118 protein-coding genes (2 of these 118 only partly in view) are annotated in these 107,836 nt (G+C 63.3%); 46 read left to right on the top strand and 72 right to left on the bottom strand.

Annotated elements, in window-relative coordinates; genetic code table 11:
* On the bottom strand, nt 1-739 hold the beginning of the coding sequence (locus ACGYK2_RS07260; protein ID WP_271688128.1) for a TadE/TadG family type IV pilus assembly protein. It extends 965 nt beyond the left edge of the window; 739 of the gene's 1,704 nt are visible here — the first part of the coding sequence; the start codon lies at nt 737-739; the stop codon falls past the left edge of the window.
* Nucleotides 740-1,155: 416 nt separating this feature from the next.
* Between ACGYK2_RS07260 and ACGYK2_RS07265 the strand changes: the two genes are divergently transcribed.
* A complete protein-coding gene (locus ACGYK2_RS07265; protein ID WP_271688129.1) occupies nt 1,156-2,280 on the top strand; it encodes a beta-ketoacyl-ACP synthase III in 1,125 nt (374 codons plus the stop codon).
* Nucleotides 2,281-2,357: 77 nt separating this feature from the next.
* Nucleotides 2,358-2,939, top strand: coding sequence for a thymidine kinase (locus ACGYK2_RS07270; protein WP_067267300.1), 582 nt, complete (start codon nt 2,358-2,360; stop codon nt 2,937-2,939).
* Here the strand turns inward: ACGYK2_RS07270 and ACGYK2_RS07275 are convergent.
* The 5 genes from ACGYK2_RS07275 to ACGYK2_RS07295 form a co-directional block, all read right to left on the bottom strand.
* A complete protein-coding gene (locus tag ACGYK2_RS07275) occupies nt 2,936-3,886 on the bottom strand; it encodes a D-glycerate dehydrogenase (RefSeq protein ID WP_271688131.1) in 951 nt (316 codons plus the stop codon). The genes ACGYK2_RS07270 and ACGYK2_RS07275 overlap by 4 nt on opposite strands.
* Nucleotides 3,883-4,221, bottom strand: a complete 339-nt coding sequence (locus ACGYK2_RS07280) for a tRNA-binding protein (protein ID WP_271688133.1) — start codon at nt 4,219-4,221, stop codon at nt 3,883-3,885. Before ACGYK2_RS07280 ends, ACGYK2_RS07275 begins: the two co-directional genes overlap by 4 nt.
* Complete coding sequence (gene proC / locus ACGYK2_RS07285; protein ID WP_271688134.1) at nt 4,214-5,029, bottom strand: pyrroline-5-carboxylate reductase; 816 nt, start codon at nt 5,027-5,029, stop codon at nt 4,214-4,216. The genes ACGYK2_RS07280 and proC overlap by 8 nt, the downstream gene beginning before the upstream one ends.
* A 30-nt stretch (nt 5,030-5,059) precedes the next feature.
* The gene (locus ACGYK2_RS07290; protein WP_394374270.1) at nt 5,060-5,560 is read right to left on the bottom strand and encodes a YbjN domain-containing protein; all 501 of its coding nucleotides are present in this window, start codon (nt 5,558-5,560) and stop codon (nt 5,060-5,062) included.
* 301 nt (nt 5,561-5,861) lie between these two features.
* Nucleotides 5,862-6,104, bottom strand: a complete 243-nt coding sequence (locus tag ACGYK2_RS07295) for an accessory factor UbiK family protein (protein ID WP_067267308.1) — start codon at nt 6,102-6,104, stop codon at nt 5,862-5,864.
* Nucleotides 6,105-6,198: 94 nt separating this feature from the next.
* Here ACGYK2_RS07295 and lgt point away from each other — a divergent pair, with 94 nt between their 5' ends.
* The 5 genes from lgt to ACGYK2_RS07320 all read left to right on the top strand — a co-directional run bounded on the left by lgt (nt 6,199) and on the right by ACGYK2_RS07320 (nt 10,290).
* On the top strand, nt 6,199-7,083 hold the full coding sequence (gene lgt / locus ACGYK2_RS07300) for a prolipoprotein diacylglyceryl transferase (RefSeq protein ID WP_271688138.1): 885 nt from the start codon (nt 6,199-6,201) through the stop codon (nt 7,081-7,083).
* Nucleotides 7,080-8,138 (top strand): class I SAM-dependent methyltransferase, encoded by a 1,059-nt coding sequence (locus ACGYK2_RS07305; protein WP_271688139.1) that lies wholly within the window; start codon nt 7,080-7,082, stop codon nt 8,136-8,138. Before lgt ends, ACGYK2_RS07305 begins: the two co-directional genes overlap by 4 nt.
* The gene (gene pgeF, locus ACGYK2_RS07310; protein ID WP_209218251.1) at nt 8,135-8,890 is read left to right on the top strand and encodes a peptidoglycan editing factor PgeF; all 756 of its coding nucleotides are present in this window, start codon (nt 8,135-8,137) and stop codon (nt 8,888-8,890) included. Before ACGYK2_RS07305 ends, pgeF begins: the two co-directional genes overlap by 4 nt.
* Before the next feature lie 271 nt (nt 8,891-9,161).
* Entirely contained in the window at nt 9,162-9,305 is a 144-nt protein-coding gene (locus tag ACGYK2_RS07315; RefSeq protein WP_271688141.1) for a hypothetical protein, read from the top strand.
* A 271-nt stretch (nt 9,306-9,576) separates the two neighbouring features.
* On the top strand, nt 9,577-10,290 hold the full coding sequence (locus ACGYK2_RS07320; protein WP_271688143.1) for a Hint domain-containing protein: 714 nt from the start codon (nt 9,577-9,579) through the stop codon (nt 10,288-10,290).
* Between the two features lie 2 nt (nt 10,291-10,292).
* Here ACGYK2_RS07320 and ACGYK2_RS07325 read toward each other — a convergent pair whose 3' ends face one another.
* A complete protein-coding gene (locus tag ACGYK2_RS07325; protein ID WP_067267317.1) occupies nt 10,293-10,793 on the bottom strand; it encodes an Lrp/AsnC family transcriptional regulator in 501 nt (166 codons plus the stop codon).
* A gap of 216 nt (nt 10,794-11,009) precedes the next feature.
* Between ACGYK2_RS07325 and trxB the strand changes: the two genes are divergently transcribed.
* On the top strand, nt 11,010-12,014 hold the full coding sequence (gene trxB / locus ACGYK2_RS07330; protein WP_271688145.1) for a thioredoxin-disulfide reductase: 1,005 nt from the start codon (nt 11,010-11,012) through the stop codon (nt 12,012-12,014).
* Between the two features lie 193 nt (nt 12,015-12,207).
* Nucleotides 12,208-13,920 carry a bifunctional sulfate adenylyltransferase/adenylylsulfate kinase gene (locus tag ACGYK2_RS07335; protein ID WP_271688146.1) on the top strand — a complete coding sequence of 571 codons (1,713 nt, stop codon included), beginning with the start codon at nt 12,208-12,210 and terminating at the stop codon, nt 13,918-13,920.
* 59 nt (nt 13,921-13,979) lie between these two features.
* On the opposite strand, the gene ACGYK2_RS07340 is transcribed toward ACGYK2_RS07335, so the two are convergent.
* The 3 genes from ACGYK2_RS07340 to ACGYK2_RS07350 form a co-directional block, all read right to left on the bottom strand.
* Complete coding sequence (locus tag ACGYK2_RS07340; RefSeq protein WP_271688148.1) at nt 13,980-14,858, bottom strand: PhzF family phenazine biosynthesis protein; 879 nt, start codon at nt 14,856-14,858, stop codon at nt 13,980-13,982.
* Between the two features lie 78 nt (nt 14,859-14,936).
* Nucleotides 14,937-15,155, bottom strand: coding sequence for a DUF1150 family protein (locus ACGYK2_RS07345; protein WP_007119022.1), 219 nt, complete (start codon nt 15,153-15,155; stop codon nt 14,937-14,939).
* Between the two features lie 4 nt (nt 15,156-15,159).
* Entirely contained in the window at nt 15,160-15,573 is a 414-nt protein-coding gene (locus ACGYK2_RS07350) for an Hsp20 family protein (protein ID WP_067267324.1), read from the bottom strand.
* 163 nt (nt 15,574-15,736) lie between these two features.
* Between ACGYK2_RS07350 and ACGYK2_RS07355 the strand changes: the two genes are divergently transcribed.
* From ACGYK2_RS07355 to ACGYK2_RS07365, 3 genes are all read left to right on the top strand, one after another.
* The gene (locus tag ACGYK2_RS07355) at nt 15,737-15,961 is read left to right on the top strand and encodes a YdcH family protein (RefSeq protein ID WP_067267347.1); all 225 of its coding nucleotides are present in this window, start codon (nt 15,737-15,739) and stop codon (nt 15,959-15,961) included.
* A 95-nt stretch (nt 15,962-16,056) separates the two neighbouring features.
* Complete coding sequence (purE, locus tag ACGYK2_RS07360; protein ID WP_209218256.1) at nt 16,057-16,542, top strand: 5-(carboxyamino)imidazole ribonucleotide mutase; 486 nt, start codon at nt 16,057-16,059, stop codon at nt 16,540-16,542.
* Entirely contained in the window at nt 16,535-17,605 is a 1,071-nt protein-coding gene (locus ACGYK2_RS07365) for a 5-(carboxyamino)imidazole ribonucleotide synthase (protein WP_271688149.1), read from the top strand. The genes purE and ACGYK2_RS07365 overlap by 8 nt, the downstream gene beginning before the upstream one ends.
* 2 nt (nt 17,606-17,607) lie before the next feature.
* Here ACGYK2_RS07365 and ACGYK2_RS07370 read toward each other — a convergent pair whose 3' ends face one another.
* Together ACGYK2_RS07370 and ACGYK2_RS07375 are read right to left on the bottom strand one after the other, a co-directional pair.
* Nucleotides 17,608-18,750, bottom strand: a complete 1,143-nt coding sequence (locus tag ACGYK2_RS07370) for an alpha-D-ribose 1-methylphosphonate 5-triphosphate diphosphatase (RefSeq protein WP_271688150.1) — start codon at nt 18,748-18,750, stop codon at nt 17,608-17,610.
* Nucleotides 18,737-19,534 carry an alpha/beta fold hydrolase gene (locus ACGYK2_RS07375; RefSeq protein WP_271688151.1) on the bottom strand — a complete coding sequence of 266 codons (798 nt, stop codon included), beginning with the start codon at nt 19,532-19,534 and terminating at the stop codon, nt 18,737-18,739. The genes ACGYK2_RS07370 and ACGYK2_RS07375 overlap by 14 nt, the downstream gene beginning before the upstream one ends.
* Nucleotides 19,535-19,600: 66 nt before the next feature.
* On the opposite strand from ACGYK2_RS07375, the gene ACGYK2_RS07380 reads away from it, so the two are divergent.
* The gene (locus ACGYK2_RS07380; RefSeq protein ID WP_271688153.1) at nt 19,601-20,065 is read left to right on the top strand and encodes an NUDIX domain-containing protein; all 465 of its coding nucleotides are present in this window, start codon (nt 19,601-19,603) and stop codon (nt 20,063-20,065) included.
* Here ACGYK2_RS07380 and ACGYK2_RS07385 read toward each other — a convergent pair.
* The 3 genes from ACGYK2_RS07385 to ACGYK2_RS07395 form a co-directional block, all read right to left on the bottom strand.
* A complete protein-coding gene (locus ACGYK2_RS07385) occupies nt 20,031-20,879 on the bottom strand; it encodes a DMT family transporter (protein WP_271688154.1) in 849 nt (282 codons plus the stop codon). The two genes, ACGYK2_RS07380 and ACGYK2_RS07385, sit on opposite strands and share 35 nt — an antisense overlap.
* A 185-nt stretch (nt 20,880-21,064) precedes the next feature.
* The gene (locus ACGYK2_RS07390; RefSeq protein WP_271688155.1) at nt 21,065-21,814 is read right to left on the bottom strand and encodes an ATP-binding protein; all 750 of its coding nucleotides are present in this window, start codon (nt 21,812-21,814) and stop codon (nt 21,065-21,067) included.
* Between the two features lie 70 nt (nt 21,815-21,884).
* Nucleotides 21,885-23,333: an extracellular solute-binding protein gene (locus ACGYK2_RS07395; protein WP_271688156.1), complete on the bottom strand. Its 1,449-nt coding sequence runs from the start codon at nt 23,331-23,333 to the stop codon at nt 21,885-21,887.
* Between the two features lie 26 nt (nt 23,334-23,359).
* Between ACGYK2_RS07395 and ACGYK2_RS07400 the strand changes: the two genes are divergently transcribed.
* A complete protein-coding gene (locus tag ACGYK2_RS07400) occupies nt 23,360-25,423 on the top strand; it encodes an ATP-binding protein (RefSeq protein WP_276154874.1) in 2,064 nt (687 codons plus the stop codon).
* A gap of 23 nt (nt 25,424-25,446) precedes the next feature.
* Nucleotides 25,447-25,875, top strand: coding sequence for a response regulator (locus ACGYK2_RS07405; RefSeq protein WP_067267334.1), 429 nt, complete (start codon nt 25,447-25,449; stop codon nt 25,873-25,875).
* 101 nt (nt 25,876-25,976) lie between these two features.
* Here the strand turns inward: ACGYK2_RS07405 and groL are convergent, their stop codons facing one another.
* From groL to ACGYK2_RS07420, 3 genes are all read right to left on the bottom strand, one after another.
* Nucleotides 25,977-27,620, bottom strand: a complete 1,644-nt coding sequence (gene groL / locus ACGYK2_RS07410; RefSeq protein WP_067267336.1) for a chaperonin GroEL — start codon at nt 27,618-27,620, stop codon at nt 25,977-25,979.
* Nucleotides 27,621-27,684: 64 nt separating this feature from the next.
* The gene (gene groES / locus ACGYK2_RS07415; RefSeq protein WP_067267338.1) at nt 27,685-27,972 is read right to left on the bottom strand and encodes a co-chaperone GroES; all 288 of its coding nucleotides are present in this window, start codon (nt 27,970-27,972) and stop codon (nt 27,685-27,687) included.
* A 166-nt stretch (nt 27,973-28,138) separates the two neighbouring features.
* Nucleotides 28,139-28,819: a DUF2161 domain-containing phosphodiesterase gene (locus ACGYK2_RS07420; RefSeq protein WP_271688162.1), complete on the bottom strand. Its 681-nt coding sequence runs from the start codon at nt 28,817-28,819 to the stop codon at nt 28,139-28,141.
* 151 nt (nt 28,820-28,970) lie between these two features.
* Between ACGYK2_RS07420 and ACGYK2_RS07425 the strand changes: the two genes are divergently transcribed.
* From ACGYK2_RS07425 to ACGYK2_RS07450, 6 genes are all read left to right on the top strand, one after another.
* A complete protein-coding gene (locus ACGYK2_RS07425; RefSeq protein ID WP_271688164.1) occupies nt 28,971-29,891 on the top strand; it encodes a manganese-dependent inorganic pyrophosphatase in 921 nt (306 codons plus the stop codon).
* Between the two features lie 50 nt (nt 29,892-29,941).
* Complete coding sequence (locus ACGYK2_RS07430) at nt 29,942-30,814, top strand: TIGR01459 family HAD-type hydrolase (RefSeq protein WP_271688165.1); 873 nt, start codon at nt 29,942-29,944, stop codon at nt 30,812-30,814.
* Nucleotides 30,815-30,903: 89 nt separating this feature from the next.
* A complete protein-coding gene (locus ACGYK2_RS07435; RefSeq protein WP_067267345.1) occupies nt 30,904-31,347 on the top strand; it encodes a MaoC family dehydratase in 444 nt (147 codons plus the stop codon).
* A gap of 62 nt (nt 31,348-31,409) precedes the next feature.
* A complete protein-coding gene (locus ACGYK2_RS07440; RefSeq protein ID WP_271688168.1) occupies nt 31,410-32,342 on the top strand; it encodes a bifunctional riboflavin kinase/FAD synthetase in 933 nt (310 codons plus the stop codon).
* Entirely contained in the window at nt 32,339-32,809 is a 471-nt protein-coding gene (locus tag ACGYK2_RS07445; RefSeq protein WP_271688169.1) for a YcgN family cysteine cluster protein, read from the top strand. The genes ACGYK2_RS07440 and ACGYK2_RS07445 overlap by 4 nt, the downstream gene beginning before the upstream one ends.
* Complete coding sequence (locus tag ACGYK2_RS07450) at nt 32,809-33,843, top strand: low specificity L-threonine aldolase (RefSeq protein ID WP_271688170.1); 1,035 nt, start codon at nt 32,809-32,811, stop codon at nt 33,841-33,843. Before ACGYK2_RS07445 ends, ACGYK2_RS07450 begins: the two co-directional genes overlap by 1 nt.
* A 4-nt stretch (nt 33,844-33,847) precedes the next feature.
* Here ACGYK2_RS07450 and ACGYK2_RS07455 read toward each other — a convergent pair whose 3' ends face one another.
* Nucleotides 33,848-34,645: an alpha/beta fold hydrolase gene (locus ACGYK2_RS07455; protein ID WP_271688171.1), complete on the bottom strand. Its 798-nt coding sequence runs from the start codon at nt 34,643-34,645 to the stop codon at nt 33,848-33,850.
* A complete protein-coding gene (locus tag ACGYK2_RS07460; RefSeq protein WP_067262740.1) occupies nt 34,642-35,238 on the bottom strand; it encodes a 2-hydroxychromene-2-carboxylate isomerase in 597 nt (198 codons plus the stop codon). Before ACGYK2_RS07460 ends, ACGYK2_RS07455 begins: the two co-directional genes overlap by 4 nt.
* Before the next feature lie 102 nt (nt 35,239-35,340).
* Here ACGYK2_RS07460 and ACGYK2_RS07465 point away from each other — a divergent pair, with 102 nt between their 5' ends.
* Nucleotides 35,341-36,360: a ribose-phosphate pyrophosphokinase gene (locus ACGYK2_RS07465; RefSeq protein ID WP_067262737.1), complete on the top strand. Its 1,020-nt coding sequence runs from the start codon at nt 35,341-35,343 to the stop codon at nt 36,358-36,360.
* Nucleotides 36,361-36,435: 75 nt separating this feature from the next.
* On the opposite strand, the gene ACGYK2_RS07470 is transcribed toward ACGYK2_RS07465, so the two are convergent.
* The 7 genes from ACGYK2_RS07470 to ACGYK2_RS07500 all read right to left on the bottom strand — a co-directional run bounded on the left by ACGYK2_RS07470 (nt 36,436) and on the right by ACGYK2_RS07500 (nt 42,830).
* On the bottom strand, nt 36,436-36,786 hold the full coding sequence (locus ACGYK2_RS07470; protein ID WP_271688174.1) for an H-type lectin domain-containing protein: 351 nt from the start codon (nt 36,784-36,786) through the stop codon (nt 36,436-36,438).
* Nucleotides 36,787-36,896: 110 nt separating this feature from the next.
* Nucleotides 36,897-37,337, bottom strand: a complete 441-nt coding sequence (locus tag ACGYK2_RS07475; RefSeq protein WP_067262733.1) for a F0F1 ATP synthase subunit epsilon — start codon at nt 37,335-37,337, stop codon at nt 36,897-36,899.
* Between the two features lie 12 nt (nt 37,338-37,349).
* Nucleotides 37,350-38,774, bottom strand: a complete 1,425-nt coding sequence (gene atpD, locus ACGYK2_RS07480) for a F0F1 ATP synthase subunit beta (RefSeq protein ID WP_209218274.1) — start codon at nt 38,772-38,774, stop codon at nt 37,350-37,352.
* Between the two features lie 18 nt (nt 38,775-38,792).
* A complete protein-coding gene (locus ACGYK2_RS07485) occupies nt 38,793-39,674 on the bottom strand; it encodes a F0F1 ATP synthase subunit gamma (RefSeq protein WP_136720392.1) in 882 nt (293 codons plus the stop codon).
* A 15-nt stretch (nt 39,675-39,689) separates the two neighbouring features.
* Entirely contained in the window at nt 39,690-41,228 is a 1,539-nt protein-coding gene (gene atpA, locus ACGYK2_RS07490) for a F0F1 ATP synthase subunit alpha (RefSeq protein WP_209218275.1), read from the bottom strand.
* The gene (locus ACGYK2_RS07495) at nt 41,229-41,789 is read right to left on the bottom strand and encodes a F0F1 ATP synthase subunit delta (RefSeq protein ID WP_271688175.1); all 561 of its coding nucleotides are present in this window, start codon (nt 41,787-41,789) and stop codon (nt 41,229-41,231) included.
* Between the two features lie 294 nt (nt 41,790-42,083).
* Nucleotides 42,084-42,830 (bottom strand): class I SAM-dependent methyltransferase, encoded by a 747-nt coding sequence (locus tag ACGYK2_RS07500; protein ID WP_067262215.1) that lies wholly within the window; start codon nt 42,828-42,830, stop codon nt 42,084-42,086.
* Nucleotides 42,831-42,893: 63 nt separating this feature from the next.
* On the opposite strand from ACGYK2_RS07500, the gene gloB reads away from it, so the two are divergent.
* From gloB to ACGYK2_RS07515, 3 genes are all read left to right on the top strand, one after another.
* Entirely contained in the window at nt 42,894-43,661 is a 768-nt protein-coding gene (gene gloB, locus ACGYK2_RS07505; RefSeq protein WP_271688177.1) for a hydroxyacylglutathione hydrolase, read from the top strand.
* 175 nt (nt 43,662-43,836) lie between these two features.
* Nucleotides 43,837-46,158 carry an ATP-dependent Clp protease ATP-binding subunit ClpA gene (gene clpA / locus ACGYK2_RS07510; RefSeq protein ID WP_067262217.1) on the top strand — a complete coding sequence of 774 codons (2,322 nt, stop codon included), beginning with the start codon at nt 43,837-43,839 and terminating at the stop codon, nt 46,156-46,158.
* Nucleotides 46,155-47,108, top strand: a complete 954-nt coding sequence (locus ACGYK2_RS07515; protein ID WP_271688180.1) for a M23 family metallopeptidase — start codon at nt 46,155-46,157, stop codon at nt 47,106-47,108. Before clpA ends, ACGYK2_RS07515 begins: the two co-directional genes overlap by 4 nt.
* 15 nt (nt 47,109-47,123) lie before the next feature.
* Here ACGYK2_RS07515 and ACGYK2_RS07520 read toward each other — a convergent pair whose 3' ends face one another.
* From ACGYK2_RS07520 to ACGYK2_RS07530, 3 genes are all read right to left on the bottom strand, one after another.
* Nucleotides 47,124-49,061, bottom strand: coding sequence for a peptidoglycan -binding protein (locus tag ACGYK2_RS07520; RefSeq protein WP_271688182.1), 1,938 nt, complete (start codon nt 49,059-49,061; stop codon nt 47,124-47,126).
* Nucleotides 49,061-50,260, bottom strand: coding sequence for a biopolymer transporter ExbB (locus tag ACGYK2_RS07525; protein WP_271688184.1), 1,200 nt, complete (start codon nt 50,258-50,260; stop codon nt 49,061-49,063). The genes ACGYK2_RS07520 and ACGYK2_RS07525 overlap by 1 nt, the downstream gene beginning before the upstream one ends.
* A 71-nt stretch (nt 50,261-50,331) precedes the next feature.
* Nucleotides 50,332-50,862, bottom strand: a complete 531-nt coding sequence (locus ACGYK2_RS07530) for a gamma-glutamylcyclotransferase (protein ID WP_271688186.1) — start codon at nt 50,860-50,862, stop codon at nt 50,332-50,334.
* Between the two features lie 66 nt (nt 50,863-50,928).
* On the opposite strand from ACGYK2_RS07530, the gene ACGYK2_RS07535 reads away from it, so the two are divergent.
* Complete coding sequence (locus ACGYK2_RS07535; protein WP_271688187.1) at nt 50,929-51,936, top strand: DUF2125 domain-containing protein; 1,008 nt, start codon at nt 50,929-50,931, stop codon at nt 51,934-51,936.
* Between the two features lie 7 nt (nt 51,937-51,943).
* On the opposite strand, the gene ACGYK2_RS07540 is transcribed toward ACGYK2_RS07535, so the two are convergent.
* The 5 genes from ACGYK2_RS07540 to ACGYK2_RS07560 all read right to left on the bottom strand — a co-directional run bounded on the left by ACGYK2_RS07540 (nt 51,944) and on the right by ACGYK2_RS07560 (nt 56,285).
* Nucleotides 51,944-52,738 carry an extensin family protein gene (locus tag ACGYK2_RS07540; protein WP_271688188.1) on the bottom strand — a complete coding sequence of 265 codons (795 nt, stop codon included), beginning with the start codon at nt 52,736-52,738 and terminating at the stop codon, nt 51,944-51,946.
* Nucleotides 52,735-53,655: a prephenate/arogenate dehydrogenase family protein gene (locus ACGYK2_RS07545; RefSeq protein WP_271688189.1), complete on the bottom strand. Its 921-nt coding sequence runs from the start codon at nt 53,653-53,655 to the stop codon at nt 52,735-52,737. Before ACGYK2_RS07545 ends, ACGYK2_RS07540 begins: the two co-directional genes overlap by 4 nt.
* A complete protein-coding gene (gene hisC / locus ACGYK2_RS07550) occupies nt 53,655-54,737 on the bottom strand; it encodes a histidinol-phosphate transaminase (protein ID WP_067262230.1) in 1,083 nt (360 codons plus the stop codon). The genes ACGYK2_RS07545 and hisC overlap by 1 nt, the downstream gene beginning before the upstream one ends.
* Nucleotides 54,738-54,924: 187 nt before the next feature.
* Nucleotides 54,925-55,545: a 30S ribosomal protein S4 gene (rpsD, locus tag ACGYK2_RS07555; RefSeq protein WP_067262232.1), complete on the bottom strand. Its 621-nt coding sequence runs from the start codon at nt 55,543-55,545 to the stop codon at nt 54,925-54,927.
* A 170-nt stretch (nt 55,546-55,715) separates the two neighbouring features.
* Nucleotides 55,716-56,285 (bottom strand): DNA-3-methyladenine glycosylase I, encoded by a 570-nt coding sequence (locus tag ACGYK2_RS07560; RefSeq protein ID WP_271688190.1) that lies wholly within the window; start codon nt 56,283-56,285, stop codon nt 55,716-55,718.
* A gap of 106 nt (nt 56,286-56,391) precedes the next feature.
* On the opposite strand from ACGYK2_RS07560, the gene ACGYK2_RS07565 reads away from it, so the two are divergent.
* The 3 genes from ACGYK2_RS07565 (at nt 56,392) to phbB (ending at nt 59,371) form a co-directional block, all read left to right on the top strand.
* Nucleotides 56,392-57,234, top strand: a complete 843-nt coding sequence (locus ACGYK2_RS07565; RefSeq protein WP_271688191.1) for an EAL domain-containing protein — start codon at nt 56,392-56,394, stop codon at nt 57,232-57,234.
* 163 nt (nt 57,235-57,397) lie between these two features.
* Nucleotides 57,398-58,573, top strand: a complete 1,176-nt coding sequence (locus ACGYK2_RS07570; protein ID WP_209218288.1) for an acetyl-CoA C-acetyltransferase — start codon at nt 57,398-57,400, stop codon at nt 58,571-58,573.
* A 75-nt stretch (nt 58,574-58,648) separates the two neighbouring features.
* The gene (gene phbB / locus ACGYK2_RS07575; RefSeq protein WP_209218289.1) at nt 58,649-59,371 is read left to right on the top strand and encodes an acetoacetyl-CoA reductase; all 723 of its coding nucleotides are present in this window, start codon (nt 58,649-58,651) and stop codon (nt 59,369-59,371) included.
* Between the two features lie 159 nt (nt 59,372-59,530).
* On the opposite strand, the gene ACGYK2_RS07580 is transcribed toward phbB, so the two are convergent.
* The 3 genes from ACGYK2_RS07580 to ACGYK2_RS07590 form a co-directional block, all read right to left on the bottom strand.
* The gene (locus ACGYK2_RS07580) at nt 59,531-59,695 is read right to left on the bottom strand and encodes a YdcH family protein (protein WP_082852182.1); all 165 of its coding nucleotides are present in this window, start codon (nt 59,693-59,695) and stop codon (nt 59,531-59,533) included.
* Between the two features lie 100 nt (nt 59,696-59,795).
* Nucleotides 59,796-60,563: a tRNA1(Val) (adenine(37)-N6)-methyltransferase gene (locus ACGYK2_RS07585; RefSeq protein WP_276154279.1), complete on the bottom strand. Its 768-nt coding sequence runs from the start codon at nt 60,561-60,563 to the stop codon at nt 59,796-59,798.
* Entirely contained in the window at nt 60,560-60,775 is a 216-nt protein-coding gene (locus tag ACGYK2_RS07590) for a DUF2007 domain-containing protein (protein ID WP_040700850.1), read from the bottom strand. Before ACGYK2_RS07590 ends, ACGYK2_RS07585 begins: the two co-directional genes overlap by 4 nt.
* Nucleotides 60,776-60,824: 49 nt before the next feature.
* On the opposite strand from ACGYK2_RS07590, the gene ACGYK2_RS07595 reads away from it, so the two are divergent.
* Nucleotides 60,825-61,829 (top strand): polyprenyl synthetase family protein, encoded by a 1,005-nt coding sequence (locus ACGYK2_RS07595; protein ID WP_394374271.1) that lies wholly within the window; start codon nt 60,825-60,827, stop codon nt 61,827-61,829.
* Here the strand turns inward: ACGYK2_RS07595 and ACGYK2_RS07600 are convergent.
* The 3 genes from ACGYK2_RS07600 to ACGYK2_RS07610 form a co-directional block, all read right to left on the bottom strand.
* Complete coding sequence (locus ACGYK2_RS07600) at nt 61,826-62,698, bottom strand: 4-(cytidine 5'-diphospho)-2-C-methyl-D-erythritol kinase (RefSeq protein WP_271688193.1); 873 nt, start codon at nt 62,696-62,698, stop codon at nt 61,826-61,828. The two genes, ACGYK2_RS07595 and ACGYK2_RS07600, sit on opposite strands and share 4 nt — an antisense overlap.
* On the bottom strand, nt 62,695-64,404 hold the full coding sequence (locus ACGYK2_RS07605; RefSeq protein ID WP_271688194.1) for a tetratricopeptide repeat protein: 1,710 nt from the start codon (nt 64,402-64,404) through the stop codon (nt 62,695-62,697). Before ACGYK2_RS07605 ends, ACGYK2_RS07600 begins: the two co-directional genes overlap by 4 nt.
* A 163-nt stretch (nt 64,405-64,567) precedes the next feature.
* Complete coding sequence (locus ACGYK2_RS07610; protein ID WP_271688195.1) at nt 64,568-66,220, bottom strand: electron transfer flavoprotein-ubiquinone oxidoreductase; 1,653 nt, start codon at nt 66,218-66,220, stop codon at nt 64,568-64,570.
* 365 nt (nt 66,221-66,585) lie between these two features.
* Between ACGYK2_RS07610 and greA the strand changes: the two genes are divergently transcribed.
* Together greA and ACGYK2_RS07620 are read left to right on the top strand one after the other, a co-directional pair.
* On the top strand, nt 66,586-67,056 hold the full coding sequence (gene greA, locus ACGYK2_RS07615; protein ID WP_067624274.1) for a transcription elongation factor GreA: 471 nt from the start codon (nt 66,586-66,588) through the stop codon (nt 67,054-67,056).
* Nucleotides 67,057-67,070: 14 nt separating this feature from the next.
* A complete protein-coding gene (locus tag ACGYK2_RS07620; RefSeq protein WP_276154278.1) occupies nt 67,071-68,138 on the top strand; it encodes a hypothetical protein in 1,068 nt (355 codons plus the stop codon).
* 9 nt (nt 68,139-68,147) lie between these two features.
* Here ACGYK2_RS07620 and ACGYK2_RS07625 read toward each other — a convergent pair whose 3' ends face one another.
* Genes ACGYK2_RS07625 through ACGYK2_RS07635 form a run of 3 tightly spaced genes read right to left on the bottom strand, consistent with a single transcriptional unit; the run spans nt 68,148 to nt 71,405 of the window.
* Nucleotides 68,148-69,911, bottom strand: coding sequence for a bifunctional molybdopterin-guanine dinucleotide biosynthesis adaptor protein MobB/molybdopterin molybdotransferase MoeA (locus tag ACGYK2_RS07625; protein WP_271688197.1), 1,764 nt, complete (start codon nt 69,909-69,911; stop codon nt 68,148-68,150).
* Entirely contained in the window at nt 69,908-70,510 is a 603-nt protein-coding gene (gene mobA, locus ACGYK2_RS07630) for a molybdenum cofactor guanylyltransferase MobA (protein WP_271688198.1), read from the bottom strand. The genes ACGYK2_RS07625 and mobA overlap by 4 nt, the downstream gene beginning before the upstream one ends.
* 4 nt (nt 70,511-70,514) lie before the next feature.
* Complete coding sequence (locus ACGYK2_RS07635) at nt 70,515-71,405, bottom strand: formate dehydrogenase accessory sulfurtransferase FdhD (RefSeq protein ID WP_271689994.1); 891 nt, start codon at nt 71,403-71,405, stop codon at nt 70,515-70,517.
* 49 nt (nt 71,406-71,454) lie between these two features.
* On the opposite strand from ACGYK2_RS07635, the gene ACGYK2_RS07640 reads away from it, so the two are divergent.
* Both ACGYK2_RS07640 and ACGYK2_RS07645 read left to right on the top strand, forming a co-directional pair.
* A complete protein-coding gene (locus tag ACGYK2_RS07640; RefSeq protein WP_271688199.1) occupies nt 71,455-72,177 on the top strand; it encodes an AzlC family ABC transporter permease in 723 nt (240 codons plus the stop codon).
* The gene (locus tag ACGYK2_RS07645) at nt 72,177-72,503 is read left to right on the top strand and encodes an AzlD domain-containing protein (RefSeq protein WP_067265610.1); all 327 of its coding nucleotides are present in this window, start codon (nt 72,177-72,179) and stop codon (nt 72,501-72,503) included. Before ACGYK2_RS07640 ends, ACGYK2_RS07645 begins: the two co-directional genes overlap by 1 nt.
* A gap of 9 nt (nt 72,504-72,512) precedes the next feature.
* On the opposite strand, the gene ACGYK2_RS07650 is transcribed toward ACGYK2_RS07645, so the two are convergent.
* From ACGYK2_RS07650 to ACGYK2_RS07670, 5 genes are all read right to left on the bottom strand, one after another.
* Entirely contained in the window at nt 72,513-73,121 is a 609-nt protein-coding gene (locus ACGYK2_RS07650) for a hypothetical protein (RefSeq protein ID WP_271688200.1), read from the bottom strand.
* A gap of 33 nt (nt 73,122-73,154) precedes the next feature.
* Nucleotides 73,155-73,289, bottom strand: coding sequence for an aa3-type cytochrome c oxidase subunit IV (locus ACGYK2_RS07655; RefSeq protein ID WP_067265607.1), 135 nt, complete (start codon nt 73,287-73,289; stop codon nt 73,155-73,157).
* A 150-nt stretch (nt 73,290-73,439) separates the two neighbouring features.
* Nucleotides 73,440-73,904 (bottom strand): DUF6173 family protein, encoded by a 465-nt coding sequence (locus ACGYK2_RS07660; protein ID WP_271688201.1) that lies wholly within the window; start codon nt 73,902-73,904, stop codon nt 73,440-73,442.
* Between the two features lie 3 nt (nt 73,905-73,907).
* The gene (locus ACGYK2_RS07665) at nt 73,908-74,984 is read right to left on the bottom strand and encodes an MBL fold metallo-hydrolase (RefSeq protein ID WP_271688202.1); all 1,077 of its coding nucleotides are present in this window, start codon (nt 74,982-74,984) and stop codon (nt 73,908-73,910) included.
* Nucleotides 74,981-76,711 (bottom strand): acyl-CoA dehydrogenase, encoded by a 1,731-nt coding sequence (locus tag ACGYK2_RS07670; protein ID WP_271688203.1) that lies wholly within the window; start codon nt 76,709-76,711, stop codon nt 74,981-74,983. Before ACGYK2_RS07670 ends, ACGYK2_RS07665 begins: the two co-directional genes overlap by 4 nt.
* A gap of 158 nt (nt 76,712-76,869) precedes the next feature.
* Here ACGYK2_RS07670 and ACGYK2_RS07675 point away from each other — a divergent pair, with 158 nt between their 5' ends.
* Nucleotides 76,870-77,811 (top strand): L-threonylcarbamoyladenylate synthase, encoded by a 942-nt coding sequence (locus ACGYK2_RS07675; RefSeq protein WP_271688204.1) that lies wholly within the window; start codon nt 76,870-76,872, stop codon nt 77,809-77,811.
* Here ACGYK2_RS07675 and ACGYK2_RS07680 read toward each other — a convergent pair.
* On the bottom strand, nt 77,808-78,362 hold the full coding sequence (locus ACGYK2_RS07680) for a YqgE/AlgH family protein (protein ID WP_067265595.1): 555 nt from the start codon (nt 78,360-78,362) through the stop codon (nt 77,808-77,810). The two genes, ACGYK2_RS07675 and ACGYK2_RS07680, sit on opposite strands and share 4 nt — an antisense overlap.
* Before the next feature lie 164 nt (nt 78,363-78,526).
* On the opposite strand from ACGYK2_RS07680, the gene ACGYK2_RS07685 reads away from it, so the two are divergent.
* Nucleotides 78,527-79,339 (top strand): protein-disulfide reductase DsbD domain-containing protein, encoded by an 813-nt coding sequence (locus ACGYK2_RS07685; RefSeq protein WP_271688205.1) that lies wholly within the window; start codon nt 78,527-78,529, stop codon nt 79,337-79,339.
* A 9-nt stretch (nt 79,340-79,348) separates the two neighbouring features.
* Here the strand turns inward: ACGYK2_RS07685 and moaB are convergent, their stop codons facing one another.
* The 3 genes from moaB to ACGYK2_RS07700 are packed head-to-tail and all read right to left on the bottom strand — an operon-like array spanning nt 79,349 to nt 81,259.
* The gene (moaB, locus tag ACGYK2_RS07690; RefSeq protein WP_271688206.1) at nt 79,349-79,891 is read right to left on the bottom strand and encodes a molybdenum cofactor biosynthesis protein B; all 543 of its coding nucleotides are present in this window, start codon (nt 79,889-79,891) and stop codon (nt 79,349-79,351) included.
* Nucleotides 79,888-80,502, bottom strand: coding sequence for a LysE family translocator (locus tag ACGYK2_RS07695; RefSeq protein WP_067265585.1), 615 nt, complete (start codon nt 80,500-80,502; stop codon nt 79,888-79,890). Before ACGYK2_RS07695 ends, moaB begins: the two co-directional genes overlap by 4 nt.
* Nucleotides 80,495-81,259, bottom strand: coding sequence for a uracil-DNA glycosylase family protein (locus ACGYK2_RS07700; RefSeq protein WP_271688207.1), 765 nt, complete (start codon nt 81,257-81,259; stop codon nt 80,495-80,497). Before ACGYK2_RS07700 ends, ACGYK2_RS07695 begins: the two co-directional genes overlap by 8 nt.
* A gap of 109 nt (nt 81,260-81,368) precedes the next feature.
* Here ACGYK2_RS07700 and ACGYK2_RS07705 point away from each other — a divergent pair, with 109 nt between their 5' ends.
* From ACGYK2_RS07705 to plsY, 4 genes are all read left to right on the top strand, one after another.
* Nucleotides 81,369-82,316: an aspartate carbamoyltransferase catalytic subunit gene (locus ACGYK2_RS07705; protein ID WP_067265620.1), complete on the top strand. Its 948-nt coding sequence runs from the start codon at nt 81,369-81,371 to the stop codon at nt 82,314-82,316.
* 56 nt (nt 82,317-82,372) lie between these two features.
* Nucleotides 82,373-82,906, top strand: a complete 534-nt coding sequence (locus ACGYK2_RS07710; RefSeq protein ID WP_271688208.1) for a hypothetical protein — start codon at nt 82,373-82,375, stop codon at nt 82,904-82,906.
* 252 nt (nt 82,907-83,158) lie between these two features.
* Nucleotides 83,159-84,439, top strand: a complete 1,281-nt coding sequence (pyrC, locus tag ACGYK2_RS07715; protein WP_271688209.1) for a dihydroorotase — start codon at nt 83,159-83,161, stop codon at nt 84,437-84,439.
* Nucleotides 84,439-85,047 (top strand): glycerol-3-phosphate 1-O-acyltransferase PlsY, encoded by a 609-nt coding sequence (gene plsY, locus ACGYK2_RS07720; protein ID WP_271688210.1) that lies wholly within the window; start codon nt 84,439-84,441, stop codon nt 85,045-85,047. The genes pyrC and plsY overlap by 1 nt, the downstream gene beginning before the upstream one ends.
* A gap of 34 nt (nt 85,048-85,081) precedes the next feature.
* On the opposite strand, the gene ACGYK2_RS07725 is transcribed toward plsY, so the two are convergent.
* From ACGYK2_RS07725 to ACGYK2_RS07735, 3 genes are all read right to left on the bottom strand, one after another.
* Nucleotides 85,082-86,452 (bottom strand): glutamate--cysteine ligase, encoded by a 1,371-nt coding sequence (locus ACGYK2_RS07725; RefSeq protein WP_394374272.1) that lies wholly within the window; start codon nt 86,450-86,452, stop codon nt 85,082-85,084.
* Between the two features lie 96 nt (nt 86,453-86,548).
* Nucleotides 86,549-87,079 (bottom strand): hypothetical protein, encoded by a 531-nt coding sequence (locus ACGYK2_RS07730; protein ID WP_271688212.1) that lies wholly within the window; start codon nt 87,077-87,079, stop codon nt 86,549-86,551.
* 16 nt (nt 87,080-87,095) lie between these two features.
* Nucleotides 87,096-87,815 carry a 16S rRNA (uracil(1498)-N(3))-methyltransferase gene (locus tag ACGYK2_RS07735; protein ID WP_271688213.1) on the bottom strand — a complete coding sequence of 240 codons (720 nt, stop codon included), beginning with the start codon at nt 87,813-87,815 and terminating at the stop codon, nt 87,096-87,098.
* A gap of 12 nt (nt 87,816-87,827) precedes the next feature.
* Here ACGYK2_RS07735 and ubiA point away from each other — a divergent pair, with 12 nt between their 5' ends.
* From ubiA to ACGYK2_RS07755, 4 genes are read left to right on the top strand one after another with little or no spacing between them, the layout of a single operon-like run.
* Complete coding sequence (gene ubiA, locus ACGYK2_RS07740; RefSeq protein ID WP_271688214.1) at nt 87,828-88,802, top strand: 4-hydroxybenzoate octaprenyltransferase; 975 nt, start codon at nt 87,828-87,830, stop codon at nt 88,800-88,802.
* A 59-nt stretch (nt 88,803-88,861) separates the two neighbouring features.
* A complete protein-coding gene (locus ACGYK2_RS07745) occupies nt 88,862-90,787 on the top strand; it encodes an OmpA family protein (protein WP_271688215.1) in 1,926 nt (641 codons plus the stop codon).
* Nucleotides 90,774-91,097: a hypothetical protein gene (locus ACGYK2_RS07750; RefSeq protein ID WP_007118939.1), complete on the top strand. Its 324-nt coding sequence runs from the start codon at nt 90,774-90,776 to the stop codon at nt 91,095-91,097. The genes ACGYK2_RS07745 and ACGYK2_RS07750 overlap by 14 nt, the downstream gene beginning before the upstream one ends.
* Before the next feature lie 23 nt (nt 91,098-91,120).
* Nucleotides 91,121-91,516 (top strand): VOC family protein, encoded by a 396-nt coding sequence (locus ACGYK2_RS07755; RefSeq protein WP_271688217.1) that lies wholly within the window; start codon nt 91,121-91,123, stop codon nt 91,514-91,516.
* A 9-nt stretch (nt 91,517-91,525) separates the two neighbouring features.
* Here the strand turns inward: ACGYK2_RS07755 and ACGYK2_RS07760 are convergent, their stop codons facing one another.
* The 10 genes from ACGYK2_RS07760 to ACGYK2_RS07805 all read right to left on the bottom strand — a co-directional run bounded on the left by ACGYK2_RS07760 (nt 91,526) and on the right by ACGYK2_RS07805 (nt 100,170).
* Entirely contained in the window at nt 91,526-91,969 is a 444-nt protein-coding gene (locus tag ACGYK2_RS07760) for a molybdenum cofactor biosynthesis protein MoaE (RefSeq protein ID WP_271688218.1), read from the bottom strand.
* Between the two features lie 3 nt (nt 91,970-91,972).
* Nucleotides 91,973-92,218: a molybdopterin converting factor subunit 1 gene (gene moaD / locus ACGYK2_RS07765; RefSeq protein WP_209218317.1), complete on the bottom strand. Its 246-nt coding sequence runs from the start codon at nt 92,216-92,218 to the stop codon at nt 91,973-91,975.
* Complete coding sequence (gene pgsA, locus ACGYK2_RS07770) at nt 92,218-92,883, bottom strand: CDP-diacylglycerol--glycerol-3-phosphate 3-phosphatidyltransferase (RefSeq protein WP_271688220.1); 666 nt, start codon at nt 92,881-92,883, stop codon at nt 92,218-92,220. The genes moaD and pgsA overlap by 1 nt, the downstream gene beginning before the upstream one ends.
* 84 nt (nt 92,884-92,967) lie before the next feature.
* The gene (uvrC, locus tag ACGYK2_RS07775) at nt 92,968-94,836 is read right to left on the bottom strand and encodes an excinuclease ABC subunit UvrC (RefSeq protein WP_271688221.1); all 1,869 of its coding nucleotides are present in this window, start codon (nt 94,834-94,836) and stop codon (nt 92,968-92,970) included.
* Between the two features lie 285 nt (nt 94,837-95,121).
* Nucleotides 95,122-95,901 (bottom strand): SDR family oxidoreductase, encoded by a 780-nt coding sequence (locus tag ACGYK2_RS07780; RefSeq protein ID WP_271688222.1) that lies wholly within the window; start codon nt 95,899-95,901, stop codon nt 95,122-95,124.
* 12 nt (nt 95,902-95,913) lie between these two features.
* Nucleotides 95,914-96,873 carry a calcium/sodium antiporter gene (locus tag ACGYK2_RS07785; RefSeq protein ID WP_276154277.1) on the bottom strand — a complete coding sequence of 320 codons (960 nt, stop codon included), beginning with the start codon at nt 96,871-96,873 and terminating at the stop codon, nt 95,914-95,916.
* Nucleotides 96,874-97,040: 167 nt separating this feature from the next.
* Entirely contained in the window at nt 97,041-97,838 is a 798-nt protein-coding gene (locus ACGYK2_RS07790) for a S49 family peptidase (RefSeq protein ID WP_271689995.1), read from the bottom strand.
* 59 nt (nt 97,839-97,897) lie between these two features.
* Complete coding sequence (locus tag ACGYK2_RS07795) at nt 97,898-98,659, bottom strand: ABC transporter permease (protein WP_271688225.1); 762 nt, start codon at nt 98,657-98,659, stop codon at nt 97,898-97,900.
* Nucleotides 98,656-99,585, bottom strand: coding sequence for an ABC transporter ATP-binding protein (locus tag ACGYK2_RS07800; protein ID WP_271688226.1), 930 nt, complete (start codon nt 99,583-99,585; stop codon nt 98,656-98,658). Before ACGYK2_RS07800 ends, ACGYK2_RS07795 begins: the two co-directional genes overlap by 4 nt.
* 63 nt (nt 99,586-99,648) lie before the next feature.
* Nucleotides 99,649-100,170 (bottom strand): CoxG family protein, encoded by a 522-nt coding sequence (locus tag ACGYK2_RS07805; RefSeq protein ID WP_271688228.1) that lies wholly within the window; start codon nt 100,168-100,170, stop codon nt 99,649-99,651.
* 103 nt (nt 100,171-100,273) lie between these two features.
* On the opposite strand from ACGYK2_RS07805, the gene ACGYK2_RS07810 reads away from it, so the two are divergent.
* Complete coding sequence (locus ACGYK2_RS07810) at nt 100,274-101,254, top strand: DMT family transporter (protein ID WP_271688230.1); 981 nt, start codon at nt 100,274-100,276, stop codon at nt 101,252-101,254.
* Here the strand turns inward: ACGYK2_RS07810 and ACGYK2_RS07815 are convergent.
* From ACGYK2_RS07815 to ACGYK2_RS07840, 6 genes are all read right to left on the bottom strand, one after another.
* Nucleotides 101,251-102,216, bottom strand: a complete 966-nt coding sequence (locus ACGYK2_RS07815; RefSeq protein WP_271688231.1) for an NADPH:quinone oxidoreductase family protein — start codon at nt 102,214-102,216, stop codon at nt 101,251-101,253. The two genes, ACGYK2_RS07810 and ACGYK2_RS07815, sit on opposite strands and share 4 nt — an antisense overlap.
* Before the next feature lie 82 nt (nt 102,217-102,298).
* Nucleotides 102,299-102,409 carry a DUF2474 family protein gene (locus tag ACGYK2_RS07820; RefSeq protein WP_136720396.1) on the bottom strand — a complete coding sequence of 37 codons (111 nt, stop codon included), beginning with the start codon at nt 102,407-102,409 and terminating at the stop codon, nt 102,299-102,301.
* On the bottom strand, nt 102,409-103,416 hold the full coding sequence (gene cydB, locus ACGYK2_RS07825; RefSeq protein ID WP_271688233.1) for a cytochrome d ubiquinol oxidase subunit II: 1,008 nt from the start codon (nt 103,414-103,416) through the stop codon (nt 102,409-102,411). Before cydB ends, ACGYK2_RS07820 begins: the two co-directional genes overlap by 1 nt.
* Before the next feature lies 1 nt (nt 103,417).
* Entirely contained in the window at nt 103,418-104,896 is a 1,479-nt protein-coding gene (locus ACGYK2_RS07830) for a cytochrome ubiquinol oxidase subunit I (RefSeq protein ID WP_271688235.1), read from the bottom strand.
* 90 nt (nt 104,897-104,986) lie between these two features.
* Nucleotides 104,987-106,336 carry a HAMP domain-containing sensor histidine kinase gene (locus ACGYK2_RS07835; RefSeq protein ID WP_271688237.1) on the bottom strand — a complete coding sequence of 450 codons (1,350 nt, stop codon included), beginning with the start codon at nt 106,334-106,336 and terminating at the stop codon, nt 104,987-104,989.
* A complete protein-coding gene (locus ACGYK2_RS07840) occupies nt 106,333-107,004 on the bottom strand; it encodes a response regulator transcription factor (protein ID WP_271688239.1) in 672 nt (223 codons plus the stop codon). Before ACGYK2_RS07840 ends, ACGYK2_RS07835 begins: the two co-directional genes overlap by 4 nt.
* Nucleotides 107,005-107,166: 162 nt before the next feature.
* On the opposite strand from ACGYK2_RS07840, the gene ACGYK2_RS07845 reads away from it, so the two are divergent.
* A protein-coding gene (locus tag ACGYK2_RS07845; RefSeq protein WP_271688241.1) for a Do family serine endopeptidase crosses the window boundary here: on the top strand, nt 107,167-107,836 show its 5' portion. It continues 452 nt past the right edge of the window; only the first 670 of its 1,122 coding nucleotides appear in the window; its start codon is at nt 107,167-107,169; the stop codon falls past the right edge of the window.

Consider the following 107,836-nt stretch of genomic DNA (forward strand, 5'->3'; position numbering starts at 1 on the left):
GCATCTGTTGTTGGGGGTCGATCGCCAAGGAACCATAGTCATTCCCATCGAAATCCACGCAGTGGGAATAGCTATGTTCGGTGGTTGTCGAATACTGGCCCAGCAGAGCTTCTCCCGCATTTACCTTGGTCGAATAGGGAATGATCGAAATCGATACGCGTCCCTCTTCGGTATCGCTTAGGATCGTATCGACGAAGTCGATGGCCGCATTCTTCAGCAGGGTCAGCTTGATCCCGCTGCGGTCGCTGGTCCTCTCCCCCATCGACCCCGACACATCCAACACCAGCGAAATCTCGATATCCTCAACCCGTTCGGTCGCCTCAGAGCTGATCGTCATCCCGAGTGAATCGATGTCGAAAAACCGGAAGAAATAGGTGTTCAGCCCGGCGGGGAGCGAGGCTTCGACGGTACGCCCCACCAGAATGCCGCCGATCTTTTCTTCGCTCGAGTCGATCACCACCTCGGAAGGATCGAGCCCCGCTGAGGTAAGATAGCTGCGCACGACTTCTTCAGGGTCGAGGTCTTGTGACAGGCTCGCCGCGGCGAGCACGGCATTATCGAGGTGGGTCTGAAAGGTGGTCCGCGTCCGCTCGTGGTTCGCCAGATCCACGGCCAGCCCGCCAAAGATCGTGATCCCGAAAAACACGACCAACATGAGGACCAGCATGCCGCCGCCCTCGTCCTTGCGAAAACGCTTTGCCCGCTCGCAAAGCATTCGACTGATAATACTGCGCCTCATGACACCTCTCTTTTTCGGAGGTTGAATCCGTAAGCAAATTCTGTGCTTTAGGCTGCGGCATCCGCGGATGGTGGACCTGTAAATCACGCGCCGGAGGGGCCGCTGCCTCAAAAAAACCCTGACTGTTCTCGTTCAATTAATGATTGCTAATGCTCAATCACTGCGCGCTTCCGGTTGCATAGTCAAGCCAGCGCGCGGGGGCCGGGGCGATCAAAATTCGCAACTGTAGCGGCATTCACACGTCTGCCCCGTCAAAGCCGTGGCAAGTCCTGTGCGGTTTCGCTAAAGTATGGAACCTGCACCTTGCTGCCCCCTGCATCAAAGTGCACCGACATGACAACGGCCCTTGCAATTCGCCCGGGGCTGCTCAGCTTTATCAGACCAGCCATGCCGTTGGAGAGAAAGGGATCACACCGATGTATCAAGCCGCCATCACCGGTACGGGCGTTTTCACGCCGCAGCAAACCATCACCAACGCCGAACTGGTCGAAGCCTTCAACGCCTATGCCGACCTCTACAATGCCGAGAATGCCGAGGCGATCGAAGCGGGCACCCTGGAGGCCAAGGCGCATTCTTCGGAAGAGTTCATCGTCAAAGCCAGCGGCATTGAACAGCGCTATGTCATGGATAAATCCGGCGTGCTGGACCCCAATGTGATGCACCCCCTGCTGCGCCAGCGCGCGGATGAGGAGCCTTCCCTCATGGCCGAAATGGCCATTGATGCCGCGCAAAAGGCGCTCGCCGCCGCTGGAAAGAGTGCCGAGGATGTGGACGCGGTGATCTGCGCCGCCTCCAACCTCGAGCGCGCCTATCCTGCCGTGGCCATCGAGATTCAGAAGCTTCTTGGCGTGAAGGGCTTTGCCTTCGATATGAACGTCGCCTGTTCTTCGGCCACTTTCGGCATTCAGGCGGCGGCGGATATGATCCGCTCCGGCTCCATCCGCTCCGCCCTCGTGGTGAACCCCGAGATTTGCTCCGCCCACCTCGAATGGCGTGACCGCGATTGCCACTTCATCTTTGGTGACGTGGCCACCGCCACGCTGCTGGAACGCGCCGAAGATGTCGAAGGCCCCTGTTTCGACGTCATCTCTACCCGCTGCGCAACCGAATATTCCAACAACATCCGCAACAACAACGGCTTCCTCCGCCGCTCCCGCCCCGATGGGCTGAGCGACCGGCGCGATATGCAGTTCATGCAGAATGGGCGCAAAGTGTTTAAGGAAGTGTTACCCATGGTGGCCGACCATATCGGCGGGCATATGGCCGACAACGGGTTGGAGTCCGCCGACCTCAAGCGCATCTGGCTGCATCAGGCGAATAAGTCGATGAACGATTTCATCGGGCGCAAAGTGCTGGGGCGGGAGCCTGAGCCGGGCGAACAGCCCAACATTCTGCAAGACTACGCCAACACCTCCTCCGCCGGGTCGATCATCGCTTTCGCCAAGAACTCCGACGATCTGGAAGACGGCGACACTGGGCTGATCTGCTCCTTCGGGGCGGGCTATTCCGTCGGCTCCGTCATCGTCAAAAAGCGCGGCTAACCCGCGGCGCCCGGCCCTAAGATCAGGGCGGGGTTTGCATCTTGATCCGCTGTCATGGGCGGCGTAACACCCTGCCCATGGCAAAGCTCTACTTCAATTACTCCACCATGAACGCCGGGAAATCCACGGTGCTGCTTCAAGCGGCGCATAACTATGTGGAACGCGGCATGGTGCCCTTTTTGCTCACCGCGCAGTTCGACAACCGCGCGGGCGAAGGGCGCATCGCCTCCCGTATCGGCATCGGGCAAGAGGCCGATACTTTCGCCCCGGGCGAAGACCTTCTGGCCAAGATCGAAGCCCGGTTGGAGCAAGGCCCCTGCGCCTGTATCTTTGTCGATGAGGCGCAGTTTTTGGAGGTCGAGCAGGTCTGGCAACTGGCCCGCGCGGTGGATGATCTGGGCGTGCCGATCATGTGTTTTGGCCTTCGCGTCGATTTCCGGGGTGAGCTTTTCCCCGGCTCCGCCACCCTGCTGGCGCTGGCCGATGAGATGCGCGAAGTGCGCACCATTTGCCATTGCGGCAAGAAAGCCACGATGGTCGTGCGCCGCGACGCCGAAGGGCAAGCGATGCGGGACGGCGCGCAGGTGCAGATCGGCGGGAACGAGACCTATGTCTCGCTCTGCCGCAAACACTGGCGCGCCGCTGTGGGCGACGGTTAAACCCGGTTTGGCGCGGTCTCTCCGTCGATGAAGGCTTGCAGATTGGCCACCGCCATCAGCCCCATATCGACACGGACCTCATGCGCCGCGGTGCCGAGATGCGGCAGCAGCACAACATTGTCGAGATCGCGTAGCGCCTGCGGCACCTTGGGCTCGAACTCATAGACATCCAAACCCGCACCGCCGATGCGCCCCGCTTGCAGGGCTTCGATCAACGCGGCCTCCTGCACCACATCGCCGCGGGCGATGTTGATCAAATGGGCATGGGGCTCCATCGCGCGGAGAACGGTTTCATCAACGAGATGCCGTGTCTCGCCGCCGCCGGGCACGGCGATGACAAGCACATCCACGGCTTCAGCCAGCGCGGTCAGGCTCTCGACACGGGTAGCGGGGAAATCGAGCTCTTTCTCACTGCGGTTGAAATAGCTGACCTGCATGTCGAACCCATAGTGGCAGCGCCGCGCGATGGCCTGCCCGATCCGCCCCATGCCAACGATGCCGACCCGCTTGCCAGTCAAATGCAGACCCAGCATCTGCGTTGGGTGCCAACCGGCCCATGCGCCGGAGCGCACCAGCCGCTCCCCTTCGGCAGCGCGGCGGGCGGACATGAGCATAAGCGTCATGGCGACATCCGCCGTGGCATCGGTGACGGCGCCGGGCGTGTTGGTCACCTCCACCCCCGCCGCGCGGGCCGCTGCCGCGTCGATGTGGTTATAACCGACGCCGAAATTGGCGAGGATCTTGCAGCGCGGCTCGGGCACATCGGCGAAAACCTCGGCCGAGAAAGCATCCCCCAGGGTCGGCATCACCCCGTCATAGTCGTGCAGCACGGCGCGCATTTCTTCGCCCGAAAGCGGCGCGGTTTCCTCGCGCACCGTCACTTCGCAGCCCTTCAACGCTTCGGTGACTTCTTTGGGCAAGGGTCTGGCAATCAATATCTTTTTCAATGCATCCGCCCTCCTTCGGGCACTTTTTGATCGGGCGACAAAAGCACGATCTCTCTGTCCTTGTCGGGCAGGCCGAGCACCAGCACCTCAGACATGAAAGGCCCGATCTGGCGCGCGGGGAAGTTAACCACGGCCACAACCTGCCGTCCAACAAGCGTTTCCGGTGTATAATGCGCGGTGATCTGGGCCGAGGTCTTACGCTCGCCGATCTCCTCGCCGAAATCCACCCAGATTTTGATCGCCGGTTTGCGTGCTTCCGGAAAGGCTTCGGCCCGGGTCACGGTGCCGACGCGAATATCGACCTTCAGGAAATCGTCGAAAGTGATCTCAGCCATTGGCCAGCTCCCGCGATCTGTCCGCCGCGGCGGCGACTGCGCGCTTGAGAAGGGGCGGGAAGCCTTCGGCCTCATCCATCAAAACCTCAAGCGCCGCTTGGGTCGTACCATTGGGGCTGGTGACGTTGACGCGCAGCTGCGCCGGATCCTCTTCAGCCTGCATCGCCAGCGCCCCTGCCCCGGCGACCGTCGCCTTGGCCAATTGCATCGCCAATTCCTCGGGCAGGCCTTGGGCCACACCGGCAGTGGTCATGCATTCGATCATGTGAAAGACATAGGCCGGGCCGGAGCCGCTGACCCCGGTGACCGCGTCGATCTGCGCCTCTTCGGTCAGGCGGACGACCTCACCCACCGCGCTCAGCAGCGTTTCGGCTTCATCCAGAGACCGGCTGCCCACCTTGGCGTTGCCGACGATGGCGGTGATCCCTTTGGAAATGGCGGCAGGCGTGTTGGGCATGGCCCGCACAATGGGCGTGTCCCCGCCGAGGACGCTTTCGAAATAGCCGATGGTCGTGCCCGCCGCGACGCTGACGAACAGCGTCTCACCATTGCCCATCGCCTGAAGCGTCGGCAGCGCGTCCGCCATCATCTGCGGTTTAACTGCCACCAGCACCACCGCTGGCGCGGCGGGCAGGTCGGCGTTCAGATTCACGCCGGTATCTTGCAGCCAATCGGACGGTTTCGGGTCCACGACCCAGACCGCGCTTGCCGACAGCCCCTTCGCCAGCCAGCCTTCCAACATGGCCGATCCCATTTTGCCACAGCCCAGCAAAACCAGACCGTCGCGTGCCACTCTCCCGTCTTTCATCCTATCCCCCGAAGTTGTTCGGGGACTTTGTTACGCCCGGCCGTAAGCCTCTGCAATGGCGACGTCCATCGCGGCCTTTGGGGATTGATCGCCCCAGACGAGCAATTGCAGCGCAGGATAGTAGCGTTCCGCGCTCATGACGGCGGCACCGATCATCGTGTCGATCTGCTCTGGCCCCGCGACCTGTCCGCCCGCCAAAACCAGCCCGTAGCGGTAGACCATCAACTGCTGATCGGCCCAGAAGCTGAAGGCCGCCGCCCAGCATTGATCGTTGACGAGGTTTAACAATTCGTAAAGCTCCGGCAGTTTTTCAGCCGGAGGCTCCATCTCAAAGGTGCAGATCAGGCGCAGCGTTTCGTCGTAAGCTGACCATGCCAGCGTGATCGAATAGGTCCGCCACTGCCCCTCGACCGCCATGGCGATCTGGTCATCCGCCACGCGGTCGAATTCCCAATCATGATGAGCCGCGAGATTTTCAACGATATCAATGGGGTGGATTTCTTCTTCAAGGTAATGCTCGGACAGGGCCATTTCGCCACCTCTCAATCTGCTCCACGGGGCGGGACCTGGCCCACCATGCATGGAAGCCTGCACAAATAGGCGTGTAAGTTCACATCACCTATACAAGATATGGTGCTTGCAGCGGAACAGTCTGGCAAGTTTTTTCTTGGGGATAACCACAATTGATAGGGGATAACCGCAATAACTTGTGGGTAAATCGCGGAAATCGTCTATAAATTGGAGGCAGGGGGCGCGACTGGCCGCAAACGGCCTCTGTCCACGCGAAGGATCGCCGCCCCGGCCCGGGGCGGCTGATCAAATTCTATCGGGTTCAGTCCTTGGCTTCGAGCTTGTCGAGCCGCGCTTTCAGCGCTTCGTTCTCTTCGCGGGCCTTCTGCGCCATGGCACGCACCGCGTCGAACTCCTCACGGGTGACGAAATCACGATCGGCGAGCCAACGGTCGAGCATGCCCTTGAAGGCGGTCTCGGCCTCGTCCTTGGCGCCTTGGGCGACGCCCATCGCGTTTGTCATCATCTGTGATACATCGTCGAAAAACTTGTTACGGGTCTGCATGTCTGGCCTCCGGAGGTTTGTTAGCCTCTATATGGGGCGCGCAGCCCTTACTCGCAAGGTTGACTTCCCCGCGCGGCCTTGCTCAATCAACAGCATGATAGCCATGCTCCCCTTCCCCGATATCGCGCCGGAAATCTTTTCGGTGACCCTGTTTGGTTCCACCTTCGCGCTGCGCTGGTATGCGCTGGCCTATATCGTGGGCATTCTGCTGGGCTGGCGCGTCGCCACCGCGGCGGTCAAACGGCCCCATCTGTGGAAGAACGACACGCCGGTCATGAAGCCCGGTCAGGTCGAGGACCTGCTCTTTTGGGTCATTCTGGGCGTGATCCTTGGCGGGCGTTTGGGCTATGTGCTGTTTTACCAACCGGCCTATTACCTGTCGAACCCCGCCGCGATCTTGCAGCTTTGGGAGGGCGGCATGTCCTTCCATGGCGGGGCGCTTGGGGTCATTCTGGCGGGGCTTTTCTATACATGGCGGCACCGGATTCTGGTGATTTCGACCGGGGATATGGTCTGTCTGGGGCTGGCGCCGGGGCTGTTTTTGGGGCGGCTTGCGAATTTCATCAATGCCGAACTCTGGGGCCGCCCGACCGATCTGCCTTGGGGCGTGGCCTTCCCCGGTGAAGCGGCGCAGTTCTGCCCCGATGTGGCGGGCATCTGCGCGCGCCACCCCTCGCAGCTCTATGAGGCGCTGCTGGAGGGGCTGCTCTTGGGCGGCGTCCTGCTCTGGATGGCGTGGAAACGCGGCGCGCTTAAAATGCCGGGGCTGATCGGCGGCACTTTCCTTGCGGGCTATGGCGCGGCGCGGTTCGCGGTGGAGTTCCTGCGCCAGCCCGACGCGCAATTCGTCACCCCCGGCAACCCGCTGGGGCTGGCGTGGCATATCGGCGGCTGGGGGCTGACCATGGGGCAAATCCTATCGCTGCCGATGATTGCCGTGGGCGTCTTCCTCATCATCCGAGCGCGGCGGCAGGCATGAGCCTGAAGGACCATCTGCTCACACGGATCGCGCTGGAAGGGCCGATGCGGCTGGACGCTTATATGCAGTCCTGCCTGCTGCATCCCGAGTGGGGGTACTATACCACCCGGGCGCCTTTCGGCCCGGAGGGGGATTTCATCACCGCCCCCGAGATCAGCCAGATGTTTGGTGAGTTGATCGGCCTGTCGCTGGCGCAAAGCTGGCTAGATCAGGGCGCCCCCTCCCCCTTCACTTTGGCCGAGCTTGGGCCGGGCCGGGGGACATTGATGGCCGATATCCTGCGCGCCACGGCGCGGGTGCCGGGGTTTCAGGCGGCGGCACAGGTCACGCTGGTCGAAGCCTCTCCTTCTTTACGCGATGTGCAGCGCGAGACGCTGCGAGGGGCCGAGGTCACTTGGGCCGAGAGTGCCGCTGACCTGCCAGATGCGCCGCTGTTCCTCGTCGCCAATGAATTTTTCGACGCGCTGCCAATCCGGCAATTCATCCGCCAAGGCGCAGGCTGGGCCGAGCGCCGGGTGGGCGCGGCAGAGGGGGCGCTGACCTTTGGCCTCGGCCCCGTGACCCCACAGCCTGCCCTTACCCATCGGTTGGAGGATACGAAGGACGCCGACCTTGTTGAGCTTTGCGCCCCGGCGGCGGAGATCATGCAAGAGATCGGCAAACGCATCGCGGCCCATGGCGGGGCGGGGCTGATCATCGACTATGGCGATTGGCGCGCCTTGGGCGACACGCTGCAAGCGCTGGAGAACCACAGCCCCGCCGATCCCCTCGCCAATCCCGGGCAGGCCGACCTGACCGCCCATGTCGATTTCGAGGCGCTGACCCGCGCCTGCCCCTGCCCCCATAGCCGCGTGGTCACCCAAGGCGTTTTTCTGGAGCGGCTGGGCATCACCCCCCGCGCGCAGAAACTGGCCGAGGCGCTGACCGGCGACGCGCTCAGCAACCATATTGCCGCACATCGACGGTTGACGCACCCGGCGGAAATGGGAAACTTGTTCAAAGTGATGGGGCTCTACCAAAAAGGTCAGACCCCGCCCCCGGGGACAGAAGTATGACGCTCGAAATTCTGACATCCGATGCGCTTGCGCCTTTGCGGCACGGGTTTTTCACCCGCCGTGGCGGCGCGTCATCGGGGGTGTTTTCCGGGCTGAACTGCGGCAGCGGCAGCTCGGACCAGTCCGAAATCGTGCGCATCAACCGCGCCCGCGCCGCCGAGGCGATGGGCCTGCCTGCCGACCATCTTGTCGGCGTGCATCAGGTACATTCCGCCACCGTCGTCACGGTGACGGAGCCGCAGGACGACAAACCCCGCGCCGATGCCTTGGTCACCAAAACCCCCGGCATCGCCCTGTCGATCCTGACCGCTGACTGTCAGCCTGTGCTCTTCGCCGATGCACAAGCCGGCGTGGTCGGCGCGGCGCATGCTGGCTGGCGCGGTGCGCTTGACGGGATACTCGAAGCGACCGTCGATGCGATGGTCGATCTCGGCGCCACCCGTGAAAAGATCACCGCGGTGATCGGCCCCTCCATCAGCCAGCGCGCCTATGAGGTCGGGCCGGAGTTTCTGGACAACTTCATGAATGCCGACCCCGAGTTTGCCCGCTACTTTGCCCAAGGCGAAGGCGACCGACTGCATTTCGACCTGCCCGGCTTTGGCCTGAACCGGCTGCGCGCGGCAGGCGTGGGCCATGCGGAATGGACGCGGCATTGCACCTACGCCGATGCCGCGCGATTCTATTCCTACCGGCGCACGACCCACGCCAAAGAAGCGGACTATGGCCGCTTGCTCTCGGCGATCACCCTCTGAACGGGGCGAGATTGCGGCAAAGCCTGCCCGCTTCGCGCCGCATTGCTGTCGCGAAATCTGGCACAATCAGCCCTTTGCGGCCCCATTGTTTCTCGCACCCCCTGCAAACCACCGAAAATTAACACTTTTCGAAGTATGGCAAAGGCGCCCCAAATCGCCCTTCGAACCCGTCAATTTCCCACAAGTTTCTCGCCCACGGTCAAAAACCGGCCCGATTGCACTGCGATAGTGGATGCAACGATGCCCGCGTGACCCGAAGAGGAACAGAGCCATGAAAAAGAACCCGCGCTTCATCAAATCCGTTGTCGAGACAGCGGCCAAGAACGACACCGTCATGCCTTGGGCCCGCGGTGCGCGCCGCGCCGCTTTCATCGCCAAACGCTCGGGCAACGCGCCGGCCCGCAAGACCGCCTGAGAAGTTCCCCCCGGTACCGGTGCCACGCGCTCGGTATAGCAGACCGCCCCTCGTGCCGTTGATTCGTTGCGAGGGGCGTTTTCATGCGAATATGGCGATCACGCACCCGGCCCGGAAACAGCCCCCGCATTCAGCCGAGATTGGCGCGCAAAGCGCAGCGCTCAGGCCGGATATTTTGACAAATCCCGCAGAACATGGCGCAGTATCCGTCAGCCCGCGCCGGTGCATGCCGCCCACGGCACCGCTGAGCCGGGCCGACAAAGGGTTTTGCATGACTGAGACCGCCACCAAAGCCGAAGGCCCGCCGCCCGCGCCGATGCGCAGCTATGAAGTCGCCGCGCTCCGCGCCGACGGGTCGCTCTATATCGGGCAAGACACCGCCCCCACTGCGCCACTTTTCGAAGCCGCTTTCGCGGCCTTCGCCCGCGGGACGCCAATCCAAACGGTGCAGGGCGACATCGCCATCGAAGATCTCCAGCCCGGCGACATGATCCACACGAGTGCCGGAGGTCCGGCGCAGTTGATCTGGATCGGGTCGAGCCGTTTCATCCCGGCGGACAGTGGGCGGCTGCCCCTCATCCGCATCATGCCCGACAGTTTCGGCGAGGGGCGCCCGAGTTCGTTCCTCACCCTCGGCCCCGCCGCACGGGTACTCCAGACGCCGCCCCACCTGCGGGCCGAGGCGGAGGGCAGCCGCCTGCTCACCCCGCTGTGCGAATTCGTGGATGGGGTCAATGTGATCGAGGTCACCCCGCCAACTCCGGTGCGCCTGTTTCATATCTGTCTGTCGCGCCATGCGGTGATCAAGGCAGGCGGGCTAGAGATGGAGACGTTTCACCCCGGCGCTCAAGCGCTGCGTGACGCAACACCCGGCCTGCGGGATCGCTTTCTATCCATGTTTCCGCAGATCGCGCATGGGCGGGATTTCGGCCCCCTCGCCCACCCCCGCGCGCCCGAGGCGGCAGAAGACCGCGCCGACAGCTGATCTCAAGGCGCTGTCGACAGCCGCGCTTCCAACACGTCGAAGGGCACGCCGGGCTCATCCTTGGCCCCGCGGATCACGAGGCTGGTCTTCACGCTTTCCACATTGGGCGTGGTCAGCAATTGCCCGGTCAGGAAGCTTTGAAAGCTCGACAGATCCGGTGCCACGCATTTGAGGATGAAATCGACCTCACCGTTCAGCATATGGCACTCGCGCACCAGCGGCCAACCACGGCATTTCTCTTCAAACGCGCTCAGATCAGCCTCGGCCTGACTGGCCAGCCCGACCATGGCGAAGACCTGCACCTCAAAGCCCAGTTCACGCGCATCGACATCTGCATGATAGCCTTTGATATAGCCCTGCTCTTCCAAGGTGCGCACCCGGCGCAAACAGGGCGGTGCAGAGATGCCGACACGTTTGGCCAGTTCGACATTCGTCATCCGGCCATCAGATTGCAACTCGGCCAAGATCATCCGGTCTATCGGATCAAGTCGTGTACCCGCCATAACATCCTCAGTGAATTTTCGATTCTTATAGCAGCCTGCGTGGTACGCGCAATAAAGTTTCACACAAGCGCAATATTCTTTATCGCGCCCCTTGAGGCCGACCGCCCTCACCGCTCACGCAAGCGTAATGACGGGGCGGTGACGGCAGGGGTTTAACGGCTTCGCGGCTATCGCTATATGAGGCGGGCAATATCAATGACAGCCCGGGGGCGCCAGATGGCCGAGACACGTAAAACCAAGGTACTGATCATCGGCTCCGGCCCTGCGGGCTATACCGCCGGGGTCTACGCAAGCCGCGCCATGTTGGAGCCGATCCTCGTGCAGGGGATCGAGCCGGGCGGCCAGCTGACCACCACCACCGAGGTCGAGAACTGGCCCGGCGACAGCGAGGTGCAGGGCCCCGACCTGATGATCCGCATGCAGGACCACGCCAAGGCCATGGGGACCGAGATCATCGGCGACATCATCACCGACCTCGACCTGTCGAGCCGCCCGTTCCACGCCAAGGGCGACAGCGGCACGACTTACGTCGCCGATTCCGTGATCCTCGCCACCGGGGCGCGGGCCAAGTGGCTCGGGCTGGAGAGCGAAGAAAAGTTCAAGGGCTTCGGCGTCTCGGCCTGTGCCACCTGCGATGGGTTCTTCTATCGTGGTCAGGAGATCGTGGTCATCGGCGGCGGCAACACTGCCGTGGAAGAGGCGCTGTTCCTCACCAACTTCGCCTCCAAGGTCACGCTGATCCACCGCCGGGACGAGCTGCGCGCCGAGAAGATCCTGATCGACCGGTTGATGAAGAACCCCAAGATCGAGCCGCTGTGGTTCCATGAGTTGCATGAGGTCTACGGCACCGACAACCCGCTCGGCGTCGAGGGCGTGAAGGTCAAACACACCAAGACCGGCGAGATCACCGACATCCCCGCCAAGGGCGTCTTCGTGGCCATCGGCCATGCGCCTGCCAACGAGTTGGTCAAAGACACGCTGGAGACCCACATGGGCGGCTATGTCGTGACCAAACCCGACAGCACCGAGACCTCCATCCCCGGCGTCTTTGCCGCAGGCGATTTGACCGACCACAAGTACCGCCAAGCGGTGACCAGCGCCGGCATGGGCTGCATGGCAGCACTCGAAGCCGAGCGCTTCCTTGCCGAAGTGGGCGACGATGACGGCAAAGATACCTCCCTCCCGCTCGGCTACGGGGCCGAGGTGAAGGAAGACGTTTAACTCAGACGAAGGCGCGGCGGAGATAATTCCGGTTTCCGCCGCCCCTCAGTACCCGAATTGCAGGCCACCCTCGGATCATGGGATTTCGGCCTTTAACGGGGCGACACCCCTTAGTTCTATAGACTTTTCACATCTTTTGCAGCTATGGCAGCCGGGACCAAAGCCGCCTGTTCCCTGAAGAAAAGTGATAGTCATGATGCCCAGCAACCTCACGCCGATCCCCGAACTCTACGTCTCTTACGAGTCTTCGCAAAAGCTGAAGGTGGAGGCGGGCAATCTGGTGAGCCTCGACCTCACCCCGCGCCAGATCTGCGATCTGGAACTCTTGATGAACGGCGGCTTCAACCCGCTGAAAGGGTTCTTGGGCGAAGAGGACTACGACAGCGTGGTCGAGAATATGCGTCTGGCGGATGGCTCCCTCTGGCCGATGCCAATCACCCTCGACGTGACCGAGGCTTTCGCCGAGAAGCTGGAAGTAGGGCAGGACATCGCCCTGCGCGACCAAGAGGGCGTGATTCTCGCGACCATGACCGTCACCGACCGCTGGACCCCGAACAAATCGCGCGAGGCCGAGAAGGTCTTTGGCGCCGATGACGAGGCGCATCCGGCGGTGAACTACCTGCACAACCAGGCGGGCAACGTTTATCTCGGCGGCCCCGTGACCGGCATCCAGCAGCCCGTGCACTACGACTTCCGCGCCCGCCGCGACACGCCCAACGAATTGCGCGCCTATTTCCGCAAGCTGGGCTGGCGCCGCGTCGTGGCCTTCCAAACCCGCAACCCGCTGCACCGCGCGCATCAGGAACTCACCTTCCGCGCCGCCCGTGAAGCGCAGGCCAACTTGCTGATCCACCCCGTTGTCGGCATGACCAAACCCGGCGATGTCGATCACTTCACCCGCGTGCGCTGCTATGAGGCGGTGCTCGATAAGTATCCTGCCGCCACCACCTCCATGTCGCTCTTGAACCTCGCCATGCGCATGGCTGGCCCGCGCGAGGCCGTCTGGCACGGGCTGATCCGCAAAAACCACGGCTGCACCCATTTCATCGTGGGCCGCGACCACGCTGGCCCCGGCAAGAACTCCGCCGGTGAGGATTTCTATGGCCCCTATGACGCGCAGGAATTGTTCCGCGCGCATCAGGAGGAGATGGGCATCGAGATGGTCGATTTCAAACACATGGTCTGGGTGCAGGAACGCGCGCAATATGAGGCCATGGATGAGATCAAGGACAAGGACAGCGTCACCATCCTGAACATCTCGGGCACCGAGCTGCGCCGCCGCCTGCGTGAAGGGCTGGAGATCCCTGAGTGGTTCTCCTTCCCCGAGGTCGTGAAAGAGTTGCGCCGCACCTCCCCGCCGCGCTCCAAGCAGGGTTTCACTGTCTTCTTCACCGGGTTCTCCGGCTCGGGTAAATCCACCATTGCCAACGCGCTGATGGTCAAGCTGATGGAGATGGGCGGCCGCCCGGTGACGCTGCTGGATGGTGACATCGTGCGGAAAAACCTCAGTTCCGAACTCGGCTTCTCGAAAGAGCACCGCGATCTGAACATCCGCCGCATCGGCTATGTCGCAAGCGAGATCACCAAGAACGGCGGCATCGCCATCTGCGCACCGATCGCGCCCTATGCCGCCACCCGCCGCGCGGTGCGCAAGGATGTGGAAAGCTTTGGTGCCTTTGTTGAAGTGCATGTCGCAACCTCCATCGAGGAATGCGAACGCCGCGACCGTAAGGGGCTCTACAAGCTGGCACGGGAGGGCAAGATCAAGGAATTTACCGGCATTTCCGACCCCTACGATGTGCCGCAGAACGCCGAACTGGTGCTGGAGACCGAGAATGTCGAGGTCGACAACTGCGCGCATCAGGTGTTGCTGAAGCTCGAAAGCATGGGGCTGATCGCGGGGTAAGCCGCTCAGTCTCTGCTAAGAACAACGCAGCCCCTCGGGGCTGCGTTTTACGTTTGGGGTCAGGCCATCTCGGGCATGAAGACTTGGCCCGACATCACCACACGCCCCTGCCCCGCCACGCGGACACCGGTGATCGCATCGCGGGGGCCAAGCACCTCGACCTCCGCCCGTCCGGGGCGGCCCATGAGGTACCCCTGCTCGGCCACGAAATTCGGGCTGTCAATCAATCCGCGCGCCCAGAGACAGGCTGCCATGGCACCCGTCGCCGATCCGGTGAAAGGGTCTTCGGCGGGGCTGGGCGGGGCCAGCAGCAGCCGCGCATAGGTATTGCCCGCAGCGGTCGCGCCCTCGAGGGTGACCCAAAAAGGCTCCATCATATCGCTGCCCTGCCCCAGATGGGCATTATAGGCCGCGAGCGCCTCGGGGTTGAGTTTCAGCCCTTCCAAGGCGGCGCGACTGCGCAGAACGGTGACACAGAACGGCAGCCCGGTAGAAACTACCTGCGGCGGCGCGATGATATCCTCGGGTACCAAGCCGCCCACCTTGGCGACGAGATCGGCAGGCACTTCCTCCCCGAAAACCGGCGCGATCTGGGTCATGGCGATCTGGGAGCCGCGCACCTCGACCTCAACGATCCCCGCGCCGGTCTCCAACCGCAGTGGCCCTTCGCCGATCAACCCGCGATGGCGCAGCGCTGCGACGGTGGCGATGGTGGGATGGCCCGCAAAGGGTATCTCACGACTGGCGAGGTAGTATTTCACCTTGAAATCCGCGACCTCCGACGGGCCGGTAAAGGTGCATTCCACGAGGGATGTTTCGCGCACATAGGCCATGCATAGCTCATCCGGCAGCCCTGCCCCGCCATGCACCACGGCGCAGCCATTGCCGCCAAAGACTTGGTCGGTAAAGGCGTCTACCCAGTCGAAATCGAAATCCATAAGACTGCTCCCAATAAAAAAGGCCGCAGCGGACTGCGGCCTTGCATCGGGCTTAGCGTATCGTCGTGCCGGGCGGCGTCAATGCACCATCACTGGCCGGTAGTCATGCTCTCGCGCCAATGAGAAGGCGAGTTTCTGGTCGCCGACCAGCGCAAGCTGCTGCCCTTCGGCATCGTGAACGGCATAGAGAAGCTCAAGCCCCTCGGCCTGATCGCGCACCTCGCGCGGCAGGTCGGCGACAGCGATGGTTTTGACATAGACCATACGGTCGTTTCCGTGGGTGATTGCGTCTTGCATGATGTTACCCCTTCTTGATCTTGATGGTTTGAACCACCGTTTCAGGCTTGGCGCGGGTCAGGTCGACATGCAGCAGACCATTCTCCATAACCGCCTCGCCCACATCGACCCCATCGGCCAGTACGAACGAGCGTTGGAATTGACGCGCGGCGATTCCACGGTGCAGAAACACCCGGTCTTCGCCATCGTCGGACTGACGCCCACGGATCACGAGCTGTCTATCCTCAACGGTTATCGACAGATCCTGTTCCGAAAAACCCGCTACCGCCAGCGTGATGCGATAGCTGTAGTCCGAGGTTTGTTCAATGTTGAACGGCGGATAACCTTCGTTTCCGGCCTTGGCGCTGCGTTCAAGCACCCGTTCCAATTGTTCAAACCCAAGCATATGCGGGTAAGAGGCAAGCGTTAATTTCGTCATGCGACACGTCCTTATCAGGTCAAGCGACAGTGTTTCACAGGCCCCGCAACCGGCAGCCCGTTGCATTGAATATGGGGGGGCTTGGGCAAGGGCGCAAGGGCTATGCCAAATGATCTCAACCGCTTATATTCAAGGTTCAGATGCCCAACGGAATCACCTGCCCATGAATGCCCCTACCGATCTGTCGATGAAAACGGACGAAGTGCTGCGTGTCGAGCTTGAGGTCTTTCGACGGGAACATCGCGATCTGGATGACGCCATCCATGCGCTGGTCGAACGCGGCACCGGAGATCAACTGACCCTGCAACGCCTCAAGAAACGCAAACTGCGCCTCAAGGATCTGATCGCCCAGATCGAAGACCGGCTGACGCCCGATATCATCGCCTGACCCATTATCCCCATGGCCCGCGGCAATCGGCGTTGCCAGATGGGCCGTGATGGGTATAGTGCGCGCTCTGATCCACCAAGAGAAGGCCCGCAGCAATGACCACGCCCCCGGTTGGCATCATCATGGGGTCCCAGTCCGACTGGGCCACCATGCGCGAAGCAGCAACCCTGCTGGACGAGCTTAACATCCCCTTCGAGGCGCGCATCGTTTCGGCCCATCGCACCCCGGACCGGCTCTGGGACTATGGCAAGACGGCGGTGGACCGGGGTTTGCAAGTCATCATCGCGGGCGCAGGCGGGGCGGCGCATTTGCCGGGCATGATGGCCTCCAAAACCCGGGTGCCGGTGATCGGTGTGCCGGTGCAGACCAAGGCGCTGTCGGGGGTGGATTCGCTCTATTCCATCCTGCAAATGCCACGCGGCTTCCCGGTCGCGACCATGGCCATCGGTGCCGCAGGCGCAGCCAATGCCGCCCTGATGGCGGCGGGCATCCTTGCGCTGCAAGACCCGGAACTGGCCAAGCGGCTGGACGATTGGCGCGATGCGCTCAGCGCTTCGATCCCCGAGGTGCCGCATGACTGAACCCCTGCAAACCGGCGCCACCATCGGCATTCTGGGCGGCGGCCAATTGGGCCGCATGCTCTCCGTCGCCGCCGCGCGGCTTGGCTTTCGCACCCATATATTCGAGCCGGGCGCCAACCCGCCCGCCGCCGATGTGGCCCATGCGGTGACCACCGCCCCCTATGACGACCACAAGGCGCTGGAGGCTTTCGCCCGTGCCTGTGACATCGTCACCTTCGAGTTTGAGAACATCCCCACCGAAGCGCTCGACGTGGTCGAGGCGATCACCCCGCTGCGCCCAGGCCGCGAGGCGCTGCGCATTTCCCAAGATCGGCTGACCGAGAAAACCTTCCTCGGCGACCTTGGCCTGCGCGTGGCCCCTTTCGCCGATGTGACCGACGTCGCCAGCCTGAAGGCCGCCGTGGCCCAGATCGGCACGCCTGCGATCCTCAAAACCCGCCGTTTCGGCTATGACGGCAAAGGCCAAGCGCGACTGAAAGACGATGCCGACCTCGACGCCGCTTGGGCCGAGATGAACGGTGCGCCTTCCGTGCTCGAAGGTTTCGTGAACTTCAGTGCCGAAATCTCTGTCATCGCCGCGCGCAGTGCCACGGGCGAGGTTGCCTGTTTCGACCCTGGTGAGAATGTCCACCGCGATGGCATCCTGTACACCACCACCGTGCCCGCCAAGATCAGCAATGCACAGCGCACCGACGCAGTGCTGCTTGCCGGTCGCGTGCTGAACGCACTGGATTACGTGGGCGTTATGGGGGTCGAGCTTTTCGTCACGCCGCAGGGGCTGATCGTGAATGAGATCGCTCCGCGGGTGCACAACTCTGGCCATTGGACCCAGAACGGCTGCACCATCGACCAGTTCGAGCAGCATATCCGCGCCGTGGCCGGGTGGCCCTTGGGCGATGGGCAGCGCTATGCAGATGTGGTGATGACCAACCTCATCGGCGATGACATGGACCGCGTGCCCGAACTGGCCCGCGCCCGCGACACGGCGCTGCATCTCTACGGCAAGGCCGAGGTCAAGCCGGGCCGCAAGATGGGTCATGTAAACCAGATCACCCGCGGCTGAGGTCAGCCGAAGAACCGATCCGCCACCGCGCCGGACATGAAGCTCACCCGCCCCGCCGCGAAAGTGGCGGCGACGCGCCCCGTGGCCTTGTCCAAGACGACGATATCGGCGCGTTTGCCCGGCGCGAGCGTGCCGCGATCCGTAAGCCCCAAGACCTGCGCCGGCCCGGATGAGACCAACGCCCAAGCGCCCGCAAGGTCCAGCAATCCGCTCTGCGCCAGCATCAAGGCGGCGCGGCGCGGCGAAGGGTAATGGTAATCCGACGCCAACGCGTGACAAAGCCCCATGGTGATCAGGTCCAGCGCCGAAAGGTTGCCATTATGCGACCCGCCGCGCACCACATTGGGCGCGCCCATGATGACCGCATCCCCCGCCCCATGCGCGGCCTCGGCGGCCTCCTGCGTCTCGGGGAATTCCGCCAGCGTCACGCCCCGCGCCCGCCAAAGGGCGCGGCCCTCGGCGGTTTGGTCATCATGGCTGCCCATTTTAACGCCACGCTGCGCCAGTTCCGCGCAGAGTCGGTCCAAGGCCGCGGGCACCTCATCGCGCCGCGCGTGCATCTCTTGCATCTGTGCCAAATGTCTCTCCGGGCTGCGCCCGGCCTTCAGCGCCTGCCCGACCAGCCGTTTTGGGGTCTTGCCCGCCGCCAAACGATCATGCGGCAGGTGATCGTTGAACACCACATAGCCCACGCCCCAATCCGCCATGCGCTGCGGCAGGCTGTCGTAAAGGTCGAGCATATGGGTCTCGAACCGAAGCTGCGGGCGGATGTCGGTGACCAATTCCGGCGCGGTGTCGCGGATGCCGCTAAAGACCTGATCGGCGAACGCGAGCCCCCGCAGCCCGCCTTCCCAGCTGACGAATTGCGCCAAAACCGCGGTGGTCATGCCATTCGCCGCAAGCTCCGCCTCCGCCGCGACCAACCCTTCGGACAGTTGCTTCATCGCCCCGCGACGTGGAGCCAGATGCCGCTCGAACGCGTCGCCATGCAGATCGACGATCCCCGGCAAGACTTGAAAGCCGGTCAGATCGACAGGCCGCCCGACCGGGGCATCGGCAATCACCCCGTCGGCAAAAGAGAGCGGCGCGCGGCTCAGCCCCTCGGGGTGAAGCACCTCCGCATTGACGAGATCAAGGTTTGGCATCGTCCCCTCCCACCCCCGGCAGGCAGCCCGCTTCCGGGCAGCCGATCGCATTCAGGACGCCATCGATAAAAGTCATCGACCGATCAAAACTGCCGGTTTTCAAGAAGGCCATCGTCTGGGCGATAACGCGCGGGTTGTTCATCATGAAGGTATGGGTCACCGGCAGGACGATATGATCTTTCATCCCCGCCACACGGGTCGAGGCGACCGAGACCTTCCCGTCATCCGGCCCCGGCAAAAGGCTCGAAAAATAGGGGTTGAGCGACTGTGAGCCGGCAATCACGCCCAATTCGAAAGGGACCGGCGGCAATTGGTTCGGCAAGGCCGCATCATCGGTGCCGATCTCGGCCCCGGCGGGCCCGTTCAACCATTCGAACGCAGGGTTCTCGACCAATTCGTCCACCACCTCGCTGCCGTGATTGGGCGGCCCCAGCATCACTACGCGCCCGACCCGGTCGGCACCGGCCTCGGCCACCCATTTGCGCACCAAAATACCGCCCATGGAATGAGTCACGAAATCGATCTGCGCAGTGCCGCAGGCCTCAATTGCGCGCGGCAGGGTCTGTTTCGCCAATTCCGCGATATTGGCCTCAGTCGAAGGGTAGCCCGGGCGCACCACGCGGTAGCCTTCGGCGGCCAAGGCGGCTTCCATCACGGCAAAAGACATCTCGGTCCTAGCCAGCCCATGGAGCAAAACCACACAGCGCCCCGCTGCGTTTTCGGCCGCGGCAGGCAGGGGGATCGCCAAGCAGATCGCGGCAATCAGCAGAGTGAAAAATCTCATCATGCCCCCCAGATAGACTGATTGCCCCGACTGTGAAATGGTCTTGGCGCGTTACCTGACGAAAGTATGCCGATGCCCCGACCCTGCCCCCGATTGGCCGCCCGCGCCGTGCTGCTGCACGAAGGCCGGCTGCTGCTGGTCAACGCCTATGCCGATGATCGGCTGGGCCTGATGTGCGCCCCCGGCGGTGGGGTGGAGGCCGGCGCCTCCCTCCCCGATAACCTGCGCCGCGAGGTCTTTGAGGAAACGGGCCTCACGATCTCTGTCGGCGCGCCCTGTTTGGTCAATGAGTTCCATGACCCCGGCGGCGATTTCCATCAGGTGGATATCTATTTCAGATGCCACATCCTCGGATCCGCCCAAATCGCCCCCGATTGGCAAGACCGAGAGGCCATCGTCACGCGGCATCGATGGGTCACCCAAGCGGAACTGGCACAAGTCCCCCACAAGCCCGATAGCCTCGGCACAGTTGCCTTTGGCCCGACGGAGGCGGCGATCACCTACGATCCTTTGGAGCCGATTTTGCGCTGATCGCCCAAGCGATCCCGCCCAGAACCAAGGCCGTCGCGATGATCAGCGTCAGGCTCAGCGGCTCACCCAAGAGCAGCGCCCCGGCGAGGATGGCGATGATCGGCACGCTTAGCTGCGCCACCGCCGCCGTGCCCCCGTCGATCCGCGTCAGCACCGCATACCACAGGGCATAGCCAAGCCCCGAGGTCACCCCGCCGCAAAGCGCGCCCAATAAAAGCCCCGTCAGGCTGAAATGCGCCCCCGCAAAAGCTGGCAGGATGAGCATGAACGGCAAACAGAGCAAAAAGTTCGCCGAAGTTGCCGCCAGCGGATCGCCCGATGTGCGACCGATGATCGTATAGGCGGCCCAGCCGATCCCCGCCAGAACCATCAGCCCGGCGCCGATTGGATCCGTGGAACCCTGCCCATCTGGCCAGAGGACCAAAACCAACCCCGCAAAAGCCGCCGCAGCCCCTGTAATCTGCCGCGCGGTGGGCGCCGCGCCGGCCAAAGCGGCGTAGGTGAACATGGTAATCTGCACCACACCAAAAAGGATGAGCGCCCCGAGCCCCGCATCCAACGTCAGATACGCCAGACTGAACCCGATCATATAGACAGCGAGGCTCACGGCTCCGCCGATCCTGTTGCGCCGCAAAAGCGGCAACCGTCCACCCCGCAGCGCAACCAAGACGGCCAAAACCAATGCCCCCGCACCGACCCGCACAAGGGCAAAGCCCGCCGGATCGATATGCCCGCCGTCCATCGCCATTCGGGTCAAAATTGAGTTCGCCGCAAAAGCGCACATGGTGAGGACGGAAAGAAGGAAAAGCTGCATGACCTCTCGCTTAGCCTCACTCTCGAGCCGCGCCAAGCGCGGAATGCCTTTGGCACAAGGTTCTAACTGGGACGTGATGATCTCCTCCTTCGCATTGAATGCTGTGGTGAGATAAGGCGGTACGCGCGCTGCAATTCGATAGTGGCGGCAGAGGGGTTCCTTGGCTCCCCGGGGTTTCACCTATGCTATGTCATAGCCACGCCCTCCAAACGCACGGATACAGTCGCACCGCGCCCAGCACCGGTGGATACCAAACAGGCATGGCCCGCATAAGCCGCTGCGATTTTGCGAACCAAGGCCAGCCCCAAGCCCGACCCTTCAACCTCATCGCGCGACCGCAAAGTGGTCATCGGCTGGAAGACACGCTCATGATAACGCGACGGTATTCCCGGCCCATCATCGGAAACGGTGAGCATCATGGCCTCCCCTTCGTTTTTTACCACTACCTCGACCCGCCCGGAAAACCGATCATGATGCTTGAGCGCGTTTCCAATCAACGCCACGAAAAGCCAGTGCAGGTCCTGATCGTCAACGACGAAAGAGTCGCACCCGAAATGATGATCAACCCGGAAACCACTAGGCAGCCCGACTTCCTTTACCGCGGCATCAAAAGCCTGACGAACCTCAAGCACAGTCGCATTGCCCCCCCTTCCGGCGCGCGAGTATTGAAGCAAGTCGACTAGCATTCGATCCAACCGCCGCGCGTGCCGCTTCAACAAGGCGATGGAACTGTGGACCGAAGCGCTTACCTCCAGTCCCGCCTCCTCAATATCCTCGGCGATCCATTCAGGCAGTTCCAACAACGCGCGAATGGAGCCGCGCAGATCGTGACTTACCAGATGGATAAACTCCTCTGCATCAGGCCCGAGAGGCTGCGGCTCTTCGCGCGAAGGTAACTCATGGTCGGCAGGTAACCTTAACAGCCGCTGCGTCATATCGCGACCTCCCTGCGATCAGCGCATGAGCAAAACGCCCTGCTAACCCGAATTAAAACTAAAAGTTCCATCAAGCGATATCCCGTAGCAATCGACGCGCATTGGGCGGATATTTCGCTCGCAGGCGCGCCCACCTTTGTATTTGCCTTTCGCGTCCAACCCGGCTGGTGATCAACTGCCATTGCTTTGCCACCCTGGTCAGGGCCATTTTCGGCGAAACCTCACCCTGAAGCGCCTTATCCAATCCCCTTCCCAATGTTTGGAAATACTCTGATTGCCCTTTCAAATAGAAATCGGGAATCGCCCCTTTAAGCGCCGCGCGATGCACCTCAAGAAAAGACTTTGAATAGGCCGCTTCCACGCCCCGGTCACTGTAGTGCTCATTACGAAAAGGGTCGAAAAACCCGTCCGGCTGCCGAACGGCAAGTGTCGACATTGCTGGCGTGACCGCGAAGAGGGCGAATAGATAGGCGAGTTCTTTCTGGGTCGATGCCGCGCTGATCACAAAGCTCCATCCCCAATTGAAATAGGGGATTTCGAGCAGTTCCTCCCCCACCTGCCCTCCGGGGGTTGGCCCGTAAACCATCCGTCCGCGCATCAATGATCGAGGGGAGTTAAGGTATTTCTGCGTTCCGCCCCAGCCGATATTGCAATAGACATCACCCTTCGCGTAACGCGCCCAATTTCCAAACAGCCCCAGGCTCGAAGTTTCGGGGGCAAGGCAGTCCGTGATCGCAATCAACTCTTCCAGCGCCGCGACACCCGCGTCATCTGCAATTTGCGGCGTCATATCGGGGGACAGAGGCCAATAGCCCTTGGCGTGAAACCGCACCCACCATTCCCATGCGAGATACCCCGGCGTGCGGAACAACAATCCGCCATATCGACCGGCCTCTGGTGCATGAAAGAACCGGATTTGCCGGTCCAGTTCCTGCCAAGTTTCTGGCTGAACAAGTGGATAGCCGAAACGATCGGCGTAGCGCGCTTGGTCATGCGGATCGCGCAGCATCTCGCGATGGTAGAACATCAAATAGGCGTCGCCATCCGTTTGAAATCCATAGGTTTTACCGTCGAACTTGTCCCCTTCTTGATAAAGCATAGGGTCGCGAAACCCCGGCGGTTCATAGCGTGCGGCGAAGCCATCCAAAGCATGGACCGCCCCTGCGGCCACCAGATCTGCAAGACCAAACGTCGCGGGCAAAGCAACATCATATCGCGCCTCCCCGAGCACACTATTAAGCATCAGTTCCGCGTTGATCTGATCTACATGCACTTCTTGTAGGTCGACCGCGACCCCGGTCCGTTCTGTAAAGGCTTTTGCAACCGGCGCGAGATTGGCCCGCGACCCTTCAGGCAATAGCACCGAAAGCGTCTTGGCGTTTCCCCCCAATTCGCGGGCCTGCGCGGTCACCTTTATATCGATCGCCTCACCGAATGCCGGAGCGGCGATCAGCGTGCTCAGACCGGCGCCCAATCCGATTGAAACCGTTCGCCTTGTTAACCTGCGGCCGCCTGACACGATTCGATCCTCCAATACGCCGGGGCATGACCCCTTCCCGCTGTCGTGGCGCTGGTTTTAGGGCGACGGCGATTAACATTGCGTTAATCGGTCACGGCTATTCACAAGGCATGAAAACGATGCCCCCCCTTTGGCGCCTCCTGCAGCTTTTCGGCAGCCGCATCAGCACCCGTCTCCGGGCCGCTTTTCTGCTCGTTGCGGGCATCATCGGCCTAGCGGGGTGGGTTGCTACGGGGCAAATGCGCGCTGTGTTGGCCAGTCATGCTCATCTAAGCCAATCGGCGCTACCGATGTTGGGCGTCTCCCAGCAGATCGAGCACTCTTTGAATGGTGTATTTCTTTCGATTGAGCAGTTAAATCAGAAAGGTACCACCGCTTCGCCATCAGTACTTGGGCAGGAAATCGAGACAAAAATCAGCGAAGTCTCCAAACTTCTAGATGACTTATCGACGTCCGAGATCGCGCCTCCCTTAGCCGCCCGGCTGGAACAGCGTCTGCAGATGGCACGGCGTGCGACGGATGCGACAGTAGTCAGCCTTCAAGAGATGCGGCGCGCCGAGGCGCAAATCGTCTCAACCCTCGATCTTGTCGAGCAAATTCAAGAGCAAAGTCACCTCATTATCGACGATCTGGCCTATCGGCTTTCTAGGCAAACCGAAGCTTTGCTGGCCGAAGCCCTTAGGACTTCGGGTTCCGGCCAGCTTCAAAATCCTACGTCCCGCTTTCCCGAATTGTTGTTAAGTGCGGTCAATTTGAATGACATTCAGCTCAGTCTCGACACGCTCATCAATATCGTCATATCGCAAGGGCTACAGAACCAACCCCTTCAACTCGCGCGCGCGAAACTGCTTGTCGACGAACATTTTCAGGATACCATAACCCGCTTACCGCGCATTCACGATACAGCCAGCAGGCGGTCACTTGCCCGCCAAATTGACGCGTTGCGCGACCTGCTGCTGCGTCCCAAAACAGGGTTCTTTGCCCATACAACGGCCCGCCTGCGGTTTCACAATAGCTTCGAAAGGCTGCAAGCCGAACATCTCCCCATGATCGTGGAAATTTCCGATATCTCCTCCGATCTGACCCAAAACACCCTAGAGCGGGTGGATGCTGCGACGCAGGCCCTGCGTGATACCATCAACCAGGTCATTTGGACCGTGGGCCTCACCATGGCCTGCGCCTTTCTCGTGATTGCAATGACCAACGGCTTGGTTATCGAACGGCAGTTTAACCGCCGCATCAGACGCTTGACCGATTCCGTGACCGCGATCGCTCGGGGGGATCTCGACCATCCGATTACCGTGAGAGGGCGGGACGAACTTGGAGAGATGGCGCGCGCATTGACCGTCTTCCGCACCACGGCGGAGGAGCTGCGGCGCTCGAATATCGAGTTGGAGAAATTCGCCTATGTCGCTGCGCACGACCTGCGGTCGCCCCTCCGGGCGGTGCATGAATTGAGCCTTTGGGTGCTGGAGGATGAAGACAACGCGCTGAGCGCCGAAAGCCGAAGCTATTTGCTGATGTCTCAACAGCGGATCGACCGGCTAAACCGTCTTTTGGCCGATCTTTTGGACTACGCTCGCGCAGGGCAGGACCAACCTGCGTCGGAGCCCGTGCATCTTGGCCGCTTGGTGACGGAGCTCGCTCGCTACATCGATACCGAAGGCCGTTTCAAAATCACCTTTACCGGGGCGGAACAGGTCGTCGACGCGCAGCTCACACCCTTGCAGCAAATCTTGGGCAATCTCATCTCGAACGCCATCAAACACCATGACCGGGATCATGGGACGATCCATATCAGTGCACAACGGCGGCAGAACCACCTTATCTTGACCGTCCGCGATGATGGGCCGGGTATAGAGCTTCGACATCAGCAAAAGATATTTGAACTCTTTCAAACCCTTAAACCCCGCGATGAGGTTGAGGGGAGCGGCTTGGGCCTCGCCATCGTAAGCAAGCTTGCGGCCCACCAAAAAGGCAAGGTCACGCTATTTTCCGACCCTGACAAAGGGCGCGGCGCGACCTTTGTGGTTGAGCTTCCACTGGCACCACAAGCACATCAATCTCTGCCCGTGGCGGCCGCGGCGTGACAGCAGTCGGAAAGGAATATCGGATGAAAACGACGCCCGCGAAATTTCTTATCGTCGATGACGACAAAGTCAGCGTGATGGCCATGCAACGGGCAATGCGCAAGTTGAAGATCGTCAATGAGACGGCGGTTTGCCATGACGGCCAGCAGGCGCTTGAGTTTCTGGCGGAGGAGGTGAAGCGGCACGGGCGATTGCCGCCTTACATCATCACGCTCGACCTCAATATGCCGCGCATGGGCGGGCTTGAGTTCTTGGAGGTCGTTCGGGCCGATCCCGCCTTGGAGCGTATGGTGGTCTTCGTCTTCACGACCTCCGATATGCCCACGGATGTGCAATCGGCCTATAGCAAAAATGTCGCAGGCTATATCGTGAAGGAGAACCCGTCAGAGACCTTTGCAAATGCGCTCGACATGCTGAACACCTACGCGCGGATCGTGGAGCTGCCCAGTTAGCCCGATGAGAACCGGATAACCGCCAGTCAAAGCCTCGCCCGAAACGAAAAGAGGCGCGCCATTGCTGGCGCGCCTCCGGAACCTTAGCCGAAAGGGCTGGCTTACATCATGCCGCCCATGCCGCCCATGTCGGGCATGCCGCCTGCGGGGGCTGCGCCCTCTTTGGCGGGCTTGTCGGCAACCATCGCTTCGGTGGTGATCAGCAGACCTGCGATCGAAGCTGCGTCTTGCAGTGCGGTGCGCACCACTTTCGCCGGGTCGATGACGCCGAAGGAGAACATGTCGCCATATTCCTCGGTCTGTGCGTTGAAGCCGAACTTCAGGTCGTCGCTTTCGCGGATTTTGCCGGCCACAACGGAACCGTCCACACCAGCGTTCTCAGCGATCTGACGCAGCGGTGCTTCCAGCGCCTTACGGACGATGGAGATACCGACGTTCTGGTCATTGTTGTCGCCTGTGAGGCCTTCCAGCTTCTTGGCGCCTTGAACCAGAGCCACACCACCGCCAACGACGATGCCTTCTTGAACAGCGGCACGTGTCGCGTTCAGGGCGTCATCGACGCGGTCCTTGCGCTCTTTCACTTCGACTTCGGTCATGCCGCCAACGCGGATCACGGCAACACCGCCTGCCAGTTTGGCAACGCGTTCTTGCAGCTTCTCACGGTCGTAGTCGGAGGTGGTCTCTTCGATCTGGTTGCGGATCTGAGCCACGCGGGCTTCGATCTCGGCCTTCTCGCCAGCGCCGTCAACAACGGTGGTCTCGTCTTTGGTGATCGACACTTTCTTGGCCGAACCCAGCATGTCCATGGTCACGGACTCGAGCTTCATGCCGAGGTCTTCGGAGATCACTTGACCACCGGTCAGGATCGCGAGGTCTTGCAGCATCGCTTTGCGACGGTCACCGAAGCCCGGTGCCTTCACAGCAGCAATTTTCAGACCGCCACGCAGCTTGTTCACGACGAGGGTTGCCAGGGCTTCGCCCTCGACGTCTTCGGCGATGATCAGAAGCGGCTTCTGGGACTGGATGACCTGCTCGAGCAGCGGCACCATCGGCTGAAGGCTCGACAGTTTCTTCTCGTGCAGCAGGATGATCGCGTCTTCCAGCTCGACAGTCATCTTGTCGGAGTTGGTGACGAAATAGGGGCTCAGGTAGCCACGGTCGAACTGCATGCCTTCGACGACATCGGTCTCGGTTTCCAGACCTTTGTTCTCTTCGACGGTGATCACACCTTCGTTGCCGACTTTCTGCATCGCGTCCGCGATCTGGCGGCCGATTTCACGCTCGCCGTTGGCGGAGATGGTGCCAACCTGCGCGACTTCGTCGCTGTCGGACACGTCGCGTGCGGCGGCTTTGATCGCGTCGACGACCTTGGCAGTCGCCAGATCGATGCCGCGCTTGAGGTCCATCGGGTTCATGCCAGCGGCAACCGATTTCATGCCTTCGCGCACGATGGCTTGGGCCAGAACGGTCGCGGTGGTGGTGCCGTCGCCGGCTTCGTCGTTGGTCCGGGAAGCGACTTCCTTGACCATCTGCGCGCCCATGTTCTCGAACTTGTCTTCCAGTTCGATTTCCTTCGCCACGGATACACCGTCTTTGGTGATGCGCGGTGCGCCGAAGGATTTGTCCAGAACCACGTTCCGGCCTTTGGGGCCGAGTGTGACTTTCACCGCATCGGCAAGGATGTTCACACCCTTGAGCATCCGGTTGCGGGCGTCGGTGTCAAATTTGACGTCCTTAGCAGCCATGTTGTCTTCTCCTAAAATCTTGGATTTGATGTGAGCGTCGTCAGGGTTCGGCAAGCCAAGTGGCTTACGCGATGATCCCCATGATGTCGCTTTCTTTCATCATCAGCATTTCTTCGCCGTCGACGGTGACCTCTGTGCCGGACCACTTGCCGAACAGGATTTTGTCGCCGGGTGCGACGGCCATTTCGATCAGCTCGCCGTTGTCTTTGCGGGCGCCAGTGCCGACAGCCACGACTTCACCTTCGGAAGGCTTTTCCTTGGCGGAATCGGGGATGATCAGCCCGCCGGCGGTTTTCTCTTCGCTTTCTGTGCGCTTGACCAGCACACGGTCATGAAGCGGTTTCAATGCCATCTTTGCAGCTCCTTAAGGCTCAAAGTTACTCTTCCAAGCCACCCCCTCCGGGCGAGGGGTGCAGCCGTTAGCACTCGACCCATATGAGTGATAACGATGCATAGCTAAGGAGCGGCCCGCGGCCTGTCAACAACGGCGTTGAAAAATTTTGAGCGCATTGGAACCATTATTCGGCCCCTAAAATGCGCCCCGCAGTCGCGACAGCCTCGGCCCCCTTTGGGGTCAGCCCGTATATGCCTTTGTCGACCTTTTCAAACCAACCATAGTGATCGTCCCGCATCATGCGGGTCGCCGCCGAGACGCCAGTCGCCCGGGCCACATCCGCGCCTTTGCTGGCGCCCGCTTCGAAGAGGTAGACCGCGAGCTTCAGCGCATCCTGTCGGTAAGCCGTCACCAGCCCCGCGCGGGTTTGGCCGCCGTCGTTCGGATCCCCCTGCCGCCGGGCAAACTCTCGCAAGAGCAACGCCGCCCGTTTGGCATTCTTGCGCGGCGCATAGGGGCCAGGATCGCAATGCACCTCGACCAGCCCATCCGACAGCCGCACGGTGATCAGCCCCAGCCCCAGCCGCCGGGCCAGCGTGACGTTGTCCTTCACCGCCTTGGCAAAGCGCTTTCCCGGTTGGCGCGCCACGGCAAGGTAGACATCATCCGCCACTTTCAGCCGCGCCAGACATTGATGAAACAGCGCCAGCGAAAAGCCGAGCTTCAACTCGACCACCACCGGCGGCTCGGCTCCGCGCACGGCCACCACATCCGCCGCGCCGACCTCGGCCTTCACGATATAGCCCTGATCCTCAAGGAAGGCTTTGATCGGCGGGTAAAGGTCGGTTTCGCGCGGATTGCTCATGGCGCGCAACTTGCCCCATCGCGCGGCGCTATGCAAAGGGCGGCACCGGCTGAAAGTGCCGCGCAATGCCGCATTGCAGCGCGCGCAGGTGACAAGCCTATTCAACCTGCTATAAGGCGCGCAAATCCACCCGAACAGACAGGACCGCCCCATGACAACGCTTGTTTTTGGCCATAAATCCCCCGACACCGACAGCACCGGCAGCCCGATCGTTTGGGCGTGGTATCTCAATGAGATCAAAGGCATCCCCGCCAAACCCGTCCTGCTGGGCGAGCCGAATACCGAAGCGCTGTTCATGCTCGACAAATGGGACCTCCAAAAGCCCGAGATCCTGACCGAGCTTGAGGCCGACACCAAGGTTGTCATCGTCGACACCAACAACCCCGCCGAACTGCCCGACAACATCAATGACGCCGATATCACCGGCATCATCGACCACCACCGTCTGGTGGCAGGGCTTGAGACACGCGGCCCGATCGAGATCAACATCCAGCCGCTCGCCTGCACCGCGACGATCATGTACAAGATGATCGGCAAGGATTGGGCGCAGGCCCCGCGCGGGGTAAAGGCCGCGGCCCTGTCCTGCATCCTGTCGGACACGCTTGAGTTCCGCAGCCCCACCACCACCCAAGAAGACCGCGCCATCGCCCATGACATCGCGCAGGATCTCGGCGTCGATATCACGGATTATGCGACCGAAATGTTCGCCGCGAAATCCGATGTCTCTGCCTTCAGCGAAGCGGAACTGCTGCGCATGGACAGCAAGGGCTTTGACCTTGACGGCACCAACCTGCGCGTGAGCGTGTTGGAAACCACCTCCCCCGCGCCGCTGTTGGAGCGTAAGGACGCGCTGATGGCCGAGATGCCCAAAGTGGCCGAAGCCGACGGTGCCGCGCAGGTGCTTTTGTTCATCGTCGACATTCTGAAAGAAGAGGCGACCCTCTTGGTGCCCAACGACATGGTCAAACATATTGCCGAGCAGAGCTTTGGCGCTGAGGTCTCCGGCGACACGGTCGTGCTGCCCGGTGTGATGAGCCGTAAAAAGCAGATCATCCCGAACCTCAAGATGTAAGCCAATCGGGCGGGCCCAGTGCCCGCCCTCACTTTTTGAAAGGCCGCCCCATGACCCGCATTATCTCTGCTCTGCCCGAAGTATCCGATCAATATGACGCGCTTTTCGTCGATCTTTGGGGCTGTGTGCATGACGGGCGCAAAGCGCTGCCCGCGGCGGTGGCGGCCTTGCAGGCCTATCGCAAGACCGGCGGCAAGGTCGTCTTGGTCACCAACTCCCCCCGCCCCCGTGATGGCGTGGAGAAACAGTTGCAGCAATTCGGCGTGCCGCAAGACGCATGGGACAGCATCGCCACCTCCGGCGATTCCGCGCGGTCGGCGATGTTCCGAGGGGTCGTGGGCGAAAAGGTCTGGTTCATCGGCCATCCCGGTGAGCGCAAGTTTTTCGAGCCGCTAACGATCCTGAAAGACCCGGTTGAGATCGAGACCGTCCCGCTGGCGCAGGCCGAGGGCATCGTCTGCACCGGCCCCGTCGATGCCATGGCCGACCCGGAAGTCATGCGCCCCGAGTTTGAGCAGGCCATCGCCCGCGGGCTGAAGCTGCTCTGCGCCAACCCCGATATCGTGGTCGACCGGGGCGAGGTGCGCGAATGGTGTGCCGGGGCGCTGGCTGCGCTATATACGGAAATGGGGGGCGAAAGCCTCTATTTCGGCAAGCCCCACGCCCCGATCTATGACCTCGCCCGCCGCCGTCTTCCCGCGCTTGAGGTCGACATCCCCGACAATCGCATCCTTGCCATCGGCGATGGCATCCTGACGGATGTCAAAGGCGCGATGGACGAAGGCATCGATTCGCTCTTCATCACCGGCGGACTGGCCGCCGCGGAAACCGCCACGACCGAGCAGCCCGACGAAGCCAAACTCCGCGCCTATCTCGACCGCGAAGCATCGGCCCCGACCTATGCCATCGGATTCTTGCGCTAACCCAGAAAGAGCTTGATTTTCTGCAGCCGCGAAGTAATAAAGTTGCATCTCGGCGCAGCCTAGCGTCACTTTGTTACCAAGGAGCCGTCATGTTGGACAATATGCCACGCGGGACGATCTGCATCGAAGATATCGAAATCGGCATGTCGCGCCATCTGCGCAAAGTCGTGACCGATATGGATATCGAACTTTTCGCGCAGGTCTCGACCGACCGCAACCCGGTGCATCTGGATGACGACTATGCCCGCGAGACGATATTCGAGGGGCGCATCGCCCATGGGATGCTGACCGCCGGGCTGATCTCGGCGGTGATCGGGGAACAGCTGCCCGGCCATGGCACGATCTACCTTGGGCAATCGCTCAAATTCCTCGGCCCCGTGCGCCCCGGCGATATGGTGCTGGCCGAAGTCACCGTGACCGACATGGACATCGCCAAACGCCGCGTGAAAATGGACTGCCGCTGTACGGTCGACGGCAAACCCGTGCTGGCCGGAGAGGCCACGGTGCTCGCGCCCTCGGCCAAGCTCGACTAAGCAGGCGGTTTTCGCCGCCTGTGCATCTTGCTCTCGCCCCGCAGCACGGCTAGGCAAGGCGCATGCGGATCATCCGAGATTATCAATTCGTCGACCTGCCAGATCGCGGCGCCACCGCCGCGATCGGTAATTTTGATGGCGTGCACCTTGGCCACCGGTCGGTGATCGAACTGGCGCAGCAGGCGGCCCCCGCCGCGCCGCTCGGCGTCGTCACCTTTGAGCCGCATCCCCGCGAATACTTCGCCCCCGACGCCCCGCCCTTTCGCCTGATGGGCCGCGAGGCCCGCGCGCATCGGCTTGAAAAAATAGGCGTCAAACGGCTCTATGAACTGGCCTTCAACAGCACGCTGGCGGGCCTCTCGCCCGAGGCTTTTGCCCGCGACGTGCTGCATGAAGGGCTGGGGCTGGCCCATGTGGTCGTCGGCGCTGACTTCTGCTTTGGCAAGGGCCGCGAAGGCACGGCTGAGGATCTGGTTCGCTTCGGCGCGCAATATGGCTTTGGCGTCACCATCGCCCCGCTGATGGCCCGCGATGAGCTGACCGTGTCGTCGACCGCCATCCGCGAAGCACTGACCCGCGGCGCGCCCCGCGAAGCAGCCGCCATGCTGGGCCATTGGCACCGCATTGACGGGCCGGTGATCTCGGGCGAGCAGCGTGGCCGCGAGCTGGGCTTTCCCACCGCGAATATGTCCATCGACGGTCTGCACCCGCCCGCCTTCGGCGTCTACGCCGTGCTGGTCGACGTGCTGGAGGGGCCGCATAAGGGCAGCTACCACGGGGCGGCCAGCATCGGCACCCGCCCGATGTTCGGTGAGAACAAAGCCAATATCGAGACCTATGTCTTTGACTTCAAAGGCGACCTTTATGGCGCGCCGCTCTCGGTCGGGCTGGTCGAACATCTGCGCGGCGAAGAGAAGTTTGACAGCCTCGATGCGCTGATCACCCAGATGGGGCAGGACTGCGACCGCGCCCGGACCATTCTGGCGGCGTTATGAGCGATCCGATCCCCCGCAAGGGCCTGACCCCGAAGTTCTGGGAGAAGAAAGCCCTGACGGAGATGTCCCAGACCGAATGGGAAGCGCTCTGCGACGGTTGCGGCAAATGCTGCCTAAACAAGCTAGAAGACGAGGACAGCGGCGAAGTGGCCCTGACCCGCGTCGCCTGCCGCCTGCTCGACGACAGCACTTGCCGGTGCGTGCACTACGAAAACCGGCACGAGTTCGTGCCCGACTGCATCGTGCTGCGCCCCGACAACCTCGATACCCACGCCTATTGGATGCCCCAGACCTGCGCTTACCGCCTGCTGTGGGAGGGCAAACCGCTGCCTGAATGGCACCCCCTGCTGACCAGCACCCCCGACAGCGTGCATGACGCCGGGGTCAGCGTGCAATTTGATACCGTGTCCGAATTTGATACCCCGTTCGAAGAATGGGAAGACCATATTATCGAGGAGCCCACCTGATGTTTTTCGCCTCTGACAACGCCGGCCCCGTCCACCCCAAGGTGATGGAGCGCGTGATCGCCGCCAATACGGACTACGCGATGCCCTACGGCAAAGACCCGATCATGGATGAGGTCCGCGACCAAATCAGGCAGCAGTTCGAGGCGCCAGAGGCCGAGGTCTACCTCGTTGCCACCGGCACCGCGGCCAATGCGCTGGCGCTGGCCTGCTACACCCAGCCGTGGCAGACGATCTTTTGCGCCAAGGTCGCGCATATCGAAGAGGATGAGTGCAACGCGCCCGAGTTCTACGCCGGGGCGGCCAAGCTGACGCTGGTAGAGACCGAAGACAAGATGACCCCAGAGGCCCTGCGCCGGGCCATCGTCGCGCGGATGGCGGGCGACGTGCACACGCCGCAACGCGGACCGGTGTCGATCACGCAGGTGACGGAACGCGGCGGGGTGCACAGCCTTGAAGAGTTGCGGGCGCTGACCGCGGTGGCCAAGGAATACGACCTGCCCGTCCATATGGACGGCGCGCGTTTTGCCAATGCGCTGGTGGCACTGGGCTGCACCCCGGCTGAGATGACGTGGAAAGCGGGCGTCGATGTGGTGAGCTTTGGCGGCACCAAGAACGGCTGCATGGGTGTCGAAGCCGTGGTTTTCTTCGACCCTAAGAAGGCGTGGGAATTCGAGTTGCGCCGCAAACGCGGCGCGCATCTCTTCTCCAAACATCGGTATCTCTCGGCCCAGATGGCGGGCTACCTTGCGGATGGCACATGGTTGGAAACGGCCAAGGCGGCCAATGCTAATGCGGCCCATCTTGCCCAAGGGCTGCGCGCGGCGGGGGCGGAATTCCTGCATGAACCTGCGGCGAACATGATCTTCGCCCGCTTCCCCCGCGCCATCCACCGCAAGCTGCATGAAGCTGGTGCGCGCTATTATCTGTGGGACGGCACGCTGGACGGCGATGATGATGAGATGGTCGCGGCGCGGATGGTCTGCGACTGGTCGATCAGCCGTGAGCAGATCGACCAGTTCCTGAGCCAGTTCTAAACGCTCACGCCAGCGGCACGTCGTTCAGGAAATCACGGATCGCTTCGGCGACCTCGGCGGCATGGGTGATGGGCACCATATGCCCTGCCCCCTCGACCGAGACGCGCCGCGCGTCCGGCAAGCGGCGCAACAGTGACGCGTTGATCGCATGGGCCGCTTTGGGAGAGGCGCTGCCTTCGACCAAAAGCGCGGGCATCGACGCACGCTCGAACATGCCCGGTGCCAGCAAGCCAGCGCTGTCCTCCCCCAAGAAGGGCGAAGAGGCGGGGATGAAGCCGATGCGATCGACCATATAGGCGCGGGTCGGCTCGGGGATTTGATCCCATTTCGTGCCATCGCCCCAAACCCGGTTGAAGAGCCGCGCGGCGGTTTCCGCGTCGCCTTCGGCCAAAGCCGCCTCAAAGGCCGCGTTCTGTTCGTTGTATTCGGCCATCGCCTCGGGGTCATCCTGTTTGGCGGCGGCGAAATAGACCGGCTCGATCAGTGTGATGCTGCGCACCAGTTCGGGATGTTCAATCGCCAACCGCATCGCCACCGTCGCGCCAAAGGAATGGCCAATCAGGTCCATCGGCGCTTCGAGCAGGCTCAGTGCCATCTCTGTCGCCACGTCGTGGATATTCCCCTGCCCGTCCCAATCGCCCGACCGCCCGTGCATCGGCAGATCGAAGGCGCGGAGGGTCAGCTCATCCGACAGCGCGGCCCCGATGCCCCGCCACGCGCCGGAATGCGCCAGCGAGCAATGGATCGCCAAGGCCGGGCGCGGGCCGTGACCAAAACGGCGCGCGTTAATCTCTGGAATCACAGCTTGCCCCCGAGGTGCAGATCGAGGTCTTCCAAACGGTCCTGCCCCCAGAATTTCTGATCGCCGACGATATAGAACGGCGCGCCAAAGACACCCTGCGCCACAGCCTCTTCAAGGTTCGCGGCATAGGTCTCGGCGCCTTGCAGCAACCCGCTGTCGGCCAGAGCCGGATCGAACCCCGCCTCACTCAGACAGGCGCGGACCACATCGTCATGGCCGATGTCCTTTTCCTCGGCCCAGACGGCGCGGGTGATGGCATGGGTCAGCTTGCCCAAATCGCCCCCGCCCGCGTTCTGCGCCGCGATCACCGCATAGGCCGCAGGCGCGCCATTCGTCGGCCAATGCGCGGGCTTGAGGTTGAAGGGCAGGCCCAGCTTGCGCGCCTGCCGCGGCAGGTCTTGGGCGCGGTATTCATTCCGGCTGGGGTGACGCTCTGCCGGGGGCAGCCCGCCGGTACGCGGGAAAGCCGCCACGATGTCGAAAGGTTTGTAAACGATCTCGGCCCCGTGCTTTTCAGCAATCGCCTCAAGCCGATTCCCGGCGAGGTAGCAATAGGGTGACAGCGTTGCGAAAAAATAGTCGATCCGGGCCATTTGGCTCTCCTTCGGGGGCGGTGCAGCTTTGCCCGACCGTAAGCGCATGCTAAGCGGTGTCAACGTCACGAATCTGCAACCTACCGCTGCCCCGGAGCCCCTATGCCACGCACTTCAGAACCTAAACTGATCTCAGGCAATGCCAATATGCCGCTTGCCAAGGCCATCGCGCGGCGCATGTCGCTGCATCGCGGCGTCAATGTCGGCCTTGTCGATGCACGGGTCGAACGGTTCAACGACGGCGAGATTTTCGTCGAGGTCTATGAGAACGTGCGCGGCGAGGATATGTTCATCATCCAGCCCACGTCGAACCCCGCGAACGACAACCTGATGGAACTGATGATCATGGCCGATGCGCTGCGCCGGTCCTCGGCCGCGCGGGTCACTGCGGTGCTGCCCTACTTCGGCTACGCCCGTCAGGACCGCCGGACCAAGGCCCGCACGCCGATCACCGCCAAGATGGTCGCCAACATGCTGACCGGCAGCGGGATCGAGCGGATCCTGACCATGGACCTGCACGCCGCGCAGATCCAAGGTTTCTTCGACATTCCGGTCGACAACCTCTACGCCTCCCCGATCTTTGCGCTGGATATCAAGGACGCTTTCAAAGACCGTATGGATGAGCTGATGGTCGTCAGCCCCGACGTTGGCGGCGTGGCCCGCGCGCGTGAACTTGCCAAGCGGATCAACTCCCCCCTGTCGATCGTCGACAAACGCCGCGAGAAAGCGGGCGAAGTGGCCGAGATGACCGTGATCGGCGATGTGAAGGGCAAGACCTGCCTGATCGTGGACGACATCTGCGACACCGCGGGCACGCTCTGCAAAGCCGCCGAAGTGCTGTTGGAGAACGGCGCCAAGGAGGTACACTCCTACATCACCCACGGCGTCATGTCCGGCCCGGCGGTTGAACGTGTGGCCAATTCGGTCATGAAATCGCTGGTCATCACCGACAGCATCGCGCCGACCCCCGCGGTCAAGAAAGCGCCGAACATCCGCATCGTGCCCACCGCGCCGATGTTTGCCCAAGCGATCCTGAACATCTGGAACGGCACCTCCGTCTCCTCTCTGTTCGAGGCGGAAACGCTGGGCCCGATCTATGACGGGATGTATGCCGCGAGCTAAGCCGCGTGCTGTGATCTAGGGCCGGCCCCAGCGGGCCGCCCACGCCTTCTAGGCCCCTCCCCGAGAGCGCCGGGCCTAGCCGATGACCCAGTCATCCTCCTCCCCCAGCGATCCAATCGCCGTCCAAGCCAGCCGCGCACGCGCGACGCGGGTGTCGCCCCATGTGCGGAACACCATGTCAAAGCCCGTGTCCGTCACTGCCTCGGCGCCGATATCGGCGCGGGTGACGGTGCTGGCGTCGATGTCCCAAAGGGACATGCTCACCTGAACATGCGGCGGCTCTCGGAAAGGTTCGGAAAAATTGATCCGGCGGCGGCGTTCACGCTGGCCATGACCCGTCCACATCGAACCGCCGTCTTCGAACTCTGAAAACAGCATGACATCGCCATTATCCACGCCGATGGTATGGCTGCGCAGTCGTTTCATATCCCTAGCCTGCCCGCTTTTTTGTTCACTGCACAATGATGCCGCAGCAGCGAGAGGCAGAAAAGCAAAAAGCCCCGCCGAAGCGGGGCTTTTCACGAATTTTCAACGCATTACAGGTTAGGCTGCTTGCTCGACAACCCGATGTGATCACCAACGGCAACCATATCGGAGAGCAGCTTGGCGGCGTCGTCCACGGGACCGGGCTCATTCTCCCAGTTGTCCTTGGCGCGGGTGTAGACGGCATGCGCCTCTGCCACCATGCTGTCCATCTGCTCCTGCGTCATGTCGGCACGCGCCACGGCACGTTCCGCCAGCACAGACACGCCGCCCTGACCGCCGATTTCGGCGAAGCCGCCGGTCACGACGTATTCGGTCGTGCCCTCCGGCCCTTCCACGCGCAGAAGGCCCGGACGCAGGGTGGTGATGGTGGGCGCATGATCGGCCATGGCCGTCATGTCACCCTCGGTGCCCGGAATCTGCACGGCCGTCACCTGCATCGATGCCAGCCGCCGTTCCGGCGAAACGAGGTCGAATTGCATTGTGTCTGCCATTGTCAGCGCTCCTTAAGCGGCGTCTGCCGCCATTTTCTCGGCTTTCGCCTTCACTTCGTCGATGCCACCAACCATGTAGAAGGCACCTTCGGGCAGGTGGTCATACTCACCGGCAACCACGGCCTTGAAGGAGGCGATGGTTTCTTCCAGCGGCACCTGAACGCCGTCGGAGCCTGTGAAGACTTTCGCCACGTCGAAAGGCTGGCTGAGGAAACGCTCGATCTTACGGGCGCGGGCCACGGTCAGCTTGTCCTCTTCGCTCAACTCGTCCATGCCGAGAATGGCGATGATGTCCTGAAGCGATTTGTAGCGCTGAAGCACCTGCTGCACGTCCGTCGCCACCTTGTAGTGCTCGTCGCCGATGATCAGCGGGTCAAGCAGACGCGAGGTGGAGCCGAGCGGGTCAACCGCAGGGTAGATGCCCTTTTCCGAGATCGAACGGTCGAGAACCGTTGTCGCGTCGAGGTGCGCAAAGGAGGTCGCCGGCGCGGGGTCGGTAAGGTCGTCCGCGGGAACGTAGACGGCCTGAACCGAGGTGATCGAGCCATTCTTGGTCGAAGCAATACGCTCCTGCATGACGCCCATGTCGGTCGCCAGTGTCGGCTGGTAGCCCACGGCCGAAGGAATACGGCCCAGAAGGGCGGACACTTCGGAACCGGCCTGCGTGAAGCGGAAGATGTTGTCAACGAAGAACAGAACGTCGGAACCGGATTCGTCGCGGAACTGCTCGGCCAGTGTCAGGCCGGTCAGGGCGATCCGCATACGCGCACCCGGAGGCTCGTTCATCTGGCCGTAGACCAGCGCAATTTTCGAATCCACGAGGTTGTCGGGAACGATAACGCCGGATTCGATCATCTCGTGGTAGAGGTCGTTGCCCTCACGGGTCCGCTCACCCACGCCCGCGAACACCGAGAGACCCGAGTGCACTTTGGCGATGTTGTTGATCAGTTCCATGATCAGAACGGTCTTGCCCACACCGGCACCGCCGAAGAGGCCAATTTTACCACCCTTGGTGTAGGGGGCCAGCAGGTCGATGACCTTGATGCCGGTGACGAGGATTTCGGTCTCGGTCGACTGGGCCGCGAACTCGGGCGCTTCGCCGTGAATGGCGCGGGAGTTGTCCGCGTTGACCGGGCCTTGCTCGTCCACGGCTTCGCCGGTGACGTTCATGATGCGGCCCAGGGTCGCGTTGCCGACGGGCACGCGGATCTGGTCGCCCGTGTCAGTCACGTCCTGACCGCGGACCAGACCTTCGGTGGCGTCCATCGCAATGGCACGCACGGTGTTTTCGCCAAGGTGCTGCGCCACTTCGAGAACCAGCGTCTTGCCTTGGTTCTCGGTGTGGAGCGCGTTGAGAATCTCGGGCAGGTCGCCCTCGAATTGAACGTCAACGACAGCGCCGATGACCTGTGTAATTTTACCGACAGCTTTTGCCATGTCGTGTCTCCGATTTGCTTACAGCGCTTCCGCGCCGGAAATGATTTCGATCAGCTCGTTGGTGATGACAGCCTGACGCGAGCGGTTGTACTCGATGGTCAGCTTGTCGATCATCTCACCCGCGTTGCGTGTGGCGTTGTCCATCGCCGACATCCGGGCACCCTGTTCGGATGCACCGTTCTCCAGCAGAGCCGAGAAGATCGCCGTGGCGACCCCGCGCGGCAGAAGGTCGGCCAAGACCGCCTCTTCGCTGGGTTCATAGTCGAACAATGTGGACGCTGCGCTGTCGTCGCCTTCTTCGCCGTCGAATTTGGCGGGGATGATCTGCTGCGCCGTCGGCGTCTGCATGACCACGTTGACGAACTTCGCGTAGAAGATCGTCGCCACGTCGAATTCGCCCGCGTCAAAGCGGTTCAGCACGTCCTGCGCGATGTTCTGCGCGTCGCCGTAGCCGATCTTTTTGACTTCGCTGAGGTCAACATGGCCCACCAGATGATCGCCCAGATCGCGGCGCAGCGCGTCGCGGCCCTTCTTACCAACGGTAAGGATTTTCACCTCTTTGCCCTGGGCCAGCAGATCGCGCGCATGGGCCTTGGCCTTCTTCGCGATGTTGCTGTTGAAGCCGCCGCACAGCCCGCGTTCGGCGGTCATGACCACCAGCAGATGCACCTTGTCTTCACCCGTGCCGCTGAGCAGCTTGGGCGCGCTGTCGGAACCGCCGACGCTGGCCGCGAGCCCTGCCATCACGGCGTTGAACCGCTCAGAATAGGGACGCGAAGCCTCGGCAGCCTCCTGCGCGCGGCGAAGTTTCGCCGCGGCAACCATTTGCATGGCCTTGGTGATCTTGCGGGTCGATTTGACCGACGAGATCCTGTTCTTCAGGTCCTTGAGATTTGGCATTGCCTTATCTCCCGTTTAAGCGAAGTCGGCGGCGAAACCGTCGATGGCGGCTTTGATCTTCTCTTCCAACTCGCCTTTGACCTTGCGGTCGTTGTTGGTGATGTCCTTGAGAAGGTCGTCATGCTTGCTGCGCAGATGCGCCAGCAGACCCGCTTCGAAGCGGCCAACGTCCGAGATGTCCACCTTGTCGAGATAGCCGTGGGTACCGGCGTAGATCACGCAGACGATTTCGGAGTTGGTCAGCGGCGCGTACTGGGGCTGCTTCATCAGTTCGGTCAGACGCGCACCACGGTTCAGCAGCTGCTGGGTCGCGGCGTCGAGGTCGGAACCGAACTGGGCGAAGGCCGCCATTTCGCGGTACTGGGCCAGCGACAGTTTCACCGGACCGGCCACCGAAGACATCGCCTTGGTCTGAGCCGAAGAGCCAACACGCGAAACCGACAGACCGGTGTTCACGGCGGGGCGGATGCCCTGGTAGAACAGTTCGGTCTCAAGGAAGATCTGACCGTCGGTGATCGAGATCACGTTGGTCGGAATAAACGCGGAAACGTCGCCACCTTGGGTTTCGATGATCGGCAGAGCCGTCAGCGAGCCGTTGCCAGCCTCATCACCCAGCTTCGCGGAACGCTCGAGCAGGCGGGAGTGAAGGTAGAAAACGTCGCCCGGGTAAGCTTCGCGGCCCGGCGGGCGGCGCAGCAGCAGGGACATCTGACGGTAGGACACGGCCTGCTTGGACAGGTCATCGTAGATGATCAGCGCGTGGCGGCCGTTGTCGCGGAAATGCTCGGCCATCGCGGTGGCGGCATAGGGCGCGAGGAACTGCATCGGCGCGGGCTCGGAAGCAGTCGCAGCCACGACGATGGAGTAGTCGATCGCGCCGGTCTCTTCGAGCTTTTTCACCAGCTGCGCCACGGTCGAGCGTTTCTGGCCGATCGCGACGTAGACGCAGTACATCTTCTTGCTCTCGTCGTCGCCAGCGGCTTCGTTGACCTGAGCTTGGTTCAGCATCGCGTCGAGCGCGACGGCGGTCTTGCCGGTCTGACGGTCGCCAATGATCAGCTCACGCTGGCCACGGCCGATCGGGATCATCGCGTCGACGGACTTGAGGCCAGTGGCCATCGGCTCGTGCACGGATTTACGCGGGATGATGCCCGGTGCCTTCACGTCGGCGATGCCGCGCTTGGTGGCGCCGATGGGGCCTTTGCCGTCGATGGGGTTGCCCAGACCGTCAACAACGCGGCCCAGCAGTTCGTCACCGATTGGCACGTCCACGATGGAGTTGGTGCGCTTGACGGTGTCGCCTTCGGTAATGTCGCGGTCGGAGCCGAAGATAACGACACCCACGTTGTCGGCTTCGAGGTTCAGGGCCATGCCCTGAATGCCGCCGGGGAATTCGACCATTTCACCGGCCTGAACGTTGTCCAGACCATAGACGCGGGCGATACCGTCACCGACGGAGAGAACGCGACCCACTTCGGCCACTTCGGTTTCCTGACCGAAATCCTTGATCTGGTCCTTCAGGATCGCAGAAATCTCTGCTGCTTGGATACCCATTTATCCGACCTCTTTCATTACATTCTGGAGGGAATTGAGCTTGGAGCGGATCGAGGTGTCGATCATCTTCGAGCCCACTTTGACGACAAGACCGCCGATGAGGCTTTCATCAACGGTCGCATGAAGTGATACTTTTTTGCCGGTGGAAGCGGTCAGCGATTTCGCCAGCTTGTCCGACTGTGTCTTCGTCAGTGCTTTGGCCGTTGTGACCTCGGCAGTGATTTCACCTTTGGCTTCGGCAATGGTCTCGCGCAGCGCTTTAACCAGCGCGGGCAGCGCGAACAGGCGGCGCTTTTGCGCCATCAGTTGCAGCGTGTTCGCCATGATCTTGGTCAGGCCCATCTTTTCGGCCAGCACCTTGATCGCCTGCTCCTGCTCTTCGCGGGTATAGAGCGGCGAAGTGGTCAGGCGGCGAAAATCGTCGCTGTCGTTCAATGCCGCTTCAAGCGCGGTAAGATCGCCCTCGATGGCATCGACCTGATTGGCCTCGCGGGCCAGATCGTACACGGCTGTCGCATAACGTTCCGCGATACCGGTGGAAATGGAAGCAGGTTCGGACACGTCCATCCTCTCGTTCAATAAGCGCCGGATATGCGAAGATGTCGCGTCACCAGCAGTTGGCGCGGCTTGAAGTTACCCAAGACGTCTAAATCAGGGGCGATGTAGCAGACAGGTTCACGCCCGGCAACACAGTATAGGCAGGTAATGTCGCGGCGTGCTGCAATATTGCAAGGGCTGCGGCCTATCGCGGCTCTTTGCCGCAGAAAAATGCCACCCCACTCACCGCTGGAGCGGGCCCACGAATCCAGTCCCCTCGCCCGCTGCATGCGCTAAGTCTACAAGGCGCTGAGGCGTTTAGACCGGTTTGGCCTGCGGCTCTGCCATCCCCTCCAACACCCCGATGGCGCGCCTTGCGGTGCTGCGTTGCGGGCGGCCCCGTGGCGGGTAAACCAGTTTCGTGGCCTCCACCAAGATCGCGCCGCCGCCCATCATCGTCGGCATCTGACGCCCGATTTTCTCGAACAAAGGCGCCGATTTCATCCAGATTCGCTGCTGCGACGGGAACTGATAAAGCGCGCCAAGGTGCCGTTCGGGCAGGAACTGATGCTTGCGCAACTGCGTCTCTAGCTGCCCCGGCGAATAGGGCCGCCCATAGCCGAAAGGCGTGCGGTCGCGCCGCGCCCACATGCCCGCGCGGCTTGGCACGATAAACAGCGCCTTGCCCCCCGGCCCCAGCACGCGCCAGCATTCGTCCAGCAGTTCACTGGGCCGCTCAGAGGTTTCGAGCCCGTGCATCAGCACCAGCTTATCCACCGCCCCCGTCTCGACCGGCCAAAGCGTCTCTTCCGTCAGGACCGAGGTGTTGGGCATCCCCGCCGGCCAAGGCATCACCCCCTGCGGGCCGGGCATCAAGACCATCACCCGCCGCGCATCCGCCAGATAGGGGCGCAGCAGGGGTGCAGCAAAGCCAAAGCCGACAACGGTCTGGCCCTTCGCCTCGGGCCAAAGCTCCAACAACCGCCCGCGCAGGGATTTCTGCGCCGCACGTCCCAACGCGCTGCGATAATAGAAATTGCGCAGATCCTGTACATCAAGATGCATTGCAGCCCGCCTTGGTGAATGTCACTCTTACCGGACCATAACAACACAGCGAGGTAAGACGCCATGGCCTTTGATCTGGTCACGATTCCCTGTCTGTCGGACAACTACGCCTTTCTGCTGCGTGACCATGACAGCGGCGCGGTGGCGCTGATCGACGTGCCCGAGGCCGCGCCGATAATGGCAGAGCTTGACCGCCGCGGCTGGACGCTGAGCCAAGTCTGGTTGACCCACCACCACCCCGACCACGTCCAAGGGCTGGCCGAGGTCCTGACCCGTTTCCCCGCCGAGGTGATCGGCGCCAAGGCCGATGCCCACCGCCTGCCCCCGCTCGACCGCGCGGTGGCCGAGGGTGACAGCATCGAGTTGGGCGCGCTTGCGGCCCAAGTGCTCGACGTATCTGGCCATACCGTCGGCCATATCGCCTTTCATGTGCCCCAAGCCAAGGCGGCCTTTACCGCAGACAGCCTCATGGCGCTCGGCTGCGGCCGCCTGTTCGAGGGCACGCCTGCGCAGATGTGGGAAAGCCTGCAAAAGCTGGCCGCCCTGCCCCGTGACACGACGATCTGCTCGGGCCACGAATACACCGCCGCCAACGCAAAATTCGCCCTGACCGTTGATCCGGACAATCCCGCCCTTATATCAAGGACCAAGGACATCGACAGCGCCCGCGCCCAGGGGCAGCCGACCGTCCCCTCGTCGCTTTCACTGGAACTAGAAACCAATCCCTTCCTGCGCCCCGCCGACCCGGCCATCCGCGCGACCTTGGGGATGCCAGACGCCACCGACACAGAAGTGTTCACCGAAATCCGCAGGCGAAAAGACCAGTTCTGAGCGCCTGCAATCATGGCTCAAAGTCCTCGCTCACGGCAAATGTGACCGATTCGGACCAGAATCTTCTTGAAGATGGGCCATGATCAACCAAACTCTAATACTATGAGGCCATGGTCGGACCGGGGCCTGAGACATCTCAGCACCTCACCGACCCCGATCGAAAAGGAGCACGCCCGTGCCTTCATTCTCGACTACACTTGAGCAGGCAATCCACGCGGCCCTCGCGCTGGCCAATGCCCGCCGCCACGAATTCGCAACGCTTGAACATCTGTTGCTGGCCTTGCTCGATGAACCCGATGCCGTGCAGGTCATGAAAGCCTGTTCCGTCGATGTCTCTGACCTGCGCGATACGCTGGTGGAATTCGTCGACGATGATCTCAGCAATCTGATCACCGACATCGACGGTTCCGAAGCGGTGCCAACGGCGGCTTTCCAGCGCGTGATCCAACGCGCCGCAATCCATGTGCAATCCTCGGGCCGGACCGAAGTGACGGGCGCCAACGTGTTGGTCGCCATCTTTGCCGAGCGTGAGAGCAACGCCGCCTATTTCCTGCAAGAACAGGACATGACCCGCTATGACGCGGTGAACTTTATCGCCCATGGTGTCGCCAAAGACCCGGCATATGGTGAATCCCGCCCCGTCACAGGCGCGCCCGAGACCGAGGAAGAGGCCCAAGGCGTCACCGATGGCGACAAGAAGGAATCCGCGCTGGCGAAATACTGCGTGGACCTCAACGCCAAATCCCGCGAAGGCGACATTGACCCGCTGATCGGCCGCGAGGGCGAGGTTGAGCGCTGCATTCAAGTGCTCTGCCGCCGGCGCAAGAACAACCCGCTTTTGGTGGGGGATCCGGGCGTAGGCAAGACTGCCATCGCCGAAGGGCTGGCGCGCAAGATCGTTGCCGGTGAAACGCCTGAGGTGCTGGCCAATACCACGATCTACTCGCTCGACATGGGCGCGCTGCTGGCAGGCACCCGCTATCGCGGCGATTTCGAGGAGCGGCTGAAGGCCGTGGTGACCGAGCTTGAGGATCACAAGGACGCCGTGCTTTTCATCGACGAGATCCACACCGTGATCGGTGCAGGTGCCACTTCGGGCGGCGCGATGGATGCCTCCAACCTGCTGAAGCCCGCGCTTCAGGGCGGCAAACTGCGCACCATGGGCTCCACCACATATAAGGAGTTCCGCCAGCACTTCGAGAAGGACCGCGCGCTGAGCCGCCGGTTCCAAAAGATCGACGTGAGCGAGCCTTCGGTCGAAGACGCCACCAAGATCCTGAAGGGGCTCAAGCCCTATTTCGAAGAGCATCACAGCGTCAAATACACCTCCGATGCGATTAAGACCTCCGTGGAACTGGCACATCGCTACATCAATGACCGCAAGCTGCCGGACAGCGCGATTGACGTGATCGACGAAGCCGGTGCCGCCCAGCACCTCGTCGCCGCCTCCAAGCGCCGCAAGACCATCGGCACCAAGGAGGTCGAGGCCGTGGTGGCCAAGATCGCCCGCATTCCGCCGAAGAATGTCTCCAAGGACGACGTGGTGGTGCTGAAGGATCTGGAAAGCTCGCTCAAGCGGGTGGTCTTTGGTCAGGACGACGCCATCGTGGCGCTGTCTTCGGCGATCAAACTGTCCCGCGCAGGCCTGCGCGAGCCGGACAAGCCCATCGGCAACTACCTCTTCGCTGGTCCCACTGGCGTGGGTAAAACCGAGGTCGCCAAGCAATTGGCCGACACCCTTGGCGTGGAACTGCTGCGTTTCGACATGTCGGAATATATGGAGAAACACGCGGTCAGCCGTCTGATCGGCGCGCCTCCGGGCTATGTCGGCTTTGACCAAGGCGGCATGCTCACCGATGGCGTGGACCAGCATCCGCATTGCGTGCTGCTGCTCGACGAGATGGAGAAAGCGCACCCTGACGTCTACAACATCCTGTTGCAGGTGATGGACCACGGCAAGCTGACCGATCACAATGGCCGCACGGTGGATTTCCGCAATGTGGTGCTGATCATGACCTCCAACGCGGGCGCCTCCGAACAGGCCAAAGCGGCAGTGGGCTTTGGCCGCGACCGCCGCGAGGGCGAGGATACCGCCGCCATCGAGCGGACCTTCACGCCGGAGTTCCGCAACCGTCTGGACGCCGTGATCTCCTTCGCGCCGCTGCCGAAGTCGGTGATCCTGCGGGTGGTCGAGAAGTTCGTGCTGCAACTCGAAGCGCAGCTGATGGACCGCAACGTGACCATCGAGCTCTCCAAGAAGGCCGCCGAATGGCTTGCCGACAAGGGCTACGACGACAAGATGGGCGCGCGTCCCTTGGGCCGTGTGATCCAAGAGCACATCAAGAAGCCGCTGGCCGAGGAGCTGCTCTTTGGCAAGCTGGCCAAGGGCGGTGTCGTCAAGGTCGGCGTCAAGGATGATGAGTTGACGCTCAAAGTCTTGGGCAGCGAAAGCAAGCGTCTTTCCGGTGATCGGCCCCCGCTGCTCACCGCGGAATGATCTATCGGGCCGCACTGGCCCTGATCTTCTCCTCCGCCAGCCCTGCGCTGGCGGAGGATTTGCAATTGGCCTTCCCGCTGGATTGCACCCTTGGGCAGGACTGCCACATCCAACAATATATGGACCGCGACCCGAGCGGCGGCGCAGAGGACTACCGCTGTTCCGGCCTAACCTATGACGGCCACAAGGGTACGGATTTCGCCCTGCCCGACCGCGCGGCGATGGCCGCGGGCGTGACCGTGCGCGCCGCAGCGGCGGGGGTGGTCAAAGGGCTGCGAGACGGGATGCCAGATGGTGCGCCGCTCTCGGAGGTCCAAGGGCGCGAATGCGGCAATGGCGTGGTGATCGACCTCGGCCAGGGATGGGAGACGCAATACTGCCACCTGAAACACGGCTCGCTCCGCGTGCAGGAAGGGCAAGGGGTGGCAGTTGGCGACGCTCTCGGGCTCGTTGGCCAGTCTGGCAAAGCGGCCTTTCCGCATCTGCACCTGTCGCTGCGCCATCACGGCCAGCCCGTCGATCCATTTGCCCCCGAAGGCCATAGTTGTGACGTCGAACCGCGCAAAACCCTCTGGCAAGACACCCCGCCCTACCGCCCCGGCGGGCTGATTGCGCTTGGCTTTGCCGACCGCGTGCCCAGCTATGATGAGATCAAGGCGGGCGAAGCCAATCGCGACAGCCTGCCCAAAGAGGCGCCTGCCTTGGTTATCTACGGCTACAGCTATGGCACGCAAAAGGATGACGTGCTGCGCCTCAGCCTCGCGGGGCCAAAAGGCACGGTCATCGAGAGGGATGTGGTGATGGAGAAGCCGCAGGCGCAAGCCTTTCGCGCCATCGGCAAACGCGCGGCTTCTGCGCCATGGCCAGCCGGGCGCTATACGGGCAGGGTCACACTGCTGCGCGAGGGCCGTGTGATCGACAAAAAGACCGGCGTTCTGACCCTGCGATAGGCCGGGACTGCCTGCCTACTTCTCAGTAAACTTCAACTCGATCCGCCTGTTCTGCGCCCGCGCGGCTTCGGTATTGCCCTCGGCCACGGGCTGATACTGGCCAAAGCCATTGGCGGCCAAACGATCCGGCGCGATGCCGAGGAAATTGACCATATATTTGACCACCGACAGCGCCCGCGCTTGGCTGAGTTCCCAGTTGTCCGCAAACTCCCCAAAGCCGGAAAGCGGCACATTGTCGGTATGACCATCGACGCGGATCACCCAATCGATCTCGGGCGGGATGTCATCCACCACGCTGCGCAGAATGCCCGCCACCTTGGCAATCTCACCCTGCCCGTCTTGGCTCAGCACCGCACTGCCCGGCGCGAAAAGCACCTCGGAGGAGAAGACAAAACGGTCGCCTTCGATCCGCACACCCTCCTGATTGCCCAGCAGATCACGCAACCGCCCAAAGAATTCTGAGCGGTACTGGGCGAGGTTCTTGCTCTCTTCCTCAAGCCGCTTGCGCTCTGCCGTCTCCAATTCGGCGCGGCGGCGTTCCTCCGCCGCGACCCGCGCCAACGCGGTGTTCAACTCGGAGCCAAGCGATTGCAATTCCACCGATTTCGCCGCATCCCGCGCCACCGCGTCATCGAGCAGCGCCTGTAGGTTCCCCAACTGCGCGCGCAGTTCCGCGACCTGCTGGTTCAGCAATTCGGTCTGCCGCTGCGCCGCGGCGCTCACGGCTTTCTCCTCGGCCAGCGTCTCTTCGGCCTGCGCCAAAAGGGCGGCGCGGCGTTCGGCGGCGGTGGTCTTATCCTCGGCCAAAGTCTCCGCCGCGAGTTTTGCCGCCAGCGTCTGCGCCAGACGTTCGCGCAGGTCCGACTGCGTGCCGCTCAGCGCTTCGCCCTCTTCCTCAAGGGATTGCACACGGGCCAGCGCCTCGGCCAGACGGGCGTTCAAGGCCTGCTCGGTCGCCTCGGCCTGCGCCAACCGCGCGCGCAGTTCCTCTTCGGTGCCTTCCGCGGCTTCCAACTCTTCGGTGAGCGCGGCGCGCTCGGCCTCCAGACCCGCGCCGCTCTCCTCCAGCCGCTCCATCCGCAGCAGCGCTGCGGCAAGCTCACTGTCGAGGTCGCTGCGCGCCGCGCGGGCGGCGGCCAAAAGGGTCAGCGTCTCTTCGGCCTTCTTGCGCTGCGTCTCAAGCGAGAGGGTCATGGCCGTCAATTCCGCATCCGCATCCTCCAGCCGGTCGCGCAGGGCCTGCGCCGCTGCGGCTTCGGCCAGACGGGCGGCTTCCTCGGCGCTGAGCGCCTCTTCGGCCTCCGCCACCTCGGCATTGAGGGCGGCGACTTCGGCCTCGGCTTCGGCGTTTTGCGCCCGCAGATCGGCCACCAGCGCATCCAGCGCCTCACGTTTCGCGGCGGCAAGCCGGGCCGTTTCCGCCTGCGCATCGATCTCGTCCCGCGCGGTGCTAAGCGCGAGGTTCAGCGCCTCTTGCTCATCCAACAGCGCGGCTTCGCGGTCTTCCAAGTCACCGATGCGCGCCTGATCTTCCGCCTGCGACGCCAAGAGCGCGGCCACCCGTGCCTCAAAGCCGGTGATCTCGGCCTCCGCCGCCTGCAAGGCAGCCGCTTGCGCGTCGCGTTCAGAAGTCAGCCCGGCGATCACCGCCTCTTGCCGCGACACCTCATCACGCGCGTCGTTCAGTGAGGCATTCAGCGCGCCGAGCCGAGCCTCCAAACGCGCGGTGGTGCGTTCTTCGACGCCAAGCGCTTGGGCAAGGGCCGCGACCTCTCCGGCCAATTCGTTAAGCTCGCTTTCCTGCCCGCTAATCCGCTCGGTCAGGACGAATTGCACCACCATGAAGATAGTCAGCACGAACATCAGAACCAGCAAAAGCCCGGTCATCGCATCGACGAACCCCGGCCAGATGGAGCCCTGAAACCGTGCGCCTGTCCGCCGGGAAAGTGCCATTACTGGTCCCCGCCACCGGGGATATCGCTGGCCCGCAGGCGGCGGGCCTCAGGGGCGCGTTGCCCGGAAAGCGCCTTGGCCAGCAAAGAGATATCCTTGCGCAATTCGGCCATGGTTTCCTGCCGCCCGGCAGAAATCTCTTCCAAGATACGCAGCATCTGCACGTCGATGGAGCGCAGGCGCATCCGGCTTTCCGCGTCGATCCCTTCGCCCGCGACCTGACCTTCGAGCGTGGCGATCAATCGGTCTTGCCCATCGGCCACCCGCTCCAGCGCGCTGTTGGTGGTGGTGTCATGCTCCATCCGCGTGGTCATCCGGTCCACGGCATCGGCCAGCTTGCCCAGCTTGTCGTCGACCATGGCGCGGCTGACGTCGGATTGGGTGAACATCTGCTGCATCTCGGCCATCTGTTCGACCATCTGATCCATCACGCTGGCCATGATGTTCTGGTCACTCACATCATCGCCCGAGGTCAGCCCGACCCGCGTGATGGAACTCAGCCAATCTTCCAACTCTTGATAAAAGCGGTTCTGCCCGTGGCCTGCGAAAAGCTCCAACAACCCCACGACGAGAGAGCCCGCAAGCCCCAGAAGCGAGGAGCCAAAGGCCACGCCCATGCCGCCCAACTGCGCCTCAAGACCGGTCATCAGACGGCCAAAGACATTGACGCCCGCCTCCCCCTCACCGGGGGCGAGGGAGCGGATCGTGTCGACCACAGCCGGAACGGTCGTGGCCAGCCCGTAGAATGTCCCCAAAAGACCGAGGAAAATCAACATATTAACGATATAGCGCGTGATTTCGCGCACTTCGTCGATGCGCGAGGCGACGGAATCGAGGATCGACCGGGTGGAGGTCGTGCTGACCTGCATCCGCGCGCCGCGCTGGCGCAGAAGCGACGCCAAAGGCGCCAGCAATTGCGGCGGCTTGGCATCGGGTTCGGCATTGCCAGCGGCGAAATCCTCGATCCAGCGGACCGAGCCGATAAGCTGCATCACCTGATAGAAACAGGCCAGCACACCGACGATGAAGACAAAGATGATGACCCCATTCAGCCATGGGTTCGCGGCAAAGATCGGCAGCACCCGTGGCAGCGCCAGAAAGACCCCGGTCCCCGTGAGGCCGAGCGCGATCAGCATCAGAGAAATCTGACGCACCGGTTGTGAAAACTGCGGTTTTGCCTTGCGGTCTGGCTGTGCCATGCGGCCTTTCCTGACCCTTTGTTCTGCTCTTGCCGCAGCTTACACTGAAACGGCAAAGAGTTGCCAAGTTTTTATGAGGTCAACGCCTTCACCCGATCATGCAACCACTCCAACGCGGGGTCATGCAAGCCCACTTCGGATAGATGCACGGCGGTGTTGATCAAATACTCGGTATTTGGCCCGCGTCCGCCTACGGCGCGGGCAATGATCTGCGCCTGTTCTTCCAAGGGCAGGCCGCCGCAATATTGCTCATGCGCCGCGTCGATCACATAGGTCACCGCCTCCACGTCGCGGCCATCGGTCAGATGCACGGTGAGGTTTTTCTCGACATAGGCCGAAGAGATCAGCTCACGCTCGCGCAGGTACTCCAACGTCTGCGCCTCCTGCCCCGCAGTCACCCGCATCGCCATGCCTTCGCAGGCCGAGCGGACGGATTCGTCAAGCGCCAGCACCAGCCCCGGCTGTTCGACCGTGCCCCGGTGATGGATCGAGCGCATGCAGAACGATCGCGCATAGCCCGGCAGCGTGGCGATCACGCTTTCCGCTACCTCGAAACCGGGGTTCCACAAGAGGCTGCCATAGCCAAATACCCACATTGTCATCCTGCTGGTCCTTTCTGCTGGCCTTCGGTAAACCGCATCTGAAGCACGATTTGAAGGGCTATCGAAATGCGGAAATGGGTTTGGCTGCTGATTGTGCTCGCCGCACTTTGGGGCGCGTGGTGGGCTGCCGCCACGACGCAGATGCAAAGCACCCTGACCCGCCTGCTCGACACCCGCCGCGCGGCGGGTTGGGAGGTGACGCTCAAAGACATCGACAAAGCGGGCTTTCCCCTGTCCTTGCAAAACCGGCTGAGCGGGTTTGCCGTGGCAGACCCGGCCCGCGGTCTGGCATTCGAAGCCCCGCAGCTTGATCTCTCCGCCCCGGTCTGGTGGCCCGGTGATCTCTCCGCCCGCGCGCCCGTTGCGGCGGCCGACCTGCCCGCAGGCGCATTGCCCCTGACGCTGAAGATGCGCGACCTGCGCGCCGATCTGGAACTGCATCCCGGCACCTCGCTTCAGCTGGAGGCGATGGAGCTTCGCAGCACGCATCTGGAGGTCGACGGCCCCGACGGGCTGCTGCTGAAGGCCGAAGAGCCGCGGATGCGGATCGCGCAATCGGGCAGTGCGGCGCGGGACTATGACATCGCGCTGCTGCTCGGCGGCATCAACCCCGGCCCCTTGCTGCGCAAGGTCTTGGGCGATGGCGCGGGCCAGCCCGGCGGGCAGCCGATCCTCTCGGCGCGGATGGCCGTGACCTTTGCCCGCCCGCTGGACCGGCACAGCGCGATGGCGGGCACCCTGCCGCAGATCGACGCGCTGACGGTTGAGAATGTGGATGCCGCTTGGGGCGAGGTGGCTTTGGGCGCCGAGGGGGCGCTGACCTTTGACGCCGCGGGCATTCCCGATGGGGTGCTGAGCCTGCGGGTCACTAATTGGACCAAACTGCTGGACGCGGGCGAACGCGCGGGCTTTCTGCCGCCGTCGATGCGCGGGCAGGTCGACACCATGCTGCGGCTGTTGGAAGCGCGGGGCGGCACGCCGGGCGGATTGGACCTCGACCTGATCTTTACGGACGGTCAGATGATGCTGGCAGGGATTCCGCTTGGCCCCGCGCCGCGGTTGGTTCAGCCCTAACGGCCGCTTAGCGGCAGTAGCTGCCACTGCGATAGCGCGCCGTGTCGAAGTGAAAGTGGTCTTGGTGAAAGCGGTCTGCCTCTGGCCCCAGCACCGTGCCAAACGGCCCGCAGGCGCCCCGGTGCATCCGTCGCAAAGCCGCGCTGCTGCGCCGCGCGCGCCAGCCCTTCAACAGGCTGATCGTGCTGCCGTCCGCGAGAGCAAACCCGGAAATGTCGATCGCGCGGCCCTTGCCATGTTCGGAGATCTTACCGCCCTTGCGGTTGTTCCGCGTCCGGCAGGCGTAATGCGCGGCGACCTTGAGCTCCCTCAGCCCCCCGCCCTGCGCCGCCAAGGCGGGCACCGCCGATTGGCGCACCCATGTGTTCAGCGCCTTGGCCGTGGTGCAATCCATCACCGCCGCGGTGCCAAGCCGGATGCCCGAGACCGAGCGTATCTTGACCGCATTCTCAACCCCGCAACCGCTGATCCGGCCCGGCACCCGGCCCACCCGGCTGCCCTGTATCGCCAGATCGCCGCAGACCGCGCCCTTGGCCAACATCCGCTGCCGCGCACGGGCGGCCTGTTCGACCTTGGCGCTGCGCAGGGTGGGACGGAGCGATGCTTTCATCCCCTGCCCGCCCTCGGCGGCGGCACGGGCGGCGGGGTCACGTTCGGGCGGGGCGATCGCGCCGCCGGGGGCGACGCTGACCGGCAAGCTATCCCCCTGCTGACGCGCCACGGGGCGCTCAGAACTGTCCGGCCCCGCAGCCAAGGCGATTTGCCCCAGCATGATCAGCGGCAGGACAGCCCAGCCCTTCATGACTTGGGCGCGCCCCGGCCAAAATCGGGCGCGTCGGTATCCTGCCCCGCCTCGATAATGCCGCGCCGGATCGCGCGCGTACGAGTGAAATAGGCGTGCAGATGCTCGCCGTCGCCGGTCCGAATGGCGCGTTGCAGGGCGAAAAGCTCCTCGGTGAAACGGCCAAGGATTTCCAGCGTCGCATCCTTGTTGGTCAGAAAGACATCGCGCCACATCGTGGGATCACTCGCCGCGATCCGGGTGAAGTCGCGGAAACCGGCGGCGGAATACTTGATCACCTCGCTGTCGGTCACCCGGCGCAGGTCGTCGGCCACGCCCACCATCGTATAGGCGATGAGGTGCGGCGCGTGCGAGGTGACAGCCAGCACCAGATCGTGATGCTCGGCGTCCATCTCCTCCACATTGGCACCCGCCCCTTCCCAGAGCGCGCGCAGCCGCGCGATGGCGTCCTTGTCGGTGCCTTCCACCGGGACCAGAAGGCACCAGCGGTTGTCGAAGAGCTCGGCAAAGCCGCTGCGCGGGCCGGAATGCTCGGTCCCCGCCAGCGGGTGGCCGGGGATAAAATGCACGCCATCGGGCAGATGCGGCCCGACCTGCGCGATCACGTCGGCCTTGACCGAACCCACATCCGTCACCGTGGCACCCGGCGCAAAATGCGGCGCGATCTCGGCGGCCACGGCGCCCATGACACCCACCGGCACGCAGAGCACCACCAGATCGGCGCCCGCGACAGCCTCGGCGGCACTGTCGCAGACCCGGTCGCAGAGGCCGATCTCGCGCGCCGTGGCGCGGGTCTCGTCGCTGCGGGCATAGCCGGTGACTTCGCCCGCCAGACCGCCGCGCTTCATCGCCCAGAACAGCGAGGAGGCGATCAGCCCCAACCCGATCAGGGCGACCCTGTCATAGATCTGCGCCATCAGTTGCCCCCCTTGAACTGCCGCACCGCATGGACGACGCGGCGGCAGGCGCTCTCATCGCCCACGGTGATGCGCAGGCAGTTGGGCAGGTTGTAGCCCGCCACCCGGCGCACGATCAGCCCTTGGGTCTTGAGGTAGTCGTCACAAGCCTCGGCCTCGGCCTGGTTGGCGAAACGAGCCAGCACGAAATTGGCGAGCGAGACGTCTGAGGGCACGCCGATCTCGGCCAGCGCATCGGCGAGCCAGGTGCGCCAGCGGGCGTTCTCGGCGCGGCAATGGTCGGTATAGGCGCGGTCGCGCATCGCCGCCTCGGCGGCGTTAAGCGCGGCCTGCGACAGGTTGAACGGCCCGCGCACCCGGTTCAGCACGTCGATCACATGGCCCGGCCCATAGCCCCAGCCGATGCGCAGCCCGCCCAGCCCATAGAGCTTGGAGAAGGTGCGCGTCATCACCACGTTGTCGCGGCGGTCCACCAAGGCGGCACCCCCGTCATAGCCCTCAACATATTCGGCATAGGCCCCGTCGAGCACCAGAAGCGCCTGCGGCGGCAGTGCCTCGGCCAGCCGTTCAAGCTCGGCCAGACCGATCATCGTGCCGGTGGGGTTGTTGGGGTTGGCGATGAACACCAGCCGCGTCGCCTCGGTGCAGGCGGCGAGGATGGCATCGACATCGGTCACCCGCTCACGCTCGGGGACTTCAACGGGCGTCGCACCTGCGGCCAGCGCCGAGATGCGGTACATGGCAAAGCCGTGCTCGGTATGCACCACCTCGGTCCCCGGTCCGGCATAGGCTTGGCAGAGGAAGGCGATGATCTCATCCGAACCCGCGCCGCAGATGATCCGCTCGGCATCGAGGTCCAGAACCTCGGCAATGGCGGCGCGCAGGGCGCTATGGTCGGAGGACGGGTAGCGATGCAGGTCATAGGCCGCGCGGCGATAGGCTTCGACGGCGGCGGGGCTGGGGCCCAGCGGGTTCTCGTTCGAGCTGAGCTTGACCACATTCTCAAGGCCCGCGACATGCGCCGCACCCCCTTGATAAAGGTCGATCTCCATAATGCCCGGTTGCGGTGCGATCTGTGTCATCTCGCTCTCATCCTCACGCTACTGCCGCCCTTCTATCGGGGGTGTCGCGGTGATGCCAGAATCATTCTGCATCCGCGGCGCCCGCGGACGGGCTGTTGCATTGCTGCGCCCCCTCCCCCTCGCGCGCAACGAAAAAGGCCGCGTGGTCTGCACCACGCGGCCTTTGGTATTCGACAGGCGAAGAAGCTTAGTTCTTCGCGTAGAATTCCACGACGAGGTTCGGCTCCATGACGACCGGATACGGCACGTCGCCGAGGCTCGGTGTGCGCACGAAAGTCGCGGTCATTTTGGAGTGGTCGCACTCAAGGTAGTCGGGCACGTCACGCTCGGGCAGTTGCACGGCTTCGAGAACCGAGGTCAGCTGCTTGGAACGGTCACGCACTTCGATCACGTCACCCTCTTTCACGCGGTAGGAGGGGATGTTGACCTTGCGGCCGTTCACTTTGACGTGGCCGTGGTTCACGAACTGGCGTGCGGCGAAAACGGTCGGCACGAATTTGGCGCGGTAAACAACGGCGTCCAGACGGCGCTCCAGCAGGCCGATCAGGTTTTCACCGGTGTCGCCTTTAACACGCTCGGCTTCGCCGAAGATGCGACGGAACTGCTTCTCAGTCAGGTCGCCGTAGTAGCCTTTGAGCTTCTGCTTGGCACGCAGCTGGATGCCGAAATCCGACATTTTGCCCTTGCGGCGCTGGCCGTGCTGGCCGGGGCCGTATTCACGACGGTTCACCGGGGACTTCGGACGACCCCAGATGTTTTCGCCCATACGGCGGTCTAGTTTGTGCTTGGCAGCTGTGCGTTTTGTCACGGCTGATCTCCTTTATAAGGCCCCGAGGGGCGGTAAAGGGCGTTGTCCTTTGGCCGAAGCCCGACAGGCTTCCCCTTGCGGGGTCCACCAACACCAATGAAGGGGCGCTTATACGGGGCCATGGCGGGGAGTCAACGGGGGATTTTCGGCGATTTTAATACGCCCCGCCCCTACCGTGCCATCGCAGCGCAGGGCGCGTGGCGGTGACAGGTCAGGATATGATCATTCACCAGCCCGCAGGCCTCCATCCAAGCATAGGTGATCGTCGGCCCGCAGAACTTGAAACCGGCTTTCTTCAAGTCTTTGCTCACCTGCTCGGACAAGGCGGTCTTCGGCGGCACCTCGGCCTGTGTGGCAAAGCGGTTTTGCAGCGGTTTGCCATCAACATAGCGCCACATGAAGGCGTCGAACCCCTCGCGCGCCTCCACCTCCTGCCATGCGCGCGCGTTGGTGATGGCGGCCTCGATCTTGCCCCTGTGGCGGATGATGCCCGGATCACCCAGCAGGCGCAGCACATCCGCCTCGCCCCATTCGGCGATCTGATGCGGGTCGAACCCGGCAAAGGCCGCACGGAAATTATCGCGCTTTTTAAGGATCGTGATCCAGCTTAGCCCCGCCTGAAACCCGTCAAGGATCAGCTTTTCCCAAAGCGCGCGGCTGTCATATTCGGGCACGCCCCATTCGGTGTCGTGGTAGTCTCGGTAAATCGGGTCATCCCCGGCCCAGTCACAGCGCTGCATCTTCGGCTCTCCCCCTGCGCGATCCACCGCGGAAATCGCCGCCGATTAAGACCGTATTATCACCTTTGCGCCCATACCAATCACAGGACAGCAAGAGAGTACCGCCGTGCCCCGTCGATTCCAACGCCCTTTCGCCGACGTTCCCCCCGGTGGGGACAGCCCGCTGAACCATGCGGTGATGCAGCGCGATGCCGCGACGCTTGAAATGGTGCGCGAGGCCGTGGCCCATCGCCAAACGCTGCTGGCGTTCCAGCCCGTCATGCTGGCCAGCGATCCGACAAATGTGGCCTTTCACGAGGGGCTGATCCGCCTGCTTGATCCCACGGGTCGCGTGATTCCGGCCAAGGATTTCATGCCCGCAATCGAGGACACGGATACCGGGCGGCAGGTGGATGTTCTGGCCCTGCGTCTTGGGCTGAACGCGCTGCACCACCATCCCGGGCTGCGGCTGTCAATCAATATGTCCGCCCGCTCCATCGGGTATCAGGAATGGACCCGCGTCTTGCGCCACTGGCTGGCCCGCGACGCGACCTTGGGCGAACGGCTGATCCTTGAGATCACGGAAAGCTCGGCCATGATGGTGCCGGAACTGGTGACAAGCTTCATGAACCAGTTGCAGCCCCACGGCATCTGCTTTGCCATGGATGATTTCGGGGCGGGGCAAACGGCGATCCGCTATTTCAAGGATTTCTACTTTGATGTCCTGAAGCTTGACGGGCAGTTCATTCGCGGCATCGCCACCAACCCCGACAACCGCGCCCTGACCGCCGCGCTGATGTCCATCGCCACACATTTCGACATGCTGACCGTGGCCGAATGCGTCGAGAACGCCGCCGATGCGGCGGTGCTGGTCGAGATGGGCGTCGATTGCCTGCAAGGCTACCACTTCGCCGCGCCAACCACCCGGCCCCCGTGGCTGAAATTCGACCGGGTGCGCGCCACCGGCTAAGCCAGCGCCGACAGGCCGCCGGGGCTGCGGCGGCGGGCTGCCTGCTCAGTTGCCGCATTGCAGCGCATCCGCTATCACTACCTCAGAGGGACGGGAGCGCCCACGCCCGACGATGGCGCGTGTCGGTGTGCCCCCGCCCAACAAGGTAGAGGAAAGTCACATCATGACCAATGTCGTCATCGCATCCGCCGCCCGGACCGCCGTGGGCAGTTTCGGCGGGGCGTTCGCCAATACGCCCGCCCATGACCTTGGTGCCGCCGTTCTGAAAGAACTGGTGGCCCGCGCCGGGGTGGACCCGTCCGAAGTCTCCGAGACCATTCTGGGGCAGGTGCTGACCGCCGCCCAAGGTCAGAACCCGGCGCGTCAGGCGCATATCAACGCAGGTCTGCCGAAAGAGAGCGCGGCTTGGGGCATCAACCAGGTCTGCGGCTCGGGCCTGCGCGCCGTGGCGCTGGCGGCTCAGCACATCCAGCTCGGTGACGCGAACATCGTGGCCGCTGGCGGGCAAGAGAACATGACCCTCAGCCCCCATGCGCAAAACCTCCGCGCGGGCCAGAAAATGGGCGATTTGCAGTTCATCGACACGATGATCCGCGACGGTCTCTGGGATGCATTCAACGGCTACCACATGGGCCAAACCGCCGAGAACGTGGCCGAGAAATGGCAGATCTCCCGCGACCAGCAAGACGAATTCGCCGTCGCCTCGCAAAACAAGGCCGAAGCCGCGCAGAAGGCTGGCAAATTCGCCGATGAGATCGTTCCCTTCACCATCAAGACCCGCAAGGGCGAGACGGTTGTCGATCAGGACGAATACATCCGCCACGGCGCCAATATCGAAGCGATGCAGAAGCTGCGCCCGGCCTTTACTAAAGACGGCTCCGTCACCGCGGCCAATGCCTCGGGCATCAACGACGGTGCGGCGGGTGCGCTCCTGATGAGCGCGGATGAGGCCGAAAAGCGGGGCATTCAGCCGCTGGCGCGGATCGCCTCCTATGCCACCGCCGGTCTCGACCCGTCGATCATGGGCGTCGGCCCCGTCTATGCATCGCGCAAGGCGCTGGAGAAAGCCGGTTGGTCGCCCGAGGACCTTGATCTGGTGGAAGCCAACGAAGCCTTCGCCGCGCAGGCCTGCGCCGTGAACAAGGAGATGGGCTGGGATCCGGAAATCGTGAACGTCAACGGCGGCGCCATCGCCATCGGCCACCCGATCGGTGCCTCCGGCGCGCGCGTGCTCAACACCCTGCTGTTCGAAATGCAGCGCCGTGACGCCAAGAAAGGTTTGGCGACGCTGTGTATCGGCGGCGGTATGGGTGTTGCCATGTGCCTAGAGCGCCCCTAAGACTAAATCGGCGCGCAACTTTCTTGCGCGCCGAAACATGCATTTGCAAGAACATTACCTTGAGGGAGGGATTACATGTCACGCATCGCTTTGGTCACCGGGGGAAGTCGCGGGATTGGCGCGGCCATTTCGACCACGCTGAAGGACAAAGGCTATACCGTCGCCGCCACCTATGCCGGCAATGACGAAGCCGCCGCGAAATTCACCGAAGAGACCGGCATCAAGACCTATAAATGGAACGTGGCAGATTACGACGCCTCCAAAGCGGGGATCGAACAAGTCGAAGCCGAGCTTGGACCCATCGAGGTGGTGGTCGCCAATGCGGGCATCACCCGCGACGCGCCCTTTCACAAGATGACCCCCGACCAGTGGAATGAAGTCATCGCCACCAATCTGACCGGCGTCTTCAACACGATCCACCCGGTCTGGCCCGGCATGCGCGAACGCAAGTTCGGTCGCGTTGTCGTGATCTCTTCAATCAACGGGCAAAAGGGGCAGTTCGCACAGGTGAACTATGCCGCGACCAAGGCGGGTGATCTGGGCATCGTGAAGTCACTGGCCCAAGAAGGCGCGCGCGCGGGCATCACCGCCAACGCCATCTGCCCCGGCTATATCGCGACCGATATGGTCATGGCCGTGCCCGAAAAGGTCCGCGAAAGCATCATCGCGCAGATCCCCGCCGGACGTTTGGGAGAGCCCGAAGAAATCGCCCGCGCGGTGGCCTTCCTCGTCTCCGACGATGCGGGTTTCATCAACGGCTCGACCATCTCGGCCAATGGGGCGCAATTCGTCGTCTGACGGGCCGATGTTCTGGAAATTTAATGGGCCAGTCTTTTACAAAGACTGGCCTTTTTAATGGGAAAACAGAACCCGACTGCGTCCTTTACTAGCCATCCAGCCTGCCGCCCCGCCAAAGCGGAACGACAGCGATCAAAACGCCGCATTGCGCGGCGAGGGTCAGCTCGACAGGCGGCTAATCTCCTCTTTCAAACGCAGTTTTTCCTTCTTCATGGAAGCCACTTTCAAATCGTCCATACCGGGGGCGCGTTGCGCGGTTTCCACCGCCTCACTCATCGCCTGATGCTTGCGCTTCAGGGTGTCCAGATGTGCGTTCAAAGCCATACAATCCTCCATGATTGGTGTGTGGAATTTCAGTGGACCACAGCGCGACCCACAAGTCACGCGGCACCGCAGCATAGGGGTGAAGTTGGTAAAGAAACGCTTAAGAAGTAGGATAGACCAGCGGCGCCCCCCGGCGCAGGACCGCTTCGATTTCCGGCACATAGCTATCGCCGTCCCCCTCATGCCGCGCGCCACGGTGCATGACAAAGCTATGATAGAGCCGAAAAGCACCGCGTCCGTTCTTGCGCGCACGCAAGAGAATCAACTCCGGCATCCTTCCCGCGCGCGAGGCGAGCGGCAGCACCTCGACCGATCCCATCTCATGCGGCAGCGCCGCCAGAATCTCGGGCAGCCGTTCGGCGCGATGGATAAAATGCGCCTGCCCTTTGGGCTTTAGCCGCCGCGCGGCGGTGCGGACCCATTGTCGCAGGGGCGTCGCCTCACCCAAGGCCGTCTCGCGCCCGGGATCGCGGGACTGGACCGAGGCGGCCCGGTCGAAATAGGGCGGATTGGCAAGAACGTGGTCAAATTGTCGCTGGCGCAGATGCAGGGGCATCTCGGTCAGATCGGCCTCCACCACCTCCAGCGCCGCGCCCCCATTGCGCTGCGCCAGTTCGGCATAGGCGGGTTGCAGCTCACAGCCCGTCAGCGTCAGTCCCGGCACCCGTGCCCCCAGACAAAGCACCGCCGCACCGGCCCCGCAGCCAAGCTCCAGCACGCTCTGCCCTGCCTTGGCCTCTATGCTCGCGGCCAGCAAAACCGGGTCCACCCCGGCACGATAGCCCCGCCCCCGGCGCGGCTGCCAGAGGTGCAGCTTGCCGCCGAGAAAAGCGTCGCAGGTCAGGTCGTCTTCGGTGAAACGGGTCACAGCCCCAGCGGAATCTCATTGTCGCGCATCACCCGCAGGGCGGCGTCATGGTCATCAGGATGCACCATCAGGCGGCGCGGGAAAATCCCAATGCCCCCTTCGAGCACGCTCATGTTTACGTCCATTTCAAAGCAGTCTATATCCTCCCCCCTGAGAAGGGCGGTGGCAAAGGCGATGATGGTCATGTCGGTGCTGCGCAAAAGTTCCTTCATATCAAAGATGTAGAGCCGGATCACCGGCATGTCGAGCGGGACGCGGGAAATGATGATTAAAAGTGATGCAACGGGCAAACCGCACGACCGCATGGCGGCCTATCTAAGCGATGATATGGCGGCGGTCAGCGCGCTGATCCGTGAGCGGATGGCGTCGAAACACGCGCCCCGCATCCCCGAGGTCACCGCCCATCTGGTCGAGGCGGGCGGCAAGCGCCTGCGCCCGATGCTGACGCTGGCCGCGGCCCGGATGTGCGGCTATGACGGGCCCTATCACGTCCATCTGGCCGCCACGGTTGAGTTCATTCACACCGCGACCCTGCTGCACGACGATGTGGTGGACGAAAGCGCCCAACGGCGAGGGCGGCCTACGGCGAACCTTTTGTGGGACAACCAGTCGTCGGTGCTGGTCGGGGACTACCTCTTTGCCCGCAGCTTTCAGTTGATGACCGAGCCGGGCTCGATGCCCGTCATGCGCATCCTGTCGAACGCCGCCGCGACCATCGCGGAGGGCGAGGTGCTGCAACTGACCGCGGCGCAGAATCTGGCCACGGATGAACAGGTCTATCTGCAAGTCGTGCGCGGCAAGACGGCGGCGCTCTTCTCAGCCGCGACCGAGGTGGGCGGCGTGATCGCCGATGCTCCGGAGGATCAGGTCACGGCGCTCTATGACTATGGTGACGCCCTTGGCATCGCCTTTCAGATCGTCGACGATCTGCTGGATTATCAGGGTGATACAGGGGCCACGGGCAAGAACGTCGGCGACGATTTCCGCGAGCGCAAGCTGACCCTGCCGGTGATCAAAGCCGTGGCCAAGGCCGACGAGGATGAGCGCGCCTTTTGGACCCGCACCATCGAGAAGGGCAAACAGGAAGAGGGCGACCTCGACCATGCGCTGATGCTTTTGGACAAACACGACACGCTCACCGCGACGCAGCGCGATGCCTGTGACTGGGCGGAGAAGGCCAAAGCGGCGCTCGCCCCCCTGCCCGACCATGAGTTGAAAGACATGCTGATCGATCTGGCCGACTACGTCGTCGCCCGGATCAGCTAAGCGGCCAAGATCGGCGCGGCGGCGACCCACCATCGCGGCGCCGCGCTGGCAATACGATGGGCCGCGGCCTCGGCCTGCGCCGCCGTGGCGTAGAGGCCGAAACAGGTCGCGCCCGAGCCGGACATCCGCGCCAGCGCCGCATCGCTCAGCGCCTCCAGACAGCCCCCGATGACCGGCTCCCGCGCGATGGCGGGCGCGGCAAGGTCGTTGCGCTGTGCGCTCAGAAAATCGATGAAGTCGGAAAAGCGCGCGAAGCTCGGGATCACCTCGGGCATCGGCGGCTGGTTCTTGTCGCTGAGCGCCGAGAAGACAGCGGGCGTCGGCACATCGACGCCGGGGTTCGCCAGCACCATATGGCAAGGCGGCAGCGCGGAAAGCGGCGTGAGGATCTCCCCCACCCCCTGCATCCGCTGCGGGCCGCGGGTCAGACAGACCGGCACATCCGCCCCGAGCTGCGCGGTGTCTATGGGCAGCGGAACGCCCCAATGCGCCGCAAGCAGCTCCAAGGCCGCCGCCGCATCGGCAGAGCCGCCCCCGATCCCCGCCGCTGCGGGCAAGTGTTTCTCAAGATGCAGTGCGGCGCCACGGCCCGCGCCTGCGTCCAGCATCTCTGCCGCGCGCAGGACAAGGTTGCGGGCATCGGTCGGCACCCCTTCGGCCCGCGGGCCGCTGACCGTCAGGGTCAGATCATCCGCGGCAGCCATATCCAGCCGATCGCCCACACCGGCCCGCACCACCAGCGAATCCAGCAGGTGATAGCCGTCGGCCCGCTGGCCGGTGCAATGCAGGGTCAGGTTCACCTTGGCCCAAGCCATTCGCGACGCCGCAGCGCCGGGGTCGGCGGGCGCCCCATCGTTTGAAAGGCTCATTCGTCCGCAGCAACCTTGAGCGGGGCCGCGCCCTCTTCGGCCAGCACGGCATCGAGCCCGACTTCCAGCTTGCGGCGCATCCGCTCGGGGTCGGCCTCCGAATCCGCATCCGTCAGGTCAACGAAAGAGAGCGCTCGACGCCACTGGAATTCGGCCTCGCGCTTGCGGCCCACGGCCCAATAAACATCCCCGAGGTGATCGTTCACCACCGGATCGACCGGCTCCAGCTCGACCGCCCGTTCCATCTGCTCAACCGCTTCTTCGTAGCGGTCCAGCCGGTAGAAGACCCAGCCCAGCGAATCGACGATATAGCCGCTGTCGGGGCTGGCCGCGACGGCGCGTTCGATCATCTCCAGCGCCTCGTCCAAGTTGCGCTGCTGTTCGACCAGCGAATAGCCGAGGTAGTTCAGCACCTGCGGCTGTTCGGGGTTCAACTCAAGCGCGGCGCGGAAATCGGCTTCGGAGCCTTCCCAATCGCCGCTGCGCTCCTTTGCGATGGCGCGGGCGTAGAACAGCACCCAACGGGCACGGGCGGTTTCGGGCGTCAGCGCGAGCGCTTGGTCGTAGGAGTCGATGGCCGCCTCGTATTCCTCTTCGGCGCGCAGCATGTCGCCCAGCGTGGAATGCACGACCGGCAGATCGCCGTGGCTACGCGCCAATTGCTCCAGCACTTCGATGGCCTGCGCGGTCTTGCCCGAGCGGCGCAGCGCGTCGGCGCGGCCCAGTTCGGCGGCGTGATAGGCCGGGCTGTCAGCAGGCAGGGATTTATATTCGGCAATCGCCAGATCATGCTCGCCAAGGTTCTCCAAAAGGCTTGCCGTCAGCAAAAGCGCATCGACATGCTCCGGGCGCAGATAACGCGCGATGCGCGAATAGAGCAAAACGTAGTAGTCCCCCGCCGCCTCATTGCGCAGCACAGCGGCGAAGGTGAAAAACACCTCGGCCATGCCCGCTTGGGCGTCGGGCATATGGCTGAAGGGCGCGGGCGTTTCCTGCTGCAAACCTTCGATCAGCCGCGCGATTTCGGGGTCGCTATCCGCGCCGAAACCGTCAGAGAGCACCGCCAGCGCATCCTCGCTGCGCCCCAATTGGCCAAGGATCTCGGCATGGGCCATCACGCCGCGCCGGGTCTGGCCTGCGGCCCCTGCCTCACCACTGGCAAAGATCGCCTCCGCCCCTTCGAAGTCGCCCACGCTCGCCAGCGCGAGGGCCTTATGATACATCACGAAGCCCTGCATCCCGGCCTCTTCGCTGAGACTATCGAAGGCGGCCATCGCGGCGGTGACATCGCCCGCCCCCATATGCGCCCAAGCCTGCACCAGCCCGCCGACCCAAGGGCCGATGGCCGAGGTATCGCGTTCAAGCAGGGCCATGTAATCGCCCTCTTTCGCCAAGGCGGCCACAAGGGTCATCTCGGCCACCTGGCTCTTGGTGCCGAGGGTGATCATATTGCGTGCCAGCGGCAGCGCCTTGTCCACCCGCCCGAGCGAGAGATAGGACAGCACCGCGCTTTCCATCAATTCGATGTTCTTCGGGTCCCGCGCCAGCGCTTCGGTGTAGTACCGCGCGGCCTCGGGGTAGTCGCTGTTCACGGCGGCATGACGCCCCGCCAGATAGGGGCCTGCGACCGATTGCGCCATCAGCGGCGCCGACAGGCCGATGCAAAGCGCCGCAACGCTGGTGAAACCTAGGACATTCCGAAACATGCAAACCGCCTCATATCGCTTTGCACGCAGGCTATCATCTTCGTGCCGGGGCGCAATGGCGGGGCGGTGATGTCGCCCGGGGCAGACAGGATTTCGCCGAAAAGACGAAAAAGACCGGCACGCCTGCGCGTGCCGGTCCTTTAACTGTGCCTTTGGCGATGGCTCACATATTCGGGTAGTTCGGCCCGTCGCCGCCCTGCGGAGTGGTCCAGACGATGTTCTGCGTCGGGTCCTTGATGTCGCAGGTCTTGCAATGCACGCAGTTCTGGAAGTTGATCTGGAACCGCGTCTCGCCGGTTTTGTCATCCTCGACGAACTCGTAAACCCCCGCCGGGCAATAGCGGGCCGAGGGGCCCGCGTATTTCGGCAGGTTCACCTCGACCGGAATGCTCGGGTCTTTCAGCTTGAGATGCGCAGGCTGGCTCTCCTCGTGATTGGTAAAGGAGAAGGCCACATTGGTCAGACGGTCAAAGCTGAGCTTGCCATCGGGTTTGGGGTAGTCGATCTTCTTGTGCTTATCCGCAGGCTCGGTCGCCTCGGCGTCGGATTTGCCATGGCTCAGCGTGCCCAAGAGCGAGAAGCCGAGCGTGTTGGTCCACATGTCAAAGCCACCAAGCGCCAGCGACGCGGTGAGCCCGTATTTCGACCACAGCGGTTTCACGTTGCGCACCTTCTTAAGGTCCGTCGCGATCGGCCCTTCACGAACATCGGTCTCATATTCGGTCAGCTCATCACCGCCACGGCCCGCTTGGATCGCGGCATAGGCGGCCTCAGCCGCTGCCTTGCCCGAGAGCATGGCGTTGTGGTTGCCCTTGATGCGCGGCACGTTGACCATGCCCACCGAACAGCCCAGCAGCGCCACGCCGGGGGCCACCATCTTGGGCATCGACTGATAGCCGCCCTCGGTGATCGCCCGCGCGCCATAGGCCACGCGTTTGCCGCCCTTGAGCAGTTCGGCCACCATCGGGTGATGCTTGAACCGCTGGAATTCCATGTATGGGAAGACATGCGGGTTCTTGTAGCCGAGGTGGACGACGAAGCCGACGTATACCTGATTGTTCTCAAGGTGGTAGATGAACGACCCGCCGCCCGCATTGCTGTTCAGCGGCCAGCCCATCGTGTGGGTGACGGTGCCCTCGCGGTGCTTGGCGGGGTCGATCTCCCAGATCTCTTTCATGCCAAGACCGTATTTCTGCGGCTCCTTGCCTTCGTCCAGACCGTATCTCGCGATCACCTGCTTGCTCAGGCTGCCGCGCACGCCTTCGGAGAGGAAGACATATTTGCCGTGCAGCTCCATGCCCGGCTCATAGCTTGGGCCGGGGGTGCCATCGGCGTTCTTGCCCATCTCACCGGCGACGACGCCTTTGACTTCGCCATTCTCGCCAAAGACCAGCTCAGAACAGGCCATGCCGGGGAAGACTTCGACGCCCAGTTCTTCGGCCTGTTCGGCCATCCAGCGGCAAACATTGCCCATCGAGACGATGTAGTTGCCGTGGTTTTTCATCAGCGGGGGCATGGGGAATTCGGGGATGCGCAGCTTGCCCGCCTCGCCCAGCAGGTAAAAGTTGTCTTCCTTCACCGGCACGTTCAGCGGTGCGCCTTTTTCCTTCCAATCGGGGATCAGCGCGTCCAGCCCGCAGGGGTCGAGCACCGCGCCCGACAGGATATGCGCGCCCACTTCCGAGCCCTTCTCAAGCACCACAACATTGCAATCGGCATCCAATTGCTTGAGCCGGATCGCAGCCGACAGGCCAGCAGGCCCGGCGCCGACGATCACAACGTCATATTCCATCGCTTCGCGTTCAATCTCGGCCATTTTGGTGCTCCCTCACGGCAAATTCGGTTTGGATTTGGCTAAACCACCGCCGCGCGCAATGCAATCGCGACCCTGCGTTTATTGCGCAAAACGTGGGCCCCGCGACATAACATGACGCACGACCTTGCGGGCCGCCGGTTCTTCCCCTTTCAGATAGTGCGACTGCGGCGCCTTTCACCACCCGGCCTGCAAAGCTCATTCAGCGAAAACGGGATCGGATTGACGGCAGCCAACCGCCGATCTCGGGGCCGTTAGCCCCTTGCAATTGGCGGGCAGTTTGGGTCAGGTATCTGCCAAGTTAACACGCAATTGGCCGCCCCCCGGCGAAAACCCGGGTGCGGCCCTCATTATGTAGGCACACCGCCATGGAAAAAATCCCGATGACCCGCGACGGTCACACCGCGCTCGAAGTCGAACTCAAGCAGCTCAAATCGGTTGAACGGCCCGCTATCATCAAGGCCATCGCTGAGGCGCGTGAACATGGTGACCTGTCGGAAAACGCCGAATATCACTCGGCCAAGGAAAAGCAGTCTTTCATCGAAGGCCGCATCAAAGAGCTTGAGGGCGTGATCTCGCTCGCCGATGTGATCGACCCCAAAAAACTGTCGGGCTCGATCAAATTCGGCGCCACGGTGACGCTGGTCGATGAGGACACGGACGAAGAGAAAACCTATCAGATCGTTGGCGAATATGAGGCCAATATCGAAAAGGGTCTTTTGAACATCAAATCCCCCATCGCGCGGGCGCTGATCGGCAAGGACGAGGGTGATTCCGTCGAGGTGCGCACCCCCGGCGGGCAGAAATCCTATGAGGTTCTCAAGATCGTCTACGCTTGAACGGGAAGGCTGACATGGCAGAGCCCGACGCTTCCGCATCCCCTGAGCAAGCCCCCCGCGCCCCGCGCGGTGGGAATGGTACGGCACGGCCCACACCGATGGGCATCTACGACCGGCCCAAGGCCAATAGCATCACCGAGATCGAGATCATTGCAGGCGCGATTTCGGCGCTTTGGCTGCTTGGTACGGCGATCTATTTCACCTTCATCGCCGCCGAGGTGCCCGAGGGCACGCCCGACAGCGGGCTGCGCGGGCTGTTGATCCTGCTGGTGGTGATCATGCCCGTCGCGATGATCTGGGCCCTGGCCACCGCCGCCCGCGCCGGGCGGGTCATGCGTGAGGAGAGCCAGCGTCTGCAAGCCGCGATCGACGCGATCCGGCATTCCTATATCTCGCAACAGCAGGGCAACAAACCGGCGGGCGAGGGCAGCATTGCCCGCAAGCTCGATGAACTCGCCGACAGCGTCCGCAAAACCGAAATCGCGCTCGCTGGGCTTCAGGGCCGCGATGCGCCGTCGCGCCCCGTCGATCCGGCCCCCGCGCCCACACCGCCCGCCGCCGAAGACCAGCCGACGCTGGCCCTTGGCACGCAGGCGAGCGACAGCGCACAGCCGCTCTCTGCCGAGGATTTCACCCGCGCCCTCAACTTCCCCGAGACGGCGGAGGATCAGGCCGGTTTCGACGCCCTGCGCCGCGCATTGAAAGACCGGTCCGCCGCGCAGCTTGTACAGGCCGCGCAGGATGTGCTGACTCTGCTAAGCCAAGACGGCATCTATATGGACGACCTGCGCCCCGACCGCGCGCGCCCCGAAGTCTGGCGGCAATTCGCCAGCGGCGCGCGGGGCCGGACCATCGCGCCATTGGGCGGCATTCGGGATCGCTCCTCGCTGGCGCTGGCCAATGCGCGGATGCGGCAAGACCCGATCTTCCGCGACGCCGCGCATCACTTCCTGCGCCGCTTTGACCGGACCTTTGCCGAGTTCGAAAAACAGGCCACGGATGAGGAAATCTCGATGCTGGCCGACACCCGCACCGCCCGCGCCTTCATGCTGCTGGGCCGCTGCGCAGGCACCTTCGATTGACGCGCGGGTCTAGCCGGTAAAACTGCCGTAGGGGATGAAACGGACGGTATCGCCCGGCATGATGTCGCGGGCGGCCTCGTCCAATTCGACCAGCCCTTCGGCCCAACTGAGCCCGCTGATGCGCCCCGACCCTTCGGAGGCAAAGACCTCGGCCCGGCCATCGCGCATCCGCGCGCGCAGGTACTCCCGCCGCCCGGCCTTTTTGCGCTTCTCGAAGGCGGCAGGCACGTCGAAACCCTGCGGCTCTTGCCAGCCGCCCCCGGCCAAAAGCGCCATGGCGGGCCGCGCGAAAATCAACGAGCACACCATCGCCGCCACCGGGTTGCCCGGCAGCCCAAAGACCGGCACCCCCTGCCACATCCCAAGCGCCAAGGGCCGCCCCGGTTTCACCGCGATCCGCCAAAGCTGCATCGCCCCCGCTTCGGTCAGCAGGGCCGAGACGTGGTCTTCGTCCCCCGCCGAGGCGCCGCCGCTGGTGAGGATCACATCGACCTGCCCCGCCGCCGCATCCAGTCGCGCACGCAACGCGGCGCGGTCGTCGGCCACGCGGCCCAGATCGACCGGCTCATGGCCGAAGTCCGCCGCGAGTTGCAGCAGCATCGGGCGGTTTGCGTCGTAGATCTGTCCGTCGCGCGCCGCCCCGCCCATCTCGACCAATTCGTCACCGGTTGAGATCACGCCGACCTTGAGCATTTTGCGCAAAGACACCTCCGCCACACCGGCGGCGGCCAGAAGCGCCAGTTCCGCCGGGCCGATGCGCGTGCCCGCGGCGAGGATCACGTCGCCCGCCTGCACATCCTCCCCGGCCTTGCGGGTGTTGGCCCCCTGTTTGACCGGCCCGTGAAAGCGCAGCACGCCGCCCTCAGCGGTCACATCCTCTTGCAAAATGACGGTATCGACACCTTCGGGCAGTGCCGCACCGGTCAGCACGCGGATCGCTTGCCCCGCTGGCACGGCTCCGGGGCGGTCGCCCGCCGCCGCGCGGCCCGGCACCAGCGGCATCTCGTGCAGCCCCTCGCCCCGTCCTCCGGCAAAGCCATAGCCATCGACCGCCGTATTGGGCAGCGGCGGATTGGCGCGGATGGCGGTCACATCTTCGGCCAAGATGCGTCCCCCGGCATCGGCGGCGGCCCGCGTCTCGGCCTCTGTCACCGCGTGAAGCCGCGCGCGCAGCAGGTCCAGCGCCTCATTCACCGGGGTCCAATGCACGCCCGGCGGCAAGGCGAAACAGTCGTTGCGCAGGGGCGGCGCCGCGCTCGTGGCGGCGGCCGCCGGGGTGGCGATCAGCCCCACGTCGCGCAGGATGAAATCGGCAATGGCGGCGGTGTCGTTCAGATCGAAAACGGGCCGATCCACCTCAAGCGGCACATCGCTGGCCAGCGCCCGCACCGTCGGATCATCCGGCGCGATCAATGGGTTTCCGGTCTCGGCCCGATGGGCTTCGACCTTCGGATGGCCGTCGCGTTTGTAGCCTTCGATCAGCACCAGATCGACCGGCGAGAGCCGCGCCAGATGCGCCTCCAACGGCGGCTCATCGGCCCCGCGCAACTCATGCATCAAAGCGAAACGCGCGCCCGAGGCCAAAAGCACCTCCCGCGCACCCGCGATGCGGTGGCGGTGGCTGTCTTTGCCGGGGTGGTCCACGTCAAACGTGTGATGCGCGTGCTTGACGGTTGAGACGGTGAAGCCGCGGCCCGTGATCTCGGCCACCAGCCGCTCCATAAGCCCGGTCTTACCTGCGTTTTTCCAACCGACAACGCCGTAAACCCTCATACCATCGCCTCTGCTTTCGCCAGATCTTCGGGCGTGTTCACGTTGAAGAAGGCCGCCTCATCGGGGAAGAGCGCCTCGCGCCCGTCGTGGTGCTCCGTCCAGAGCACCACCTTGCGCAGCCCGCCCGCCAAAGCGCTGCGCAGATCGTCGCGCAGCGCCACGGGCCAGAGGCCAAAGGTCGGATGCCGCGCCGTGCCGCGTTTGGCGTCCGGCGTGGCGGCGAGGGCCAGCGGATGGGCCATGCCATCGGCAGCCAGCAGCAGACGCGGCACCAGATCGCAGGGGAAGAAAGGCGTATCGGCGGCAGCGGTCACAATGCTCTCGGCCCCCTGTTCGGCGGCCCAGTCGAGCCCAGCAAGCACCCCCGCCAGCGGCCCGGCGAAGCCTTCGATACTATCGGCCAGCACCGGGAGGCCTAGGTCGGCAAACCGCGCCGCATCGCCGTTGGCGTTGAGCGCCAGCCCCGCAACCTGCGGCTCCAGCCGGTCGATCACCGAGGACAGAAGCGTGCCCTGCCCCAGCGGCAGCAGCCCCTTGTCGCCGCCGCCCATACGGGTCGCCTGCCCACCCGCCAGAATGACGCCAAGTGGTTGTTTCATGTGGTCAATCCTTCGCGCCCTTGCGCCCGCTTTTGCGCGGCTCTTCGGCCACGCTGGCCGGATCCGCATCGCGGATGAGCCGCCCCTCCCCGGCCAGACAGGTAAAGCGCTGCCCGCGCATCCGCCCAATCAGGGTCAGGTTCACCTGCTGCGCGATCTCCACCCCCCAAGCGGTAAAGCCCGAGCGGGACGCCAGCACCGGAATGCCCATCATCGCCGTCTTGATCACCATCTCAGAGGTCAGCCGCCCGGTGGTATAGAGCACCTTATCCTCGGCCCCGACCCCTTCGGAAAGCATCCAACCCGCGATCTTGTCGACCGCGTTGTGGCGGCCCACATCCTCCATATAGACCAATGGCCGATCGCCTTGGCAAAGCACTGTGCCGTGGATCGCACCGGCCTCCAGATAGAGGCTCGGCGTGCGGTTGATCTTGGCCGCCAGCGCATAGAGGTCGGATGTGCGCACCGACGTCTCGGGTAGGCTCACCTCCGCCAGCCCCTCCATCATATCGCCAAAGACCGTGCCCACGGCGCAGCCGCTGGTGCGGGTCTTGCGCTGCATCTTGTCTTCGTAATCGGTGGCCCGTTTGGTGCGGACGACGACAGTCTCAAGCTCTTCGTCGTAATCGACACCGGTGATCTCTTCGTCTGGGCGCAGCATCCCCTGATTGCGCAGAAACCCAAGCGCCAGATAGGCTGGGTAATCGCCAATGGTCATGGCGGTCACGATCTCTTGCCGGTTGAGGAATATTGTCAGGGGGCGCTCTTCGACCACATTGATCGCCACCTCGGCCCCGGTGTGATCCACGCCAGAGACGCTGCGCGTCAGCCGAACAGCAGTCGGATCCGGGGCGATCAGATAATTGCTAAGTTCATTGTCTCGGGCCAATTGTATCCCCCTGCGGTTAGGTCTAAGCCTTTGACATTATATTTAAGAGTTCGCCATGGCCATCACCACCACCAAATCCGCCTATCGCAAAGGGATCGTCGACGCACTGCCCTTCGTGCTGGTGATCATCCCCTTCGCCTCGCTCTTTGGCCTATTGGCGACCGAGGCCGGGCTGAACGTGTTCGAAACGCTGACCTTTTCGATCGTGGTGATCGCCGGGGCCGCGCAGTTCACGGCGCTGCAACTGCTGCAAGAAGACGTACCCACGGCGATCATCCTCGCCTCTGCACTGGCGGTGAACCTGCGTATGGCGATGTATTCGGCCTCTCTCACCCCGTGGATCGGCGGCGCGCCGCTGTGGCAGCGGGCGCTGGCGGCCTATATGACGGTCGATCAATCCTATGTCGCCGCCATGACGCAATATGAGCGCGACCCTGAGATGACGGTGCCGCAGCGCATGGCCTATTTCTTTGGGACCGTGACGCCGGTGGTGCCGCTTTGGTATATCTTCACGCTGATCGGCGCGATGGTCGGCTCCAGCGTGCCGGATAGCTGGGCGCTGGACTTCGCCATTCCGATCACCTTTCTGGCCATGATCGCGCCGATGTTCCGCACGCTGGCCCATGTGGCGGCGGCGGTCGTTGCGGTGGTCGTGAGCCTTTTCGCCGTCGAGGTGCCCTATGCGCTTGGGCTGATCATCGCAGGGCTCGCGGGCATGATCACCGGCGCACAGGTCGAGGCATGGATGGAACGGCGCAAACCGAGGAGCACGGCATGATGATCGATAGAACCGCACTTTGGGTCGTGATCATCGGCCTCGGGCTGGGCAGCTTTTTCCTGCGCTTTGTCTTTACCGGATTGGTCGGCAACAAACAGATGCCCGCGTGGCTGTTGCGGCATCTGCGCTATACCGCCGTGGCGATTCTGCCCGCGCTGGTGGCCCCGCAGGTGATCTGGCCCTCGGCCACCGGGGGGCAATTCGACCTGCCGCGCGTCACCGCGGCGGCGGTGACATTGGGCGTGGGGCTGGTGACCAAGAACGTCCTCGCCGCGATCCTGTCGGGGGCCGCGGCGCTTTATGGGATGCTCTATCTGGTGGGGTAAGCGCGGGCGCTACTGCTGGGCCAGTTGCGCCGCGCGCAGGGCGTCGATCACATCGCCCTCATCGTCTTCGTAATATTTCGTCGTGGTGACACCCGGCAGGGCCTCGAACCGCTCTTGCAACTTGACGGGATAGTAGGTCGACCCGACGCTTCGAAACCCCGGCAACTGGCTGAGAATGCCGCTGGTGGCATTGGCGCAAAAGGCACCGGGCACCGCGCCATTCGCAGTCACCAGTTCAAGCGCGCGTTCGGCCACCTCGGGGCTGACGGGGATTTCCTGGCTGACCACATGAAAGGTGCTGCGCGCATGGGCCGATTTATAGGCCTGCAACCACGCGGGCGTCACCCCGTAGAGCACATCGCCCCGCTCGGCCATCCGCGCATCCCGAAACGACCCCGCGGGGTCAAAGATCACCCGTTGCGAGCCATTCACCATCAGCGCGCTATGGCCGCCGCTGCCGGTGCGGTTGTTCACCATGGTCATCAATGTCAGGGAGGGCGGCTCGGGCGCGCGGTAGGCTGCACGCGCCACAACGTCGGGCGGGCTATCGGGGCTTTGATCCACCGAACAGCCTGCCAGAACGCCAACAAGTGCAATCGACGCTAAGAGAGTTCTCAAACCGTTACCCTCGCGCCTAGGGATAGGACGTGATCAACCGGCAAAGATCGCCAGCAGAACAAGAATCACAAGGATGACGACGGTGCCGCGTGTCACGAAGGACATGAATCCGTCAAAGGTCTTTTGCTGCTCTTCGTAATTCATGCTGCCGTGTTCATGTTCAGCCATTTTCGTCTCCCTAAGACAATTTGTTGGCGCTGATTAACCTATTCGCATCACCCTGTCACGGGGGGATGATGCGCAGAAAACCATACTAGCTTTGCGCAGAACCACGCGCTATAGGGGAATCTTACACTTCCCCGCACGTTATAGACTCTTTCAGGTTTCGTCGTCTTCCAGATCGGCAACCAGTCGAAAGCCGATCCGTTGCGGGGCGGCATCGGGCACCTTTTTTGGCAAGGCCCGCAGCATCACGTTCAACTGCCCCACATGCTGCACCAATTGCGCCCGCGCCCCTGCGGGATCGACGCCGTAAAAGGTGATGATATCGGGGTCGAAATACCCCATACCTTCGATCCGCAGCACCCCGGCGTCGCCCCCGGCAAAGCCGATCGCCGCCTCATGATCGTTGTCGAGCTTTTCCTCGAAATTCTTGAGATAAAGCACCACCCGCTCATAGGCCCATTGGGCGGGGGATTTCTGCTTCACCGGCTTGTCGGTGACGGATTTGGGCAGGGGTTGATCGCCCGACTTGGGCTGATCGGTGCCCGTATGCACCTCATGCATGCGCGGTAATGCCGCAGCCTCATAGGCCTCGGCTGCCGTTTTCACCTCATCGCCCATCGCTCACCCCTTGCGCTGATACACCCATGCGCCATCCGCCGCGCGCAAGCTGCGCGTGGCCTCTCCGGCTTGGTAAAGGTGGCTCAGATGGGCGACGGCTTCAACCAGCGCGAGGCCATATTCCGCCTCACCGATGTTGCGTTTGAACAGCGGCGCGAAACATTCCGAGGCCGATTTCGGCGTGTCGATATAAGCCAGCAGGCGGCGCAGGGCGCTGTGGTGGTTCTCAATCAACTGCTTCAGCCGCGTCGGCAGGCCGGTGAAGGGCAGCTTGTGCCCGCCAAGCACTAGATGATCCTCCCGCGCCAAGGGGACGAAATGCTCACAAGCCTCCAACCATTCGCCGATGGGGTCGGCCATCGGCTCAGTCGGGTAGACGCCGATGTTGGGGCTGATGGAGGGCAGAATCTGATCCCCCGCGATCACCAGATTGTCGTCCCGGCTCCAAAAGGTCGCGTGTTCGGGGGCGTGGCCATTGCCGATATGCACTTCCCAATCGCGGCCACCCATGCGGATCACATCGCCCTGCCGGATGCGAGTGAACCCCAGCGGCAGCGGGGCCACCACATCGGCGAAATTGAAGGGCCGCTCATTGGCGCGTTTGTCATAGAGCGCCGACGCCATCCCCGCCTTGCGGTAGAACGCAAGGGCTTCGGCGACCGGCACCTCTTGGACATCCAGCGTCAGCATCCGCGCGGTCAACCATGCGGTGCGCGTGGTGACCAGTTCCGCCCCGAACTCGCTCTGCAACCATCCGGCAAGGCCGATGTGATCGGGGTGATGATGGGTGACGACCACACGCGAGATCGGCTTGCCGCCAAGCGGCCCTGCCATCAGCCCGCGCCAAATTTCCTTGGCCCGGCGCGAGGCAAAGCCCGTGTCGATCACCGTCCAGCTATCGCCCTCGTCCAAGGCATAGACGTTGACGTGATCGAGCTTCATCGGCAGCGGCAGGCGGAACCAAAGCACCCCCGGCGCCACCTCGATCGCCTCCCCCTCGGCGGGCGGCACCTCCCAAGGATAGCGCAGCCCCTTGGGCGTTTTCGGCTCGGCGGCGGAGAGGGTGGCCTGCTCTGTCATCTGCTTTTCAGGTCTTCAACATCAAGCGCATAGAGGTCTTCCGCCCCGGCCTGCGCATGGGCCAACAGGCCCTGATGCTCGGGCAAGAGACGTTGGATATAGAACCGCGCCAGCTTGGCCCGCGCATCGCCTGCGCCGGCGGCCTTCTCGGCCATGGCGGCTTGCAGATGCAGATGCCCGCCCATCACGCGGGCGAAGGCGCGCAGATAGGGGACGGCACCGGCGAAACGGGCGTTCATGTCCTTCTGCGCGGTCATCCACTCGGTCGCCTCGCGCAGGGTCTCGCTGGCCTGCCAGACCGCATCGGCCATGCGCGGGAAAGGGCCGCGTGCGGATTCGGCATGGGCTTCGATCTCATCCAAGAGCCGGTTCGCCGCCTCGCCGCCATCCATCATCTTGCGGCCCACAAGGTCCATCGCCTGAATGCCGTTGGTGCCCTCGTAGATCGCGGTCACGCGCACATCGCGGCTGAACTGCGCCGCGCCGGTTTCTTCGATAAAGCCCATGCCGCCATGCACCTGCACGCCCATTTCAGCAACGCTGATGCCCACATCGGTGCCGAATGCCTTGGTGATCGGGGTGAGGAACGCGGCCCGGGCGGCCCATTCATCCCCCTGCCCGGCGCGCGCCATGTCACTGGCATAGGCACAGCTCAGCGCGATGGCGCGAGAGGCAAAGATATCGGCCTTCATGCTCAAGAGCATCCGGCGCACGTCGGCGTGATCCACGATGGTACCGGTGCCGCCTTCGACGGGGGAACGGCCCTGCTTGCGCTCCAACGCATAGTCCAGCGCCAGTTGATAGGCCCCTTCGGCCGCGCCGATGCCCTGTTCGCCGACACCAAGCCGTGCGTTGTTCATCATGGTGAACATCGCCGCCATGCCGCCGCCCTCGCGGCCCACCAGCCAGCCGGTGGCCTTGTCATATTGCATCACCGCGGTGGGCGAGCCGTGCAGGCCCATTTTATGCTCAAGGCTGACCACATTCACGCCATTGCGCTGGCCCGGCGCACCATTCTCATCGGGGATGAACTTCGGCACGAGAAAAAGGCTGATCCCCTTGGTCCCCGCCGGTGCCCCCGGCAGGCGCGCAAGAACCAGATGGCAGACATTGCCTGCGAAATCATTGTCACCCCAAGAGATGTAGATCTTCTGACCAGAGACGGCATAGGTCCCGTCGCCATTGTCTTCGGCCCGGCTGCTCAGCGCGCCCACGTCCGACCCTGCCTGCGGCTCGGTCAGGTTCATCGTGCCGGTCCATTCGCCCGAGATCAGCTTGGGCAGGTACAATTCCTTGATCGCGTCGCTCGCGTGGTGCTCCAATGCTTCGATCTGCCCTTGGCTCATCAGGGGGGCGAGTTGCAGCGACAGGCAAGCGCCGCTCATCATCTCGTTGACCGCGCTGGTCAGGGTCATCGGCAAGCCCATGCCGCCAAACTCCGGGTCCGCCGACATGCCGATCCAGCCGCCCTCGGCAATCGCGGCGAAACCTTCGGCAAATCCGGGAGAAGTGCGCACGACGCCGTTTTCCAGCTTGGCAGGGTGCAAATCCCCGCCCCGTTGCAGCGGCGCCAGCACGTCATCGCAAAGCCGTCCGGCCTCTGACAGGATCGCGCCGGTGACGTCTTCACTGGCCTCAGCGAAACGGTCGGTGCTGCGAAGCGTTGCGAAATCCAACACGTCCTCGATCAGAAAACGGTAGTCATCCACGGCGGCGCGGTACGGCATATCATATCCTCCTGAAAGGCGCGCTTGTTCTGGCAAGCCTGACATGGCCCTGATAAAGGCTGGTTTATGTTGCCGCCAGCATGAAATGCCCGGCCGCCCCCCGCAACCCAAACGCGGCGTCACGGGATGCTGCATGATCCGACAGGCCGAAACACCCGATGACCCAGCCGACCGAGACCCTGACCGCCACGCCCCAAGGGATCGCCCGCGCGGCACGCCTGCTGCAAGACGGCGCGCTGGTCGCCTTGCCGACGGAGACGGTTTACGGCCTGGGCGCAGATGCCCGTAATGGTGAGGCTGTCGCGGGTATTTACGCCGCCAAGGGCCGGCCCAGTTTCAACCCGCTGATTGTGCATCTGCCGGATATCGACACCGCCAAACGCTATGTCGACTGGACCGAGGAGGCCGACCGGCTGGCGCAGGCCTTCTGGCCCGGCGCGCTCACGCTGGTCCTGCCGCTGAAGCCCGACAGCGGGCTGTCGTCGCTGGTCACGGCGGGACTGCCGAGCCTTGCGGTGCGGGTGCCCGCCCATCCCGCCATGCGGCAGGTCTTACAGACGCTCGGTGGGCCGGTCGCCGCGCCCTCGGCCAACCCCTCGGGCAAGATCAGCGCGACCACGGCGGATCATGTGCTGGCGGGCCTCGACGGTAAGATCGCAGCGGTGCTGGACGACGGCGCCTGCCCCGTTGGGTTGGAAAGCACGATCATCGGCCTGACCGGCCCCCGCCCCGCCCTGCTGCGCGCAGGCGGTCTGCCGAGCGAGGCGATTGAGGCCGCGCTTGGCCAAGGGCTGGAGGTTGTCGATGGGGCCGAGATCATCGCGCCGGGGCAGCTCGCCTCGCATTACGCGCCCGGCGCGGCGGTGCGGCTGAATGCGCGAACGGCGGGGCCGGGTGAAGTGCTGCTTGGGTTTGGCGAGATGATCTGCGATCTCAACCTCTCCCCCTCCGGCGATCTGACCGAGGCTGCGGCGAAACTGTTCGACCACCTGCACCAGTTGGACGCCACCGGTCAGACCATCGCCGTGGCGCCGATCCCCGATCACGGGCTGGGCCGCGCGATCAACGACCGATTGGCCCGCGCAGCAGCACCGCGTTAGGCGTGCCCGGCTGAGGCCGACAGCCCCAAGGGATCGATCCCCAGCGTCTTGAGCGCCGCGCCCCATTTCTCGGGATCCGGCAGATCGAAAATCACCTCGGGCGAGGCTTCGCAGGTCAGCCATCCGTTCTGGGCGATCTCACCCTCCAACTGCCCCGGCCCCCAGCCTGCATAGCCCAGCATCAACTGCGCCTGCGCCGGGCCCTTGCCGGTGGCGATGTCTTCGAGGATGTCGCGGGTGGTGGTCAGGGCGATGCCATCGCCCACGCGCAGCGTCTCAATGGCCGAGCGGTATTCGTCGGAATGCAACACAAAGCCGCGCCCGGTCTCGACCGGCCCGCCGAAATGCACGGCCAGCGATTTGGCCTGCGGCGGCGTGTCTTCGACCAGTTGATCCAGCACATCCGACAGGCGCAGTTCCGGGGCGGGTTTGTTGACGATCAACCCCATCGCCCCCTGTTCGGAATGCGCGGAAAGGTAGATCACCGAATGCGCGAAACGCGGATCGCCCATGCCCGGCATCGCGACCAGCAGCTTGCCCGTCAGTTCCATCGTCTGCCCCGTCAACGCCCACCTCCTGAAGGTAACCTTTCTTTGAACATGGCCGCTTGCGCCCCACAAAACAAGAGAGGCGCCCCACCGCTCGCCGCATCAGCGAAACATGGATGATGCAAATGTGACTTGGCAGGCGCGGAAGGATACCGCATCAAGTCCGCATGACCATATCGCGCTTCTTTTCCGCCCTTCTCTCCTGTCTCACCCTCGCCCTGCCCGCCGCGGCGCAGGATGCTGTCGGCACGCCTTTGCAGGGCGATCTGCTCACTGGTTGGCAACAGTCTGACGGGCGGCGCGTGGCGGCGATCCGGCTGCGCATGGCACCGGGTTGGAAGACCTATTGGCGCAGCCCCGGCGATGCAGGCATCCCGCCGGAGTTCGACTGGTCCGGCTCGGACAACCTGCGCGACGTGCAGATCACATGGCCCGCGCCCAAGGTCTTTGACCAAGGCGGGGTGAACTCCATCGGCTATGCCCGCGAGGTGATCCTGCCGCTGACCATCACCCCGCACCGCCCCGGTGCGCCGGTCACATTGGACACCAGCATCGACCTTGGCGTGTGCAGCGACATCTGCCTGCCACAGACCATCCACCTGCGCGCCCTGCTTGACACCCGCGACAGCAAGCCCACCCCGGCCATCGCCGCCGCCTTTGCCGCGCGGCCCTATTCCGGCGCTGAGGCCGGTTTGAAAAGCGCCCAATGCAGCCTGCGCCCCACCGCGCGGGGGCTGGAGATCGAAACCCGGCTGGCCCTGCCCTCTGCCGGGGGTAAGGAGACCGTGGTGATCGAACCCGGCAATCCCAACATGTGGATGAGCGAGACCGTGGGCCAGCGGTCGGGAAATACGCTTGTCGCCAGCGGCGAGATGATCGCCGAGAATGGCACCGCACTGGCGCTCGACCGTTCCGCCATTCGGATCACGGTGATCGGCAAGAACCACGCGGTGGAGGTGACGGGCTGCACCACGGGCTAAACCCGCGCGCTACTTGCGGCGCTGATGCTCGTCCAGCCGCGGCATGATCTCAACGAAGTTGCAGGGCATGTGGCGGTAGTCCAACTGTTTGAGCAAGATGCCATCCCATGCGTCTTTACATGCCCCCGGGCTGCCCGGCAGCGCAAATAGATATGTCCCCTGCGCCACGCCGCCCGTCGCACGGCTTTGCACCGCGCTGGTGCCGATCTTCTCCATTGAGATCATGGTGAAGACCGTGCCGAAGGCGTCAATCTCTTTCTCATAGACATCGCGGTGCGCCTCGACCGTCACGTCGCGCCCCGTGAGGCCAGTGCCGCCGGTGCTGATTACCACGTCAATCTCAGGGTCCGCGCACCAGTCGCGCAGAAGCGCCGCGATGGCGGGGCGGTCGTCGGTCACGATCTTGCGCGCGGCCAGCACATGGCCCGCCGCTTCGATCCGCGCGACCAACACGTCGCCCGACCGATCCTCGGCCAAGCTGCGGCTGTCCGAGACGGTCAGCACAGCAATTCTTACGGGGATGAACGCCCGGCTGTCGTCGATCCTGCTCATGTCCGCTCCATCATTGCCAAACGCGCGGCCAAAGCCACGAAAATACCGCTGCTGATCCAGCCCAGCAGCCGTCCGCCCCCGGCCAGTCGTCGCCCGATCCCGGCGGCAAAGACCCCCACCGCGCCGTTGATGACGAAACCGCCCAGTGCCAGCACCGCACCAAAGGTCAGGAACTGCGCCAAGACCGGCCCGGCCTCGGGCACCACGAATTGCGGCAAGAAGGCCAGCACGAAAAGAATCACCTTGGGGTTTGTCAGATTGACGGCGAAACCGGTGTTGAAAGCGCGCCAACCGCCCATGCCGGGCGTCGTATCGCGCGGCTTTCCAGCCTGCCGCAGCGTTTGCACCGCAAGCCAGAGCAGATAGGCCACGCCGAGCCAGCGGATCATGTCCAGCGCCCAAGGCAGCGCCGCGACGACCGCGCCCAGCCCCAACCCGGCCAAAGCCACATGCACCAGCACGCCCGCCGAAATCCCCGCGCTCGCCGCCAATGCAGCCCGCGGGCCCGAGCGCAGCCCCTGCCCAAGGCAGAACATCATATCCGCCCCCGGCGTGAGGTTCAGCGCCAAGGCGGCGGGCACGAAGGCCAGAAGGGTCAGCGCATCAACCATCGCGCAGCTTTGCCTGAACGCTGAGCAGATCGGCCCAAGCCTCGCGCTTGGCCTCGGGATTGCGCAGCAGGTAGCCGGGATGCACCATCGGCATGCAAGAAAGATCAGCGGCCTTGGTCCAATTGCCGCGCAGGCGCATGATGCTGCGTTTCTCCAAAAGCGATTGGCAAGACCAATTGCCAAAGAGCACCAGCACCTTGGGCTTGGCCAATTCGATATGACGCTGCACAAAGGGGCGCATCATCGCGATCTCATCTGGCTTCGGGTCGCGCCCCTGCGGCGTGCGCCACGGCAAGATGTTCGACAGATAGACATTGCGGTCCCGCCCCATGTCGATCGCCGCCAGCATCCGATCGAGCATCTGACCCGCCCGCCCCACGAAGGGCTTGCCCGCGCGGTCTTCGTCCCGGTCGGGGGATTCGCCCAAGATCATCAATGGCGCGCCGGGCACCCCATCGGCGAAAACCAGATTGCGCGCGCCCTTGTGCAGCTCGCAATGCTCGAACCCTTGGATCGCGGCGCGCAGCTCTTCCAATGTCTGCGCGGACTGCGCGGCGCGGCGGGCCAGTGCCACCGGGTCGGGTTGCTCAGAGGCTTGCAGGGGCTGCGGCCCTTTGGCCAGCTTGGCGCTGGCCTTGGGCGGGCTTGCGGGCACTTCATAGCGGTTGACCGGCGCGTCGCAGATCGCCTCGGTCGCGCCAAGCTCGACCTGCCACGCCAGCATCTCTGCCGCCTGATGATAATCGAATGATTCCATGACCCGCAGCTTACGCCCTGAGGACGGGGGGCGAAATGCCCTATCGCCGCGCTTTACGCGCCAAGCCCCCCGCGCCTATAAGGCGGCAACAGCAGAAGGGATCGCCACCATGTCATTCGCCCATCGCCACCTGCTTGGCATCGAGCAGCTCTCGCAATCCGACATTACCACCCTTCTGGACTTGGCCGACACCTATGCCGACCGGAACCGCCAGCCGAACAAACATTCCGACGCGCTGCGCGGGCTGACCCAGATCAACATGTTCTTTGAGAACTCCACCCGCACGCAGGCGAGTTTCGAGATCGCGGGCAAACGCCTTGGCGCGGATGTGATGAATATGGCGATGCAGGCCAGTTCGATCAAAAAGGGTGAGACGCTGATCGACACGGCGATGACGCTGAATGCCATGCACCCCGATCTGCTGGTCGTGCGCCACCCGCAATCGGGCGCGGTGGACCTGCTGGCCCAAAAGGTGAACTGCGCCGTGCTGAACGCGGGCGACGGGCGGCACGAGCACCCCACGCAGGCGCTCTTGGACGCACTGACGATCCGCCGCGCCAAGGGGCGGCTGCACCGGCTCAGCATCGCGATCTGCGGTGACATCGCTCACAGCCGCGTGGCACGGTCGAACATCCTGCTTTTGGGCAAGATGGAAAACCGCATCCGCCTTGTCGGCCCGCCGACCCTAATGCCCAGCCAGATCGACCAGTTTGGGGTCGAGGTCTTCGACGACATGAAAAAGGGCCTCGAAGGTGTCGACGTGGTGATGATGCTGCGACTTCAGAAAGAGCGGATGGATGGCGGCTTTATCCCGTCGGAGCGCGAGTATTACCACCGCTACGGGCTCGACGCCGAAAAGCTGGCCCATGCCAGCCCCGACGCCATCGTCATGCACCCCGGCCCGATGAACCGCGGGGTCGAGATCGACGGCACCTTGGCCGACGACATCAACCGTTCCGTCATTCAAGACCAGGTCGAGATGGGCGTCGCCGTGCGCATGGCCGCGATGGACCTGCTGGCGCGCAACCACATCGCCGCCCAACCCGGCGCGGCCTGACCGGAACCCCGACGGGCCAAGCGGCGTTTTCCTGAGAACAGTCAAAGGAAGCCGTCATGCCCCATACAGAAGTCGCCCCCCAAGAAGCTGGCAAGGTCCGCGTCTATGCCCTCTCGCTCTCGGATGCCGAGGCGCGGGCGATGCGCGATGATGAGACCGCACAGGCCGCGGCCCTCGGGGTCGATCGGATCGACGCGGCCTATACGGAGGTCTTCCGGGTGGCTGACCTCGATCAACTGGGGCTTGCGGGCTATCTGCGCGACGGCAATGGCGTGAACCCCGACCAGATTGAGACGGACCGCAGCAAGCTTGCCGCGCTCGACGGTTGGGTAATGATCGTCTACTCCCGCGCCTTCGCCGGGCAGTCGCTGCAACTGGCTCCGATCCCGGCGCTGACCCATATCGGCACCTATACCGAAGGCGGCCCCGACACACCGGTGCAGGCGATGGAGGCCGAAGCCGCCCAGCCCTATACCGGCATCCCCCGCGTCGCCCCGTCCGAGCCCGCCAAGGGCGGCGGCGGCAAGACCATGGTGATCGTCGCAGTGGCCGTGCTGATCCTGCTCATCATCTGGTGGCTGCTGGCCTAAGCGCGAAAACCGCTGGCGCCCTTGGGGCCAGCGGGCTACATCTGGCCTATGCAAGAACCTGAACACGATCCGAAAATGTCTGGCCGTATCGCCATGGTCGCCCTTTTGGTGGCCTTTGGTGTGGTCGGGCTGATGATTTGGATTGGCGGCTAGCGGCGCGCGCGCCACGCCCGCGCCCAAAAGACCGCTTGGTTTGGGGGGCAATTTGGGGCATGACAGCGGCGCATCCGCTATCGCACCAAAGGCCCGCCCATGACTCAGTTCCTCACCAATCTGCGCCTTCTCGACCCTCAGGCTGGCACGCTTGAGCCTGCTGCGGTTCTGGTCCGCAACGGGGTGATTGCCGAGGTGCTGGCCGATGGGGCCACAGCGCCCGAGGGCGCGGAACTGGTCGATTGCGGCGGCCATATTCTCGCCCCCGGTATCGTCGACATCGGCGTCAAAGTTTGCGAACCGGGCGAGCGGCACAAGGAAAGCTACCGCTCCGCGGGCCTTGCCGCGGCGGCGGGCGGGGTGACCACCATGGTCACGCGCCCCGACACCGATCCGGCCATCGACAGCCCCGAGACGCTCGAATTCGTCACCCGCCGCGCCAATGAGGCGGCACCGGTGAACGTCGTGCCCATGGCCGCGCTGACCAAGGGCCGCGAGGGGCGCGAGATGACCGAGATCGGCTTTCTGATGGACGCAGGTGCCGCTGCCTTTACCGATTGCGACCGCGTGGTGACGGATACCAAGGTCTTCTCCCGCGCGCTCACTTATGCCCGCAGCCTCGGCGCGCTGGTCATCGCCCACCCGCAGGATCCGGGGCTGAGCAAGGGGGCAACCGTCACCTCTGGCAAATTCGCCTCATTGCGCGGCTTGCCTGCCGTCTCGCCCATGGCCGAGCGGATGGGGTTGGACCGCGATATCGCCCTCATTGAGATGACCGGCGCGCGCTACCACGCCGACCAGATCACCACCGCCCGTGCCCTGCCCGCGCTGGAACGCGCCAAGCGCAACGGGCTCGACATCACCGCTGGTGTCGGCATTCACCACCTGACGCTGAACGCGCTCGACGTGGCCGACTACCGCACCTTCTTCAAAGTAAAGCCGCCGCTGCGCGATGAGGAAGACCGCCTTGCCGTGGTCGAAGCCGTGGCCAGCGGTCTGATCGACATCATCTGCTCCATGCACACCCCGCAGGACGAAGAAAGCAAACGCCTGCCCTTCGAGGAGGCCGCCAGCGGCGCGGTAGGGCTGGAGACGCTGCTGCCCGCCGCGATGCGTCTGGTCCATGCCGAGATGATGGACCTGCCCACGCTCTGGCGCGCGCTGTCGCTGAACCCGGCCAAACGCCTCGGCCTGCCTGGCGGGCGGATTGCCGTGGGGGCGCCTGCGGATATGGTGCTGTTCAACCCCGACGCGCCCTTCGTGCTGGACCGCGCGACGCTGCGGTCGAAATCCCGCAACACGCCCTTTGACGGGATGCGGATGCAGGGTAAGGTCGTGGCAACTTATGTAGCAGGTTCCTGCGTTTACGAGGCGAATTGATGCCCCCAATCGAGACTTCCGTTGAATTGATCCTTTTCTGGGCGCTGGCAGGCTATGTCATCGGCTCTATCGCCTTTGGCATGTTGCTGGCGCGGCTGATGGGGCTGGGCAACCTGCGCGATATCGGATCGGGCAACATCGGCGCGACTAACGTGCTGCGCACCGGCAACAAAAAAGCGGCGGCGCTGACGCTGGTGCTGGACGGGGCCAAAGGGGCCGTGGCCGTTTTGCTGGCCCGTGCCTTTGCGGGCGAAGATGCGGCGCAGGCGGCGGCGCTTGGTGCGATGATCGGCCATTGCTACCCGGTCTGGCTGGGCTTTCGCGGCGGCAAGGGTGTGGCGACCTTTCTGGGCCTCATGCTGGCGCTGGCTTGGCCTGTCGGGCTGGCCTGCTGTGTGGTCTGGCTGGCGACGGCGGCACTCTCGCGCATCTCGTCGCTGTCCGCACTGGCGGCGGCGGCAAGCTCGACCTTTTTGCTGATTTTCCTCGGCTACGGGGAAATGCTGCTGTTGGGCATCGCCCTGACTTTGCTGATCTTTTGGCGGCACCGCGACAATATTCGCCGGATCCGCGCAGGCACGGAATCGCGCATCGGCCAGAAAGGCTGACACCGCTCGAGGGCGGCATCAGCCCCTTTCCCGTTCAGTAGGAATATTCCGCGTAGATACGGCTCAGATCGCCGTTCCATGGGCCGTGGTAATCCGCCAGCAGATCGTCGGCAGGCACGCGGCCCGTCTCGATGCTGTCGCGCAGGGCGTTGAGGAAATGCGTCTCATCCGGCACCAGCCCACCGGCGCCGGGACGGGCGCGGGCTTTCAGCCCCGCCTCTGACAGGGCCACGGCCTCGCGCGCCAGATCATGCATCTTAAGCCCGCCCACCTCGGCCTGAAAGCCGTGGGTGGAGGCGGCGATGCGCAATTCTTCCCGTGTCTCGGCATCCCAGCCTTTGACCAAATCCCATGCCCCATCCAAGGCGCTTTGGTCATACATCAACCCGACCCAGAAGGCCGGCAGGGCACAGAGCCGCCGCCACGGGCCGCCATCAGCGCCGCGCATCTCGATAAACTTCTTGACCCGCGCTTCGGGGAAGAGCGTGGTGAGGTGATCGGCCCAATCGCTCAGCGTCGGCTTCTCGCCGGGCAGAGCGGGCAACTCGCCTTTCAAAAAGTCGCGGAAGGATTGGCCGAGCGCGTCGATATACTTGCCGTCGCGGTAGACGAAATACATCGGCACATCGAGCGCGTATTGCACCCAAGCCTCAAAGCCGAAGCCCTCATCGAAAACGAAGGGGATCATGCCCGTACGCGCGTCATCCAGATGCCGCCAGACCAGACCGCGGGTGGATTTCACGCCGTTGGGCTTGCCGTCAAGGAAGGGCGAATTGGCGAAAAGCGCATTGGCGATGGGCTGCATCGCCACGGCGACGCGCATCTTCTGCACCATGTCGGCCTCGCTCGCGAAGTCGAGGTTGACCTGAACGGTACAGGTGCGGCGCATCATGGTGGTGCCCATGGTGCCGACCTTTTGCATATAGCCGTCCATCAGCTTGTAACGGCCCTTGGGCATCAGATCCATCTGCTCATGCGACCACTCGGGCGCGGCCCCCAGACCGATGAAACCGACGCCGATCTCATCCGCCACGTCTTTCACCTCGCGCAGGTGGGTGTTCACCTCATCGCAGGTCTCGTGAATGGTCTCGACAGGGGCGCCCGAGAGTTCCAACTGGCCGCCCGGCTCAAGGCTGATGTTGGCCCCGTCTTTCTCAAGCCCGATCAGCTTGCCACCCTCTTCGACAGGGGACCAATTGTGGCGGTCGCGCAGCCCTTCCAGCATCACCCGGATCGAGCGTTCCCCCTCATAGGGGAGCGGTTTGAGCGTGTCCTTGCAATAGCCGAACTTCTCATGCTCGGTGCCGATGCGCCACTGCTCGCGGGGCTTGCAGCCATCCGCCAGATACTGCGCCATTTGGTCGTGATGTTCGATCGGGCCGCCGCCGGATTGAGGAATGGACATATGCGAGGGCTCCGTTTTGAAGGGTCGTCTTGAGTGTCTTCTAAGTTGTCGACGTGGCGTCGCGTCTAGCAGGGATGGGCGGATTTGCCGGGGCTGTCAATGCAGCAAGACATGCGCCGGGCGCAGCGGCGCGCGCTCCCAGATCACAACGGCGTCATGGCGGGTCTTGCGTAGCTCAAAGAGCATCCTCTCGGTGCGCAGGCCCGGCAGGGCGGCGAAAGCGTCAAACAGCGCCTCGGATCCTGCGGCGTTCACCGGGATCAACAGGGGCGTCTCATCATCGCGCGGCTCAAGCCGCCAATGGGCTGGAAACATCTGCCGGTCGAGGCTCAGCCGCTGCAACTCGCGCAGGGCGACCGTGCCGCCGGTCAGCGGGCCAAAGTAGGTGATCTGCCCTTCGACGACCTGCACCGCGCCCGCACCATCGCCCTGCCCGCGAAAACGCGCGCGTTGCACGCCAAGCCAGATCAGCGCGGCACCGCCCGCCAGCGCCGCATAGCCCGGTACCGCCAGCAAGAAACCCGGCCCCGCGACCAGCCAGAGACCGAGGGCCATCAGCCCGCCGCCGACGATCGCCTCGCGCCAGCGCCAAAGCTGATCGCGAGCGCCTTGGCGCAGGAAACTCATCGGGCCACCCTTTGCATCACCAATCTCCCAAAGCCTGCTGCCACATGGTCATCGCCGCCACGGCCGCCGTATCGGCCCGCAGGATGCGCGGGCCGAGCGTGACCGCATGGGCGTGATCGAAACCATGCAGCCGTTTGCGCTCGCTCTCGGAAAAGCCGCCCTCGGGGCCGATCAGGATGGCCCATGGCCCCTGCGCATCCGGCGGCAGTGCGCCGCTTTCCCCGGCCAAAGCCTCATCGCAGAACATGATCTGACGGCTGCTGTCCCACTGATCCAGCAACCGCCCCAGCTTCTCAGCCTCGGCCACTTCCGGCACATAGGTGCCGCCGCATTGCTCTGCCGCCTCAACCGCATGGGCCTGTAGGCGCGGCTGCTGCACGCGGCCTGCATTGGTAAATTCGGTCATCACCGGCACGATCCGCGCGGCCCCCATCTCTGCCGCTTTTTCGACGATGAAGTCGGTGCGGGTCTTTTTGATCGGGGCAAAGAGCAGCCACAGGTCCGGCGGCATTTGCAACGGCCGGGTCTGTTCGACACAGGTCAGCACCCCGCCGCGCTTGCCCGCCTCGGCGACCTCGGCCAGCCATTCGCCATCGCGCCCGTTGAACAAAAGCACCCCGGCCCCGACCGTGAGCCGCATCACCCCAAAGAGGTAATGCGCCTGCTCGCGCGCCAAAGGAACCGTTTGCCCCTGCCCCAAGGGCTGATCTACATACAATCTGATTTTCGCGTTCATAGGGCCAGATATATGCACAACCAGCCGCCTTCGCCAGATGCTACGCCCGATGCGCCTGTTGCCGATGCGGTGGCCGACAATTGGGTCGACCGTCACGCCCCGGCGGGGCTGCGCCCCTACCTGCGGCTGAGCCGCGCGGATCGGCCCATCGGCACATGGCTGTTGCTGCTGCCCTGCTGGTGGGGGCTGAGCCTTGCGATCCTCTTCGACCAGTCGCCGCGGTGGGAGGATCTGTGGATCTTCGCGGGCTGCGGCATCGGCGCTTTCCTGATGCGCGGCGCAGGCTGCACATGGAACGACATCACCGACCGGCATATCGACGGCAAGGTCGCCCGCACTCGGCTGCGGCCCATCCCCTCGGGTGCGGTCTCGGTGAAACAGGCGCTGGCGTGGATGGTGGGGCAGATGCTGCTGGCACTGCTGATCCTGCTGTCCTTCAACCAAGCGGCCATCGCCATGGGCGTGCTGGCGCTCTTGCCGGTGGCGGTCTACCCCTTTGCCAAACGTTTCACTTGGTGGCCGCAGGTCTTTCTGGGCCTCGCCTTTAACTGGGGCGCCATGCTGGCTTGGACGGCCCATGCGGGCACGCTGCATGCGCCTGCCGTGGTGCTCTACCTCGCGGGCATCGCTTGGACGCTGTTTTATGACACGATCTATGCCCATCAGGATGCTGAGGATGACGCGCTGATCGGCGTGAAATCCACCGCCCGGCTTTTTGGTGAGAATTCCGGCAAATGGCTGCGGCGCTTCCTGATGGCCACGGTGGGGCTGATGGGCATTGCCGTGATCTATGCCGGGCTGCCCCAAGCCTCGGTGCTGGCGCTGGCGCTGGCCCTTGGCGGGCCTTGGGCGATGGGATGGCATATGGCATGGCAGCTGCGCGGGCTGGATACCAAGGACAATGCCAAGCTATTGCAGCTCTTCCGGGCCAACCGCGATACCGGCATGATCCCGCTGTTGTTTTTCGCGGCAAGCCTGCTGGCCTGATTGCACCCCCGGCAGGACGCGCGTATCAAGTCGCAAGCTTAACAATCAGAAGTCCGCCCATGCGCCTCTCCGCCATTTTCACGATCGCCCTGACCTTTGCAGCCGCAGCGGTGGTCTCTCTGGTGGCGGCGAGCTTTTCGGTACAACTGATCGAAGACACCTCGGAAATCGGCGTGCGTGACGCGCTGGACGCGCAGGGCATGACATGGGCCGAAGTGCAGGCCGATGGCTTGCAGGTCACCCTCGCCGGGATCGCGCCGACCGAGGCCGTGCGCTTTCGCGCCCTGTCGACCGCAGGCACCGTGGTCGACGCCGCCCGCGTCATCGACGAGATGGAGGTCGAGGCCCAATCCGGCATCGCCCCGCCCCGTTTCTCTGCCGAGGTGCTGCGCAATGACGCGGGCATCTCGATCATCGGCCTGATCCCCACCAGCACCGACCGCGAGGCGGTGATCGACGCCTTTGGCGACATGGCAGGCGACGCCTCGGTCACCGACCTTCTGGAATCCGCGGATTATCCCGCGCCCGAAGGCTGGGAAGACGCGCTGAGCTTTGCCGTGCAGGCGATGGCCGACCTGCCCCGGGCCAAAGCCTCGGTTGATGCGGGGCGGGTGACCATCACCGCCATCGCCGACAGCGCCGCCGCCAAGGCGCAGATGGAACGTAAACTGCAACGCGCCGCCCCGCCCAGCCTGCGGCTGCGGCTGGACATCGCGGCCCCGCGCCCGGTGATCACCCCCTTTACCTTGCGGTTTGAGATCGACGCGGAAGGCGCGCGTTTCGATGCCTGCTCTGCCGATACGGAAGCCGCCGCCGACCGTATCTTGAAAGCGGGCATCACCGCCGGCGCGCCTGAGAATGCCGATTGCACCATCGGTCTGGGCGTGCCCAGCCCGAACTGGGGCCGCGCCGTGGCGCTGACCATCGACGCGCTGCGCCGCGTAGGCCAAGGCAGCATTTCCTTCGCCGATGCGGACATCACCCTGCTGGCCGCGCCGGGCACCGAGGCCACCACATTCGACCGCGTCGTGGGGGAGTTGGAAAACGCCCTTCCGGATGTTTTCGCCCTAACCGCGAAACTGCCGAAAGTCGAAGACCCCGATGCAGGCCCGCCCGAGTTTACCGCGACCCTCTCGCCCGAGGGGCAGGTGCAACTGCGCGGGCGGCTCTCGACCGAGGGGCTGCGCGATCTGGCCGACAGCTACGCGAAATCGCATTTCGGCTCGGACAACGTCTATACCGCCGCGCGGCTGGACGAGACCCTGCCGGGCGATTGGGCCACCCGCGTCCTGACCGGGCTTGAGGCCATGGCCTCCCTCGCCAATGGCTCTGTCAAAGTCACGCCTGACCGGCTTGAGGTGATGGGCAATACCGGCAACAAGGAGGCCAACACCACCGTCGCCTCGCTCTTGGCCGACAAGCTGGGCGAAGGGGCGGATTACAGCATCGACATCACCTATCAAGAAAAGCTCGACCCGATCGCGGGCCTGCCGACACCGGAAGAATGCGAAGCCGAAATTCGCGAAATCCTGAAAATCGGCAAGATCACCTTTGAGCCGGGCAGCGCCACGATTGACGCCTCCGCGCTTGGGACGATGGACGATATCGCCGAGGTGCTGAAAAACTGCGGCGACATCCGGCTGGAGATTCAGGGCTACACCGACAGTCAGGGCCGCGAATCGATGAACCTGTCGCTGTCGCAAAGCCGCGCGGAATCGGTGCTGAACGAATTGCGCGCGCGCCGGGTGCTGACTTCCTCCTTCGTGGCCAAGGGCTATGGCGAGGAAAACCCCATCGCAGACAACAAGACCGAAGAGGGCCGCGAAGCCAACCGCCGCATCGAATTCCGCCTGATCCAGCCCGAGGCCGAGACCCCCGAGGACGAAACAGCGCTGGAATCTGCTGAAGAAACGGGCGATACCACGGCAGAAGAGATCGGGGAATCCGACGAAACCGAAGAAGGCAGCGGTGATGAGCAGAACTGAGTTTGTCCTGGCAACAGCCATCATTCTTTTCGTGGCCTTCTGCATGGGATGGTTCGCCAATTGGCTGCTGAACCGCTTTACCCGCGTGGCCGCCGATGACGTGGCCCAGCTGGACCGGATGAGCCAAGAGCTGCACGAGGCCGAGGAAACCCGTGATCAGGCGATCACCTATCTGCAACAGCGCGAGGCCGAGTTGACCAACCAACTGGCCCAGACCGAGGCCGAGCTGCGCGCCGCGATGGACGGGCTGCGCGACGCCCGCCATGAGGCCGAAGAGATGCGCGCCTATATCGAACGTCAGAAAGCCTAACCCCAGACCTTCGGAGCCCTGCCATGGCCAATCTCGCCCACTCCATGATCCGTGTCTTTGATGAGGCGGCATCGGTGAAATTCTACGAAGACGTGTTCGGGCTGAAAATCGCGGACCGTCTGGATTTCGACAGTTTCACCCTGATCTACCTGCGCGACGCCACGGGCGCATTCGAGCTGGAATTGACCGTCAACAAGGACCGCGAGACCGCTTACGATCTGGGCGACGGCTATGGCCATCTGGCCTTCGTGGTCGACGACCTCGAAGCGGCGCGCGAGACCGCGATCAAGGGCGGTGCTACCCCACGCGAGATCGTTGACTTCCGCCCCGCCGGAGAGACCGTGGCGAAGTTCTTTTTCGTGGCAGACCCCGATGGCTACCAGATCGAAGTCATCGAAAAAGGCGGGCGTTTCGCCTGAGCCGAAGGCTCACCAACGCTTCAACGCCGCCTCGTCTTCGTCTTTCGCGGCGACCCAAGTGTCCCCCTCTGCCGTGATCTCGCGCTTCCAAAAGGGCGCACGGGATTTGAGGTAATCCATCAGGAACTCCGCCGCCTCAAACGCATGCCGGCGGTGCCGCGCGGCGGTGGCGACCATCATGATCTGCTCCCCCGGCACCAGACGCCCATAGCGGTGGATCACCAGCGCATCCTGCAGATCGAACCGTGCCATCGCCTGCTCGGCAATCTCGCGCAGGGCCTTTTCGGTCATCCCGGGGTAATGCTCGATTTCCATCGCGCTCAACGTGCCCGCATCATTGTCGCGCACCACGCCTGTAAAGGTCACGATCGCGCCGCTGCTCCCCTCGCCCTTGGCAAAGCGCGCGGCTTCCTCACCCAGATCAAAGGGCGCTTCCTGCACCAAAACGCGCATCGCTCAGCCCCCGGTCATCGGGGGGAAGAAGGCCACCTCGCGCGCGCCTTGCAGCGGGGCGTCGAAATCGGTCAGTTCCTGATCCACGGCAACCCGCAGCGCGGAAAGGTCGGAAAAGGCCACTTCGTAGCGCTCCTCCCGACCCCGCAATTCTTCGACCAATTCGGCCACCGTGGCAGCTTGGCTCTCGACCCGTTCACGGGGCAAGCCGATGCGTTCGCGGACCCATGCGAAATACAAAACATCCATTAGCGTGGCTCCTTCAGATGCGGCTGCGCCTTGCGCAGATAGTCAAAGCCGGTGATGGCGGTCAGCACGGCGGCGACCCACAAAAGCGCCAGCCCCAGCAGCCCGGCCCATTCCATCCCGGCGAGTTTCCAGCCCAGCCCGAGATGATCTTCGACCTCGCCATCAAGGATCGCTTCGATCATCTGCTGGTCCATCCCGAAAACGCTCATCCCGAGGTAATGCTCGAACACGCCTTGCGAAAACAGCACGGCGATGGCGATCATCTGCAATGTCGTCTTCCACTTGGCCAGTTGAGTCACCTTCAACGTGCCGGCGACATCGCCCAGATACTCCCGCAGGCCCGAGACAAAGACCTCGCGAAACAAGATCAGCGTGGCGGGCAACACCAACCACGGCGACCAGCTTGAGAAGGCGACGATCACCATCAGCGCGATCACCACCATCGCCTTGTCGGCAATCGGGTCGAGCATGGCACCGAGTTTGGTTTCCTGCGCCCAAGCGCGGGCAAGGTAGCCATCAAACCAATCCGTCACCGCCGCCCCGACAAAGAGCAGCAGGGCGAACCAATCGGCATAGGGGCGCGTAAAATAGAGAAACATGACCGCCACACCGGGGGCCGCGACCAGCCTGAGCAGTGTCAGGATATTGGGCAAATTCCATTTCATGACGTTATCCTATCTTGCGCCGTTCGTGGCTGAAAGGACGAAACCGCCCCGCCTGCGAGCCGTCGCCACCACGGGGCCGCCCCCCTAGCCTTTTTCATGGAAATAGCCGTAGATCGTCTCAGCCAGCGCATCCGATACGCCCTCGACCGCCTTGAGATCGCTAAGGTTCGCGCGGCTTACCGCCTTGGCCGAACCGAAATGCGCGAGCAGCGCACGCTTGCGCGCAGCGCCGACGCCCGGCACGTCGTCGAGCGGCGTGGCGCTGACCCCCTTGGCCCGTTTGGCACGGTGGGTGCCGATGGCGAAACGGTGCGCCTCATCCCGCAGGCGCTGCACGAAATAGAGCACCGGATCGTTGTGGCGCAGCGCCATGGGGCGCTTGCCGACGCGGTGGAACTCTTCCTTGCCCGCGTCGCGGTCGATGCCCTTGGCGACGCCGACCATGGGGATATCCTCGACCCCATGCTGCGCCATGATAGAGGCCACGGCGCTCACCTGCCCCGCGCCGCCGTCGATCAGCAGCAGATCAGGCCAAAGGCCCCGGCTGCGGTCCGGGTCTTCTTTGATAAGCCGTTTGAAGCGGCGGTGCAGCACCTCTTTCATCATGCCGAAGTCATCGCCCGGGGTCAGGTCATCGCCGCGGATGTTGAACTTGCGGTACTGGTTTTTCATCATGCCTTCCGGCCCCGCCACGATCATCGCGCCGACGGCATTGGTGCCTTGGATATGCGAGTTGTCGTAAACCTCGATCCGCTCGGGCGGCTTGGGCAGGTCAAAAGCATCGGCCAGCCCCTGCAAGAGCTTGGTCTGGGTCGCCGTCTCGGCCATCTTGCGGGCAAGGCTTTCGCGCGCATTGCGCAGGGCCCCGTCGACCAGTTCGGCCTTCTCACCCCGTTTCGGCACCAGGAGTTCGACCTTACGGCCCAGCTTGCCGCTCAGCGCCTCGGCCATCAGATCGGGGTCCTCGATCTCATTGCTGAGGATCAACTGCCGCGGCGGCTCGCGGGTGTCGTAGAACTGGCCGATGAAGGCCTCTAGCACCTCGGCGGCGTCGATCTCGCTCCCGATCCGGGGGTAATAGTCGTGGTTGCCCCAGTTCTGGTTGGCGCGGATGAAGAAGACCTGCACGCAGGCCTGACCGCTTTCCATATGCAGCGCGATAATGTCGGCCTCGTTCACCCCCTGCGGGTTGATGCCTTGGGCGGTCTGAACCTGCGTCAGCGCCTTGATCCGGTCGCGCAGGGCGGCTGCGCGTTCGAACTCCATCGCCTCTGACGCCTCTTCCATGTCCCGCGCCAAACGGCCCTGAATATCCGTCGATTTGCCACTGAGAAACCGCTCCGCATCGCGCACGGTCTCGCGATAATCCTCGGCCGAGATTTTGCCGACGCAGGGGGCGGAGCAGCGTTTAATCTGATGCTGCAAACAGGGCCGCGTGCGGCTGTCGAACATCGCGTTGGAGCAGTCCCGCAACAGGAACACCCGTTGCAACTGGTTCAGCGTCCGGTTCACCGCGCCCGCGCTGGCGAAGGGGCCGTAGTAGCTGCCCTTCTCCTTCTTCGCGCCGCGGTGTTTCTTGATCTGCGGGTAGTCGTGATCGGCGGTGACAAGGATATTGGGAAAGCTTTTGTCGTCGCGCAGCAGCACGTTGAACTTGGGCTTGAGCTGCTTGATCAGGTTCTGTTCGAGCAGCAGCGCCTCGGTCTCGGTCTTGGTCGTCAGAAACATCATCGAGGCGGTATTCGCGATCATCCGCGAGATCCGCGCCGAATGCCCCGTTGGCCGTGCGTAGGATGACACCCGCGCCCGCAGGTTCCGCGCCTTGCCGACGTAAAGCACGCGGCTTTCCGAATCGAGCATCCGATAGACGCCCGGCGAGGAATCGAGCGACTTCAGATAGGCTTGAATCACCTTGCGGCCTTGCGGCGGAGGGCTGTCGTTGGGCGTGTTCATCTCAGGCGCTGATTCTCGTGCTTCGCTGCAATAGGACGGCAATGGGGGCAAGCTTTAACATGTCCACCAAACATGTGGATAACTCTGCCGATAACTTCTGGGCATCTTGGATTTCTCTTTGTTTTTAACATGGTTCGCTGATTTGCCTATTTTTTAGGCGCGCCCATAATATCCTGATTTTCCTCATTCTTTTGTTTACCATGAAACAAGCCCCTGAAAACAAAAGGGTTTCGGTAACACTTTGGTTACATAGGTTAAGGACGTGCAAAACTTCCCGCATGCGCGTCAGTTTCGGGGGCTTTTAGGGCTTGTTTCCCATTGCAAATGCTCTCCGCCATCTGCGCAGATAAGCTGTCCCGTGACCCCCGGCGAATCGATAAAATACCCCAGTGCCGCCGTGATATCCTCGGGGTTCGCGCCGCGACCCAGAACCGTGCCGCGGCGCTGCGCGGCAAAGTCATCGGGGTCTTGATGCGGGCCTTGCAGGGTCGGGCCGGGCCCGATGCCATTCACGCGGATCGCGGGGGCCAGCGCCTGCGCACTGGTGCGCGTCATCGCCCATAGGCCCATCTTGGCGATCGTATAGGTGGTGAATTCCGGCGTCAGATTGCGCACCCGCTGGTCGAGCATATTGACGATCAAACCGCTGGCACGCGGCTCTCCCCCGGCGTCGGTATCCGAGGTCAGCCCCTGCCCCGCCATCGCCTGCGTCAAGACGAAGGGCGCGCGCAGGTTGCTGCCCATATGGCGATCCCAACTTTCGCGCGTGGCGCTGGTGATATCGTCCTGCTCGAAAATCGAAGCGTTGTTCACAAGGCAGGTGATCGGTCCGCCGAGCGCATCCGCCGCGCGGGGCAAAAGCGCCGCGGCTGCGGTGTCGTCGAGAAGGTCAGCTTGCAGGGCCACGGCGCGGCGGCCCATGGCCGCAATCTCGCCGACGGTCGCCTTGGCTCCGCTTTCCGAGGTGGCAAAATGCACCGCCACATCAAAGCCGCGCTGCCCGAGGTAGAGCGCCATGGCGCGGCCCAGACGTTGCCCGGCTCCGGTCACCAATGCCCGCCGCATCTGCTGCCCTCCTCAGATCAGGATGATAAACAAATAAAGCCCGTAAAGCGCGCTCAGCACCACGCCCCAAAGCCGGGTGATATCGCGCCCCAGATAGACGAAGGGGATCAGCAAGAGCGACGCGCCCAACATCACCCAAAGGTCGATCCGCAAGAAGGCTTCGTCGACCGAGATCGGACCGACAAGGCTCGCAATGCCGATGATCGCCAGCAGGTTGAACATGTTGGAGCCGATCACATTGCCAAGCGCCACATCCGCCTGACGGCGCAGTGCCGCCATCACCGTGGTCGCAAGCTCAGGCAGCGACGTGCCCACGGCCACCAGCGTCAGGCCGATCACCGTGTCACTGACCCCATAGGTCTGGGCGATAATCGTGGCGTTATCCACCAAAAGGCTCGCCCCCAAGGGCAGGCCGATCAGCCCGAGGATCAGGAACATCGCAATCTGCCAGCCCGCCATATCGGGGTCCGCGCCTTCGGGCTCCTCCTCTTCCTCTGCCGCACCGCTGCGGCAGGCGTGGCGGTGATCCTTTGCATCGCGGAAAGCGTCGTAAAGCATATAGACCAGACCGGCGAGCAGGATCAGCCCGGCGATCCAGTCAAAGACGCCGCGGAAGGCCAGTGCGATGAACAACAGCGAGGCCGCAATCATCTGGTTATAGGTCTTGCGGGTGCTGCATTCCGAGGTGTGCATCGTCGCCAAAAGCGCCGGAATGCCCAGCACCATCAGGATATTGGCCGTATTCGACCCCACGACATTACCAAGCGCCAGCCCCGGCACCCCGTCCAAAATCGCCTTGACCGAGATCAGCAACTCCGGCGCCGAAGTGCCAAAGGCCACGATGGTCAGGCTGACGATCAACGCAGGCACGCCAAGGCGCAGCGACAGGTTCACCGCCCCTTTCACCAGCGCATCCCCCGCAAACAGCAGGATCACGAGGCCAAGCCCCGAAAGTAGCCATGGCATCAGCATCAACGCCCTCCCTTACAGGCACAATCGCCTTTGCCAATGCGGTAACGTCCGCAGTCACTGCATTTAGACCGGGACAGACGTTTGCCCCCCAGCCAATGCATTTTTCCAAACCAAGCCATGAGGCCCATGGCCACCAGAAACAGCAAAACGATCTTGAAAACCATGGGCTAGAGTCCAAACCGCGCGAAGGCCGCGCGTTCCTCTATGCCCTGCACCGCGTCCTGCATCATCTGCACGCCAAAACGCGACAACAGCCCGCGTTTCACGCCATAGCGGCGCATCCTGACCTTGTCGCCAAAGCGGTCTTTCAGCAGTGGTTTCAGATGGCCGATCCCGTCGATCAACCCCAGTTCGGCAGCGCGTTTCGCCAGCCAGATTTCCCCGGTGAAGAGGTCTTGCCCCTCGGGCAGCTTGCCCGCGCGGCGGGTCTTCACATGGTCGATGAAATTCTCATGGATGTCTTCGAGAAGCACCTTCAGCCGCGCGACATCCTCAGGATTTTCCGGGCGGAACGGGTCGAGCATCGATTTGCTCTGCCCTGCCGTATAAACGCGCCGCTCGACCCCATGCTCGCGGATGAACTCATGCACCCCGAAGGAGGCCGAGATCACCCCGATGGAGCCGACGACTGAGCTTGGGTCCGCGTAGATCTCGTCTGCTGCCGCCGCCAGCCAATAGCCGCCCGAGGCGGCCACATCTTCGACGAAGGCGATGACGGGAATGTTCTTTTCTTCGGACAGGCGCCGGATGCGCGCGCCGATCAACGACGATTGCACCGGGCTGCCACCGGGGGAGTTGATTTCCAAGGCGACAGCGGCGGGCTTGCCCTTGGCAAAAGCCTTTTCGATGACCGGACCCATGGTGGCATCGTTCAACACCGCGCGGCCCTGCGCGCCGATCATGCCGGAAAGCCGGATTACGGAAACGCTGGGCGGGGATTTCAGGAAGGGCAGCCGAATTCTCATGCCCTTCATGTAGAACGCCCACCCCGCGCAAACAAGGCGGACGCCCAAGTTTCGTAGGCTCAGGCCCGCAGACGCCAGCCGGTGCGGAAAATCCACCAGATCACGCCGAGGCAAAGCGCCGTAAACAGCGCGATGGCGGCAAGGCTGGTGATGATCGGCACATCCGCCGCGCCGAAAAACGCCCAGCGAAAGCCCGAGATCAGATAGACCACCGGGTTGAAATGCGAGATCACCTGCCAGACCGGCGGCAGCATCGAGATCGAGTAGAAAGACCCGCCAAGGAAGACCAACGGCGTGACGATCAACAGCGGCACCAGTTGCAACTGCTCGAAATTGCCCGCCCAGATGCCGATGATAAAGCCCATCAGCGCAAAGCTGATGCAAGTCAGGATCAGCAAGGCCACCATGGCGATGGGGTGCTGGATCGTGATGTCGACAAAGAAGAAGGCCGTGATCAGGATGATCGTGCCGATAAAGAGCGCCTTGGTCGCCGCCGCGCCGACATAGCCGATGACGATCTCGAAGAAGTTGATCGGCGCCGAAAGCAACTCGTAAACCGTGCCGATGAACTTCGGGAAATAAATCCCGAAAGAGGCGTTGGAGATCGACTGCGTGATGACGCTGAGCATGATCAGCCCTGGCACGATGAAGGCGCCGTAGCTGACGCCCTCGACCTCATCAATGCGGCTGCCGATGGCGGCGCCGAAGACCACGAAATAAAGCGAAGTTGAGAGCACCGGGGAGATGATGCTTTGCGTGATGGTGCGAAAGAAACGCGCCATTTCAAAAGCGTAGATGGCTTTTATCGCGGTCCAGTTCATGCCGCATCCTCCTTGAGCAGGTCGACAAAGATATCTTCCAAGCTGCTTTGCCGTGTCGCCACGTCTTGCAGCACCAGACCGCTTTCCGCGACCTTGGAGAGCAGCTTGGTGATGCCGGTCCGCTCGGCATTGGTGTCATAGGTGTAGATCAGCGATTGCCCATCGGCGGATAATTCCACGTCCGGCGATTGCAGCGCCAGCGGCACTTCGGTGATCGGCTCGGTCAGTTGGACTTCGAGTTGCTTCTTGCCCATCCGCGCCATCAGCGCGTGTTTCTCTTCGACCAGCAACAATTCGCCCTTGGCGATGACGCCGATCCGGTCGGCGATGGCCTCGGCCTCTTCGATGTAATGGGTGGTCAGGATGATCGTCACGCCCGAGGCTTTCAGCCCCGCCACGATTTCCCACATATCCTTGCGCAGTTCCACATCGACGCCCGCGGTCGGCTCATCGAGAAACAGCACCTTGGGGTCATGCGCCAGCGCCTTGGCGATCAGCACGCGGCGTTTCATCCCGCCCGACAACTCGCGGATCTGGCTGTCTTTCTTGTCCCAGAGCGAGAGTTGCCGCAGGATTTTCTCCAACACCGCCTCATCCGCCGAACGGCCAAACAGCCCGCGCGAGAAGCGCACGGTGTTAATGACCTTCTCAAAGGGTTCGAGATTGATCTCCTGCGGGACCAGCCCGATCATGGAACGGGCCGCGCGGAAATCATCCCGAATGTCATGGCCGCCGACGGTCACCTTGCCGCTGGTCGCGGTGGTGATGCCGCAGATGGTCGAAATGAGCGTCGTCTTCCCCGCCCCGTTCGAGCCCAGAAGCGCGAGAATCTCGCCCTTCTCGATCTGCAAGTTGACCCCTTTGAGCGCCTCGAAACCGCCCGCGTAGGATTTACGCAGGTTCTGAATATCCACGATTGTCGGCATGGTCGTCTCCGCTTTGGTAAGGCGGGCAACCTAACTGGCTTTGCCTTGGGTGAACAGATGCCTTCAGGTCTTGGCGCGGCCGAACCAGCCCTTTTTAGCGGGGGCATCCTCTTCGGCGGTCTCGGGCTCCGCCTCTTCCTCCGCCGGACCTTCGAGCGAGTATTGCAGATTGTCGAAGAACTGATCCGCCATTTTCTTGGCGAAACCGTCGATGATCCGGCTGCCAAGCTGCGCCAGCTTGCCGCCGACCTTGGCCTCGACATCATAACTCAGCTCGGTCCCGCCGTCCTTTTCGGCCAGCCGCACCTCGGCCCCGCCCTTGGCGAAACCGGCGGCACCGCCCTTGCCCTCGCCGGTGATGGTCAGCGCTTCGTTCGGCACCAGATCGGAGAGCGTCACATGGCCCTTGAACGTCGCCTTCACCGGGCCGACCTTTTGCACCACCGTCGCGTCATAGCCCTCTTCGACTGAGCCTGAGACGTCTTGCGCGCCGGGTACGCAGGTTTGCAGCATCTCCGGGTCCAGCAATGCCGCGTAAACCTCGGCGGGGGTGGCGGCGATCTGGCGGGTGTCGGACATCTGCATGGCTGGCTCTCCCTTTGGCGTATCGCAACAGTCTAGCGGGTAATTCTGCGCAAACCAATGTCAAAGCGCTGGACCTCTCGCCCCGGGCTGATAGGTCTTTGCCATGACAAGTAATTCCCATAACCGCGCCGGACTGGCGATCGGGCTGATCCTTCTCGGCGTCGCCGCGATTTCGGTCAATGACATGCTGATCAAACGTCTGTCGGGCGGCTATCCGCTGCATCAGATCGTCTTTACCCGCTCGGCCATTGGGATTCTGCTGGGGCTGGTGCTGGTCAAGCTCGAAGGCGGGTTTCACCTGCTCAAGACGCGACAGCCGGGGCTGCATCTGCTGCGCGGGCTGCTCATCGTGATTTCGAACATGTCCTTCTTTCTGGCGCTGTCGGTGCTGCCGCTGGCCGAGGCGACGGCGCTGTTCTTTGCAGCCCCCCTCTTCATCACGGTGCTGTCGATCCCGCTGCTGGGTGAAAAGGTCGGCCCGCTGCGTCTTGGCGCGGTGATCGTGGGGTTCATCGGCGTGGTAATCATGATGCGCCCTTGGGCCAGCACCGCGACGCTCGAAACCTCCCGCTGGGTTCTGCTGCTGCCGGTACTGGCGGCGCTGACCTATGCGCTGAACCAGTTGATGACCCGCAAGCTGGGCGTGAACTCCAAAGCCTCGGCGCTGATGGTTTATATTCAGGCCGCCTTCGTCGCCGTGTCGCTGGGGTTCTTCGTCATCGCAGGCGATGGGCGGTTCGTGGATGAGGGCAGCAGTGCCTCGCTCCAGTTTCTGTTGCGCGCGTGGATTTGGCCTGCCCGTGAGGATTACCTCACCTTCCTCGGCATTGGGTTGAACATCGCGCTGATCGGCTATTGTCTGAGCCAAGCCTACCGGCTGGGGGATGCCGCCACCGTCGCCCCGTTCGAATATATCGGCCTGCCGCTGGCGGTGTTCTGGGGTTTCGTGATCTTTGGCGACCTCCCGGTCTGGGAGGTTTGGGTCGGGATCGCGCTGATCCTTGCCTCGGGTCTGTTCGTCTACCTGCGCGAGCGCCAAAAGGCGCTGCGCGTGACCCGTTTGCAGGGCGGGCGGCGGGCTTAAGCCGCCACCTTGACCACCACCTTGCCCGTCGCCTTGCGATCGCGCAGCAGGGCCAGCGCCTCATTGGCCTGTTCCAGCGGCATCACGTTGCTGACATGGGGTTTCAGCTTGCCCGCGACATACCATTTGATCAGCTCGGCGAAACTGTCGGTCAGCACCGAAGGTTTGATCTTGGCATAGCCGCCCCAGTAAAAGCCCAAAACGGTGAGGTTCTTGACCAGCAGGATATTGGCCGGAATCTGAGGCACCTCACCGCTCGCAAAGCCCAAGGGGATCAGCCGCGCTTCGGGGTTGCAGGCGCGCATGGCGGCTTTGAACTGATCGCCGCCCACCGGGTCATAGACCACATCCGCCCCGCCCAATTCCTTGACGATGGCGCGGATGTCGTCGGTCTCAGAATTAATCAGGTGGTCGGCGCCCGCCTCTTTACAGACGGCGAGCTTGTCTTCGCCGCGCGCCACGGCGATCACCTCGGCCCCCATCAGCTTGCCCAGTTCCACCGCCGTCAGCCCGATGCCGCCCGACGCGCCCAAGACCAGCAGCCGCTCGCCCGGCTGCAAACGCGCCTTGTAGTCCAAGGCCACATGGCTGGTGCCATAGGCGATCAGAAAGGCCGCCGCGTCGACCGCTGTCATCTCTTCGGGGATCGGCACGCAGACAGCGGCGGGAATGGCGGCATATTCGGCCAGACCGTCAAAGCCGGTATAGGCCGCCACGCGCTGGCCGACCTTCAGGTGATCCACCCCCGCGCCCAGAGCGGTGATCGTGCCCGCCATTTCCATCCCCAGCGTGAAGGGCAGCGGCGGTTTTTCCTGATAGGTGCCTTTGATGATCAACAGATCACCAAAGTTCAGCCCGCAGGTTTCGACTTGGACCAGCACCTCGCCCTGCCCCGGCATGGGCTTCTCAAGCTCTTGCAGGGTAAGCGGTTCGTCATAGGCGGTGACTTGCATGGCGCGCATCGGGCTGTCCTTTCGTGCTGCTTTGGCCCGAAGAGGCCAGAAGCCAGCGCGCTTGGCAAGACCCGTGGCCCGCGCCGCTGCGTTAGCCGGGCATGATCACCAGCCGGATGCCATAGGCCACCACCGCCAGCAGGGCGACGCTGGCCAGCCAAAGCGCCACGAACCAGCCCGCGCGTTTAAGCCAATGGCGCATCAGTGATAGCCCTCCTCGGGGTCGATCTTGCCGCGGAACACCCAATAGGCATAGGCGGTGTAGCTCAGGATCAGCGGCAGCAGCACCAGCGTGCCGACCAGCGCGAACATCAGGCTCTCATCCGGGGCGGCAGCCTCGGCAATGGTCAGGCTGGGCGGGACCATATGCGGGTAGAAACTGATCCCGATGCCGATGAAGCCCAGCACGAAGAGCGCCAGCGCGCAGAAGAACGGCTGCTTGTCGCCGCGGCGTTGCAACCCGCGCAGCATGCCGAAAGCCGCCAGCGCCACGAGTAGGGGCACGATGCCGCTGAAGAGCGCGGTGGGCCACGCGAACCAGCGTTCGAAATAGACTGCGTCGGTGAAGGGCGTCCAAAGGCTGACCAGCCCCATGAAGACCAGCGTCGCCACCGCCAACGGCCATGCAAGGCGGCGCATATGCGCTTGGATGCGGCCCTCAAGCTTCATGTTGAGCCATGTCGCACCCAAGAGCGCATAGCCCGTGGTCACCGCCATACCGGTCAGGATCGAGAAGGGCGTGAGCCAATCCCACCAGCCGCCCGCATAGGCGCGGCCTTCGATCTCAATCCCCTGAACCAGCGCGCCCAAGGCGATGCCCTGACAGAAAGAGGCCACCAGCGAGCCGCCGAAGAATGCCATGTCCCACAGCGGTTTCCAGCGTTTCGTGCGCCAACGGTACTCAAAGGCGACGCCGCGGAAGATCAGCCCCAGCAGCATGAGGATAATCGGCATGTAAAGCGCGGGCATCACCACCGCATAGGCCAGCGGAAAAACGGCGAAAAGCCCGCCGCCGCCCAAGACAAGCCATGTCTCGTTACCGTCCCAGATGGGCGCGACCGAGTTCATCATCACATTGCGCTCGCCCTCATCCTTGGTCATCGGAAAGAGCAGCCCAACGCCCAGATCGAAGCCATCGAGGATGACGTAGATCAACACCGCTGCGGCGATGATCCCAGCCCAGATGAACGAAAGTTCAAGTCCAAACATCTCAGCTCTCCTCGCCTTTGTTATGCGCGGTCTTGTCTCTGACCGCCGCCTCTTCGCCGACAGCAAGGATCGGTCCCTCGCCGCGCGCCGGGTCGTTCTGCGCCGCCCCGTCTTGCGCGTCGTCCCCTTGAACGTCGTCACGCTCGTCTTCCAGCACATGGCCGACAACCGGCTTGCGCATCATCGCCAGAATATACCAAGTGCCCGCGCCGAAGACGAAAAAATAGACCACGATGAAAGCAATCAGGGAGGTCGCGACCGCCGGTGCCTCGATCGGGGCAAGGCTTTCCGAGGTCCGCAACAGCCCGTAGACGGTGAAGGGCTGCCGCCCGACCTCGGTCGTGATCCAGCCCGCCAGCACCGCGACAAAGCCGGTGGGGCCCATCAGCAGCGCCAGCCGGTGCAGCATCGGCGCATCGTAAAGCCGACCGCGCAGCCGCGCGAATGCGGCCCAAAGGCCAAGCCCCAGCATCGCAAAGCCAAGCGCGATCATGATGCGGAAGGACCAGAAAACGATGGCCACCGGCGGCTCATCCGCGTCCGGAATCGTGTCCAGCCCGTCGAGCGGCGCGTTCAGATCATGTTTGAGGATCAGCGACGACAGTTTGGGAATCTCAACCGCGTAGTCGATGCGCTTTTCCTCGGGGTTCGGGATACCAAAGAGGATCAGCGGCGCGCCCTCGGGGTGGCTGTCGTAATGCCCCTCCATCGCCATGACCTTGGCGGGCTGATGCTCCAGCGTGTTGAGGCCGTGCATGTCGCCCGCAAGGATTTGCAGCGGGGTCACCAGCAAAAGCATCCACATCGCCATGGAGAACATCCGCCGCGCCGCCGCATCCGCACGATCGCGCAGCAGGTGCAGGCCCCCGACCCCGCCGACGACCAACGCCGTGGTCAGATAGGCCGCAAGCACCATATGCAGCAAACGGTAGGGGAAGGACGGGTTGAACACGATCGCCCACCAATCCTCGGGCACGAACTGGCCCACGTCATTGATGGCAAAGCCCGCAGGCGTCTGCATCCAAGAATTCACCGACAAGATCCATGTGGCCGAGGCCAGCGTGCCAAGCGCGACCAGCGCTGTGGCGAACATATGCAGCCCGTCGCCCACCCGCTTGCGGCCAAAAAGCATGATGCCCAAAAAGCCCGCCTCAAGGAAAAAGGCCGAGAGCACCTCATAGGCCATCAGCGGCCCGACCACCGGCCCCGCCTTGTCAGAGAAGACCGACCAGTTGGTGCCGATCTGGTAGGACATCACGATGCCCGAGACGACCCCCATGCCAAAGGCCACGGCGAAGATTTTCTTCCAGTAGTTGAAGAGCTTCAGATAGGTCTCTTCGCGTTTCCACAGCCAGAGCGCGTTGAGCACAGCCAGAAAGCTCGCCAACCCGATCGAGAAAGCCGGGAAGATGATGTGGAACGAAACCGTGAATGCGAATTGCACCCGCGCTAGGATTTCGGCGGTGTAACCGTCGAGCATATGAAGCCCCCGCGTATTGTTTCCTGACCTATATAGGACCGGGCGGCGGGAGCGGCACAGGCTAAATTGCCGCAGTGCTTGGCCCGCGTTCTAGCTGTCGAACGTCACCACGACGCGCAGCCCCGGCGCGTTGTCGGCAAGCTCCAGCCTTGCCCCATGGAGTTTCGCGACCCCATCGACCAGCGGCAGACCCAGCCCATGACCCGGCGTGCCCCGGCTGCGATCCAGCCGGTAAAGCCGCTGCAACACTTTGTCGTGGTCCTCAGCCGGAATGCCGGGGCCGCCGTCAGCCACCGTGAGCGTGACCTCCCCCGACGCCTGTTTCAGCGATATCTCAACCGCCTCGGCATCGCCGGAATGGCGCAGGGCGTTTTCGATCAGATTGGCCAGCAGTTGGCCCAACAGCGCCCGGTCGCCCGTGACGTGGACAGGCGTTTCCGACAGGTCGCAGATCAGGCGTTTACCCTGCTCCCCTGCTGCGGGTTCGTAAAGCTCGACCATGGTGCGGCAAAGCGCGGTGAGGTCAACGGGGGTGAAATGAGCGCGGGCCTCGCCCTGCTCCACCTGCGCCAATTGCAGAAGCGATTGAAAGATTGCGGCGATGCCGTCCAACTCGGCACGCGCGCGGGCCAGCGGTTCGGCAAGGTCAGCGCCCGTGGCTTCGGCCCGGTCCAGATCGTCGAGATGGACGGAGACACGCTGAATCGGGGTCTTCAGGTCATGCGCGATATCGAGAGAGACCTGCCGCAGCGCCGCGACAGAGGTTTCCTGCGCCCGAGCCATCTGGTTCACCGCCTCGCCGATGCGCAGCAGGTCATCCGACCAGCGCGGCCCCGGCGCGACCCTTGCGGCCAGGTCCCCTGTCGTCAGCCGGTCTAGCGTGGCGCGGATCACCTCCACATGGCGTTTGGAGCGGCGGGCAAGGATCAGCCCGCCCGACAGCGCGATCAGCACCGTGGGCAGCAGGCTTACCAGCAGAATATTGACGAAAACCTCGCGCAGGGCCGTGATCTCGGCCCGGCTGCGCGCGATGGTCAAAAGCCCGCCATAGAGCGTGTCGGTCAGGGTCAGGTAAACACCCCGATACTCCGCCCGCGCCGCGCCGATCGAGACGATGTGATAGCCCTCGTTATCGCGCGCGATGGCCCCGTTGCCATAAATGCGCCCGTTGGGACCGATGTAGCTGAGGATCAGCCGGTTCGGGTCGGTCTCACGCGATTCCGCCTCGACCAGCCGCGCGAGGGCGGCGGCGCCGGGGGCAGCACGAAAGCCCGCCATGTCCTGTGCCAGATCGGCGCGGATCGCCTGTTCGAAGGACCGCTGGGTGACGGCATAACTGGCCGCGAGGCTGAGCAGGCTGACGATGGTGAACAAAAGCACCAGCAAAAGCGCCAGACGTAGCGGCATTGACCGCCAGAGCCCCGCCAGCCGCGCCCTCATGCGTCGATCCTATAGCCAGCGCCACGCACGGTCTGGATGAGTTCGCTGTCAAAGGGCCGGTCGACCTTGGCGCGCAACCGGCTGATATGGGTCTCCACCACATTGGTCATTGGGTCAAAGGAAATGTCCCAGACCGCCTCCAGCAGCATGGTGCGGGTCTGCACCCGGCCCTTGCGGCGCAAGAGATGCTCCAAGAGGGCAAACTCCCGCGGCAGCAGGTCGATCTCTTGGCCCGCCCGCGTCACCCGGCGGCTGATGAGGTCCATGGTCAGGTCGCCCGCGCGCAGGACCGTCTCCTGCTCCAACGCCTGCGGGCGGCGGGCCAGTGCGTTGACCCGCGCCGAAAGCTCTCCGAAGGCGAAGGGTTTGACCAGATAGTCATCCGCCCCGGCATTGAGCCCGTCGATCCGGTCCTCCACCGCGCCCATGGCCGTCAGCAGCAGGACCGGGGTGGTATTGCCCGCCCCACGCAGGGTTTTCAGCAGCGTCAGCCCATCCAACTCGGGCAGCATCCGGTCAAGGATCAGCACGTCATATTGCCCGGTGGTGGCCTGTACCAACCCGTCGCGGCCATCCGCGACCACATCCACCGCATGCCCCTCTTCGCGCAGGCCGCGCGCGATATAGGTGCTGGTGGTGGTATCGTCTTCGACAACAAGCAGTTTCATCGTGTCCTCATGTAGGATTGCCGATGAATTATGCCAAATTCGCCGCCCGTGCAGCCCAGAGGCGGCAATCTCACAAATTTGTATAGGGCACGGCAAGGCACTGTAAAACCGCAGGTCCAGATAGGCTCCCGGAACGACCGAATGCACAGCAAGGAGCATGCAATGACCAAGACCCTTTCCAAAGCCCCCCGCGCCGCCGCCCTTGCGCTGAGCGCCGCGATGGCCGCGACGCCGATGCTGGCGCTGGCCCCCTCGGCCGCGCTTGCGGTCCCGCCGGGCGGCTATGCCGACCTGGTCGAGGCCGTCTCCCCGGCCGTCGTCTTCATCGAAGTGACCGGCAAGCAGCAGCAGGCCGTGGCCCAGCAACAGCTGCCCCCCGGCATGCCCGAGGAACTGCGCCGCCGGTTCGAGCACATGCTGCCCGGTCAGGATGGCGCCGCCCCCGCTCCGCGTCAGGGTCTGGGTTCGGGCTTCATCATCTCCGAGGACGGCCAGATCGTGACCAACCACCACGTCGTCGCAGGTGCCGAGACAGTGACCGTGAAACTCGCCGATGGCCGTAAGTTCGACGCCGAAGTGGTGGGCAGTGACGCGATGACCGACATCGCGCTGCTAAAGGTTGCCGCGGATGTGGACCTGCCCAAAGTGGACTTCGGCACCTCGAAAACCCTGCGCGTGGGTGATGAGGTCGTGGCCGTGGGCAACCCCTTTGGCCTTGGCGGCACCGTCACTTCGGGCATCGTTTCGGCCCTGTCGCGTGACATTCAGGCCGGGCCTTTCGACGACTTCATCCAGACCGACGCGGCGATCAACCGCGGCAACTCGGGCGGGC

The organism is Sulfitobacter sp. 1A10359 (genome assembly GCF_043558145.1).
GTDB lineage: Bacteria > Pseudomonadota > Alphaproteobacteria > Rhodobacterales > Rhodobacteraceae > Sulfitobacter > Sulfitobacter faviae.

Excerpts from the sequence above, each read along its gene's own strand:
- ACGYK2_RS07265 (WP_271688129.1), top strand. The coding sequence starts at position 1,156 with ATGTATCAAGCCGCCATCACCGGTACGGGCGTTTTCACGCCGCAGCAA.
- ACGYK2_RS07270 (WP_067267300.1), top strand. The coding sequence starts at position 2,358 with ATGGCAAAGCTCTACTTCAATTACTCCACCATGAACGCCGGGAAATCC.
- ACGYK2_RS07280 (WP_271688133.1), bottom strand. The coding sequence starts at position 4,221 with ATGGCTGAGATCACTTTCGACGATTTCCTGAAGGTCGATATTCGCGTC.
- proC (WP_271688134.1), bottom strand. The coding sequence starts at position 5,029 with ATGAAAGACGGGAGAGTGGCACGCGACGGTCTGGTTTTGCTGGGCTGT.
- ACGYK2_RS07290 (WP_394374270.1), bottom strand. The coding sequence starts at position 5,560 with ATGGCCCTGTCCGAGCATTACCTTGAAGAAGAAATCCACCCCATTGAT.
- ACGYK2_RS07295 (WP_067267308.1), bottom strand. The coding sequence starts at position 6,104 with ATGCAGACCCGTAACAAGTTTTTCGACGATGTATCACAGATGATGACA.
- lgt (WP_271688138.1), top strand. The coding sequence starts at position 6,199 with ATGATAGCCATGCTCCCCTTCCCCGATATCGCGCCGGAAATCTTTTCG.
- ACGYK2_RS07305 (WP_271688139.1), top strand. The coding sequence starts at position 7,080 with ATGAGCCTGAAGGACCATCTGCTCACACGGATCGCGCTGGAAGGGCCG.
- pgeF (WP_209218251.1), top strand. The coding sequence starts at position 8,135 with ATGACGCTCGAAATTCTGACATCCGATGCGCTTGCGCCTTTGCGGCAC.
- ACGYK2_RS07315 (WP_271688141.1), top strand. The coding sequence starts at position 9,162 with ATGAAAAAGAACCCGCGCTTCATCAAATCCGTTGTCGAGACAGCGGCC.
- ACGYK2_RS07320 (WP_271688143.1), top strand. The coding sequence starts at position 9,577 with ATGACTGAGACCGCCACCAAAGCCGAAGGCCCGCCGCCCGCGCCGATG.
- ACGYK2_RS07325 (WP_067267317.1), bottom strand. The coding sequence starts at position 10,793 with ATGGCGGGTACACGACTTGATCCGATAGACCGGATGATCTTGGCCGAG.
- trxB (WP_271688145.1), top strand. The coding sequence starts at position 11,010 with ATGGCCGAGACACGTAAAACCAAGGTACTGATCATCGGCTCCGGCCCT.
- ACGYK2_RS07335 (WP_271688146.1), top strand. The coding sequence starts at position 12,208 with ATGATGCCCAGCAACCTCACGCCGATCCCCGAACTCTACGTCTCTTAC.
- ACGYK2_RS07340 (WP_271688148.1), bottom strand. The coding sequence starts at position 14,858 with ATGGATTTCGATTTCGACTGGGTAGACGCCTTTACCGACCAAGTCTTT.
- ACGYK2_RS07345 (WP_007119022.1), bottom strand. The coding sequence starts at position 15,155 with ATGCAAGACGCAATCACCCACGGAAACGACCGTATGGTCTATGTCAAA.
- ACGYK2_RS07350 (WP_067267324.1), bottom strand. The coding sequence starts at position 15,573 with ATGACGAAATTAACGCTTGCCTCTTACCCGCATATGCTTGGGTTTGAA.
- ACGYK2_RS07355 (WP_067267347.1), top strand. The coding sequence starts at position 15,737 with ATGAATGCCCCTACCGATCTGTCGATGAAAACGGACGAAGTGCTGCGT.
- purE (WP_209218256.1), top strand. The coding sequence starts at position 16,057 with ATGACCACGCCCCCGGTTGGCATCATCATGGGGTCCCAGTCCGACTGG.
- ACGYK2_RS07365 (WP_271688149.1), top strand. The coding sequence starts at position 16,535 with ATGACTGAACCCCTGCAAACCGGCGCCACCATCGGCATTCTGGGCGGC.
- ACGYK2_RS07370 (WP_271688150.1), bottom strand. The coding sequence starts at position 18,750 with ATGCCAAACCTTGATCTCGTCAATGCGGAGGTGCTTCACCCCGAGGGG.
- ACGYK2_RS07375 (WP_271688151.1), bottom strand. The coding sequence starts at position 19,534 with ATGAGATTTTTCACTCTGCTGATTGCCGCGATCTGCTTGGCGATCCCC.
- ACGYK2_RS07380 (WP_271688153.1), top strand. The coding sequence starts at position 19,601 with ATGCCGATGCCCCGACCCTGCCCCCGATTGGCCGCCCGCGCCGTGCTG.
- ACGYK2_RS07385 (WP_271688154.1), bottom strand. The coding sequence starts at position 20,879 with ATGCAGCTTTTCCTTCTTTCCGTCCTCACCATGTGCGCTTTTGCGGCG.
- ACGYK2_RS07390 (WP_271688155.1), bottom strand. The coding sequence starts at position 21,814 with ATGACGCAGCGGCTGTTAAGGTTACCTGCCGACCATGAGTTACCTTCG.
- ACGYK2_RS07400 (WP_276154874.1), top strand. The coding sequence starts at position 23,360 with ATGACCCCTTCCCGCTGTCGTGGCGCTGGTTTTAGGGCGACGGCGATT.
- ACGYK2_RS07405 (WP_067267334.1), top strand. The coding sequence starts at position 25,447 with ATGAAAACGACGCCCGCGAAATTTCTTATCGTCGATGACGACAAAGTC.
- groL (WP_067267336.1), bottom strand. The coding sequence starts at position 27,620 with ATGGCTGCTAAGGACGTCAAATTTGACACCGACGCCCGCAACCGGATG.
- groES (WP_067267338.1), bottom strand. The coding sequence starts at position 27,972 with ATGGCATTGAAACCGCTTCATGACCGTGTGCTGGTCAAGCGCACAGAA.
- ACGYK2_RS07420 (WP_271688162.1), bottom strand. The coding sequence starts at position 28,819 with ATGAGCAATCCGCGCGAAACCGACCTTTACCCGCCGATCAAAGCCTTC.
- ACGYK2_RS07425 (WP_271688164.1), top strand. The coding sequence starts at position 28,971 with ATGACAACGCTTGTTTTTGGCCATAAATCCCCCGACACCGACAGCACC.
- ACGYK2_RS07430 (WP_271688165.1), top strand. The coding sequence starts at position 29,942 with ATGACCCGCATTATCTCTGCTCTGCCCGAAGTATCCGATCAATATGAC.
- ACGYK2_RS07435 (WP_067267345.1), top strand. The coding sequence starts at position 30,904 with ATGTTGGACAATATGCCACGCGGGACGATCTGCATCGAAGATATCGAA.
- ACGYK2_RS07440 (WP_271688168.1), top strand. The coding sequence starts at position 31,410 with ATGCGGATCATCCGAGATTATCAATTCGTCGACCTGCCAGATCGCGGC.
- ACGYK2_RS07445 (WP_271688169.1), top strand. The coding sequence starts at position 32,339 with ATGAGCGATCCGATCCCCCGCAAGGGCCTGACCCCGAAGTTCTGGGAG.
- ACGYK2_RS07450 (WP_271688170.1), top strand. The coding sequence starts at position 32,809 with ATGTTTTTCGCCTCTGACAACGCCGGCCCCGTCCACCCCAAGGTGATG.
- ACGYK2_RS07460 (WP_067262740.1), bottom strand. The coding sequence starts at position 35,238 with ATGGCCCGGATCGACTATTTTTTCGCAACGCTGTCACCCTATTGCTAC.
- ACGYK2_RS07465 (WP_067262737.1), top strand. The coding sequence starts at position 35,341 with ATGCCACGCACTTCAGAACCTAAACTGATCTCAGGCAATGCCAATATG.
- ACGYK2_RS07470 (WP_271688174.1), bottom strand. The coding sequence starts at position 36,786 with ATGAAACGACTGCGCAGCCATACCATCGGCGTGGATAATGGCGATGTC.
- ACGYK2_RS07475 (WP_067262733.1), bottom strand. The coding sequence starts at position 37,337 with ATGGCAGACACAATGCAATTCGACCTCGTTTCGCCGGAACGGCGGCTG.
- atpD (WP_209218274.1), bottom strand. The coding sequence starts at position 38,774 with ATGGCAAAAGCTGTCGGTAAAATTACACAGGTCATCGGCGCTGTCGTT.
- ACGYK2_RS07485 (WP_136720392.1), bottom strand. The coding sequence starts at position 39,674 with ATGCCAAATCTCAAGGACCTGAAGAACAGGATCTCGTCGGTCAAATCG.
- atpA (WP_209218275.1), bottom strand. The coding sequence starts at position 41,228 with ATGGGTATCCAAGCAGCAGAGATTTCTGCGATCCTGAAGGACCAGATC.
- ACGYK2_RS07500 (WP_067262215.1), bottom strand. The coding sequence starts at position 42,830 with ATGCATCTTGATGTACAGGATCTGCGCAATTTCTATTATCGCAGCGCG.
- gloB (WP_271688177.1), top strand. The coding sequence starts at position 42,894 with ATGGCCTTTGATCTGGTCACGATTCCCTGTCTGTCGGACAACTACGCC.
- ACGYK2_RS07515 (WP_271688180.1), top strand. The coding sequence starts at position 46,155 with ATGATCTATCGGGCCGCACTGGCCCTGATCTTCTCCTCCGCCAGCCCT.
- ACGYK2_RS07520 (WP_271688182.1), bottom strand. The coding sequence starts at position 49,061 with ATGGCACTTTCCCGGCGGACAGGCGCACGGTTTCAGGGCTCCATCTGG.
- ACGYK2_RS07525 (WP_271688184.1), bottom strand. The coding sequence starts at position 50,260 with ATGGCACAGCCAGACCGCAAGGCAAAACCGCAGTTTTCACAACCGGTG.
- ACGYK2_RS07530 (WP_271688186.1), bottom strand. The coding sequence starts at position 50,862 with ATGACAATGTGGGTATTTGGCTATGGCAGCCTCTTGTGGAACCCCGGT.
- ACGYK2_RS07535 (WP_271688187.1), top strand. The coding sequence starts at position 50,929 with ATGCGGAAATGGGTTTGGCTGCTGATTGTGCTCGCCGCACTTTGGGGC.
- ACGYK2_RS07540 (WP_271688188.1), bottom strand. The coding sequence starts at position 52,738 with ATGAAGGGCTGGGCTGTCCTGCCGCTGATCATGCTGGGGCAAATCGCC.
- ACGYK2_RS07545 (WP_271688189.1), bottom strand. The coding sequence starts at position 53,655 with ATGGCGCAGATCTATGACAGGGTCGCCCTGATCGGGTTGGGGCTGATC.
- hisC (WP_067262230.1), bottom strand. The coding sequence starts at position 54,737 with ATGACACAGATCGCACCGCAACCGGGCATTATGGAGATCGACCTTTAT.
- ACGYK2_RS07560 (WP_271688190.1), bottom strand. The coding sequence starts at position 56,285 with ATGCAGCGCTGTGACTGGGCCGGGGATGACCCGATTTACCGAGACTAC.
- ACGYK2_RS07570 (WP_209218288.1), top strand. The coding sequence starts at position 57,398 with ATGACCAATGTCGTCATCGCATCCGCCGCCCGGACCGCCGTGGGCAGT.
- phbB (WP_209218289.1), top strand. The coding sequence starts at position 58,649 with ATGTCACGCATCGCTTTGGTCACCGGGGGAAGTCGCGGGATTGGCGCG.
- ACGYK2_RS07580 (WP_082852182.1), bottom strand. The coding sequence starts at position 59,695 with ATGGCTTTGAACGCACATCTGGACACCCTGAAGCGCAAGCATCAGGCG.
- ACGYK2_RS07590 (WP_040700850.1), bottom strand. The coding sequence starts at position 60,775 with ATGAAGGAACTTTTGCGCAGCACCGACATGACCATCATCGCCTTTGCC.
- ACGYK2_RS07595 (WP_394374271.1), top strand. The coding sequence starts at position 60,825 with ATGATGATTAAAAGTGATGCAACGGGCAAACCGCACGACCGCATGGCG.
- ACGYK2_RS07600 (WP_271688193.1), bottom strand. The coding sequence starts at position 62,698 with ATGAGCCTTTCAAACGATGGGGCGCCCGCCGACCCCGGCGCTGCGGCG.
- ACGYK2_RS07605 (WP_271688194.1), bottom strand. The coding sequence starts at position 64,404 with ATGTTTCGGAATGTCCTAGGTTTCACCAGCGTTGCGGCGCTTTGCATC.
- ACGYK2_RS07610 (WP_271688195.1), bottom strand. The coding sequence starts at position 66,220 with ATGGCCGAGATTGAACGCGAAGCGATGGAATATGACGTTGTGATCGTC.
- greA (WP_067624274.1), top strand. The coding sequence starts at position 66,586 with ATGGAAAAAATCCCGATGACCCGCGACGGTCACACCGCGCTCGAAGTC.
- ACGYK2_RS07620 (WP_276154278.1), top strand. The coding sequence starts at position 67,071 with ATGGCAGAGCCCGACGCTTCCGCATCCCCTGAGCAAGCCCCCCGCGCC.
- ACGYK2_RS07625 (WP_271688197.1), bottom strand. The coding sequence starts at position 69,911 with ATGAGGGTTTACGGCGTTGTCGGTTGGAAAAACGCAGGTAAGACCGGG.
- mobA (WP_271688198.1), bottom strand. The coding sequence starts at position 70,510 with ATGAAACAACCACTTGGCGTCATTCTGGCGGGTGGGCAGGCGACCCGT.
- ACGYK2_RS07640 (WP_271688199.1), top strand. The coding sequence starts at position 71,455 with ATGGCCATCACCACCACCAAATCCGCCTATCGCAAAGGGATCGTCGAC.
- ACGYK2_RS07645 (WP_067265610.1), top strand. The coding sequence starts at position 72,177 with ATGATCGATAGAACCGCACTTTGGGTCGTGATCATCGGCCTCGGGCTG.
- ACGYK2_RS07655 (WP_067265607.1), bottom strand. The coding sequence starts at position 73,289 with ATGGCTGAACATGAACACGGCAGCATGAATTACGAAGAGCAGCAAAAG.
- ACGYK2_RS07660 (WP_271688201.1), bottom strand. The coding sequence starts at position 73,904 with ATGGGCGATGAGGTGAAAACGGCAGCCGAGGCCTATGAGGCTGCGGCA.
- ACGYK2_RS07665 (WP_271688202.1), bottom strand. The coding sequence starts at position 74,984 with ATGACAGAGCAGGCCACCCTCTCCGCCGCCGAGCCGAAAACGCCCAAG.
- ACGYK2_RS07670 (WP_271688203.1), bottom strand. The coding sequence starts at position 76,711 with ATGCCGTACCGCGCCGCCGTGGATGACTACCGTTTTCTGATCGAGGAC.
- ACGYK2_RS07675 (WP_271688204.1), top strand. The coding sequence starts at position 76,870 with ATGACCCAGCCGACCGAGACCCTGACCGCCACGCCCCAAGGGATCGCC.
- ACGYK2_RS07680 (WP_067265595.1), bottom strand. The coding sequence starts at position 78,362 with ATGGAACTGACGGGCAAGCTGCTGGTCGCGATGCCGGGCATGGGCGAT.
- ACGYK2_RS07685 (WP_271688205.1), top strand. The coding sequence starts at position 78,527 with ATGACCATATCGCGCTTCTTTTCCGCCCTTCTCTCCTGTCTCACCCTC.
- moaB (WP_271688206.1), bottom strand. The coding sequence starts at position 79,891 with ATGAGCAGGATCGACGACAGCCGGGCGTTCATCCCCGTAAGAATTGCT.
- ACGYK2_RS07695 (WP_067265585.1), bottom strand. The coding sequence starts at position 80,502 with ATGGTTGATGCGCTGACCCTTCTGGCCTTCGTGCCCGCCGCCTTGGCG.
- ACGYK2_RS07700 (WP_271688207.1), bottom strand. The coding sequence starts at position 81,259 with ATGGAATCATTCGATTATCATCAGGCGGCAGAGATGCTGGCGTGGCAG.
- ACGYK2_RS07705 (WP_067265620.1), top strand. The coding sequence starts at position 81,369 with ATGTCATTCGCCCATCGCCACCTGCTTGGCATCGAGCAGCTCTCGCAA.
- ACGYK2_RS07710 (WP_271688208.1), top strand. The coding sequence starts at position 82,373 with ATGCCCCATACAGAAGTCGCCCCCCAAGAAGCTGGCAAGGTCCGCGTC.
- pyrC (WP_271688209.1), top strand. The coding sequence starts at position 83,159 with ATGACTCAGTTCCTCACCAATCTGCGCCTTCTCGACCCTCAGGCTGGC.
- plsY (WP_271688210.1), top strand. The coding sequence starts at position 84,439 with ATGCCCCCAATCGAGACTTCCGTTGAATTGATCCTTTTCTGGGCGCTG.
- ACGYK2_RS07725 (WP_394374272.1), bottom strand. The coding sequence starts at position 86,452 with ATGTCCATTCCTCAATCCGGCGGCGGCCCGATCGAACATCACGACCAA.
- ACGYK2_RS07730 (WP_271688212.1), bottom strand. The coding sequence starts at position 87,079 with ATGAGTTTCCTGCGCCAAGGCGCTCGCGATCAGCTTTGGCGCTGGCGC.
- ACGYK2_RS07735 (WP_271688213.1), bottom strand. The coding sequence starts at position 87,815 with ATGAACGCGAAAATCAGATTGTATGTAGATCAGCCCTTGGGGCAGGGG.
- ubiA (WP_271688214.1), top strand. The coding sequence starts at position 87,828 with ATGCACAACCAGCCGCCTTCGCCAGATGCTACGCCCGATGCGCCTGTT.
- ACGYK2_RS07745 (WP_271688215.1), top strand. The coding sequence starts at position 88,862 with ATGCGCCTCTCCGCCATTTTCACGATCGCCCTGACCTTTGCAGCCGCA.
- ACGYK2_RS07750 (WP_007118939.1), top strand. The coding sequence starts at position 90,774 with ATGAGCAGAACTGAGTTTGTCCTGGCAACAGCCATCATTCTTTTCGTG.
- ACGYK2_RS07755 (WP_271688217.1), top strand. The coding sequence starts at position 91,121 with ATGGCCAATCTCGCCCACTCCATGATCCGTGTCTTTGATGAGGCGGCA.
- ACGYK2_RS07760 (WP_271688218.1), bottom strand. The coding sequence starts at position 91,969 with ATGCGCGTTTTGGTGCAGGAAGCGCCCTTTGATCTGGGTGAGGAAGCC.
- moaD (WP_209218317.1), bottom strand. The coding sequence starts at position 92,218 with ATGGATGTTTTGTATTTCGCATGGGTCCGCGAACGCATCGGCTTGCCC.
- pgsA (WP_271688220.1), bottom strand. The coding sequence starts at position 92,883 with ATGAAATGGAATTTGCCCAATATCCTGACACTGCTCAGGCTGGTCGCG.
- uvrC (WP_271688221.1), bottom strand. The coding sequence starts at position 94,836 with ATGAACACGCCCAACGACAGCCCTCCGCCGCAAGGCCGCAAGGTGATT.
- ACGYK2_RS07780 (WP_271688222.1), bottom strand. The coding sequence starts at position 95,901 with ATGCGGCGGGCATTGGTGACCGGAGCCGGGCAACGTCTGGGCCGCGCC.
- ACGYK2_RS07785 (WP_276154277.1), bottom strand. The coding sequence starts at position 96,873 with ATGCTGATGCCATGGCTACTTTCGGGGCTTGGCCTCGTGATCCTGCTG.
- ACGYK2_RS07790 (WP_271689995.1), bottom strand. The coding sequence starts at position 97,838 with ATGAGAATTCGGCTGCCCTTCCTGAAATCCCCGCCCAGCGTTTCCGTA.
- ACGYK2_RS07795 (WP_271688225.1), bottom strand. The coding sequence starts at position 98,659 with ATGAACTGGACCGCGATAAAAGCCATCTACGCTTTTGAAATGGCGCGT.
- ACGYK2_RS07800 (WP_271688226.1), bottom strand. The coding sequence starts at position 99,585 with ATGCCGACAATCGTGGATATTCAGAACCTGCGTAAATCCTACGCGGGC.
- ACGYK2_RS07805 (WP_271688228.1), bottom strand. The coding sequence starts at position 100,170 with ATGCAGATGTCCGACACCCGCCAGATCGCCGCCACCCCCGCCGAGGTT.
- ACGYK2_RS07810 (WP_271688230.1), top strand. The coding sequence starts at position 100,274 with ATGACAAGTAATTCCCATAACCGCGCCGGACTGGCGATCGGGCTGATC.
- ACGYK2_RS07815 (WP_271688231.1), bottom strand. The coding sequence starts at position 102,216 with ATGCGCGCCATGCAAGTCACCGCCTATGACGAACCGCTTACCCTGCAA.
- ACGYK2_RS07820 (WP_136720396.1), bottom strand. The coding sequence starts at position 102,409 with ATGCGCCATTGGCTTAAACGCGCGGGCTGGTTCGTGGCGCTTTGGCTG.
- cydB (WP_271688233.1), bottom strand. The coding sequence starts at position 103,416 with ATGTTTGGACTTGAACTTTCGTTCATCTGGGCTGGGATCATCGCCGCA.
- ACGYK2_RS07830 (WP_271688235.1), bottom strand. The coding sequence starts at position 104,896 with ATGCTCGACGGTTACACCGCCGAAATCCTAGCGCGGGTGCAATTCGCA.
- ACGYK2_RS07835 (WP_271688237.1), bottom strand. The coding sequence starts at position 106,336 with ATGAGGGCGCGGCTGGCGGGGCTCTGGCGGTCAATGCCGCTACGTCTG.
- ACGYK2_RS07840 (WP_271688239.1), bottom strand. The coding sequence starts at position 107,004 with ATGAAACTGCTTGTTGTCGAAGACGATACCACCACCAGCACCTATATC.